This window comes from Rhizobium sp. NLR10b, assembly GCF_019685435.1.
GTDB lineage: Bacteria > Pseudomonadota > Alphaproteobacteria > Rhizobiales > Rhizobiaceae > Rhizobium.
The window spans coordinates 55,654-168,821 of record NZ_JABDWV010000007.1; the positions used below are offsets into that span (position 1 = coordinate 55,654).

Annotated in this window: 112 protein-coding genes, 7 tRNA genes and 1 pseudogene (1 of these 120 running past the window's edge); 75 read left to right on the forward strand and 45 right to left on the reverse strand. The window is 60.7% G+C overall.

What is annotated here, in order from left to right:
* Positions 1-4, forward strand: partial view of an HAD-IA family hydrolase gene (locus HJB91_RS12970; protein ID WP_409079589.1) — the final stretch only. Its footprint begins 662 nt before the window's first position; only the last 4 of its 666 coding nucleotides appear in the window; the start codon falls outside the window, past its left edge; its stop codon occupies positions 2-4.
* A gap of 30 nt (positions 5-34) precedes the next feature.
* Here the strand turns inward: HJB91_RS12970 and HJB91_RS12975 are convergent, their stop codons facing one another.
* The 7 genes from HJB91_RS12975 to HJB91_RS13005 form a co-directional block, all read right to left on the reverse strand.
* Positions 35-2,692 (reverse strand): nitrate reductase, encoded by a 2,658-nt coding sequence (locus HJB91_RS12975; protein WP_221154911.1) that lies wholly within the window; start codon positions 2,690-2,692, stop codon positions 35-37.
* Positions 2,693-3,037, reverse strand: a complete 345-nt coding sequence (nirD, locus tag HJB91_RS12980) for a nitrite reductase small subunit NirD (protein WP_210628163.1) — start codon at positions 3,035-3,037, stop codon at positions 2,693-2,695.
* 10 nt (positions 3,038-3,047) lie between these two features.
* The gene (gene nirB / locus HJB91_RS12985; protein ID WP_221154912.1) at positions 3,048-5,498 is read right to left on the reverse strand and encodes a nitrite reductase large subunit NirB; all 2,451 of its coding nucleotides are present in this window, start codon (positions 5,496-5,498) and stop codon (positions 3,048-3,050) included.
* Positions 5,499-5,514: 16 nt separating this feature from the next.
* Complete coding sequence (locus HJB91_RS12990) at positions 5,515-6,756, reverse strand: nitrate/nitrite transporter (protein ID WP_221154914.1); 1,242 nt, start codon at positions 6,754-6,756, stop codon at positions 5,515-5,517.
* 482 nt (positions 6,757-7,238) lie between these two features.
* Positions 7,239-8,519: a CmpA/NrtA family ABC transporter substrate-binding protein gene (locus tag HJB91_RS12995; RefSeq protein WP_210628160.1), complete on the reverse strand. Its 1,281-nt coding sequence runs from the start codon at positions 8,517-8,519 to the stop codon at positions 7,239-7,241.
* A gap of 34 nt (positions 8,520-8,553) precedes the next feature.
* Positions 8,554-9,141, reverse strand: coding sequence for an ANTAR domain-containing response regulator (locus HJB91_RS13000; protein ID WP_011425077.1), 588 nt, complete (start codon positions 9,139-9,141; stop codon positions 8,554-8,556).
* An 85-nt stretch (positions 9,142-9,226) separates the two neighbouring features.
* On the reverse strand, positions 9,227-10,231 hold the full coding sequence (locus HJB91_RS13005; RefSeq protein WP_210628159.1) for a LacI family DNA-binding transcriptional regulator: 1,005 nt from the start codon (positions 10,229-10,231) through the stop codon (positions 9,227-9,229).
* 224 nt (positions 10,232-10,455) lie between these two features.
* Between HJB91_RS13005 and HJB91_RS13010 the strand changes: the two genes are divergently transcribed.
* The 7 genes from HJB91_RS13010 (at position 10,456) to HJB91_RS13040 (ending at position 18,311) form a co-directional block, all read left to right on the forward strand.
* Complete coding sequence (locus HJB91_RS13010) at positions 10,456-11,595, forward strand: sugar ABC transporter substrate-binding protein (protein ID WP_210628158.1); 1,140 nt, start codon at positions 10,456-10,458, stop codon at positions 11,593-11,595.
* Positions 11,596-11,670: 75 nt separating this feature from the next.
* Complete coding sequence (locus HJB91_RS13015; RefSeq protein WP_221154915.1) at positions 11,671-13,209, forward strand: sugar ABC transporter ATP-binding protein; 1,539 nt, start codon at positions 11,671-11,673, stop codon at positions 13,207-13,209.
* Entirely contained in the window at positions 13,206-14,201 is a 996-nt protein-coding gene (locus tag HJB91_RS13020; RefSeq protein ID WP_210628156.1) for an ABC transporter permease, read from the forward strand. The genes HJB91_RS13015 and HJB91_RS13020 overlap by 4 nt, the downstream gene beginning before the upstream one ends.
* A complete protein-coding gene (locus tag HJB91_RS13025; RefSeq protein ID WP_210628155.1) occupies positions 14,198-15,178 on the forward strand; it encodes an ABC transporter permease in 981 nt (326 codons plus the stop codon). The genes HJB91_RS13020 and HJB91_RS13025 overlap by 4 nt, the downstream gene beginning before the upstream one ends.
* A 323-nt stretch (positions 15,179-15,501) precedes the next feature.
* On the forward strand, positions 15,502-16,161 hold the full coding sequence (locus tag HJB91_RS13030) for a peroxiredoxin (RefSeq protein ID WP_221122776.1): 660 nt from the start codon (positions 15,502-15,504) through the stop codon (positions 16,159-16,161).
* Positions 16,162-16,307: 146 nt separating this feature from the next.
* Positions 16,308-17,264: a lytic transglycosylase domain-containing protein gene (locus HJB91_RS13035; protein WP_221154919.1), complete on the forward strand. Its 957-nt coding sequence runs from the start codon at positions 16,308-16,310 to the stop codon at positions 17,262-17,264.
* 93 nt (positions 17,265-17,357) lie between these two features.
* Positions 17,358-18,311 carry an NAD(P)-dependent oxidoreductase gene (locus tag HJB91_RS13040; RefSeq protein ID WP_221154920.1) on the forward strand — a complete coding sequence of 318 codons (954 nt, stop codon included), beginning with the start codon at positions 17,358-17,360 and terminating at the stop codon, positions 18,309-18,311.
* Positions 18,312-18,335: 24 nt separating this feature from the next.
* Here HJB91_RS13040 and HJB91_RS13045 read toward each other — a convergent pair whose 3' ends face one another.
* Entirely contained in the window at positions 18,336-19,601 is a 1,266-nt protein-coding gene (locus HJB91_RS13045; RefSeq protein ID WP_221146531.1) for a glycerate kinase, read from the reverse strand.
* A gap of 192 nt (positions 19,602-19,793) precedes the next feature.
* Between HJB91_RS13045 and HJB91_RS13050 the strand changes: the two genes are divergently transcribed.
* Both HJB91_RS13050 and HJB91_RS13055 read left to right on the forward strand, forming a co-directional pair.
* Entirely contained in the window at positions 19,794-20,093 is a 300-nt protein-coding gene (locus HJB91_RS13050) for a DUF6074 family protein (RefSeq protein ID WP_210628150.1), read from the forward strand.
* A 217-nt stretch (positions 20,094-20,310) separates the two neighbouring features.
* Positions 20,311-20,718 carry a low affinity iron permease family protein gene (locus HJB91_RS13055; RefSeq protein ID WP_210628149.1) on the forward strand — a complete coding sequence of 136 codons (408 nt, stop codon included), beginning with the start codon at positions 20,311-20,313 and terminating at the stop codon, positions 20,716-20,718.
* Between the two features lie 12 nt (positions 20,719-20,730).
* On the opposite strand, the gene HJB91_RS13060 is transcribed toward HJB91_RS13055, so the two are convergent.
* Together HJB91_RS13060 and HJB91_RS13065 are read right to left on the reverse strand one after the other, a co-directional pair.
* Positions 20,731-21,090 carry a low affinity iron permease family protein gene (locus tag HJB91_RS13060; protein ID WP_221154922.1) on the reverse strand — a complete coding sequence of 120 codons (360 nt, stop codon included), beginning with the start codon at positions 21,088-21,090 and terminating at the stop codon, positions 20,731-20,733.
* A 204-nt stretch (positions 21,091-21,294) separates the two neighbouring features.
* Positions 21,295-22,215: a hypothetical protein gene (locus HJB91_RS13065; protein ID WP_210628147.1), complete on the reverse strand. Its 921-nt coding sequence runs from the start codon at positions 22,213-22,215 to the stop codon at positions 21,295-21,297.
* Positions 22,216-22,392: 177 nt separating this feature from the next.
* Between HJB91_RS13065 and HJB91_RS31140 the strand changes: the two genes are divergently transcribed.
* Positions 22,393-22,605, forward strand: coding sequence for a hypothetical protein (locus HJB91_RS31140; protein WP_210628146.1), 213 nt, complete (start codon positions 22,393-22,395; stop codon positions 22,603-22,605).
* 74 nt (positions 22,606-22,679) lie between these two features.
* Here the strand turns inward: HJB91_RS31140 and HJB91_RS31240 are convergent, their stop codons facing one another.
* Positions 22,680-23,477, reverse strand: a complete 798-nt coding sequence (locus HJB91_RS31240; RefSeq protein ID WP_409079588.1) for a hypothetical protein — start codon at positions 23,475-23,477, stop codon at positions 22,680-22,682.
* A 279-nt stretch (positions 23,478-23,756) separates the two neighbouring features.
* Here HJB91_RS31240 and HJB91_RS30660 point away from each other — a divergent pair, with 279 nt between their 5' ends.
* The 3 genes from HJB91_RS30660 to HJB91_RS13085 all read left to right on the forward strand — a co-directional run bounded on the left by HJB91_RS30660 (position 23,757) and on the right by HJB91_RS13085 (position 24,965).
* The gene (locus tag HJB91_RS30660) at positions 23,757-23,936 is read left to right on the forward strand and encodes a hypothetical protein (RefSeq protein WP_247241660.1); all 180 of its coding nucleotides are present in this window, start codon (positions 23,757-23,759) and stop codon (positions 23,934-23,936) included.
* A gap of 195 nt (positions 23,937-24,131) precedes the next feature.
* Entirely contained in the window at positions 24,132-24,335 is a 204-nt protein-coding gene (locus tag HJB91_RS13080; protein ID WP_210628145.1) for a CsbD family protein, read from the forward strand.
* Between the two features lie 315 nt (positions 24,336-24,650).
* Positions 24,651-24,965: a hypothetical protein gene (locus HJB91_RS13085; RefSeq protein WP_210628144.1), complete on the forward strand. Its 315-nt coding sequence runs from the start codon at positions 24,651-24,653 to the stop codon at positions 24,963-24,965.
* Positions 24,966-25,263: 298 nt separating this feature from the next.
* Here HJB91_RS13085 and HJB91_RS13090 read toward each other — a convergent pair.
* A tRNA-Asn gene (locus tag HJB91_RS13090) sits at positions 25,264-25,338 on the reverse strand.
* A 117-nt stretch (positions 25,339-25,455) separates the two neighbouring features.
* Between HJB91_RS13090 and HJB91_RS30665 the strand changes: the two genes are divergently transcribed.
* Positions 25,456-25,773 (forward strand): hypothetical protein, encoded by a 318-nt coding sequence (locus HJB91_RS30665; protein WP_210628143.1) that lies wholly within the window; start codon positions 25,456-25,458, stop codon positions 25,771-25,773.
* A 94-nt stretch (positions 25,774-25,867) separates the two neighbouring features.
* The gene (locus HJB91_RS13095) at positions 25,868-26,155 is read left to right on the forward strand and encodes a hypothetical protein (protein ID WP_210628142.1); all 288 of its coding nucleotides are present in this window, start codon (positions 25,868-25,870) and stop codon (positions 26,153-26,155) included.
* Between the two features lie 54 nt (positions 26,156-26,209).
* Here HJB91_RS13095 and HJB91_RS13100 read toward each other — a convergent pair whose 3' ends face one another.
* Both HJB91_RS13100 and HJB91_RS13105 read right to left on the reverse strand, forming a co-directional pair.
* Entirely contained in the window at positions 26,210-26,548 is a 339-nt protein-coding gene (locus HJB91_RS13100; RefSeq protein ID WP_210628141.1) for a KTSC domain-containing protein, read from the reverse strand.
* Between the two features lie 108 nt (positions 26,549-26,656).
* Positions 26,657-26,920 carry a hypothetical protein gene (locus tag HJB91_RS13105; RefSeq protein WP_210628140.1) on the reverse strand — a complete coding sequence of 88 codons (264 nt, stop codon included), beginning with the start codon at positions 26,918-26,920 and terminating at the stop codon, positions 26,657-26,659.
* Between the two features lie 268 nt (positions 26,921-27,188).
* Between HJB91_RS13105 and HJB91_RS13110 the strand changes: the two genes are divergently transcribed.
* The 7 genes from HJB91_RS13110 to exoR all read left to right on the forward strand — a co-directional run bounded on the left by HJB91_RS13110 (position 27,189) and on the right by exoR (position 35,638).
* Positions 27,189-27,262 (forward strand) — tRNA-Cys (locus HJB91_RS13110).
* A 457-nt stretch (positions 27,263-27,719) separates the two neighbouring features.
* On the forward strand, positions 27,720-28,385 hold the full coding sequence (locus tag HJB91_RS13115) for a protein-L-isoaspartate O-methyltransferase (RefSeq protein ID WP_210628139.1): 666 nt from the start codon (positions 27,720-27,722) through the stop codon (positions 28,383-28,385).
* 265 nt (positions 28,386-28,650) lie between these two features.
* Positions 28,651-29,523: a PopZ family protein gene (locus HJB91_RS13120; protein WP_221154923.1), complete on the forward strand. Its 873-nt coding sequence runs from the start codon at positions 28,651-28,653 to the stop codon at positions 29,521-29,523.
* 117 nt (positions 29,524-29,640) lie between these two features.
* Positions 29,641-32,484: a valine--tRNA ligase gene (locus HJB91_RS13125; RefSeq protein ID WP_221154926.1), complete on the forward strand. Its 2,844-nt coding sequence runs from the start codon at positions 29,641-29,643 to the stop codon at positions 32,482-32,484.
* 398 nt (positions 32,485-32,882) lie between these two features.
* On the forward strand, positions 32,883-34,130 hold the full coding sequence (locus HJB91_RS13130) for an OmpP1/FadL family transporter (RefSeq protein WP_210628136.1): 1,248 nt from the start codon (positions 32,883-32,885) through the stop codon (positions 34,128-34,130).
* 211 nt (positions 34,131-34,341) lie between these two features.
* Entirely contained in the window at positions 34,342-34,824 is a 483-nt protein-coding gene (locus tag HJB91_RS13135; RefSeq protein WP_247241659.1) for a hypothetical protein, read from the forward strand.
* Positions 34,825-34,843: 19 nt separating this feature from the next.
* Positions 34,844-35,638, forward strand: a complete 795-nt coding sequence (gene exoR, locus HJB91_RS13140) for an exopolysaccharide production regulator ExoR (protein ID WP_210628135.1) — start codon at positions 34,844-34,846, stop codon at positions 35,636-35,638.
* A gap of 85 nt (positions 35,639-35,723) precedes the next feature.
* Here the strand turns inward: exoR and xth are convergent, their stop codons facing one another.
* Both xth and erpA read right to left on the reverse strand, forming a co-directional pair.
* On the reverse strand, positions 35,724-36,515 hold the full coding sequence (gene xth / locus HJB91_RS13145; protein ID WP_210628134.1) for an exodeoxyribonuclease III: 792 nt from the start codon (positions 36,513-36,515) through the stop codon (positions 35,724-35,726).
* 228 nt (positions 36,516-36,743) lie between these two features.
* On the reverse strand, positions 36,744-37,076 hold the full coding sequence (gene erpA / locus HJB91_RS13150; protein ID WP_064709130.1) for an iron-sulfur cluster insertion protein ErpA: 333 nt from the start codon (positions 37,074-37,076) through the stop codon (positions 36,744-36,746).
* 222 nt (positions 37,077-37,298) lie between these two features.
* Between erpA and HJB91_RS13155 the strand changes: the two genes are divergently transcribed.
* From HJB91_RS13155 to HJB91_RS13215, 13 genes are all read left to right on the forward strand, one after another.
* Positions 37,299-38,516: a deoxyguanosinetriphosphate triphosphohydrolase gene (locus HJB91_RS13155; protein ID WP_221122830.1), complete on the forward strand. Its 1,218-nt coding sequence runs from the start codon at positions 37,299-37,301 to the stop codon at positions 38,514-38,516.
* A 63-nt stretch (positions 38,517-38,579) separates the two neighbouring features.
* Positions 38,580-40,337 carry an arginine--tRNA ligase gene (gene argS / locus HJB91_RS13160; protein WP_221154927.1) on the forward strand — a complete coding sequence of 586 codons (1,758 nt, stop codon included), beginning with the start codon at positions 38,580-38,582 and terminating at the stop codon, positions 40,335-40,337.
* A gap of 61 nt (positions 40,338-40,398) precedes the next feature.
* Positions 40,399-43,566 (forward strand): SPOR domain-containing protein, encoded by a 3,168-nt coding sequence (locus tag HJB91_RS13165; RefSeq protein WP_221154929.1) that lies wholly within the window; start codon positions 40,399-40,401, stop codon positions 43,564-43,566.
* Between the two features lie 109 nt (positions 43,567-43,675).
* Positions 43,676-44,689 (forward strand): beta-N-acetylhexosaminidase, encoded by a 1,014-nt coding sequence (gene nagZ / locus HJB91_RS13170; RefSeq protein WP_221154931.1) that lies wholly within the window; start codon positions 43,676-43,678, stop codon positions 44,687-44,689.
* Positions 44,690-44,752: 63 nt separating this feature from the next.
* Entirely contained in the window at positions 44,753-45,565 is an 813-nt protein-coding gene (locus HJB91_RS13175) for a ScpA family protein (RefSeq protein WP_210631639.1), read from the forward strand.
* Positions 45,562-46,257 (forward strand): SMC-Scp complex subunit ScpB, encoded by a 696-nt coding sequence (scpB, locus tag HJB91_RS13180; RefSeq protein WP_210628128.1) that lies wholly within the window; start codon positions 45,562-45,564, stop codon positions 46,255-46,257. Before HJB91_RS13175 ends, scpB begins: the two co-directional genes overlap by 4 nt.
* 182 nt (positions 46,258-46,439) lie before the next feature.
* Positions 46,440-46,631 carry a twin-arginine translocase TatA/TatE family subunit gene (locus HJB91_RS13185; RefSeq protein WP_011425113.1) on the forward strand — a complete coding sequence of 64 codons (192 nt, stop codon included), beginning with the start codon at positions 46,440-46,442 and terminating at the stop codon, positions 46,629-46,631.
* Between the two features lie 51 nt (positions 46,632-46,682).
* A complete protein-coding gene (gene tatB, locus HJB91_RS13190) occupies positions 46,683-47,297 on the forward strand; it encodes a Sec-independent protein translocase protein TatB (RefSeq protein WP_210628127.1) in 615 nt (204 codons plus the stop codon).
* Entirely contained in the window at positions 47,294-48,121 is an 828-nt protein-coding gene (gene tatC / locus HJB91_RS13195; RefSeq protein WP_210628126.1) for a twin-arginine translocase subunit TatC, read from the forward strand. Before tatB ends, tatC begins: the two co-directional genes overlap by 4 nt.
* A 95-nt stretch (positions 48,122-48,216) precedes the next feature.
* Positions 48,217-49,500 (forward strand): serine--tRNA ligase, encoded by a 1,284-nt coding sequence (serS, locus tag HJB91_RS13200; RefSeq protein ID WP_210628125.1) that lies wholly within the window; start codon positions 48,217-48,219, stop codon positions 49,498-49,500.
* A gap of 4 nt (positions 49,501-49,504) precedes the next feature.
* Positions 49,505-50,278 carry a 5'/3'-nucleotidase SurE gene (gene surE / locus HJB91_RS13205; protein WP_210628124.1) on the forward strand — a complete coding sequence of 258 codons (774 nt, stop codon included), beginning with the start codon at positions 49,505-49,507 and terminating at the stop codon, positions 50,276-50,278.
* Positions 50,275-50,928, forward strand: a complete 654-nt coding sequence (locus HJB91_RS13210; RefSeq protein ID WP_210628123.1) for a protein-L-isoaspartate(D-aspartate) O-methyltransferase — start codon at positions 50,275-50,277, stop codon at positions 50,926-50,928. The genes surE and HJB91_RS13210 overlap by 4 nt, the downstream gene beginning before the upstream one ends.
* A 184-nt stretch (positions 50,929-51,112) precedes the next feature.
* Positions 51,113-52,699: a peptidoglycan DD-metalloendopeptidase family protein gene (locus HJB91_RS13215; protein WP_210628122.1), complete on the forward strand. Its 1,587-nt coding sequence runs from the start codon at positions 51,113-51,115 to the stop codon at positions 52,697-52,699.
* 91 nt (positions 52,700-52,790) lie between these two features.
* On the opposite strand, the gene HJB91_RS13220 is transcribed toward HJB91_RS13215, so the two are convergent.
* The gene (locus tag HJB91_RS13220) at positions 52,791-53,663 is read right to left on the reverse strand and encodes an ATP-binding protein (protein WP_210628121.1); all 873 of its coding nucleotides are present in this window, start codon (positions 53,661-53,663) and stop codon (positions 52,791-52,793) included.
* 205 nt (positions 53,664-53,868) lie between these two features.
* Here HJB91_RS13220 and yajC point away from each other — a divergent pair, with 205 nt between their 5' ends.
* The 5 genes from yajC (at position 53,869) to HJB91_RS13245 (ending at position 58,592) form a co-directional block, all read left to right on the forward strand.
* Entirely contained in the window at positions 53,869-54,216 is a 348-nt protein-coding gene (gene yajC / locus HJB91_RS13225) for a preprotein translocase subunit YajC (protein WP_064696006.1), read from the forward strand.
* A gap of 45 nt (positions 54,217-54,261) precedes the next feature.
* The gene (gene secDF, locus HJB91_RS13230) at positions 54,262-56,802 is read left to right on the forward strand and encodes a protein translocase subunit SecDF (RefSeq protein WP_221154937.1); all 2,541 of its coding nucleotides are present in this window, start codon (positions 54,262-54,264) and stop codon (positions 56,800-56,802) included.
* A 4-nt stretch (positions 56,803-56,806) separates the two neighbouring features.
* The gene (locus HJB91_RS13235; RefSeq protein WP_184452546.1) at positions 56,807-57,193 is read left to right on the forward strand and encodes an Mth938-like domain-containing protein; all 387 of its coding nucleotides are present in this window, start codon (positions 56,807-56,809) and stop codon (positions 57,191-57,193) included.
* A gap of 2 nt (positions 57,194-57,195) precedes the next feature.
* The gene (locus tag HJB91_RS13240) at positions 57,196-58,053 is read left to right on the forward strand and encodes a phytoene/squalene synthase family protein (RefSeq protein WP_210628118.1); all 858 of its coding nucleotides are present in this window, start codon (positions 57,196-57,198) and stop codon (positions 58,051-58,053) included.
* 71 nt (positions 58,054-58,124) lie between these two features.
* Complete coding sequence (locus tag HJB91_RS13245) at positions 58,125-58,592, forward strand: hypothetical protein (protein ID WP_210628117.1); 468 nt, start codon at positions 58,125-58,127, stop codon at positions 58,590-58,592.
* 9 nt (positions 58,593-58,601) lie between these two features.
* Here HJB91_RS13245 and trmFO read toward each other — a convergent pair whose 3' ends face one another.
* The 3 genes from trmFO to HJB91_RS13260 form a co-directional block, all read right to left on the reverse strand.
* A complete protein-coding gene (trmFO, locus tag HJB91_RS13250) occupies positions 58,602-60,035 on the reverse strand; it encodes a methylenetetrahydrofolate--tRNA-(uracil(54)-C(5))-methyltransferase (FADH(2)-oxidizing) TrmFO (protein WP_210628116.1) in 1,434 nt (477 codons plus the stop codon).
* Between the two features lie 106 nt (positions 60,036-60,141).
* Complete coding sequence (locus HJB91_RS31245) at positions 60,142-60,285, reverse strand: DUF1127 domain-containing protein (RefSeq protein ID WP_004678841.1); 144 nt, start codon at positions 60,283-60,285, stop codon at positions 60,142-60,144.
* Between the two features lie 300 nt (positions 60,286-60,585).
* Positions 60,586-60,732 (reverse strand): DUF1127 domain-containing protein, encoded by a 147-nt coding sequence (locus tag HJB91_RS13260; protein ID WP_004678838.1) that lies wholly within the window; start codon positions 60,730-60,732, stop codon positions 60,586-60,588.
* An 884-nt stretch (positions 60,733-61,616) separates the two neighbouring features.
* On the opposite strand from HJB91_RS13260, the gene HJB91_RS13265 reads away from it, so the two are divergent.
* The 5 genes from HJB91_RS13265 (at position 61,617) to HJB91_RS13285 (ending at position 65,834) form a co-directional block, all read left to right on the forward strand.
* Entirely contained in the window at positions 61,617-62,711 is a 1,095-nt protein-coding gene (locus HJB91_RS13265) for a DUF2157 domain-containing protein (protein WP_221146544.1), read from the forward strand.
* Positions 62,708-63,298 carry a GDYXXLXY domain-containing protein gene (locus tag HJB91_RS13270; RefSeq protein WP_210628114.1) on the forward strand — a complete coding sequence of 197 codons (591 nt, stop codon included), beginning with the start codon at positions 62,708-62,710 and terminating at the stop codon, positions 63,296-63,298. Before HJB91_RS13265 ends, HJB91_RS13270 begins: the two co-directional genes overlap by 4 nt.
* Positions 63,299-63,451: 153 nt before the next feature.
* Positions 63,452-63,536: transfer RNA gene (locus HJB91_RS13275), tRNA-Leu, on the forward strand.
* Between the two features lie 183 nt (positions 63,537-63,719).
* Positions 63,720-65,204, forward strand: coding sequence for a trigger factor (gene tig / locus HJB91_RS13280; protein ID WP_221146545.1), 1,485 nt, complete (start codon positions 63,720-63,722; stop codon positions 65,202-65,204).
* A gap of 207 nt (positions 65,205-65,411) precedes the next feature.
* Positions 65,412-65,834 carry a nuclear transport factor 2 family protein gene (locus HJB91_RS13285; protein ID WP_210628112.1) on the forward strand — a complete coding sequence of 141 codons (423 nt, stop codon included), beginning with the start codon at positions 65,412-65,414 and terminating at the stop codon, positions 65,832-65,834.
* 129 nt (positions 65,835-65,963) lie between these two features.
* Here the strand turns inward: HJB91_RS13285 and HJB91_RS13290 are convergent, their stop codons facing one another.
* The 8 genes and pseudogenes from HJB91_RS13290 to map form a co-directional block, all read right to left on the reverse strand.
* A complete protein-coding gene (locus HJB91_RS13290) occupies positions 65,964-67,733 on the reverse strand; it encodes a radical SAM protein (RefSeq protein WP_210628111.1) in 1,770 nt (589 codons plus the stop codon).
* 158 nt (positions 67,734-67,891) lie between these two features.
* The gene (locus HJB91_RS13295) at positions 67,892-68,695 is read right to left on the reverse strand and encodes an endonuclease/exonuclease/phosphatase family protein (protein ID WP_210628110.1); all 804 of its coding nucleotides are present in this window, start codon (positions 68,693-68,695) and stop codon (positions 67,892-67,894) included.
* Positions 68,696-68,742: 47 nt separating this feature from the next.
* The gene (gene sthA / locus HJB91_RS13300; RefSeq protein ID WP_210628109.1) at positions 68,743-70,149 is read right to left on the reverse strand and encodes a Si-specific NAD(P)(+) transhydrogenase; all 1,407 of its coding nucleotides are present in this window, start codon (positions 70,147-70,149) and stop codon (positions 68,743-68,745) included.
* Between the two features lie 117 nt (positions 70,150-70,266).
* A pseudogene (locus HJB91_RS13305) lies at positions 70,267-70,398 on the reverse strand (JAB domain-containing protein); the annotation flags it as partial.
* A gap of 4 nt (positions 70,399-70,402) precedes the next feature.
* On the reverse strand, positions 70,403-71,590 hold the full coding sequence (locus HJB91_RS13310; protein WP_221154938.1) for an alpha-hydroxy acid oxidase: 1,188 nt from the start codon (positions 71,588-71,590) through the stop codon (positions 70,403-70,405).
* Between the two features lie 259 nt (positions 71,591-71,849).
* On the reverse strand, positions 71,850-73,211 hold the full coding sequence (locus HJB91_RS13315; protein ID WP_210628107.1) for a prenyltransferase: 1,362 nt from the start codon (positions 73,209-73,211) through the stop codon (positions 71,850-71,852).
* Between the two features lie 64 nt (positions 73,212-73,275).
* Positions 73,276-74,100, reverse strand: coding sequence for a RadC family protein (gene radC / locus HJB91_RS13320; protein ID WP_210628106.1), 825 nt, complete (start codon positions 74,098-74,100; stop codon positions 73,276-73,278).
* A 7-nt stretch (positions 74,101-74,107) separates the two neighbouring features.
* Positions 74,108-74,944 (reverse strand): type I methionyl aminopeptidase, encoded by an 837-nt coding sequence (map, locus tag HJB91_RS13325; protein ID WP_210628105.1) that lies wholly within the window; start codon positions 74,942-74,944, stop codon positions 74,108-74,110.
* A gap of 237 nt (positions 74,945-75,181) precedes the next feature.
* On the opposite strand from map, the gene HJB91_RS13330 reads away from it, so the two are divergent.
* The 3 genes from HJB91_RS13330 (at position 75,182) to HJB91_RS13340 (ending at position 76,492) form a co-directional block, all read left to right on the forward strand.
* A complete protein-coding gene (locus tag HJB91_RS13330; protein ID WP_210628104.1) occupies positions 75,182-75,841 on the forward strand; it encodes a TetR/AcrR family transcriptional regulator in 660 nt (219 codons plus the stop codon).
* Positions 75,842-75,989: 148 nt separating this feature from the next.
* A complete protein-coding gene (locus HJB91_RS13335; RefSeq protein ID WP_210628103.1) occupies positions 75,990-76,163 on the forward strand; it encodes a hypothetical protein in 174 nt (57 codons plus the stop codon).
* On the forward strand, positions 76,160-76,492 hold the full coding sequence (locus HJB91_RS13340; RefSeq protein ID WP_210628102.1) for a DUF6105 family protein: 333 nt from the start codon (positions 76,160-76,162) through the stop codon (positions 76,490-76,492). Before HJB91_RS13335 ends, HJB91_RS13340 begins: the two co-directional genes overlap by 4 nt.
* Here HJB91_RS13340 and ruvX read toward each other — a convergent pair.
* The gene (gene ruvX / locus HJB91_RS13345; protein ID WP_210628101.1) at positions 76,429-76,923 is read right to left on the reverse strand and encodes a Holliday junction resolvase RuvX; all 495 of its coding nucleotides are present in this window, start codon (positions 76,921-76,923) and stop codon (positions 76,429-76,431) included. The two genes, HJB91_RS13340 and ruvX, sit on opposite strands and share 64 nt — an antisense overlap.
* Before the next feature lie 114 nt (positions 76,924-77,037).
* On the opposite strand from ruvX, the gene HJB91_RS13350 reads away from it, so the two are divergent.
* From HJB91_RS13350 to HJB91_RS13405, 12 genes are all read left to right on the forward strand, one after another.
* Positions 77,038-77,742 carry a metal-dependent hydrolase gene (locus tag HJB91_RS13350; protein WP_210628100.1) on the forward strand — a complete coding sequence of 235 codons (705 nt, stop codon included), beginning with the start codon at positions 77,038-77,040 and terminating at the stop codon, positions 77,740-77,742.
* 69 nt (positions 77,743-77,811) lie between these two features.
* Positions 77,812-78,099, forward strand: coding sequence for an Asp-tRNA(Asn)/Glu-tRNA(Gln) amidotransferase subunit GatC (gatC, locus tag HJB91_RS13355; protein WP_009992749.1), 288 nt, complete (start codon positions 77,812-77,814; stop codon positions 78,097-78,099).
* 58 nt (positions 78,100-78,157) lie between these two features.
* The gene (gene gatA / locus HJB91_RS13360) at positions 78,158-79,639 is read left to right on the forward strand and encodes an Asp-tRNA(Asn)/Glu-tRNA(Gln) amidotransferase subunit GatA (RefSeq protein ID WP_210628099.1); all 1,482 of its coding nucleotides are present in this window, start codon (positions 78,158-78,160) and stop codon (positions 79,637-79,639) included.
* The gene (locus tag HJB91_RS13365; RefSeq protein WP_221124185.1) at positions 79,630-80,124 is read left to right on the forward strand and encodes a GNAT family N-acetyltransferase; all 495 of its coding nucleotides are present in this window, start codon (positions 79,630-79,632) and stop codon (positions 80,122-80,124) included. The genes gatA and HJB91_RS13365 overlap by 10 nt, the downstream gene beginning before the upstream one ends.
* 25 nt (positions 80,125-80,149) lie before the next feature.
* Positions 80,150-80,425: a hypothetical protein gene (locus HJB91_RS13370; protein ID WP_221124184.1), complete on the forward strand. Its 276-nt coding sequence runs from the start codon at positions 80,150-80,152 to the stop codon at positions 80,423-80,425.
* Between the two features lie 114 nt (positions 80,426-80,539).
* A complete protein-coding gene (locus tag HJB91_RS13375) occupies positions 80,540-80,629 on the forward strand; it encodes a hypothetical protein (protein ID WP_405048802.1) in 90 nt (29 codons plus the stop codon).
* Positions 80,630-80,753: 124 nt separating this feature from the next.
* Entirely contained in the window at positions 80,754-81,383 is a 630-nt protein-coding gene (locus HJB91_RS13380; protein WP_210628096.1) for a DUF433 domain-containing protein, read from the forward strand.
* Complete coding sequence (locus HJB91_RS13385) at positions 81,380-81,754, forward strand: DUF5615 family PIN-like protein (protein ID WP_210628095.1); 375 nt, start codon at positions 81,380-81,382, stop codon at positions 81,752-81,754. The genes HJB91_RS13380 and HJB91_RS13385 overlap by 4 nt, the downstream gene beginning before the upstream one ends.
* A gap of 370 nt (positions 81,755-82,124) precedes the next feature.
* Positions 82,125-83,450, forward strand: coding sequence for a hypothetical protein (locus HJB91_RS13390; RefSeq protein ID WP_221154940.1), 1,326 nt, complete (start codon positions 82,125-82,127; stop codon positions 83,448-83,450).
* A gap of 56 nt (positions 83,451-83,506) precedes the next feature.
* Complete coding sequence (locus HJB91_RS13395) at positions 83,507-85,696, forward strand: toxin TcdB middle/N-terminal domain-containing protein (RefSeq protein ID WP_221154941.1); 2,190 nt, start codon at positions 83,507-83,509, stop codon at positions 85,694-85,696.
* A gap of 26 nt (positions 85,697-85,722) precedes the next feature.
* Positions 85,723-87,738: an RHS repeat-associated core domain-containing protein gene (locus tag HJB91_RS13400; RefSeq protein WP_221154944.1), complete on the forward strand. Its 2,016-nt coding sequence runs from the start codon at positions 85,723-85,725 to the stop codon at positions 87,736-87,738.
* Positions 87,739-87,773: 35 nt separating this feature from the next.
* Positions 87,774-88,313, forward strand: a complete 540-nt coding sequence (locus HJB91_RS13405; protein WP_221154946.1) for a hypothetical protein — start codon at positions 87,774-87,776, stop codon at positions 88,311-88,313.
* Positions 88,314-88,426: 113 nt separating this feature from the next.
* Here HJB91_RS13405 and HJB91_RS13410 read toward each other — a convergent pair whose 3' ends face one another.
* Positions 88,427-88,684 (reverse strand): YjhX family toxin, encoded by a 258-nt coding sequence (locus tag HJB91_RS13410; protein WP_221154951.1) that lies wholly within the window; start codon positions 88,682-88,684, stop codon positions 88,427-88,429.
* A gap of 299 nt (positions 88,685-88,983) precedes the next feature.
* On the opposite strand from HJB91_RS13410, the gene HJB91_RS13415 reads away from it, so the two are divergent.
* On the forward strand, positions 88,984-89,493 hold the full coding sequence (locus HJB91_RS13415) for a GNAT family N-acetyltransferase (protein ID WP_221122841.1): 510 nt from the start codon (positions 88,984-88,986) through the stop codon (positions 89,491-89,493).
* A 3-nt stretch (positions 89,494-89,496) separates the two neighbouring features.
* Here the strand turns inward: HJB91_RS13415 and HJB91_RS13420 are convergent, their stop codons facing one another.
* A complete protein-coding gene (locus HJB91_RS13420) occupies positions 89,497-89,808 on the reverse strand; it encodes a DUF1294 domain-containing protein (RefSeq protein WP_221155101.1) in 312 nt (103 codons plus the stop codon).
* Positions 89,809-89,954: 146 nt separating this feature from the next.
* Between HJB91_RS13420 and gatB the strand changes: the two genes are divergently transcribed.
* The 5 genes from gatB to HJB91_RS13445 all read left to right on the forward strand — a co-directional run bounded on the left by gatB (position 89,955) and on the right by HJB91_RS13445 (position 93,492).
* Entirely contained in the window at positions 89,955-91,457 is a 1,503-nt protein-coding gene (gatB, locus tag HJB91_RS13425; protein ID WP_221154952.1) for an Asp-tRNA(Asn)/Glu-tRNA(Gln) amidotransferase subunit GatB, read from the forward strand.
* A 3-nt stretch (positions 91,458-91,460) separates the two neighbouring features.
* The gene (locus HJB91_RS13430; RefSeq protein WP_221154953.1) at positions 91,461-91,964 is read left to right on the forward strand and encodes a GNAT family N-acetyltransferase; all 504 of its coding nucleotides are present in this window, start codon (positions 91,461-91,463) and stop codon (positions 91,962-91,964) included.
* 4 nt (positions 91,965-91,968) lie between these two features.
* Entirely contained in the window at positions 91,969-92,442 is a 474-nt protein-coding gene (locus tag HJB91_RS13435; RefSeq protein WP_221154956.1) for a GNAT family N-acetyltransferase, read from the forward strand.
* A gap of 102 nt (positions 92,443-92,544) precedes the next feature.
* Complete coding sequence (locus HJB91_RS13440) at positions 92,545-92,943, forward strand: NADH:ubiquinone oxidoreductase subunit NDUFA12 (RefSeq protein WP_064712858.1); 399 nt, start codon at positions 92,545-92,547, stop codon at positions 92,941-92,943.
* A 114-nt stretch (positions 92,944-93,057) separates the two neighbouring features.
* Positions 93,058-93,492, forward strand: a complete 435-nt coding sequence (locus tag HJB91_RS13445; protein WP_210631549.1) for a DUF2155 domain-containing protein — start codon at positions 93,058-93,060, stop codon at positions 93,490-93,492.
* A 71-nt stretch (positions 93,493-93,563) separates the two neighbouring features.
* Here HJB91_RS13445 and HJB91_RS13450 read toward each other — a convergent pair whose 3' ends face one another.
* The 6 genes from HJB91_RS13450 to HJB91_RS13475 form a co-directional block, all read right to left on the reverse strand.
* The gene (locus HJB91_RS13450; RefSeq protein ID WP_221154958.1) at positions 93,564-94,490 is read right to left on the reverse strand and encodes a DUF2167 domain-containing protein; all 927 of its coding nucleotides are present in this window, start codon (positions 94,488-94,490) and stop codon (positions 93,564-93,566) included.
* Positions 94,491-94,565: 75 nt separating this feature from the next.
* Positions 94,566-95,180 (reverse strand): leucyl/phenylalanyl-tRNA--protein transferase, encoded by a 615-nt coding sequence (aat, locus tag HJB91_RS13455; protein ID WP_221154961.1) that lies wholly within the window; start codon positions 95,178-95,180, stop codon positions 94,566-94,568.
* 7 nt (positions 95,181-95,187) lie between these two features.
* Positions 95,188-96,537: an acetyl-CoA carboxylase biotin carboxylase subunit gene (gene accC / locus HJB91_RS13460; RefSeq protein WP_210631546.1), complete on the reverse strand. Its 1,350-nt coding sequence runs from the start codon at positions 96,535-96,537 to the stop codon at positions 95,188-95,190.
* 10 nt (positions 96,538-96,547) lie between these two features.
* Positions 96,548-97,024 carry an acetyl-CoA carboxylase biotin carboxyl carrier protein gene (gene accB / locus HJB91_RS13465; RefSeq protein WP_221154962.1) on the reverse strand — a complete coding sequence of 159 codons (477 nt, stop codon included), beginning with the start codon at positions 97,022-97,024 and terminating at the stop codon, positions 96,548-96,550.
* 20 nt (positions 97,025-97,044) lie between these two features.
* Positions 97,045-97,482 carry a type II 3-dehydroquinate dehydratase gene (aroQ, locus tag HJB91_RS13470; RefSeq protein ID WP_221146553.1) on the reverse strand — a complete coding sequence of 146 codons (438 nt, stop codon included), beginning with the start codon at positions 97,480-97,482 and terminating at the stop codon, positions 97,045-97,047.
* A 160-nt stretch (positions 97,483-97,642) separates the two neighbouring features.
* Positions 97,643-98,401, reverse strand: a complete 759-nt coding sequence (locus tag HJB91_RS13475; RefSeq protein ID WP_210631543.1) for a DsbA family protein — start codon at positions 98,399-98,401, stop codon at positions 97,643-97,645.
* A gap of 204 nt (positions 98,402-98,605) precedes the next feature.
* Between HJB91_RS13475 and HJB91_RS13480 the strand changes: the two genes are divergently transcribed.
* Positions 98,606-99,763, forward strand: coding sequence for a pyridoxal phosphate-dependent aminotransferase (locus tag HJB91_RS13480; protein ID WP_221154965.1), 1,158 nt, complete (start codon positions 98,606-98,608; stop codon positions 99,761-99,763).
* A 312-nt stretch (positions 99,764-100,075) separates the two neighbouring features.
* Here HJB91_RS13480 and HJB91_RS13485 read toward each other — a convergent pair whose 3' ends face one another.
* A complete protein-coding gene (locus HJB91_RS13485) occupies positions 100,076-101,413 on the reverse strand; it encodes a DUF2778 domain-containing protein (RefSeq protein WP_210631541.1) in 1,338 nt (445 codons plus the stop codon).
* Positions 101,414-101,621: 208 nt separating this feature from the next.
* Entirely contained in the window at positions 101,622-103,490 is a 1,869-nt protein-coding gene (locus HJB91_RS13490; RefSeq protein ID WP_221155103.1) for an alpha/beta hydrolase, read from the reverse strand.
* 146 nt (positions 103,491-103,636) lie between these two features.
* On the opposite strand from HJB91_RS13490, the gene HJB91_RS13495 reads away from it, so the two are divergent.
* The 5 genes from HJB91_RS13495 (at position 103,637) to recJ (ending at position 109,152) form a co-directional block, all read left to right on the forward strand.
* Positions 103,637-104,050, forward strand: coding sequence for a hypothetical protein (locus HJB91_RS13495; protein ID WP_210631540.1), 414 nt, complete (start codon positions 103,637-103,639; stop codon positions 104,048-104,050).
* Between the two features lie 222 nt (positions 104,051-104,272).
* Complete coding sequence (locus HJB91_RS13500) at positions 104,273-105,490, forward strand: LL-diaminopimelate aminotransferase (RefSeq protein WP_221154967.1); 1,218 nt, start codon at positions 104,273-104,275, stop codon at positions 105,488-105,490.
* 58 nt (positions 105,491-105,548) lie between these two features.
* Positions 105,549-106,874 carry a homoserine dehydrogenase gene (locus tag HJB91_RS13505; protein WP_221154969.1) on the forward strand — a complete coding sequence of 442 codons (1,326 nt, stop codon included), beginning with the start codon at positions 105,549-105,551 and terminating at the stop codon, positions 106,872-106,874.
* Between the two features lie 149 nt (positions 106,875-107,023).
* Positions 107,024-107,269, forward strand: coding sequence for a hypothetical protein (locus tag HJB91_RS13510; RefSeq protein ID WP_210631537.1), 246 nt, complete (start codon positions 107,024-107,026; stop codon positions 107,267-107,269).
* 80 nt (positions 107,270-107,349) lie between these two features.
* Positions 107,350-109,152: a single-stranded-DNA-specific exonuclease RecJ gene (recJ, locus tag HJB91_RS13515; RefSeq protein ID WP_221146555.1), complete on the forward strand. Its 1,803-nt coding sequence runs from the start codon at positions 107,350-107,352 to the stop codon at positions 109,150-109,152.
* Positions 109,153-109,201: 49 nt separating this feature from the next.
* Here recJ and HJB91_RS13520 read toward each other — a convergent pair.
* From HJB91_RS13520 to gloA, 5 genes are all read right to left on the reverse strand, one after another.
* Positions 109,202-109,276: transfer RNA gene (locus HJB91_RS13520), tRNA-Glu, on the reverse strand.
* 172 nt (positions 109,277-109,448) lie between these two features.
* A tRNA-Glu gene (locus HJB91_RS13525) sits at positions 109,449-109,523 on the reverse strand.
* A 75-nt stretch (positions 109,524-109,598) separates the two neighbouring features.
* A tRNA-Glu gene (locus HJB91_RS13530) sits at positions 109,599-109,673 on the reverse strand.
* Between the two features lie 195 nt (positions 109,674-109,868).
* Positions 109,869-110,924 carry a YcbK family protein gene (locus tag HJB91_RS13535; protein WP_405047656.1) on the reverse strand — a complete coding sequence of 352 codons (1,056 nt, stop codon included), beginning with the start codon at positions 110,922-110,924 and terminating at the stop codon, positions 109,869-109,871.
* Between the two features lie 187 nt (positions 110,925-111,111).
* On the reverse strand, positions 111,112-111,552 hold the full coding sequence (gene gloA / locus HJB91_RS13540) for a lactoylglutathione lyase (protein ID WP_221154970.1): 441 nt from the start codon (positions 111,550-111,552) through the stop codon (positions 111,112-111,114).
* 194 nt (positions 111,553-111,746) lie between these two features.
* Here gloA and HJB91_RS13545 point away from each other — a divergent pair, with 194 nt between their 5' ends.
* Both HJB91_RS13545 and HJB91_RS13550 read left to right on the forward strand, forming a co-directional pair.
* Positions 111,747-112,325 (forward strand): cold-shock protein, encoded by a 579-nt coding sequence (locus tag HJB91_RS13545; RefSeq protein ID WP_210631534.1) that lies wholly within the window; start codon positions 111,747-111,749, stop codon positions 112,323-112,325.
* 1 nt (position 112,326) lies between these two features.
* Positions 112,327-112,812, forward strand: coding sequence for a DUF192 domain-containing protein (locus tag HJB91_RS13550; protein ID WP_210631533.1), 486 nt, complete (start codon positions 112,327-112,329; stop codon positions 112,810-112,812).
* Between the two features lie 65 nt (positions 112,813-112,877).
* On the opposite strand, the gene HJB91_RS13555 is transcribed toward HJB91_RS13550, so the two are convergent.
* Positions 112,878-112,954 (reverse strand) — tRNA-Pro (locus tag HJB91_RS13555).
* Positions 112,955-113,168: the final 214 nt, after the last annotated feature.

Consider the following 113,168-nt stretch of genomic DNA (forward strand, 5'->3'; position numbering starts at 1 on the left):
CTGACATCCGACGTCAGCATCCGCGGTTGCGCATTCACTCCGCCGCTGCGGCAAGACAGCGATCGATGATCCTGCCGATTTCGCTGCGGCAGGAGCCGCAATTGGTTCCGGCGCTCGTTTCCTTGCCCACCGCTTCGACGCTATGGCATCCGCCGCGCACCGCGGCAGCGATCTGGTTGACCCCGATACTGAAGCAGGAGCAGACGGTGGCACCGGGATCCGGTCGACCGGCCCCGGGGCGGCCTGCGACCAGCGCAAAGCGTTTCCTGAGGTCGCCATGCACGACGGAGAGTTGCGAGATTGCCCAGTTGCGTGCGACGGCAACCGGTTCGCGAGCGAGAAACAGAGCGGCAAGCAGGATCTCGCCATCGAAGAAGGCGAGCCTCAGGTCGCCGGATTGCCGATCGGCGTAACCCAGGGGTTCGATCTCGGCCGGAATGGCGAAGACCTTCCGGCACCAAGCCGTCCAGTCTTCGACAGCCTCGGTGAAGGCAAGCTCCAGCCGCCAGCCGCCGGCAGCCTTTGCCACCGCCCAATAGGCCGCGGCGGGTGTGTCCGGTTTGATGGCCGAGACCGCGAAACCGTAATGGGTGGCGCGGAAGGGCCGAACGGCAACGGCAACATTCTTCGACGCCGGTTGGCCGGAAAGAGGGTCGGTGATCGGCGCGACCACGGCGTCGATCCGCGCTTTTGCCGCGAACTGGTCGTTCCAGTGCATCGGTGCGAAAACGCCGCCGCGCGCTTGGCGGTCGGCCACCAGCGCCCGCACGATTGCTGTGCCCTGGGGGCTCTCGATTTCGACGAGGCCGGCGCTTGATATGCCGTTCTCGATCGCATCGCGCGGATGGATCTCGGCAAAGGGTTCGGCGATATGGGCGGAAAGCCGCGCGCTCTTTCCGGTTCGTGTCATCGTGTGCCACTGGTCGCGGATGCGGCCGGTGTTCAGGGTGAAGGGAAAATCGGCATTGGTACGATCGGTTGCCGGTGGTTTGACCGCAACGAAGCGCGCCTTGCCATCGGGATGGAAGAAGCCGCCCCCGGCGAAGAAGCGGGTGACGGCGGGAGCCGTCCCTGCCGGCTGCGGCCATTGAAAGGGCGACAGTTCGTCGAAGGCGCCACCGCTGATGTCGGCGTGGACGCCGATATCGAAGTCGCGGCTGCCGTTGTTTTCGAAGGCGGAAAGCGCGGCATGTTCCCCAAAGATTGCCGCCGGCGCGTCAAAGTTGAAGGCGGCGCCGAATCCCATGCGGCGTCCGACCTCCGCAAGCTGCCACCAGTCGGCCCTGGCGTCGCCCGGGACGTCGAGAAACGGCCGCTGCCTGGAAATGCGGCGTTCGGAATTGGTGACGGTACCATTCTTCTCGCCCCAGCCGAGCGAGGGCAAAAGCACATGGGCGTGGCGGGTCGTATCCGTCTCTTTCAGGATGTCCGACACGACGACGAAGGGACAGGCGGCGATCGCGCTTTCGACGCTGTCGGCATCCGGCATCGACACAACAGGATTGGTGGCCATCACCCAGAGCGCCTTGATGCGCCCGTCCGCCACTGCGCGGAACATGTCGACCGCTTTCAAACCGGGCTTTGCGGCAATGACGGGCGAATTCCAGAAGCGTCGCACGCGGTCCCGGTCATCCGCATTCTCGATCGCCATATGGGCCGCAAGCATATTGGCAAGGCCGCCGACCTCACGCCCGCCCATGGCGTTGGGCTGGCCGGTCAGCGAGAACGGCCCCATGCCGGGACGGCCGATGCGGCCGGTCGCGAGGTGGCAGTTGAGGATGGCATTGACCTTGTCGGTGCCGGAGGAGGATTGGTTGACGCCCTGGCTGTAGCAGGTGACAACCTTCTCAGTCGTCTCGAACAGGCGGAAGAACTCCCGGATCTGCATGGCCGGCAGGCCGGTCCGTTCCAGGAGCTCGTTGATATCAAGCGCGGCCGCTGCCGCAAAGGCGTCGCCGAAGCCTTCCGTATGGGCGGCGATATAGTTCTGGTCGATCGCCGGGCTCGTGGCGAGATGCGCAAGCAGTCCCGTGAACAGCGCGACGTCGCCGTCCGGGCGGATTGCGAGATGCAGGTCGGCGATATCGCATGTCATCGTCCGGCGCGGGTCGATGACAACGATGCGCATGTTGGGTCGCACCACCTTTGCGGCAGCGAGCCGCTGGTAGATGACAGGGTGGCACCAGGCGAGGTTGGAGCCGGTCAGGACCACCAGGTCGGCAAGCTCGATATCCTCATAGGTTCCGGGCACCGTATCGGCGCCGAAAGCACGACGATGGCCCGCGACGGACGAGGACATGCAGAGCCTGGAATTGGTGTCGATATTAGCTGAGCCGATGAAGCCCTTCATCAGCTTGTTGGCGATGTAATAATCTTCGGTCAGCAGTTGCCCCGAGACGTAGAAGGCAACCGAATCCGGCCCGTGTTTGGCGACGGTTTCGGAAAAGCGCCGGGCGACGAGATCGAGCGCCTCCTCCCAGCCGCTGCGTTCGCCCGAGATTTCGGGATAGAGAAGCCGGCCGTCGAGATCGATGGTTTCGGCAAGAGCCGAACCCTTTGAGCAGAGCCGGCCGAAATTCGACGGATGCTCGGGATCGCCCTTGACGCTGACCGCGCCAGCCTCGTCGACCGTGGCGACGACGCCGCAGCCGACGCCACAATAGGGACACGTGGTCTTGACCTCTGTCGTCATCTATTCCGCCGCCATCATCAGGCTTTCGAGCGCGATGAAGAGAGCGCCGTCCTCGTTACGGATCGGGATGATCCGCACCGCGCCCTCGTCGGCGCCGAGCGCCTTGCCGGTTTCGAGAGAGATCACCCAGTTGTGCAGAGGGCAGGTGACGGCTTTGGCGTGCACGATCCCTTGCGAGAGCGGACCGCCCTTGTGCGGGCAGTGGTCCTCGATGGCGAAAACCTCATTTTCGGCCGTGCGGAAGACGGCGATCTTGCCCTGCGGCGTCTTCACGCAGCGTGCACCACGCAAGGGGATATCGGAGATGTCACCGATCGGATGCCAGTTTTCATTGGGCCAGGTCATATCAATCTCCTTATTCAGCTGCCTGCGGGTAGCCGATCGTCGCCATCGGCTTGAACTCGTGCTTGTCCTTGCCGGAGACACGCTCCGACCACGGATCGACCTGGGCGAATTTCTGGGAGAAGACGAAGCGGTCGTAATAGGCTTTGCGCTTTTCGGCATCGCCCATGATCTGCCGGCGGATTTCCTCCAGGCCGATACGCTTGGCCCACTTGTAGATGCGCTCGAGGTACCGGGCCTGTTCGCGATACATCTGCGTCAGGGCCACGATATGCTCCAGCGCCTCGTCTTCGGTCTTCACCAGCCCGAGCACCTCGGTGCCCTTGATGTCGAGACCGGCCGCACCGGCGAAGTGGATCTCGAAACCGGAATCCACACAGATCACGCCGATATCCTTGCAGGTTGCTTCCGCGCAGTTGCGCGGGCAGCCGGACACCGCCATTTTCAGCTTGGCCGGCGTCCAGGAGCCCCACATGAACTTCTCGATGCGGATGCCGAGCCCGGTCGAATCCTGGGTGCCGAAACGGCACCAGTCCGATCCCACACAGGTCTTCACGGTACGCAGACCCTTGGCATAGGCCTGGCCCGAGACGAAGCCGGCCTTGCCGAGATCGGCCCAGACGGCGGGTAGATCTTCCTTCTCGATGCCGAGCAGGTCGATGCGCTGGCCGCCCGTCACCTTCACCATCGGGATCTCGAACTTGTCGACGACATCGGCGATAGCGCGCAGCTCGTTCGAATTGGTGACGCCGCCCCACATGCGCGGAACGACGGAATAGGTGCCGTCCTTCTGGATATTGGCGTGGACGCGCTCGTTGATGAAACGCGACTGATAGTCGTCGGCATATTCATCCGGCCAGTCGCAGACGAGGTAATAGTTGAGCGCCGGCCGACATTTGGCGCAGCCGCATGAAGTTTTCCATTCCAGCTCCTGCATGACGGCAGGGATGCTCTTCAGGCCCTTGGCCTTGATCAGCCGGCGAACGTCGTCATGGCCAAGCTCGGTGCAGGTGCACATCGGCTGCACGGCAGCCGGATTGTAGTTGTCGCCGAGCGTCAGCGCCATCAGTTGCTCGACGAGGCCGGTGCAGGAGCCGCACGAGGCGGATGCCTTCGTATGGGCGCGCACATCGTCGAGCGACGTCAGCCCCTTCGACTTGATCGTCGAGGTGATCTTGCCCTTGCATACGCCGTTGCAGCCACAGATTTCCGCGTCATCCGGCAAGGCTGCAACGGCCGCCATAGGGTCCAGCGGCGACCCTCCCTGATAGGCCTGACCGAAGATCAGCGTTTCGCGCATCTCCGAAATGTCGGTCGCCTTCTTCTTCAGGTCGTTGAACCACGCGCCGTCGGCGGTTTCGCCATAGAGCACGGTGCCGATGATCTTGTTGTCCTTCAGGACCAGGCGCTTGTAGACGCCGGCGCTGGCATCGCGCAGCACGATCTCCTCGCGATCGTCGCCGTCGGCGAAATCGCCGAGCGAATAGAGTTCGATGCCGGTGACCTTCAGCTTGGTCGGCGTGTCCGCGTGAACGAAGGCGGGGGACCGATCGCCCGAGAGATGGGCGGCGGCGATACGGGCCATTTCATAGAGCGGCGCGACGAGGCCGTAGACCATGCCGCCCACCTCGGCGCATTCGCCGAGCGCCAGGATATCGCCGTCAGAGGTCTGCATGCCGGCATCGACGACGATGCCGCGGTTGACCGCAAGACCGGCGTCCTTCGCCAGACCGACATTCGGCCGGATGCCGACGGCCATGACGACGAGGGTTGCCGGGATGATGCGGCCGTCATCGAGCTCGATGCCTTCGACCCTGCCGTTGCCGATGATTGCCTTGGTGTTAGCCTTGCAGATCACCTTGATGCCGCGTTCCTCGACCGCCTTCTGCAGGAGATAGCCGGCGGCAGGATCGAGCTGGCGCTCCATCAGCGTCGGCATGACGTGCAGGACGGTGACGTCCATGCCGCGCTGGGCAAGGCCGGCCGCCGCTTCCAGACCGAGCAGGCCGCCGCCGATGACGACGGCCTTTTCGCGCGACTGGGCGGCAAGCAGCATGGCCTGCACGTCGTCGAGATCGCGATAGGTGATGACGCCCGGCAGATCCTTGCCTGGAACCGGGATGATGAAGGGCACCGAACCGGTTGCGATCACCAGCTTGTCGTAGCTTTCGGTGACGCCGTGGTCTGACGTTACGGTCTTGGCTTCGCGATCGATGTTGACGATCTTGTGGCCCTTGTAGAGCATGATGCCGTGCTTGATATACCAGCCGTCACCGTGAATGATGATCTGCTCGTAGTCCTTTTCCCCGGAGAGAACCGGCGACAGCATGATGCGGTCGTAATTGACGCGCGGCTCGGCATTGAAGATCGTCACTTCATAGCGTCCGGGCGCCTGTTCGAAGAGGTGCTCCAGCATGCGCCCGGGCGCCATGCCATTGCCGATGATAACGAGTTTTTCAGTCATATCTACAGTCCTTAGATCAGGTTGCAGCCACGGGCGCGGAGTGCCCCTCGCGCGACAATTGCTTGACGGACAGGTGCATCCAGATGAGCGAGATCGCGACGATCGCGAAAAGCAGCAGGAAACAGCTGGACCAAAGGCCGGTCATATCCTTGAGGAGGCCAAAGGCGATCGGCAGGATGAAGCCGCCGAGCCCGCCCATCATGCCGACGATGCCGCCGACGGCGCCGACGCTGTCGGGGTAGTAGGCCGGAATGTGCTTGTAGACGGCGGCCTTGCCGAGGCTCATGAAGAAGCCGAGCGCGAAGATGACGACGATGAAGATGACCGGAGTGATCGCTGTGGCCGGCAGCGAAAGGATGAGGGTGGCCACAGCCGACACGGCAAACATCGCGTACATGACGCTGCGCGCGCCCTTCTTGTCCGACAGCACGCCGCCGAAGGCGCGGAAGATGCTGCCCGGGATGGAGTAGGCGGCCGCGATCATGCCGGCCGTTTCCAGGTTGAAGCCGTAGACGCCGACGAGATAGCGCGGCAGCCACAAGGAAAGGGCGACGAAGCCGCCGAAGGCGAAGAAATAATAGAGCGAGAAGCGCCAGACCTGAACGTTCTGCAGCGGCGCGAATTCCTCGGCCAGGCTCTTGGAGGCGACGCCGCGGTTGCGGCGCAGCCGGAAGGCCGGGTCATCTGATGTGGTGAACCAGAAGACGATTGCCATCAGCGCCAGGCCGACGGCCCAGATCTCGGCAACCGCCTGCCAGCCCCATGCGAGCAGAACGAAGGGGGCCACGAATTTGGTGACGGCCGCGCCGACATTGCCGGCGCCGAAGATGCCGAGCGCCGTCCCCTGCTTCTCCGCCGGGAAGAAAGGCGAGACATAGGCGACGCCGACTGCGAAGGAGCCGCCGGCGAGACCGACACCGAGGCCGGCGATCAGCATCTGCGTGTAGGTGTGGGCGTAGGAAAGCAGGAACGTCGCCAATGCGGCGGCAAGCATCGTCAGCGTGTAAACGAGACGGCCGCCGTAACGCCCTGTCCAGATGCCGAGAACGATGCGGACGATCGAACCTGTGAGCACGGGCGTGCCGATCAGCAGGCCGAACTCGGCCTCGTTCAGCCCGAGTTCCTGTTTGATGCGGATGCCGATGATCGCGAAGATCGTCCACACGGCAAAACAGAGGGTGAAGGCCACAGTGGAGATCCACAGTGCTTTGGCTGGTTCGCCGGCTGACATGGGCTGCACTTTCTCAATGGCAGACATAGCTTCTCCGTGGCCCGACAAGGTCGTGCCGATCCATTGCTGGGGGTTAAAACAAAAAAGCCGCTGGTCAGGACGCGCTTGCACGAGGCGCGCGAATATCCTGATCAGCGGCTTTGCTGGCGGCGTCCGCCGTTGGACGCCCAATCATTGGCCTTCCGGCCTATCTACCTCAAAGCAACCCGAATACCGGGTTGCCGAAAATTTGATCGACTACCGTTTGCTTTGCATGTCGCAACGTAGCCCGTGTCTTGATGAGCGCCTGCGTGTGCCCTTGCCCCGATCGTCGTTGATCTGTGCAATACAAGCAATGCAAACCGCGTGCCAATTTTCTACGTGTTGCTCAAGTCTTTGAAATAAAAGCTCTTCGAGGGAGATTTTGGCCTTGCCTGTTTTTCGAGCAGCGGCAGAAGTGCAAATCTTTTGTGCGTTGCGATAGGGCGAGCGCCGATCCGTGCTGGCGTTTTGTGCAGGCAGGTCTGGCATCAGCTTTCGTCGTTGCCGGTGAAGAAGGGCAGGGTACTCCTGACGGCAAAGCCCGCGACATAATCCGGCAGCTCTGCGGGATCGAAGATCCGACCATCCATGAAGCGATCGTTCTCTTCGCCGCCTTCGATGCGAATATCGGCGTCAACAGGCGCGTTGTTGTCGCCTAGAGCTGCGCGATAGAGGTCCGGGCGGTAGGCGGAGGTGGCGGCCCGTGCCTTGTTGAGGCTGGTCTCGGCCTGCCCCCAGCGAATCATCTGGCTGTAAATCCAGAGGGCATGGCTCGGCCTCGGATAGTTGGCGAAACCGGAATGGAACTGGAAATAATCGGGGATGACGCGGCGGTTGCTCCTGGCATCGAGGTTGAATTCGCCGGCGAGAACGCTGCGGATGATGTTTACCGGGGCGGCGATGTAACGGGGATCGGCAAGGGCGGCCGCCAACGCGTCGTGATTGTCCGAGCGGTCGCACCAACGCGCTGCAGCGTCGAGCGCCACGATCAATCGGGAAACGGTTTCGGGATGGCTTTCGGCCCAATCCGGCCGCATGCCGATCACCTTTTCAGGAGCCGAGGGCCAAATATCCTGCTTGGCGGCGACGATACGGCCGAGCCCGCGCTCAGAGGCAACCATATTCCACGGGGCGCCTACACAGAACCCGTCGATCGCACCGGCCGCCAACGCGTCGGACGTCATCGGCGGCGGCACGACGACGAGCTTGACGTCCTTGTCGGGATCGATGCCGCCCGCCGCCAGCCAGTAACGGAATTCGTAATTATGGGAAGAGAAGGGATAGGTAACGCCGAAGGTCGGCAGCGGCTCTTCGCGTGCCTTCATTGTCGCCAATGTCTTTGCCAGGGCGCAGGCATTGGCGAGCGCGCCTGCCGTTTCCGGCAAGCGGGCGTCCTCGCGCATCCTCTCGAAGAGCCGGGCCGACAGGGTGATGGCATTGCCGCCGCGCCCCAACGAAAAAGGCGTGATCGTCGGCGACGGGTTGGAACCGAGGCCGAGCATCGAAGCGACCGGCATCGGCGAAAGCATATGGGCGATGTCGAACTGGCGAAACGCCAGGCGGTCGCGAACATTCGCCCAGGAAACGTCCTTGACGAGATCGAGGGTCAGGCCTTCTTTCCGTGCAAAACCGAATTCTGTCGCCGCAATCAGCACTGATGCGTCGACAAGCGGAATGAACCCCGCCCGCAGCACCTTCGCGCCTTCGTTGTTCACACGTGCGGGCAAGGGCAGCCCGCCGGAATTGGCGGTCTTCGTCATCATATCCACTCCGGTGTCCTCCGGAAACTCGCAATATCGGCCATTACATCAAAAGCCCCGCGGCGGTGACGACGCTCTGAGCGATCTCCGACATCTTCTTCTTTTCGTTCATTGCCGTCTGGCGCAGCAGGGCGAAGGCCTCTTCCTCGGAGAGGCCGCGCATTTTCATGAGTATGCCCTTGGCGCGCTCGATGAGCTTGCGTTCTTCAAGCGCCGAGCGGGCATCGGCGAGTTCGCGCCGCAGCCGGCTGAAGGCATTGAAGCGGCTGACGGCCATGTCGAGGATCGGCTTGACTCGCTCCTTCTTCAATCCGTCGACGATATAGGCCGAGACGCCGGCGTCGACGGCGGCCTCGATCGACGCCGTATCGGAGCGATCGACAAACATGGCGATCGGGCGGCTGACCGTGCGCGTCAGCTGGAACAGATGTTCCATCATATCGCGGTTGGGATTTTCGATATCGATGATGATCACGTCAGGCATCAGCGTTTCGATCGTTCGCGCGATGCCGTTGACCTCATGTACCACGGTGACGCGCGCATGCCCTGCCTCGCGCAGTCCTTCCTCGATGATGGAGGCGCGTATGGCATTTTCGTCGATCACCAGAATTGTCAGATCGCGATGCGTCATTGGTACAATGTATGACGCGCTGCAGCAATTTTTGCAAGATGTACGCCCGAAAAATGTGCGCAAGAAAACGCTGCACAAATTATAATCATGTTGCGGTGCTTTCGCGCGGAATTAAGGCGTAGCCAAGATCAATCTGCTGCCCTTTGGATGTGACGGAGGAGGTGAGCGCGGTCAGCACCTTTTCAGCGGCCAGTTTTCCGGTTTCGAAGCGGCGGGTCAGGACCGAGGAGAGGGACGGTGCGGCACAGGCGGCAAATTCGAGATCATGAAATCCCATGATCGCTATGTCGTCCGGCACCCGAATGCCGCGTTTGCGGCACTCCTGCATGGCGCCGAGCGCCAGATTGTCATCGGTGCAGAAGATCGCCTCCGGAACCTCGCCGCCGGCACACGTGATGGCGAAGAGATTGGAGCCGAGCGCGACGGAGCTGTAGCGCGGCTTCTCGGCGATGATCTGCATATTCGGCAAATCGGCCTGCTGCATCGCCGCTCGGTAGCCGTCGAAGCGCGACTGAGCACGGTGATCGAGATTGCCGGTGAGGAACGCGATCCGGCGTAGGCCGCGTTCGATCAGATGTTGCGTGGCGGTCTGCCCGGCTTGTTCCTGCGACATGCCGATATTGAGATCGATCGGATCCGCCGAAAGCTCGAAGGTCTCGACCACGGGAAGATGCGCTTGTGCCAGAAGCTGCCGCGATAGTGGCGTGTGATGAGTACCAGTGATGATGATCGCCTCTACCCCCTGGCCGAGAAGCGCCTTGATGGCGTTTTCCTCCTCGATCTCGGAATAGCGGCTATTGACGACGATTACCTGGAAGCCCGCGGCGACCAGGACGTCGTGAAGCGCAAACAGATATTCCGCGAAGATGACGTTGTAGAGGGTCGGAACAATGACGCCGATCGCATGCGTGCGCGCGGAGGCGAGGCGGCTTGCGGCTATATTGGGGACATAGCCGAGTTCCTTGATGGCGGCGTCGACGCGCAGCCGCAGGGCTGGCGAGACCGCATGAGGCTTGCGTAATACTCTCGAAACAGTAATCGGGCTGACACCCGCGAGATTGGCAACGTCATCAAGGGTTATCCGCCGCATGGAGTTCCGCCGCTCGTTTGAAAAATCAGATTTCATATTCTCTCATGGCAAACAACATTGCCACAACTATAGTTGATAGCGCTAACAAATGCGATTTGACAGCGCTGTCAGCTATGTTAATTTGAAATGTACCGGAAAAATAGGGATGGAATATTTCCGGGCCAAATATGCACATTTAGAAGCATAGAAGAGGCGGCTCTGTTCGCCGGAGGAGGAGAACATTCATGCGTAAGGTGAAGAAAGCAAAACTCGCCCGTATTGCCGCGTTTTCTGCGTCCGCATTTGCCTTGCTCTGTGGCGCGGCCAGCGCGGAGCCAAAGGTCGTATCCGGTCCCGCCGCCGACCCCGGATGCATGGTGCCCTGGGCAGCGGACACACAGTTCCTGCAGTATCCGAAGAAGGACGGCCCCTATCGTATCGCGCTGGCGAACGGCTATATCGCCAATACTTGGCGTATCCAGATGGTGCAGACGGCCAAGGCCTATGCCGCTCAACCGGATGTCGCGGCCAAGCTCAAGGAATTCAAGGTTGTTTCGACCGGCGAGGACGTGCCGGCACAGATCTCCGCGATCAACAACTTCATCGATGCCGGTTATGACGCCATCGTGGTGAACGCTCAAAATCCCACCGCCTTCGGCCCGGTGATCAAGCGCGCCAAACAGGCCGGTGTGATCCTCGTTGCCTTCGACAACATTCTTGACACCAAGGACGCGATCAACGTCAACGTCGATCAGAAGGGGCTCGGCGTCATCTGGGCAGACTGGCTGATCAAGCATCTGCCGAATGGCGGCAAGGTGCTGGAAGTGCGCGGCGTCGCCGGCACTTCGGTGGACACGGATCGTCACAATGGCATCCATGAGACCCTGGACGCCTCCGGCAAGAAATTCACCGTGACCGAAGTGGTCGGAAAATGGGATGACGGCGTTGCTCAGAAGGCGGCGGCCGATGCCATCGCCACCAACGGCCCGTTCGACGGTATCACTGCCCAGGGCGGTGATACCGGCGTCGTGCAGGCGATGATCGATGCCAAACATCCCTTTGTTCCTTTCGGCGGTGAGACGGAAAACGGTTTCCGCAAATTCTGCGCCGCCCATGCCGCCGACGGCTTGAAATGTTCGTCCGCCGGCACGGGACCGGCCCAGGTCGCCGTCGCCATCAAGACCGCGATCGCGGCACTTGAGGGCCAGGTCGTGCCACAGGCGATCAAGCTGCCGACAGCGCTGGTTTCTGACCCGGATTTCAAGGATGGTCAGGATTATTATCCAACTCAATCCGACAACTTCTTCGTCGGCAATTCCTTCCCGACCTGCGGCATCAATTTTACCGCCCAGGAAATCATGGGGCAGACCAAAGAGAACCAATAGCAGCCTTCCTCGGATATGATTGCGGGTGTTCGCACCCGCAATCTGGCCACGACAGAGCGAACGGAGGCTGGACGCATGACTTTGTCCGAACCGATTTTCCGCATGGAAGGCATATCGAAGCGTTATGGCGGAGCCGTCGCGCTTAAGGATGCCCATATCGCCATTCGGCCAGGGGCGATTCATGCCGTCCTTGGCGAGAACGGCGCCGGCAAGTCCACACTGATCAAGATCATGGCGGGCGTCGTGGCGCCGGACGAAGGACACATGCTGCTTGATGGCAAGGAGGTCACCTTTGCCTCGCCGGCGGCCGCCAACGCCGCGGGCATCGTGTGCGTTTTCCAAGAGCTTTCGCTCATTCCCGATCTCTCTGTCGCCGATAACATCGTCATCAGCCATCCGCCACAGAGGTTCGGCATGATAGACCGGCACAAACAGCGCAAGATAGCCGAGGAAGCGCTGGCTCGCGCCGGCGCGTCCGATATCCATCCTTCAGTATTGGTCAAAGAGCTACCCTTGTCTCGACGGCAAATGGTGGAGATTGCCAAGGCACTTGCCCGCAAGCCGCGACTGATGATCCTCGATGAGGCTACGTCGGCGCTGACGCAGGCGGATGTCGAAAAGGTCTTCGCCGTACTGAAGCGCCTGCGCGCCGAAGGGATGGCGCTTATCTACATCTCTCACCGCATGCACGAAATCGCCCAGCTGGCCGATGACTGCACGGTGTTCCGCAACGGCCGCAGCATCGAATCCTACCCGGCGGGCACCAAGAGCGATCAGCAGGTAGTCGAACTGATGATCGGCCGTGAATACACCAATGTCTTCCCGCCGAAGCCCGCGCATCGACCGGAGAAAAAACCGATCCTTTCCTGCCGCGATCTTTCCTGGGGCGATCGGCTCTCCGGCATCACTTTCGACATCAGGCCCGGCGAGATCATCGGCCTCGGCGGGCTGGACGGCCAGGGGCAGCGCGATTTGCTGCTGGCCTTCTTCGGCGTGCTGCGTGACCTGAAAGGGGAGATCGCGATCGACGGCATGCCGGTCAGACTGAAGAGTCCCCGTCATGCCAAGTCTGGCGGCATATCCATGGCGTTGATCCCCGAGGACAGGAAGACCGAAGGGTTGATGCTGCCAATGACCGTGCGCGAGAACCTCTCGATTGCAGCCCTCGAACGCGTTTCGCGTAATGGCGTCATTGATCGGACGGCAGAGCGTCGCGAAATCGACGAACTGTTCAAGCTTCTGGCAATCAAGGCTGCGACGATCGACATGCCCGTTGCAGGCCTCTCCGGCGGCAACCAGCAGAAGGTGGTCATCGCCAAATGGCTGATGAACCGGCCGCGCATCATCCTGCTCAACGATCCGACGCGCGGCATAGACGTCGGCACCAAGCAGGAAATCTATCTGCTGCTGCGCAAGCTTGCGGATGCCGGAGCGGCCATCGTCTTCTACTCCACCGACTATGACGAACTGATCGGATGCTGCGACCGGGTACTCGTCATGTATGATGGAAGCATTGTCCGCGAGCTTGAAGGCGCCGATATCAACGAACATGAGTTGATCGGCGCCGCGCTCAATATCGGCGGCGACCACGCACAACAAAGGACAGCGCCATGACAAGACTGGCTTTCGGCGAACGACGGTTTTGGTATGCGCAACAGAAGGGGACGTTGTTTGCCGCACTGCTCTTCATCGCCATGTTCGCCCTCTACGTTTCGAACCACCCGGCGGGTTTCACCCCCAATGTCGTGCAGACGGCATCGAACAAAGCGACGCTGCTTGCCTTTGTAGCGATGGCCCAGTGCCTGGTCGTCATCACCGCCGGCATTGACCTTTCGGCCGGCATGGTTTTGGTCCTCTGCAATTGCATTGCCTCCTGGCTGGTCGTCGGAACGCCGCTGGAGACGGCGGCGGGCGTCGTCGTGGTGCTGTTTGCCGGACTCGGCTGCGGCATGCTGAACGGGCTCATCATTATCTTCGGCCGGCTGCAGCCGATTGTCACGACGATTGCGACCAGCGCGATTTTCTACGGCTTGGCGCTGTTGCTGCGGCCGACTCCCGGAGGCTCGGTCAACGAGGATCTGGCCGATGCGTTCACCTCGAAGCTTTTCGGGATCGTTCCCGCAAGCCTCACCGTCCTTCTCGCAGTCATCATCGTCATCTGGATACCGTTCAGCCGCTCGACGATAGGCAGGGCAGCCTATGCCGTCGGGTCGGCCGAGAATGCCGCCTTCATGTCGGCGATGCCGGTCAAGCGGGCAAAACTTGCCGCCTATGCCTTGGCCGGGCTCCTTTCGGCGATCGGCGGGCTCTATCTCACCTTCTTCTCCTATACCGGCGAAGCGGCCCTGGCGAGCGGCAACGCCTACACACTCTATTCGATCGCGGCGGTGGTGCTCGGCGGCGTTTCCCTCGCTGGCGGCAAGGGAAGTGCCGTCGGCGCCGTCTTCGGAGCCTTGGCATTCCGCACGATCGGCGACCTGCTGTTCGTCTTCGATTTCGATCCGCTTTGGCAGCCCCTTTTCCAGGGCGTCGTGTTGATGCTGGCGATCAGTATCGGCTGCGTCGGCCTTTCGAGGGTCCGCAATCGGCTGGAGTGGTTTCAATGAGCGAGGAAACTACTTTGCGGCAGCTTCGAATGCCTGCACGGCTGCGCGGCGTCGATCCGGCGGTCGCCACCGCTTTCGGATGCATCATCCTGCTGCTGCTCGCTGGCTCAATTTATTCGCGGAATTTCCTGTCGCCCGATTATCTTCTGCAGCAGTTGAAGGTAGCCTCCTTCCTCGGTGTCATCGCCACCGGCATGATGGCGGTTATCCTGCTCGGCCAAATCGACCTTTCTGTCCCGTGGGTCGTGACCACAGGCGCGATGATGGCCTGCGCCGCGACGGCTTACGGAACGACGGGTTCGATCCTGGCAATCCCCTTCGGCATTTTCTGCGGATGCGCGATCGGCCTCGTCAATGGCGTGGCGGTCGCTTACCTCCGAATTCCCTCGATGATCATCACTTTGGCCACCAACGCTGTCGCGCAAGGGCTGATGGTCGTTTACACCGGCGGCTTCTCTCCCCAGGATTCGGCCTCGCCGGCCATGCGATTTCTCGCGGCCGGATATACCGTTCCCGGGCTACCGAATGGCGTTCTCGTCTGGTTCCTGATCGGCCTGCTTGCGGTCTTCCTGCTGACGCGCACGACCTTCGGCCGATCGCTTTATGCCATCGGAAACCGTGAGCGCGCCGCCTATCTGTCCGGCATCGACACACGCCGCATTACGCTTCTTGCCTTCGTCATGTCAGGGGGGCTCAGCGCGCTCGGGGGCGTGTTGCTGGCGGGTTACGCGTCGAAGGCGTCGCAATCCATGGGCGACGCCTATCTGCTGCCCTCGATTGCCGCCGTCGTCCTCGGCGGCACTCACGTGCTCGGCGGCAAAGGGTCCTATCTCGGGACAGTTGCCGGCGTCATCCTGATTACGCTGCTGCAGTCGATCCTTTCTGTAATGCAGATCGAGGAAGCAGGCCGCCAACTCATTTATGGCGCTGTCATCATCAGCATGCTCCTGCTTTACGGCCGCCAGCGGCCGATCTGACGGGCAGGTCCGGACTGCAGACCTCGCCGATCCGGCGCTGCTACGGCTTCGGTTCTCCAGCGACCGATAGAAAGACGATCGGTCTTGTTCTCGCGACAGGGCCGGAAAAATAATACCGGGCGCCGGCCGCAAATCGGAAGAGAATGCCTTCGGTTCTCGTGGTATATGGCTTAAGGAAATGCGACGAAGATCTTGGGATGGGACGGTTTTCTGTCCGCAGCTGCTGCGATCCGTAAATTGCGGTCGACGAAACCTCCGGCAGCCAGCGTCAGTGACCGCCATTTGAGATAACGAAACCCGACAACGGCTTTGGAGGGCCGACCATGAGCTTACGTATCAACGACATCGCCCCCGATTTCACCGCCGACACGACACAGGGACCGATCAGCTTCCATGATTGGATCGGCAACGGCTGGGCCGTGCTGTTCTCGCACCCGAAGAATTTCACGCCTGTCTGCACGACGGAGCTCGGCGCCATGGCCGGCCTCGCTGACGAGTTTTCCAAGCGCGGCGTCAAGATCATCGGCATCTCCGTCGATCCGGTAGAAAGCCATGCCAAGTGGAAAGGTGATATCAAGACCGCAACCGGCTTCGACGTCGATTATCCCCTGATCGGCGATAAGGACCTGAAGGTCGCCAAACTCTATGACATGCTGCCGGCTGGCGCCGGCGACAGCTCCGAAGGCCGCACGCCTGCCGACAACGCGACGGTGCGTTCGGTCTTCGTCATCGGCCCGGATAAGAAGATCAAGCTGATCCTGACCTATCCGATGACGACGGGCCGCAATTTCAACGAGATCCTGCGCGCCATCGACTCCATCCAGCTGACGGCCAAGCACCAGGTGGCGACGCCGGCGAACTGGAATCAGGGCGAAGATGTCATCATCACCGCCGCCGTTTCCAACGACGACGCGATCGCGCGTTTCGGCTCCTTCGATACGGTTCTGCCCTATCTCAGGAAGACGAAGCAGCCATCGGCCTGAAACGGCTTTCAAATCCGTTCCCGGAGCCGCCGCGGCCATTGCCCGGCGGCTTTTTCATGCCCGCATTGCGAAATGGGGAAGCTTCGCGCCTTGATCGATGTTATCTAACATGAGCGTCGCGATGGAAGTTAACCTGCTGAGATCCGATGATAGGGCGAAAGCGTCAGTCCGGCATTTTGAGGAGATCGGCGAAGGCCTTGCTTTCGCTCTCCTTTCTGTTTTCCGCCGTCGACACGCCGAAAGCTCAGCCGGAAGAGAGTGCTGCCGAGCCGGCCTGTCTCTATTCGGGACCCTCGGCCTCGGGATCGGGCGAGAGGCTCTGCATCCGCAAAGACAGTTTCAATCGTGACCTCTGCAATGCGATCGAGCATTTCGCCGAGGCCAGTCGGTTGCCGCCAGCTTATTTCGCTCGGCTCATCTGGCGCGAAAGCACGTTTCGCCCCGACGCGGTCAGCTTCAAGGGCGCGCAGGGCATTGCGCAGTTCATGCCTGGAACGGCGAAACTTCGCGGCCTCGAGGACAGCTATCAAGCGCTGGAAGCCTTGAGGAAATCGGCGCAATATCTCGACGAGTTGCGTAACCGTTTCGGCAATCTCGGCCTTGCCGCCGCCGCCTATAACGCCGGCGAAAATGGTCTTGCGACTTACCTTACATCAGGCAGGTTACCCTACGAGACGCGTAACTACGTGATGGCGATCACCGCGCATACGGTCGAGGAGTGGAAGGACAATCCGCCTGAAGACGCGGCCGTCCCGCTGGACAGGAACAAGCCCTTCCTCGAAGGCTGCGTAGCGCTCGCCGAAAGCCGGATATTGAAGGACACGCCTTGGCGTCAGGAGGGCATTTGGGCACCCTGGGGCATCCAGCTGGCGGCGAATGCAGATATGGCGGTGGCGCGGCGCATGTTTCGCGATGCCGTGCAGGATCTGCCGGCGCCATTGAATGCGGAGCAGCCGTTGATCTTGCGCCAGCGCGATCGCAGCTTCGGGTTCCGCCCGCGTTACGCCGCCCGTATCGCCCGGCAGACACGTATGGAGGCCAACGACGTCTGCAGCCAGATCCGCAAGCATGGCGGCACCTGCCTCGTTTTCAGGAACCAATAGCAGGCCTGCCCCATTCGCGGCGAAAAGTCTGCTTGCGGGATCGCCGGACGGAGCAGCATAGTCGCAGCGGATCATGCCATCGGGAGGAAGACAATGCGTGTTTTGGTCATTGGGGCAACGGGCCACGTCGGAACCTATCTCATTCCCCGTCTAGTGGAGGCGGGTCACGACGTCGTCACCATCAGCCGCGGCGCGGCAAAGCCTTATACGGCAAACCGCGCCTGGGCCTCTGTCGATCAGCGACAGATGGACCGGGTAGAGATGGAGCGGAAGGGTGATTTCGGTCCGGCCGTGCGGGAAGCGAAAGCCGATATCGTCATCGATATGATCTGCTTCACGCTGGAAAGCGCCGAGCAGCTGGTGACGGCGCTGTCAGGGCATGTCGGCCACTTCCTGCATACCGGCACGATCTGGACACATGGATATCCGGTGGCCGTGCCGACACGGGAGGAAGCGCCGAAGTCTCCGTTCGGTAACTATGGCATCCAGAAGGCGGCGATCGAGACCTATCTGCTGCAGCAGGCAAGACTTCGGGGTTTTCCGGCGACCGTCATTCATCCCGGCCACATTGTCGGCCCCGGATGGGCGCCGCTCAATCCGGCCGGCAATTTTAATCTGCAGGTCTTTTCGACCCTGGCCCGCGGAGAGGATCTGGCGCTGCCCAATTTCGGCCTGGAGACCGTTCATCACGTCCATGCCGATGACGTGGCGGCGATGTTCATGGATGCGATCGCCAATCGGAACGCATCGATCGGCGAAAGTTTCCATGCGGTATCGGAGCAGGCCGTGACGCTTCGCGGTTACGCCGAATCCATCTCGCGATGGTTCGGGCGCGACCCGAAGCTCACCTTCGCGCCCTTCGACGTTTGGGCGAAAGGCCAGACGGCCGAGGACGCGGAGGCGACATGGGAGCACATCGCCCGCAGTCCGAACTGTTCGATTGCCAAAGCCCGGCGCCTGTTGGGCTATACCCCGAGATATACATCTCTGCAGGCGGTGCGGGAATCAGTCGGCTGGCTGGTCGGGCAGGGGCGGATCAAGACCTGATCGCCGGTTAATCGTTCATGGGCTCTAATGGATGAGGATCGCTCGGAAATCGTTGACGTTGGTTCCGGTCGGACCGGTCTCGAAGAGATCGTCGATCGCCTGGAACGCCGTGTAGCTGTCATTGCCGTCGAGCAGCCGGCGCGGATCGAGCCCGGCGGCTCGCAGACGCTTCACCGTGCCGCCATCGGCAAAGGCGCCGGCATTGTCTTCCGAGCCGTCAATCCCGTCCGTGTCGGCAGCGAGCACATCAATACCGTCTTGCCCATCGATCGCAAGCGCCATGGCAAGGGTGAATTCGCCATTGCGCCCGCCCTTGCCGCCCTTGGCTCTCAGCGTCACCGTCGTCTCGCCGCCGGACAGGAGGACGACCGGCTTCGAGAATGGCCTGTTCCGCCCGAGAACCTCGCGGGCGATGGCCGCATGCACCAGCGCCACGTCACGCGATTCGCCTTCGATGGCATCCGAGAGGATTGCCGGCGTGATCCCTTGCGATTCCGCCTTGGCGGCCGCCGCCGCCAGCGAAACGCCGGCAGAGGCGATGATGTGATGCTGGTGCCGCAGGAATACCGGATCGTCCGGCCGCGGTGCATCTGCCTTCGGCGAGTTCAGATGGTCGAGCGCGGCCTGCGGCAACTGCAATCCATATTGCCTGATAATCTCCAGCGCTTCGTGCCGTGTTGAACCGTCGGGCACCGTCGGCCCGGAGGCGACATGGGCCGGGTTGTCGCCAGGAATGTCGGAAACAATCAGGCTGACGAGTCTCGCTTTCGTCGCCGCCGCCAGTCTGCCGCCCTTGATGGTGGAGAGATGTTTGCGCACCACATTCATCGCCGAAATCGGCGCGCCCGAAGCAAGCAGCATTTCGTTGAGCGCAATCTCGTCTTCGAGCGTCAACCCCTCCGGCGGGGCGGGCAGCAGCGCCGAGCCGCCGCCGCAGATCAGCGCGATCACCAGATCGTCTTCCGTCAACCGGTTCACCGTTTCCATCAACCGCCTCGCGGCAGCGAATCCCGCAGCGTCGGGCACCGGGTGGGCTGCCTCGATGATCTCGATGAAGCGTGTTTCGCAGCCATAGCCGTATCGCGTGACCACCAACCCCTCGATCGGTCCGTCCCATGCGCTTTCGAGCGCCCGCGCCATCTGCGCCGCGCCCTTGCCGGCGCCAATCACGACGGTTCTTCCTTTCGGTTTCTCCGGCAGGTGCGATTTGATGCCGGTCAGCGGATCGGCGGCGAGAACCGCCGCGTCGAACAGGCTTTTCAGGAAATCACGGGGGGTGGTTATCGTCATCGGTGGTCTCTGCTGCCTCAAGGTTCGATCATGATGGGGACTGTCGGCGCATCGGCGTGGCGGCGTCAAGGCCGAAGATGCGATGATCTGACGGCAGGACGCAGAGTCTGGCCATTGAAAGAGGCGAACGAATAGAAAGCATTAACCATCGTCCCGTAGACAACATATAGGATCAAAGGAAACCTGTATTCGATGGCCACTGAAACGACCCGCCGCCCCGCCGCCTCTCACGAAGGCAAGGTTATTGCCTTTCCCTCCGCAACCGGAACCGCCAACGTCGAGCGTTGCGCTCGGGAACTCGGCCGCCGGCATGGTGCGGACGCGATCGAATTTTGGAAGGCCGAGTGCCGCAGGCTTGCCGATCAGCTTCTGGCCGCGGGAATGCCGGAGAGCGAAGTCCGCCAGCGGGTGATGGAGTTTCAGCAAGATGTCCAGATCGAACTGGTCCTCACCCACCAGAAGCAGGCTGTTGCCAAATCGCGGAAACGCTGATGCGTGGCAGCTGGAAGTGGGCAGCAGTTCCAGCTGTAGTTATAACGCTATTGCGCGTCGCACCCATCAGGTTTAACCCTACGCATCTGACCTGCAATCTCTTGCATTGGTGCGCTGTCTGCCGTCTGGACCTCGCTCGACGGCATGAGGAACTTCCGCCCGGATCTGGAGTTGATGTTGTCGATTGACAGCATTGACGCTGCGGGAGCCTTCTTGAATGTCGAACAAATCCAACTTCTTCTCTTCCTTCGCAACCGCCGTCGCCGAGCTGTCGGGAAGGCCGTTCACCTTTGTCGCGGCACTGACGCTCGTCCTCGTCTGGGCAGTGTCCGGGCCGTATTTCGATTATTCCGAAACGTGGCAGCTTGTGATCAACACGACGACCACCATCATCACCTTTCTGATGGTGTTTGTGTTGCAGAACAGCCAGAACCGTGACGGAAAGGCTCTGCAGGCCAAGCTCGACGAGCTCATTTTGACCAGCCAGGCCGCCAACAAGTTCGTCGGCATCGAAAAGCTGGACGAGGGCGAGCTCAGGGAAATGAGCAAGACGCTTTCAGAAAAAGCTGAAAGCATGGAGGAGAAGGCGGAGGAGAAATCTGGCGCAGAGGCAACGTCTGACTAACTGCTTCGCACTTCAGGTTCGCCTCGCCGAAATCTGGTCTCGATGCTGCTGCCGCATGCCTTCAATGGCGTCGACATCTTTCTTCTCCGCCGCAATCCAATGGTTTCCTGCCTCACTCGATCGAATCAGTTCGTCAAGCTTGGTATGCAGCGCCTTCATGTCCCGATTTTGGGAGTGCTGCATCAGCAGCAAAATGAAGAATGTAATGAGTGTCCCCACCATGTTGGTCAGCAAGAACCACTGTCGGGGGAAGGAAAAGCTCAAACCCACCGCGGTCCATGTGGCTGTGAACGCGACCAGCGCGGCAGGAAGCACATGATGCCCTGCCCATGATACGGCGAGGTCGGAAATCTCTCGAAAGCGCCAGCGCATACGGCTCTCCACAGCCCGTATAAAGGAAGATGGAGCAGATCGGAGCCGTGTCCATCAACCAAAGCGCGTTGCATGTCGTTACCGCAAAACCCGGCCTGGTTTTTGCGCGACAATTGCCTGGATGGTCGCGGATAATCCAACCTCCGGAAAGCCGGGCCATCTGAGGGGGCGCAGCATTCAGCTTGCGCCCCATGGGTGCATCCATCAGAGCCGGGAAGTGACGACGAGATCTTCCTCTGCGTCGCGTTGCGATCCTCCCAGAGCCGCAGCCGCAGCGGCTATGAAAGCGCCGACCAGAAGCGACAAGGATCCAAGCAATGCCGTGGTCGAGGCGGCTTTTCGTGCCTCGTCGGCAGCCTTCTGGGTGGCGGCCTTGGCGTCGTCGATACGCTTCAGCACCGCATCCACGCGGGTGCGCGCATCGGCTTCGGAAAGACCGGTTCGCGCAGAGACGATAGTGGCGAGATAGGCCTTGTCCTCATCTGGAACTTGCCCTTCGGCAGCGCCATTGAGGAGGATGCGGGAGACTTCCGATGTTGCCGCAGCATCGTTGGATGTCGCTGCCGCGCGCGCCTGATCAGGGCGTAGCAACGCGTCGGTAAAATAGGCGGTGGAAAGATCCAGCGGCGAGGTTGACGAGGTTGCTGCAGCCGTACCGGCGACCGCAGCAGTCGAGCCAACGGCTTGCGCGGCCGATCCCACCGCCTGTGCTCCGGCACCGGCGAGCGATGTCAGCGACGATGCGAGGAATCCGGCGACAAAGATGGTCGCCAAAGCCCAGCTTAGGAAACCATGCGCGGTGTCGCGGAAGAAAACCTCATCGGTGTGGACGGCCGCCCATTTTGTGCGCAGGCGGCCGGTTACATAGCCTCCGAGTGCGGAGGAGAGCCATTGCACGACGACGAGCCAGATCGCAGCTGTGATGCCGAGCGTGCCGAGCGAACTGCTTTGCCCCGACCAGGGCGACACCATCGTCAGCCCAAGCCCGGATCCCAGAAGCAGGAGGATGAGGGTCACTCCGATGGCGGCGGCTGCGCCACCGAAAATGGGTCCCCATGTCATGGCGGATTTGGAGGATTCGACCGGAGTGGCAACCTCTCCGGAACCTGTCACTGAAACCGACATGATCCGTTCCTATCGCATAAACAGAGCCAGAAGAATGATGATAGGCAGTGGAACGCCAAGCAGCCAAAGTAGAATACCGCGACCCATGAGAGACCTCCTGTCCAAGGCGACGTTACGTGGTTGATGCCACACAACTTTTAACCACGGCGTTTGTTCCCGCCGGTGGAAGCGGTCGGTTTGAAGCGCGCTGGTTTCCTTTCAATCGCGCGGCAGCATTTGAAGGAGCAGCAGATTGCCGGAGCGGTTGCCGCATCCTTGGCATTGAAGGCGTTTGGCCAGACCGGCGAGAGTCAGGTTCTGGCCGCAGCGCCGGGCAACATCCCGCCGGTCGATAAACATCTGGCGGCGACATATGCGGCAATGGCCGTAAATGACAAACCACTCCGGTAACGTCGCCAATGTTGCCTCTTCGATTTCGACGGCGTGGCGATCAGGGGGCGCGAGGCCGATACCGCGACGATGTCTCATCGCCTTTCAAAACTCGTAGTCCGTTCACATGCCATGCCGCGGCTCAGGTCCTTATCTCTCAGGGCAAGCTGAAGTCTGAGATGATGGCAATCCAGCAGCAGCGTCGTAATGGCGGCACGGACGTCCCCTTGGTGAAAAGCGACAACTGCGTCGACTTCTCCTCTCAACGTTTCTTCTGCCAATTTCTCGGCTGCCTGCGGACGCACGACCTCGATCTCCTTCAGAGCTTCCAATCCGATTTTCATCTGCCGCCTCACCGATGTTCCTATTATGTTCCCATCGAGCTCCGAGTCAAGAATGAAGGCGTTTCCGCGGATCGTTCGGTCATCGACCGAGGCGGTGCGCGACGCAGCGACGTTCCTGTACGTTTTCGAACTGAAACAATCTCCAGAGGCTTTTGTTTGCTGCCTATCGGCAATGAAGCAGCGAGGAGGATATCCAATGCTTCTGAGAATGATGGCAGTAGCAGCAATTACGATCGGTCTGGCATCGTCGGCGATGGCGCAATCAGGTGGAGGCTCGGGATCGGGCAGCGGCAGCGGAGCTTCAGGTTCCGGCAGCGGCACCATGTCTGTTCGGACGCCAGTGGTTCCGGCAACACCAACTCCAGCGATGCCGGGGCAAATACGACGATGGGCGCCGGTGCGACTGGTGCGAACGGATCCGGCGGCGATCCAAACGACTGTCAGCGCCAGCAGGCCGGCGGCACCGGCAACCCGGCTCCCACCTCCGGCAATAGCTCGACACAACCCGATGCGGCAAATGCATGCCAGTGAAGGCTCGAGCGGCTTCATCAATTTGCCCCGGAAATCAGTGTCGCTTCCGGGGCGCATGCGGCGGGTGCTTGCTGGTAATGCCGCAGGCATAGCCGGCGATATCCGCTCATCCCGCGCGCAGAATTTATAAAGGTCGGCAAGATTTTCGCGGCTGGAACTTATGTCCGTCGAAGGGAGCGCCTATATCTTTAGACACAGAGTGACGTCGGGGGAGATGAACTCGGGAAATGCTCCCGTTATTCCCGAGGGAGGGGCTCTCGCTCATCGAGCGCAGCGGAAATGGGAGAAGAAGTATCCATGAACAGATTTCGCGCAACTTTAACAGCTGCGGCAATTATTCTGGCGGCCATTGCCTCGGCGTGCTCGACACCGCCAAATTCATATGGCTCAGCATCGGGGTATCAGCCGGGCGATTCGATGAACCCGGCCTGCGCCGACGGCTTCCGACCTGGCGACGGGCGTTCGTGCAGCTATTAGGGCCTGCGCCGCTTCAAATCTGATGCGGGCATACTGAATCCCCTATCGAGCCCTCCGCCGGCATGAGCGAGGGCCAATTCTGTCACTCGCTGCCCACATGAAGAATTTTGGTTCTGCAATGGTTGGCGGCATGCCGAAGCGGAACCCTTATCGCTCGTCTCCGTTCCTCTTTCCTAACGATAGGAGGAATAAGCCATGGATTGGAACCGCGTCGAAGGTAACTGGAAGCAGATGAAGGGCAAGGTCAAGGAGCAGTGGGGCAAGCTGACGGACGACGATCTTGACGTCATCAACGGCAAGCGCGATCAGCTCGAAGGCAAGATTCAGGAGCGCTACGGCTACGAGAAAGACCGAACCCGGCGAGACATTGACGATTGGTATAATCGCCAGGCCTGGTAAGTGGCTTTATCGGAGCACGGATCGTTAACTCGGCACGCCCAACTTGATGGGCGTGCCATTTTCACATTTTTATCCGACGTGCCGGCAGCAAGGCAGCGGCGGCGTGCGCGCCGCGTCGCTAGCCGGTTGCCGCCGGCTGACTGCCCATGGGCGCCTGTTCTGTCCCCGGCGCACAGCATGAACGCCAATGGCCGGCTCGAGCGCCAACCGCGACCACACCAGAGGCGCGTCGGCTGGTGTTTTCTGTGGGCGGGCAGTCGTTCATCGAAGGTTAATGCTTGTTAATCCAGAATCGCAGCTTGAAAGGATGCGCCGATGAAGATGCTTTTTTCCACACTTGCAGCCATTGTCTTGTCTGCATCTTTCGCCCTGCCGCTAAACGCCACGCCTATCGTCGTGCCGAATGCCGTACATGTGCATTCTCCCGACGTCGAGCAGGTCAAACACCGTCACCATGGTAATGGACATGCGTATGGCCACTGGAAGAAACATCGGTACGTGTACCGCGACTGCCGGTATTATGGCTCGTGCTATCGTCCGCGGTATTACGGCTCCCGCGACTATTACGGCTATCGCGACGATTACCCCTATCGTCGTCGGTCGGGTATGACCGTGTATTTTGATTTTTAGTCGGTAGCACCAGGGACACCAGCCTTGGACCCCACAAGCGCGCCGTCGGTCTCACCAGCCGGCGGCTCTTTTGTTTGAGTGGGGTGACCTGCGCCGTTACCTGTCTGGATCTGATCAACTGCGATACGAGGAGATCAAGGCGTCGGACAGGAGAGGAAGCTACATCAGTAGCCACAGAACTGTCGCAAAAAAGAAGGGTCGGGGCGGTATGGACCGATCGCCAAAGTGGAGAGGGGAGTGGAGAAACAAGTGCCTGTTTTTGGATTTCTCAACAAAAACAGACACTTATTCTCTAAAATGGCTCCCCGGGCCGGATTCGAACCGGCGACCTGTCGATTAACAGTCGAATGCTCTACCGCTGAGCTACCAGGGATCACTGCTTGGCGCGGTGTGAGTGGGCTAATACAAATGCTTGCCCGATTTGCCAAGCGGTTTTTTCAAAAAAATGAAATGAACTTGTATTTGGACAGTCTGCGCCCATCTCTGGGAAATGACAAATAGGAATGATCGCCAAGAGACAACGGGCAACGAGAAGCGCAGAGGGCGGGCAGGGCGCTTCGGTATCGACCACGTAAACCACAGGCTTGTGCTCGGCTCTTTCAGCATCGGCATGCCACGCTCACGCATCGGGCGGATGGCAATCGGCACGGCCCTCGTTTTCTGTGGATTGCTGGGCTTCCTGCCGGTCCTCGGTTTCTGGATGCTGCCGCTCGGCCTCCTGGTGCTCTCGCATGATCTTTCCATCGCCCGTCGGCTTCGGCGCCGGCTGGCAGTTTGGTGGCACAGGCGGCGAAAGCCGGCCGGGTAGCGGCGGTCGCCGGAGACGTCCTGCGGAACTTCGATCGTTTTCTGCATTGGTGCTTTATGGCGCTGAAACGTGCCATGATGGTCCGGGTGAGGATATGAAGCCATTTTTTGTTGTAGTCTTCTGGGTGGCGGCGATCGTCTCAGCCACATCAGCCGAGGCGCAGGCCGTGGACAGCCGCGGTTTTGACGCGAGCGGTATCTGCCGCCGCCCCGAAGGCTGCGTCATCGATCAAGGCCAAGGCGGCTATAATGGGCCGCGCAACTATCGCAATTTTAACGGCCGTAACGAGCGCGACGGCAACAACGATCGCGGTCGGGACGATCGCCGCTTTCGTTCCCAGAACAGGACCTCGCTTGAGAGCGTCGGTATCATCGCTGGCTGATGACGCAAGCCCGGTTGTCGAGTTCGATCTGGATGCATCCGGGTGAATGCGATTCTAATTCGATCTCAATTCGCTTTCCTCGAAAATCCCGCCATGGCCCGGATCAAGCTCGGTTGCCATCAAGAGACTGCAGGCGGCAAGAAGCAGAACGAGCTTCAGCCCGTGGACTGCCATTGAGCCCGATTGTCGACGGGCCGGTGGGACGCGCGATGGCGCGATATAGTATCGGTAATAGAAGTGTGGATCGTTCGTCTCCAGAAGGTTCTGATAGACATGTGGCGGAATGTTCGCATGTCTCACCGGCGCGGAACCAGCGAACTTTACGTGGAGATCCCGGGTCTCGGCATCATATGCCGCACGTCCCTGCCTTTCTTTTAGGGCAGCCCATTCCATCGCAGCTCCTATCCCTCCCACGGCGATAAGATGGCGGGCAGGCGCTCTAAGTCAAGTTGGGAGTTGTTCAAATACCGCCGGTTCTTCGTGTCCCGAGTGGCAGGCAATTCACCAGGATCGGCCGGCGTCGAAATCTTCGCACTCGTCCTCAGTCATCTGGCGGTGAACAAACTGGCCGTCGACGACCTTGCGCATCACGTGGCCGGTGATCGGCATCTTCGTGTTGATGTCGGTGACGGGTTCGGTAACGAGGGCATAGCCCCACTCGTCTTCCTTGCCTCCGTTCACATAGGCCATCGAGCTTCGCCTGAGCGTCGCAAGCAGTGAAAAGAACATGTCTTTTGCGGTCTCGCCGAATGTCGCGTCGTTCATGATTTCTCCCCAGAAAATGGGGATCAACCAAATCGGTTCGCATTACAATCCTAACTATTTGGGGGGATGCCGGAGGGCCGGACTTTTATTGGTATTTAGTTAACCGGCTATCATCATCAGAGGGTGTAGCCGGTCCCGGAGGATTTCCGCAAACGCCTATTCCGAATGAAAAAAGGATCACATTCAGAATGAAAGGTCTTGCGCTCATTCTAGAGCTGGTCTAAATCGCGGCCACCACACGATATTTTTCGATGTCGGTCACAGGTGAGGCCTCGTGGCGGAGTGGTGACGCAGAGGACTGCAAATCCTTGTACCCCGGTTCAATTCCGGGCGAGGCCTCCAATTTCTCCTCATGTCTGCTAAAGAGTTGCGAAACCTCGCTGATTTTCGAGGTGGCGGCTCGGCCGCACGCTATTTTACAGGCAAGCGTACACGTCTTGCGTCGCCCGCCTTAGATTGTCGCAGGCTCAATGCCAGCTACGCGGCAGCGCGCTTCGGCGCTCGGCCTCCTCAGGTCGTTTCACCGTCCAGCAGCCCGCAGCAGAAGATACCGATGAGCGCTGCGAGGATGAAGAAATCGAACAGGGTCAAATATTCGAAAATCGCAGACATGGCCTGCTCCTCCTACTTCTATAAATCATAACATGACGCGGTTGGGCATTCCACGCAGGCGTTGCGCCTGTGGCGTGAAAGAGGCGCCTGGCGGATTCTTTTCGCCGACCGCTGCCAAGCCTTGAAAGCATCCGTGGCGGGGATTAAGAGACGAGGGACAGGAACCGCTTTTCAAGAGCGAGAGGACATGATGGATTTCGAAGCAGCGCGCGCAAAGATGGTCGACACCCAAATCCGCACCACGGATGTTACCTCGCATTCCGTGCTGACGGCATTTCTGACGGTGCCGCGCGAGGCTTTCGTGCCGGAGAAGTCAAAGCTGCTCGCCTATATCGACACTGACGTCGAAATATCAGCCGCCGCACCGGGCAAGCCGGCCCGTTTCCTGATGGAGGCCTCGCCGCTCGCCAAGCTGCTGCAGCTGGCCGCCATCGGCAAAGACGATTTCGTGCTCGAGGTCGGGTGCGGCACGGGATATACATCGGCGCTGTTGTCGATCATCGCCGGCTCGGTCATTGCCCTCGAATGCGACGAGGCACTGGCTACCGAAGCGAAGGCAAAGCTTGCCGGCTACGGCAAGGTCGAGGTTGTGACCGGCCCCCTCGAAAAGGGCTACGCCGCCGGCGCGCCCTATGATCTGATCTTCGTCAACGGCGCGGTCGAGGAGGTTCCGGCCGCTCTTCTCGGTCAGCTTCGCGATGGCGGGCGTCTGGTCACCGTCGAAGGCTATGGCAATGCCGCTCGTGCCAAGGTCTTCGTCGCCGAGCGCGGCGCCATTTCGGAGAACGTCTTCTTCAACGCTTCGGTCAAGCCGCTGCCGGGTTTCGCCAAGGCGCGCGAATTCGTTTTCTGACGCCGTTCTCCCTGTTGAATTCGAGCGACGGGCGCCATTGGCGCCCGTTTTTGTCAGTGCTGCGGAAAAGCCTTCACAAACATCGTTTATTCTGACGCTGCCATCTCCGAATATCGGCGGCAAGCATTCGGTAACAAAACTGTGCATGGCTGCATTCATTTGATTCTCGATGATTTTTTTCGCGTCTGGGGTATTCTAAGGTCGTGGTGATTCGGATGAACGCTCCACACCGTCCGATCGTTGTGTTGGGATAACGGGGATAGATATGGCTCAGCCAAGTGTAGCGCGTGAACCGTCCATGGAAGAAATTCTGGCCTCCATCCGCCAGATCATCGAAAGCAATGAACCCGGCGCCGGCAAGGCGATTTCAGCTTCCGTGCCGCCGGTTTACGGCGCCGACGACGACGAAAACGGCTCCGAAATCCATCTGACGGTGGATGACACCTATGCCGGCGTGGAGTTTCCCGAACCGGCCATGCGCTCGTCCGATCCACGTTTCGTCGCCGCCAATTCGGCCGGCACCGCCCCTGAGACCGAAGCCCCGGCCCGCGCGCTGTCGCTTGCCGATGTCGCAGCCCGCGTGCGCGCCGCCTCCGAGCGCAGCGCCGTGCAGGCCGGTCAAGCCTTGCGCGAAATTCCGAGCGGCTTCCGCCAGCCGGAGCCGCAGCCGGCCGTGATGCCGGAGCCCCCGCGCGCTGCAAGTCCGCAGCCGCAGCCGACACGGCCCGCTTTTGCCGCTGCCGCAGCACTCGTTTCCTCTGTTCCCGTCCAACAGCCGCCAGAACCGACGCTTGCCGAAACACCGCGTGTCGCCGTCGCCGAGCAAGCCGCTGCTGCCGCCGAAACTGCGCCACCGGCTTTGGAGTCCGCTACTTCGTCGACCGAGCGTTTCCTCCCGAGCGTTGTCGACGAGACCCAGCCGTCACTGCTTTCGGAAGACGCCGGTCTGCAGATCAGCCGCTCCTTCGAGGAGCTTGCCGCGGCGATCGACGGCGCCGAGCGCCGCTCGCTGGACGAGATTGCCGAGGACATGCTGCGCCCGATGCTGCGTGAATGGCTTGATGACAATCTGCCAACTTTGGTCGAACGGCTGGTGCGCGAGGAAATCGAGCGCGTGGCGCGCGGCCCGCGCCGCTGATCGGATTGATTTTTCCTGGAAAAGCCGCTCCGGTCTCCGGGGCGGCTTTTTTATTGACTTGGTCGTGGCCATCCTATTTACAAACGCCCATCCTCGAACCTCGAAATTGGTCAGAAAATGCTCGACAAGACCTATGATTCCGCTGCCGTCGAACCGAAAATCGCCGCGAAATGGGATGAGGCGGATGCCTTCCGCGCCGGCGCGAACGCCAAACCGGGGGCCGAGACCTTCACCATCGTGATCCCGCCGCCGAATGTCACCGGCTCGCTCCATATGGGGCATGCGCTCAACAATACGCTGCAGGACATCATGGTGCGCTTCGAGCGCATGCGCGGCAAGGACGTGCTCTGGCAGCCGGGCATGGATCACGCCGGCATCGCCACCCAGATGGTCGTCGAACGCAAGCTGATGGAGCAGCAGCTGCCGGGCCGCCGCGAGATGGGCCGCGAGGCCTTCATCGACAAGATTTGGGAATGGAAGGCAGAATCGGGCGGCCTGATCTTCAACCAGCTGAAGCGCCTCGGCGCCTCCTGCGACTGGTCACGCGAGCGCTTCACCATGGACGAAGGCCTGTCGCAGGCCGTTCTCGAGGTTTTCGTTACGCTCTATAAGGAAGGCCTGATTTACAAGGACAAGCGCCTTGTCAATTGGGACCCAAAACTCCTGACGGCGATTTCCGACATGGAGGTCGAGCAACACGAGGTGAAGGGCCATCTCTGGCATCTGCGCTATCCGCTCGAGCCGGGTGTCACCTATCAATATCCGATCGCCTTCGACGAGGAAGGCAAGCCGACTGCGTTCGAGACGCGGGACTATATCGTCGTCGCCACGACGCGGCCGGAGACGATGCTCGGCGATACCGGCGTTGCCGTGAACCCCGAAGACGAGCGTTACAAGCCGATCATCGGCAAGCATGTCATCCTGCCGATCGTCGGCCGCAGGATACCGATCGTCGCCGATTCCTATGCTGATCCGACAGCCGGCACAGGCGCGGTGAAGATTACGCCGGCCCATGATTTCAACGACTTCGAAGTCGGCAAGCGCGCGAAGCTGCGTGCGATCAACGTCATGAATATCGATGGCACCATTGCCATCAAGGATAATGAGGATTTCCTTGAAGGTCTCGACAATCCCGCGGCACTGCATGGCGCCTGGGACCGTCTGGAAGGGCAGGACCGGTTCCATGCGCGCAAGGTGATCGTCGAGATCTTCGAAGAGGCCGGCCTTGTCGACAAGATCGAACCGCACAAGCATATGGTCCCGCATGGCGACCGCGGCGGCGTGCCGATCGAGCCGCGGCTGACGGAACAATGGTTTGTCGACAACAAGACATTGGGGCAGCCTGCCCTGGAGTCCGTTCGCGAGGGAAGAACCAGGTTTATTCCCAGGAACTGGGAAAACACTTATTTCAATTGGCTGGAGAACATCGAACCGTGGTGTATCTCTCGCCAGCTCTGGTGGGGCCATCAGATTCCCGCTTGGTACGGTCCTGACGGCCAAGTCTTCGTCGAAAAGACCGAGGAGGAGGCGCTGCAGGCGGCGATCCAGCATTACCTCTCGCATGAAGGGCCGATGAAGGCCTATGTCGAGGACCTGCTCGAAAACTTCAAGCCTGGCGAAATCCTGACGCGGGACGAGGACGTGCTCGACACCTGGTTCTCTTCTGCGCTCTGGCCTTTCTCGACACTCGGCTGGCCCGACGAGACGCCGGAACTTGCGCGTTACTACCCGACGAATGTCCTCGTCACCGGTTTCGATATCATCCCGTTCTGGGTCGTTCGCATGATGCAGATGGGCCTGCATTTCATGAAGGACGAGAATGGCGATCCCGTCGAACCTTTTCATACGATCTATATTCACGCACTGGTGCGCGATAAGAACGGGCAGAAGATGTCGAAGTCGAAGGGCAACGTCATCGACCCCCTGGAACTGATCGACGAATACGGTGCCGACGCACTGCGCTTCACCCTGGCGATCATGGCCGCACAGGGCCGCGATGTGAAGCTTGATCCGGCCCGCATCGCCGGCTACCGTAATTTCGGCACCAAGCTCTGGAACGCCACGCGTTTTGCCGAGATGAACGGCGCCAAGAGCGATCCGCATTTCGTGCCGGAGGCGGCCGAGCTTACCATCAACCGCTGGATCCTTACGGAGCTTGCCCGTACGGAACGTGACGTTACGGAAGCGCTTGAAGCCTTCCGCTTCAACGATGCGGCCGGCGCGCTCTACCGTTTCGTCTGGAACGAAGTCTGCGACTGGTATCTCGAGCTTCTGAAGCCGGTCTTCAATGGCGATGACGAGGGCGCCAAGGCCGAAGCCCAGGCCTGCAGCGCCTATATTCTCGAAGAGATCTACAAGCTTTTGCACCCCTTCATGCCCTTCATGACCGAAGAGCTTTGGGCGCATACCGCAGGCGAAGGCAAGGAACGCGACACGCTGGTCTGCCATGCCGAATGGCCGGCGCCGTCCTATGCGGATGACGCGGCTGCCGACGAGATCAATTGGCTGATCGACCTCGTCTCCGGCATCCGCTCCCTGCGCGCCGAAATGAACGTGCCGCCGTCGGCGACCGCCCCGCTGGTCGTCGTCAAGGCCAACAATCTCACGCGCGAAAGGCTGTTCCGCCACGACGCCGCCATCAAGCGGCTTGCCCGCGTGGAAGCGATATCACTATCCGACGATGCGCCGAAGGGCGCGGCCCAGATTGTCGTCGCCGAAGCCACCGTCTGCCTGCCGCTCGGCAATCTGATCGACCTTGCTGCCGAAAGGGCCCGCCTGGAAAAGGCGATTGCCAAGATGGATGGAGAAATCGCCCGCATCAATGGCAAGCTTTCCAACGAGAAGTTCGTCGCCAACGCCAATCCCGAGGTGGTCGAGGCCGAGCGCGAGCGTCTCGATGAGTTGAAGGGGCAGATCGCCAGCTTGAATAACGCGCTTTCCAGGGTCAGCGAAGCCGGATAAGTTTCATTGTCGATTTTGGTAAGTTATTTCAAAGACGCGCCTGCTTCGGGGCGCGTCTTTCGTCGTTTGGGGAACGCCTGATTCGGTCTTGAGCGGGGCTGATTTGAGGCGCTGAGCCTGTGGATTTTGGCTTTAGGGGTATCCCTTTGGTGAAAACTGTCACTGTTGTCGGATTGATACAGCTTCTGCACTGTTTGGAATGAAAACCCAAAAGGCCGTCTCAAAATCGATGGCTCTAGAATAGAATTTTATTAACCAGATTTTTTGACGTGTCCGTCAATTTCTTTACGTAAGTTAGCCACTGCAATGCCTGGGAGCGCCGCCGTGGGGCGCGTTGCCATGTCGAGCGAACGCTTACTAAAGTGGCGTACATCAATTGCTGGAGTGGGGGAGACACAATGGCATCGCGTATGTTTTCCAAGGGCGTAACGTCGCTCGTTCTTCTTTCGTCGCTTGCCTCGCCGTCCTTTGCCGGCGGCCTGGAGCGCGGCGGCTATAACATCGATCAGCTGTTCGATACGTCGCCTTTCTCATTTCAGTCGGGCGTGACTTACGTCACGCCGCAGCGCAAGCTGAAGGATGTCCGAGACACGAATACGTCGATACTGACAGGGGGCGGCAATCTGAACAGCCGTCCAGACACGGCTGACGATACCTCAAATTACACCATCCCCTATATTGGTTTTAAGGCTGGTTTTGGCGATGCGGTCGACTGCCTCGTTGACTATTCGGAGCCCTTCGGCGCACACACCGACCCCGGCATGAATTGGGCCGGCGCCAACGATAACATTGAGACAGAGATCAAAACACGGAACTATGGCGGCACCTGCTCCTATCGTTTTGATGTCGGTCCTGGGCAGCTTCGCTTCATTGGCGGCGCTTTTTATCAGGAAGTCGAAGGCTTCAAGGAACGTCTGGTTTCAACGCTTCCGCTTCTGCTTGGGACTGGAACTGGCGTCGGTCGTCTGGATATCGACGATAGCGGTTGGGGCTGGCGCGCCGGTCTTGCTTACGAGATTCCGGAATATGCGATGCGCGCGAGCCTCGTCTATAACAGTCGCGTCAAGTACGATGACCTGTCCGGGACTGTTGATCTCCGTCAAGTTCCGGTTGTGCCGCTATATGGGGGCCTGGTCACACCAGTTTCCGGTTCCGCCGAAGCTCCGGATTCGCTGGAGCTGAAGCTGCAAAGCGGTATCGCTCCGGATTGGCTTGCATTCGGATCGGTTAAATGGACGAATTGGAGCGTCCTGCAGTCGGTAGCATTCTGCCCGACCAACGGCTTGCCTTGCCCCGCGGGTGGTCTAACCTCGCTCGACCTCCTTTATCGTGATGGTTGGACGATCTCCGGCGGTGTCGGCCACAAATTCAATGAACAATGGGCCGGTGCAGTCAGCCTGACATGGGACCGCGGCACCAGCCAGGGGTATGGCGCGCAGACAGACAGCTGGACGCTGGGGCTCGGTGCAGCCTACACACCGACCGAACATATCGAATGGCGCTTTGCCGGTGCCGTGGGCGTGTTGACGAGCGGTTCGTCTGGTGCTGTGACCCGGAATGGCGTCACATACGGAGATGATGTTTCCTACTCCTTCGATGACGATCTGGTCGCTGCACTGTCGACAAGCATAAAGATCAAGTTCTAAATTCCTGATTTGAAGAATTGAGAGCCCGGCACTGCCGGGCTTTTCTTTGTGCGCGGCCCGTTAATCATGTCATTTGCTGGTCTCGTTTTGTGACGATTCAGCAACAGTTTTTTACGATGAATGGCGTATGGTGGCGATGGGGCGAATTTGTCCATTTCCCGCCACAAAGAGAGCGCAGCGGTATTGCGGGCGAGGTGATGGCAGACTTACGGTGCGTGTAATCAGTAGCATGGGTCGATTTTTTTCCGGTAACACCAGATCGTACGGCGCAAGTGGCGACAGCCGCGTGATTGCGGCCGTTTCTCTTTCCGGGCAAGGCTATTGCGACCGTAAATTCGACCTCACGATCATGCCGTCGATCCATTCATTGCCGTCGTTATCTGTCCGTTCGCATAGTCAGGCGGGCTTAGCGGCAGATGTCGATACCGGTTTGGTCACATTTGCTATTTACGAATGCGATAAAGGCGGGAAGGCGGATGCCGCGCCCGCCGACGGGGTGCCAGGAAGATTACAGTCGGGCCATGCCGCGAGCCGGGTGGTCCTGAATGAGATGCTGAAAATTCGGCCTCTCGAAAGAGGCCAATGGGCTGGAAGCGACGCGGGCAAAGGGGCCATGGAGCTCGCCGCGGGATCGCTCGCCTCGAAGGAATACATCGGTGGTATGCCCGGCGTCAGCGCCGGCTGCGGGCGATGAGCGAAAGAAATCGGTTGAAATGGTAACGTCCGAGTTCAAATTGTTCAAAATCATGCTGATGGGCATGTGGGTGGCCATGGCGCTGTCCGGTCCGGTTCTCGCTTTCGACATCAAGAGCGACGTCAGCAAGGAATCCGGCCCTTTCGACCTCTTCAAGTTCGGCTTCAAGGCCTACAAAAACGGTCAGAAGGAGGAGGCGGTCGAGGCCTACAAATACGCCGCCGAAAAGGGCCATACCGGTTCGCGCTGGGCGCTCGCCAACATGTATGCCGACGGCGACGGCGTCACCCAGGACGATTTCGAAGCCTTCAAGATCTATAGTGAGATTGCCCAGCAGGGTGTCGAACCCGGCTCGGAAGACACGGGTTTCTTCGTCAACGCGCTTCTCTCGCTCGCCAACTACTACAAGCACGGTATTGCCGGCAGCCCGGTGAAGATCGATCTCACTCAGGCGCGCCAGCTCTATTTCCAGGTGGCCTCCACCTTCGGCGTTCCCGAGGCACAGTTCCAGCTGGCGCAGATGATGCTGGCCGGCGAGGGCGGTAGTGCCAGCCCGCAGCAGGCGAAAAAGTGGTTGAACCAGGCCCGTAAGAGTGGCCATCCCGGCGCCATGGCGGTTTTCGGAAACATCCTTTTCGACGAAGGCCAGACGGCCCGCGGTCTCGCGCTGATGACCGCCGCCCTCGACCGCTGCAAGCCGAAGGATTGCGGCTGGATGGAAGCGCTGCAGGAGCAGGCCTTCTCGGTTGCCAACGAGGCCGACCGTCGCACGGCTGTTTCGCTGTCGCACGCCATTTCGAGCGGTTCTGACTGAAACCTACCACTCAGCGCCACGCGGCATTCAGCCCGCGCATCCTCCACCGCGTCTCTGAAATGACGCTCTGCCAAGTGCTCGGATCTCAGGCCGCGAAATCGAAATAGGCGATCACCGGTACGTGGTCGGACGGCTTTTCCCACGCCCGCACATGTTTTTCGATAGTTGCCGACGTCATCCGGTCGGCTGCTTCGGGTGACAGCAGCAGATGGTCGATGCGGATGCCGTTGTTCTTCGGCCATGCACCCGCCTGATAGTCCCAGAAGGAATAGAGCCGCGTCGCATCCGTCGTCGCGCGCACCGCATCGGTCAAGCCGAGATTTTCAAGTCTGCGGAATGCCTGCCGCGTCTGCGGCAGGAACAGCGCATCGCTTTCCCAGACCCTGGGATCGAAGCAGTCGTGCGGTTCAGGAATGACGTTGTAATCGCCGGCAAGCACCAGCATCTCTTCATAGGCCAGCCGTTCGGCCGCAAAGCTCCTCAGGCGCTCCATCCAGGCGAGCTTGTAGGGGTATTTCTCGGTGTCGACGGGATTGCCGTTCGGGAGATAAATGCAGCAGACGCGCAGGATGCGCGTGTCGGGCAGCGTGAACACCGCTTCTAGGAAACGCGCCTGTTCGTCCAGCGGGTCGCCGGGCAGGCCGCGGTTGACCTCAAAAGGTGAAGTCTTGGAGAGGATCGCAACGCCGTTGAATCCCTTCTGGCCGTGCGTCTCGACATGATAGCCGAGCGCTTCGATCTCCAGCCGGGGAAAGCCTTCGTCGATCGTCTTGATCTCCTGCAGGCAGACGACATCGGGATCGGAATCCTTGAGCCATTGTGTGAGATTGTCGATGCGCGCCTTGACGCCGTTGATGTTCCAGGTCGCGATCTTCATGCTCTGTCCCGTTCGCTAGGGCATGTCGCGCAAAAGTGTGCGGCCGTTTTTGCGATTCACGACATGCGGAAAATCAAAGACCTAAAGCGTGGCAAGCGAGTCTGAAAGATCGCGACGCGCTTTAGTGCGCTCCTTTTATCGCGGTCTTTCGCCGCTGGACAAGCCAATAAACCGGCCGGAAGCAATTCTTCCGACCGTCGTTGGGGACAACGTTCTGCGCTCGGATATTCAGATCGAGAAGCTGGTGCCGCAGCCGCAACTTGCCACCGCGTTCGGGTTCTTGATCTGGAAGGATTGGCCAAGCAGATTGTCGACAAAGTCGATCTCGGAACCTGCCATATAGACGAGCGACAGGCTGTCGATCAGCACCTTCGCGTCGTTTTTTTCGACGACGATGTCGTCATCCCCAGCGCTGTCGGCAAGGTCAAACTTGTAGGAAAAGCCCGAACAGCCGCCGCCTTCAACGGAAACGCGCAGCGCGCTCTTGCCGGCCTCCGCACTGATGATGGCGGCGATACGCTTTGCCGCGGCATCCGAAAGAGTTACACTCGTATCCGTCATATTTCCTCCTGCCGGGGTCAAGATCCGGAGAGAATGGGTTTCGGCACTCAAATGTTCAAATGCCTGATATCAAAGGAACTTAGCATGATCTTCGCAAAAAGACCATGACGCGCCGAAGCGGTCGGGAGAGCGCCTCTTTGCCGTTTCCTCGGGCTATAGGTATGAAGAGGGCAAAGCGGCGTCAATGGGCAGATGCGGCAACAGGCAGAATGACGGTGAAGAATGACGATTGACAGGCGAGCTTTGGGTTTCGGCGGCAGCGAAAGGGCGGTCTATGCGGCAGACCCGTGGACGACGCGTGGGCGTCTCTATCCGGAAGACAGCAGCCCTACTCGCTCCGATTTCCAACGCGACCGCGACCGCATAGTCCATACCACCGCCTTCCGCCGGCTGAAGCACAAGACCCAGGTCTTCATCGCCCAGGACGGCGATCACTACCGCACCCGGCTGACGCATACGATCGAGGTGGCGCAGATTGCCCGTGCGCTTGCCCGCGCCCTGAAACTCGACGAGGATCTGTCCGAGGGCGTGGCGCTGGTGCACGATTTCGGCCACACGCCGTTCGGCCATACCGGCGAGGACGCGCTGCACGAGGTGCTGCTGCCCTATGGTGGCTTTGACCACAATGCCCAATCGCTGCGCATCGTGACCAAGCTCGAGCGGCGGTATGCCGAATTCGACGGCATCAATCTGACATGGGAAAGTCTCGAAGGTCTCGTCAAGCATAATGGTCCAATGCTGACGCCAGATGGTGTGGGCACGCACGGCCCGGTTCCGCAGCCGATCCTCGATTATTGCGAACTGCACGATCTCGAACTGGGCACCTATGCCAGCCTCGAGGCCCAGGTTGCGGCGATCGCCGACGACATCGCCTATAACACCCATGATATCGACGACGGCCTGCGCTCCGGCTATCTGAGTTTCGACATGCTGGAGGAAATTCCCTTTCTCGCCGAGTTGATGGCCGAGGTGAGGGGGCGCTATCCGCATCTGGAACCGAGCCGTTTCACCCACGAGATCATGCGCCGCCAGATCACCCGCATGGTCGAGGACGTTATCGGCGTCGCGCAGGAGCGCCTTTCACTTCTTCGTCCTGAGAGTGCAGCCGACATCCGCGGCGCCGACCGGGTTATCGCCACCTTTTCCGAAGAGATGGCCGAAACCGACAGGCAGATCAAGGCGATGCTCTTCAAGCGCATCTACCGCAATCCCGATATCATGCGGATCCGTGCCGGTGCTGCCCAGATCGTCACGGATCTCTTTGCCGCCTACATGGCCAGTCCCAAGGAGATGCAGAGCCATTACTGGGTCGATCATATCGCCGGGCTCGCCGATGCGCCGAAGGCTCGCCATGTCGGCGACTACCTCGCCGGCATGACCGACACCTATGCGATCAGTGCCCACAGGCGATTGTTTGACCACACTCCGGATTTGCGATAGGCAGCGGTCGCCCGCCGAAGGCCGATTTGCGCCTTTGGCACAGCCTATGCATGGAAGAGTGCGATGAACCTTTTTACCGACTTCGAAGCCAGGATCAAAACCGCCCTTGAACAGATTGATCTGGTCAGGGAAAAGCGATCTGAGCTCGATTTCGGCCGCATCACAGTCGAACCGCCGCGCGATGCGAGTCATGGCGATGTTGCGACCAATGCCGCGATGGTGCTGGCAAAGCCGCTCGGCACCAATCCTCGCGCCCTTGCGGACGTCATAATCGCCAAGCTCAAGGAGGATGCCGACGTCGCCGATGTCTCGGTCGCAGGTCCGGGTTTCATCAACATCCGTCTCGCCGTCCGCTATTGGCAACGGCTGCTCGCCTCGATGATCGGCGCCGGCACCGACTATGGCCGCTCGACCCTAGGCCAAGGTCGCAAGGTCAACGTCGAATATGTCTCGGCCAATCCGACCGGCCCGATGCATGTCGGGCATTGCCGCGGCGCCGTGGTCGGCGATGCGCTCGCCAACCTGCTCGCCTTTGCCGGTTACGGCGTCGAGAAGGAATATTATATCAACGACGCCGGCTCGCAGATCGACGTGCTCGCCCGGTCGGTCTTTCTGCGTTATCGCGAAGCGCTGGGTGAACGGATCGGCGAAATCCCGTCGGGTCTCTATCCGGGTGACTATCTCGTGCCCGTCGGCCAGTCGCTTGCCGCCGATTACGGCGTCCGGTTGCACAATATGCCGGAGGAGCAGTGGATGCCGATCGTCAAGGATCGCACCATAGACGCGATGATGGTCATGATCCGCGAAGATCTGGCGGCGCTGAACGTCCATCACGACATCTTCTTTTCCGAGCGGACCCTGCATGCCAATGGAGCGGCGGCGATCCGCACGGCGATCAACGACCTGACCTTCAAGGGTTACGTCTACAAGGGCACGCTGCCGCCGCCGAAGGGCCAGCTTCCGGAAGACTGGGAAGATCGCGAGCAGACACTGTTCCGCTCGACCGAGGTGGGCGACGACATGGACCGGCCGCTGATCAAGTCGGACGGCTCCTACACCTATTTCGCCGCCGACGTCGCCTACTTCAAGAACAAGTTCGATCGTGGTTTCGACGAGATGATCTATGTGCTTGGCGCCGACCATGGCGGCTACGTCAAGCGCCTGGAAGCGGTTGCACGCGCCGTTTCGGAGGGCAAGGCGAAGCTGACGGTGCTGCTCTGCCAGCTCGTCAAGCTCTATCGCAATGGCGAGCCGGTGAAGATGTCGAAACGTTCGGGCGATTTCGTCACGCTTCGGGACGTCGTCGAGGAAGTCGGCCGTGATTCGGTCCGGTTCATGATGCTTTATCGCAAGAATTCCGAGCCGCTCGACTTCGATTTCGCCAAGGTGACGGAGCAGTCGAAGGATAATCCTGTTTTTTACGTGCAGTATGCGCATGCCCGCTGCATGTCGGTCTTCCGGCAGGCAAGAGAGGCTTTTCCCGGCCTCGATGCTTCGCCCGAGGATCTTGCGAAAGCCGTTGGTGGCGTTGGCGATCCGGCCGAATTGCAGCTCGTCGCCAAGCTTGCCGAATTCCCGCGTATCGTCGAGGCGGCCGCCCAGTCGCAGGAGCCGCATCGCATCGCATTTTACCTCTACGATCTCGCCAGTGCGTTCCACGCGCACTGGAACAAAGGTAAAGATCAGCCTGAATTACGATTTGTTAATGATAAAAACCGAGAATCAAGTATTGCCAGACTTGGGCTGGTGTACGCCGTCGCGTCGGTTTTAAAGTCGGGACTTGCTATTACAGGCACTGCCGCACCTGACGAAATGCGATAACGTCACCATTTACCCACAATGCGCTGGCATTTGAGCGTTGGCGTTTGCGAGTGGGATAGGCATGGCTGAGAAACAATTTGCGTATGATACGCGCGGAAAAGACGATCTGTTTGCGGACGACGATCCGTTGGCTGAACTTGCCCGGATTGTCGGTTTCGAGCCGCGTGTTGCAGCGAATACCGTAAGCGACGCCGCCCGGCGCGAACCTGCCTTCGATCTGGAGGATGAGCTCGGGCGAGAATTCGATCGATACGATTCACCACGTCCGCTGGCCGAACTCGATCGGCCGGCCGAGCCGATCTCCGATGGCATCACTTCCGAAGACTATGTCGAGCCCGTTCTCGATGCTTCTCCCGCTGCCGTAAGCGTGGATGTTCCGGAGCCCGTCTCCGTTGGTCCCGTCGCCGCAGAAGAAGCTGCCCGACCTCCGGCAAGAAACTGGGACGTAGCCGCTGCCGACCCGGCGGCCGGTCAGCCGCAGCTGTCCGCAGATCCTGTTTCCGAGGTGTCGGTCCATACCGCTTTCGGCGGCGCCCGCGACCTGATCGAGGAACTCGAACTGTCGATCGGTGCGGCGCCGATCTCTTCGCTGGCGCAGCCCGCCAAAACCCCGCAATGGTCGGCCGCCAGCATCAGGTTGCCGCTCGCCAATTTCCACGCCCCCAAACGTGAGGAGCCGGTGGCAGCGGTTGAGCCGGCCGCCGAAGCAGTTGCTGCGCCTGCGGCTGAACCAGTCGCTGAACCGGTGGCTGAAGCAGTCGTTGCCGATCTTGCCTCGGCGGAGCCGGAGCCCGTGATCGAGCAGCCGGCGCCCGCCGCCGCTGTCGAACCTCTGGAGGAGTTCGAATCCGCGGCGCCGTCGTTCGGCTTTCCCGCTGAGCTCGATCGCCACGATGAGGCAATTGCGTCGCAAGAAACTGCTGGAGCCGAGGAATTCGTTGAAGTCGAGGATGATCTGGAAGAGTTCGGCTCCGATGCTGGTTTCGATCTCGCGGCCGCCATCGAGGGCGAGATCCAGGCCGATGCCGCGCTGACTGAGGTCGGACAGGAAGTTCCGCATATCGCCGGCACCTTCGATGTCGACGACCTGCTGGCCGACGTCTCGCGCTATCCCGTGCCCCGCCCGGTATTGCAGCGCGCTAATCTGGCGCCGGCTTCGCCGGAGCCCGCTCCCGTCGAAGTCGACCCGGTCGCTGCCGCACCGGTTCAGCCCGAGGCGATCGCGCCCCTACCGGTCCTCTCAGCTCCGATCGAAATGGCGCCTGCCTTTGCTGGCGAAGCCGCAAGACCTGTCGCGTCCCAACCTGTCTCAACGGCCTATTCACCGGCGCCGCAGCCCGCGCCGGAAGCCGATGATCCCTTCGCGGGCCACGATTTCGAACTGGACCTCGCCGGTATCGAGCTGGAACTTGCCGATCTCGATTTTTCCGAAGCAGCCGAGCCTGCGCCGCAGCCAAAGGCACAGCCGGCGCCCGCCGCGCCGGAGCAGGCAACGCCTGAGTACCCGCAGGCCGCTGTCCCGGCGCAGCCCGCGTCGGCCCTGGTTTCCGAGCAGCCGGTCCCAGCTCCGGCTCCGGTTTTCAACTGGGCACCTGCCGGAGAGGCGTCCGCCGCTGAATCGACCGAAGATCTGCCCTTCGATCCGGCGATGATCTCCGATCCGGAGGATCGTCCCGAGACGGTGGACGATATGCATGTGCCGACGCTGCCGCCGGTCGAGCAGCCCGCTCCGGTCGCGAAAACCGCGGATTTCGATTTCGATCTCGATGCAGAGATCGCGAGCTTTTTCGAGCCGGCCAAACCGCGCGAAACGGCGGCGTCCGCCCGTAATATGGCTGCCGCTGCGGCAACGCCGGTCAAGCCGACCATTGCCGACGGTCTCGACGATTTCGAACGGGCGCTGGAGGAAGATTTCCGCCGCAGCGTGCGCGAGCCGGTCGAGCGCCGGGAAACCTCCGAGGTCCACATCGAGTCGGCAAGCCAGGCCGCTGATTTCAGCCGCGCTCGGTCGATGCGCCGGCTGCTGGCCGGCGCCGTCATGCTGGTGGTCTTCGCTGGCGTCGGTTATGGCGTCTATTCCTCCGTCTGGAACGGCGAAGGGCTCGGCATTGTCGCGTCCGGCGAGCCGCGTGTGATCACGGCCGACAAGGAGCCCATCAAGGTCGTTCCGGAAAATCCCGGTGGCAAGACGGTTCCGAACCAGGATAAGGCCGTCTACGACCGCGTTGCGGGTTCTGCCGAGGAGCCGAAGCAGAAGGCGCTCGTCTCCTCGGACGAGGCCCCGGTCGATGTTGTCCAGCGCACCTTGACGCCGGAGGCATTGCCGGAGGATGACGAGAACGCCGGCGCTGACGATCGGGTCACGCCGACCGCGGTTGGTGAGACGGAGGATCCGCGTCTGTTGCCGAACCACGCCAACGCCGACGACGCTTCCGCCAGCGACGCCGACAAGACGCCATCCGTTTCGCCGCGCAAGGTCCGCACGATGATCGTCAAGCCTGACGGCACGCTGGTCGCCCGCGAGGAGTCCGCGCCGGTCGACCAGCCGGCCGCGCCTGCTCAGCCGATGCCGTCTGGCCAGCCGCCAGTAACGGCGCAGTCCGCCCCGTCTGCGCCATCGGCCCCGATCGCGCCGCCGGTGGCCGGAACGGCTGCGAGCTTCCCGGCAAGCGCCGAGATTGCTTCCGTCGATGCGCGTTCTGCAGCACCAGTTCAAACCGCGCCGACGCAGCCGTCGCCTGCCGCAACTGCCGATGAGCAGGCGGCAAATCCCGCACCGGTCGATGCGCCGGTACGGCCGGTCAAGACGGCAACGATCGCCGATACGGCCCCGGTTCCGATCGCCCGTCCGGCCGATCAGCCTGTCAACGTCGTTGGCACGGTTACCGATAAGGGCAATGTCCGCACCCCCGCGCAGCAGCCGAAGCCGACGCAGGTCGCCTCGGCAACGCCGGCCGCCGCCCAGCCGCAGCAAGCCGGTTCCGCCGGCGGCTACGGCCTCCAGATCGCTTCGCTGCCGTCGGAAGACGAGGCCAATAAATCTTACGCAAACCTGTCGAAGAAATTCGCCGGCGTGCTTGCTGGCCGCGCCCATGAGATCCGCAGGGCCGATATCGCCGGCAAGGGCACTTTCTACCGTGTCCGCATCCCGGTCGGCTCGAAGGATGAGGCAGCAGCCCTTTGCGAACAGTATCGCGCAGCCGGCGGAAGCTGCCTGATTTCCAAGTAACATCGGGTTATCAAATAGGGAGCGGCGAGCCGGATCGGCCCGCCGCTCTTTTTTGTGCATCGCGCCCGCAGTTACTCGCATTTGGCCCGCCGCCGTCTATGATTCGTCCATGACCGAATCAAAAGCGATGATCCTTGGCTGCAGCGGCCTTGCCCTCACATCCGAAGAAAAAGCCTTTTACCGGGACGAACGGCCCTGGGGCTTCATCCTCTTCGGGCGCAATATCTCCGAAGCAGCGCAGATCACTGATCTTGTCGCCGAACTGCGCGACAGCGTCGGCTGGCATGCGCCGGTGCTGATCGATCAGGAGGGCGGTCGCGTCCAGCGCATCCGTCCGCCGGTTCTGCCACGTTATCCTGCAGGCCAGGCGCTCGGCGATGTCTATCGCCGCGATCCGGCGCTCGGGCTGCGCGCCGCTTGGCTGATGTCGCGCCTGCATGCCTTCGACCTTTCGAAGCTCGGCATCAATGTCGATTGCCTGCCGGTTCTCGACGTGCCGGTCGAAGGCAGCAGCAACGTCATCGGCGACCGCGCCTATGGCGGCGATCCCGAAACCGTCATCGCCATGGGACGGGTGGCTGGCGAGGGGCTGAAGGCCGGCGGCCTGCTGCCTGTCATGAAACATATGCCCGGCCACGGTCGCGGCTTTGCCGATTCACATCTGGAGCTGCCTGTCGTCACGGTCTCGCGCGATGAGCTGGAGGCCCGTGATTTCCCACCCTTCATCGCGATGAAGGACGAGCTGATGGCAATGACCTGCCATCTCGTCTTCACATCGATCGATCCGGACAATCCGGCGACGACCTCGCGCAAGGTGATCGACGGCGTCATCCGTCAGCATATCGGCTTTGACGGTCTGCTGCTTTCCGACGATAGCTCGATGAATGCGCTTTCCGGCACGATCGGCGAACGGGCGGCGAATATCATTGCAGGCGGATGCGATATCGTGCTGCATTGCAATGGCCATATGGACGAGATGCGGGAGGTCGTGGCAAATGTTCCGCCGCTCGCCGGTCTTTCGCTTGCCCGCGCAAAAGCGGTAGAAGCAGGCTTTGCCGCGCCGGATGGTGCCGATGAGGCGGAATTGAGGGCGGAATTCGAGGCGATGTTTGTGTCGGTGTGATCGTAGGAGAGCAGGGTGGTCAGCACGGTCAAGGGCTCGGAACGTCCGCAGGCGGCAACGCCGATGGACAAGCTGTGGCAGGAGAACGGCGCCGAGCGCGCCAGCCACGAGCCGGCGCTGGTGATCGACGTCGCCGGATTCGAAGGCCCGCTCGACCTGCTGCTCTACCTCGCCCGCAACCAGAAGGTCGACCTGTCGCGAATTTCCGTGTTGGCGCTCGCCGAGCAATATCTGCAGTTCGTCGAAAGCGCCCGGCGCATCCGCATCGAGCTTGCCGCCGACTATCTCGTCATGGCGGCCTGGCTTGCCTATCTCAAATCGCGGCTGCTCATTCCCCAGCAGGTCAAGGATGACGGTCCCTCGGGCGAAGAAATGGCGGCAAGCCTTGCTTTCCGCCTGAAGCGTCTCGAGGCCATGCGTCAGGCGGCGGATGGCCTCGTCAACCGCAACCGCCTCGGCCGCGATATCTTCGCCCGCGGTGCACCCGAGCATATTCCCGACCGGCAGCAATCCGCTTATGCGGCAAGCCTCTACGATCTCCTGACCGCCTATGCGGCGCTGCGTCAGCGCCATGCCGTCACCCAGGTGACGATCGAGAGGCGTAATGTCTGGTCGCTGACCGATGCCCGCGAGCTGCTGACCCAGATAATCGGCGAGGTCGGCGACTGGACGGCGATGGAACATTATCTGCTGCGTTATCTCGCAGGGCCTGAGGAACGCGTCACGGCGATCGCCAGCGCCTTTGCCGCCTCGCTAGAGCTGGTGCGCGAGGGCAAGCTCGAAATCCGCCAGGACGGCGCCTTTCAGCCGATTTTCATGCGTCGCGGTCCCAAGCACGCTACGCTGCAGGTGGTGGAACAGGAGCGGCCGGCTTGATCGATCCCAGGAGCGACGAGGGGGAAGGCCGCGACTTGCGGGCCGAGATCGAGGCCGAGCGCACCGCCGAGGCGCTGGTCTTCGCCTCCTCGCAGCCCGTTTCCGAAGTTTTCCTGGCCGAGCGCCTGCCGAGGGGCGCCGACGTGCGCGCGATCATGCTGCGCCTGAAGGAGCAATATGCGCCACGGGGCGTCAATCTGGTCCAGGTCGAAGGCGCCTGGGCCTTCCGCACCGCCGCCGATCTCTCCTTCGTCATCCGCCGTGACGACAACGAGGTGAAGAAGCTTTCGCGCGCCGCGCTGGAAGTGCTGGCGATCATCGCCTATCACCAGCCGGTGACGCGCGCCGAGATCGAGGATATCCGCGGCGTTCAAACCTCGCGCGGCACGCTCGACGTGCTGATGGAAGCCGGCTGGGTGCGGTTTCGCGGCCGCCGGCGCACACCGGGCCGGCCGGTGACATTGGGTACGACGCGCGATTTCCTCGACCATTTCGGCCTCGAGGAACTGCGCGATCTGCCCGGTCTCGAAGAATTGAAGGGGGCGGGCCTGTTGTCGGGCCGTATCCCGGCGAATTTCAATATTCCGTCGCCGTCGATGAACGACGAATTGACCGAGGACGAAGATCCGATCACCCAGATGGATCTCGAAGAACTCGGGTTGCTCGCCCCCCGTTCTACCTCCGAAGATTGAAGGACTTCCTCTTGCTTTTGCCATGCAAGACGAAAACAATGGTGCTCACGATTTTTCGATGGGTCAGTGGCTTGTCATAAAGGGCGATACCGTGACATTAAGCGCAGTTCAAAGGGCTTAATGTTGGAAACGGTGTCAGAAATCCTTACATCGTGGGAACATCGAAACAGGGAGTTAGAGTGATGGGTTCTCTTAGCATGTGGCACTGGCTGATCGTTCTGGTCATCGTGCTGTTGTTGTTCGGTCGCGGCAAGATTCCGGAACTGATGGGCGATGTTGCCAAGGGGATCAAAAGCTTCAAGAAGGGCATGACGGACGAAGACGCGCCGGAAACGGCAAAGACCGTCGATCACAAGGCCGACGAAACGAAGTAATCAAGTCCGGGAAAAAGCGCAGCCCCCGCGCTTCCCGTCCAGGAGCCTTGCATGTTCGATATTGGCTGGACCGAGCTTTTGGTCATCGCGGTCGTGCTGATCGTCGTTGTCGGTCCGAAGGATTTGCCGCCGATGCTGCGCGCTTTCGGCAAGATGACGCAGCGCGCCCGCAAGGTTGCGGGTGAGTTTCGGGCGCAATTCGACGAAGCGTTGCGCGAAGCCGAGCTTGACGATGTCCGCCAGACGATCAGCGACGCCCAGAAGCTCAACCCGGTTAATAGCCTGCGCGAGGCGATGAACCCGCTTCGCCAGATGGGCAACGAGATCAAGGCCGACTTGCAGAAGACGACTGTGGCTCCGGAAAATAAGACCGAAGTGCCGCCGGCTGCCGTCTCGGCCCCGACGCCGACGATGAGCCTGCCGGAAACGCCGCCCCTGGTGCCGGCGCCTGCGCAGCCCGAGCCCGTCGCAGCAGCGACTGCCCAGGCCGATACGGTTGCCGGCAAGCCGAAGGCCGTGCGCAAGCCACGCGTCAAGGCCGCCGACAAGGTCGATGCCGCCGAAGTCGTTGCCGTACCTGTGGAAAAGCCGAAGCGGGCCGCGGCGGTCAGGAAGCCTGCAACGTCGAAGAAGCCGACGCAGACGAAGAAGAAGGACGAGGCATGAGCGGTGATATCGAAGACAAGCCGCAGCCGCTGATCGAGCACCTGATGGAGCTGCGCACACGGCTGATCTGGTCGATCGGCGCGTTTTTCGTGGCTTTCATCGCATGCTTCTTCTTTGCCAAGCATCTCTTCAACTACCTGGTCATTCCCTACAAGACGGCTGTGGAGTGGGCGCATCTCGACGTCGAGAAGGCCCAGCTGATTTATACGGCGCCCCAGGAGTTCTTCTTTACCCAGGTCAAGGTGGCGATGTTCGGCGGCCTGGTGGTCGCTTTCCCCATCATTGCCGCCCAAGTCTATAAGTTCGTGGCACCCGGCCTCTACAAGAACGAGCGCCAGGCCTTCCTGCCGTTCCTTATCGCGTCGCCGGTCCTGTTCCTGATGGGGGCTGCGCTCGTCTATTTCTTCTTTACGCCGATGGTCATGTGGTTCTTCCTGTCGATGCAGCAGGCGCCGGGTCATGACGAGGTGGCGATCTCGCTGATGCCGAAGGTCTCGGAATATCTGAGCCTCATCATGACGCTGGTCTTCTCCTTCGGCCTCGTCTTCCAACTACCCGTCATCACGACTCTGCTTGCCCGCGTCGGTCTGCTGACGTCGCAATGGCTCGCCGAAAAGCGCAAGTTCGCCATCGTGCTCGCCTTCGTCGTCGCCGCCGTGCTGACGCCGCCGGATCCGATGTCCCAGATCGGTCTTGCGCTACCAACGATCCTTCTCTACGAGATTTCCATCTATGCGGCGCGACTCGTGGAGCGCCAGCGTGCCCGGCAGGCGCTCGAAAAGGAAAGCGGATCCGCGGACGTTGCCAAGACCGACAGCGTCTGAGGCGATCCGGAAATCCTTTTATGACGCCGTCTCATCCGGTCGAGGCCCGGTCAGGCTTTGGCCGGTCATTTCTGTTGCAACGACCTGGAACGACGATGCTCGATATCAAATGGATCCGTGAGAATCCCGAAGCGCTCGATGCCGCTCTTGCCAAGCGCGGCGCGGAGCCTCTGGCCCAAAGTCTCGTGGCCCTCGATGAAAAGCGCCGCTCCGCCGTGCAAAAGACGCAGGATCTGCTGTCCCGCCGCAACGCCGCATCCAAGGAGATCGGCGCAGCGATGGCCCAGAAGAACGGCGAGCTTGCCGAGAAGCTGAAGGCCGAGGTCGCCGAACTGAAGAACTTGCTGCCGGCGATCGAGGAAGAGGACCGTCAGCTGACGGCCGAACTCAACGACGCTCTCTCGCGCATCCCGAACGTGCCCTTCGACGACGTTCCTGTCGGCAAGGACGAGCACGACAATGTCGTCAGCCGCATCGTTGGCGAAAAGCCGCGTTGGAACCACACGCCGAAGGAGCATTTCGAAATCGGCGAGGCGCTCGGCTATATGGATTTCGACCGTGCTGCCAAGCTCTCCGGTTCGCGCTTCACGGTTCTGACCGGGCCGCTCGCGAGACTTGAACGGGCGCTCGGCCAGTTCATGATCGACCTTCACACCAGCGAGCACGGCTATACCGAAGTCAGCTCGCCGCTGATGGTGCGCGCCGAAGCGGTGTTCGGCACCGGCAGCCTGCCGAAGTTCGAAGAGGATCTGTTCAAGACGACGGACGGTCGCTACCTCATTCCGACGGCTGAGGTGACGCTGACCAATCTGGTGCGCGAGGAAATCCTCGACCAGGAAAAGCTGCCGCTGCGCTTCACCGCCTTGACCCCGTCCTTCCGCTCGGAAGCGGGCTCGGCCGGCCGCGACACGCGCGGCATGCTGCGCCAGCACCAGTTCTGGAAATGCGAGCTCGTTTCGATCACCGATGCCGAGAGCTCCATTGCCGAGCATGAAAGGATGACCGCCTGTGCGGAGGAGGTGCTGAAGCGCCTCGGTCTGCATTTCCGCACGGTGACGCTTTGCACCGGCGACATGGGCTTCGGCTCGCGCAAGACCTACGATCTCGAAGTCTGGCTGCCGGGGCAGAACACTTTCCGCGAGATCTCCTCCTGCTCGGTCTGCGGCGATTTCCAGGCCCGGCGCATGAACGCGCGCTACCGCGGCAAGGACGAGAAGAGCAACAAGTTCGTTCACACGCTGAACGGATCCGGCACTGCCGTCGGCCGCTGCCTGATCGCCGTCCTTGAAAATTATCTGAACGAAGACGGCTCCGTCACGATTCCGGGCGTTTTGCTGCCCTATATGGGCGGAATGACCAAGATCGAACGGGCGGCCTGAGGCGATGCGCATCCTGCTCACGAATGACGATGGCATCCATGCCGAAGGCCTTGCTGCGCTGGAGCGGATCGCCCGCACACTGTCCGACGACGTCTGGATCGTGGCGCCCGAGACCGACCAGAGCGGCCTGGCCCATTCGCTGAGCCTTTCCGAGCCGTTGCGGCTGCGCAAGATTTCCGACAAGCATTTCGCCTTGCGCGGCACGCCGACGGATTGCGTCATCATGGGCATCCGGCAGGTGATGGACATCAAGCCTGATCTCGTTCTCTCCGGCGTCAATTCGGGTTCGAACGTAGCAGACGACGTGACCTATTCCGGCACGATCGCGGGCGCCATCGAAGGCACGATGCAGGGCGTGCGCTCCTTTGCGCTGAGCCAAGCTTACCTTTACGAGAACGGCGCGCGCATCGTGCCTTGGGAGGTCTGCGAAGCGCATGCGCCGGCTCTTCTGGAAAAGCTGATGGTGCTCGACCTGCCGGAGGGCACGTTCCTCAATCTCAACTTCCCGAACTGCCGTCCCGACGAGGTCGATGGCGCCGAGGTCACCATGCAGGGCAAGCTTGCCTTCAACCTGCAGGTCGAGGCTCGCTCCGATGGCCGGGGTTTTCCCTATTACTGGCTGAAGTTCGGCGAACGTGCCGGTGCCTTCATCGAAGGTACCGATATTCACGCCTTGAAGCATAATAAGATTTCGGTAACGCCTTTGAAACTGGATCTGACCGATTATTCCGTGACGGACCGCGTGGCGCGGGCCCTGGGATACGGAGCACAAGTTTGACGGCAAGACTGGCGGAGAAGGAGGGCTTCGCGGCGCTTGTCCTCAGACTGCGCGCCGAAGGCATATCCGATCTCGATCTGCTGACGGCGGTCGAGCAGACGCAGCGCTCGCTATTCGTGCCGCCGCAATTTTCCGACGACGCCTATTCGAGCCGGACGATACCGATCGAATGTGGCTCCTTCCTTGAAGGCATCGATTTTGTCGTCCGCATCCTGCATCACCTGAAGCTCAAACCGGGGCAGCGCGTCCTGGAAGTCGGCACCGGCAGCGGCTTCACCGCCGCTGTCATGGGCCGTCTGGCCGAGCGTGTTCTGTCGATCGACCGCTACAAGACGCTGACGACGGCCGCACAGCGGCGCATGGAATCGCTTGGTTTGCGCAACGTCGTCATCCGCCACGCCGACGGCAGCGCCGGCATGCAGGGAGAGGGCACTTTCGACCGTATCCTGGTCACCGCCGCATTCAATGCCATGCCGCGCTTTTATACCGACCAACTCGTTTCCGGTGGTTCGATGATTGCGCCGCTGATGATTTCGGAGAATGAGTGTCGCATGGTGCGGCTGACGAAAACCGGCAGCCGTTTCGAACGCGAGGAACTGTTCGAAGCGCCCTATCTGCCGATCGTTCCGCGTCTTGCCTCGCTGCTGTAGAGGCGGCGTCCGAAAGCCCGCGCAGTTTTCGGCATCACCTTCCAGACACTGCGATTTTTCACCCGTAAGCTATGGTTATCAACTTCTCAAAAATATCGCACTGATTCCAGCGTCTTAACCACGTGGTAATACTAACGCGTTTTAATAGACTCACAAATGGTTGCGTTCTCAGTGGGTCGAGTCAATGCGTTTCAGTCTTTCGCCGAAGTTCGGTAAGTCGGCCGGTAATCTCCTGGTTGTGGGCCTGCTGGCGAGTACCGCAACGGGCTGCAGTTCCGATGTGACACGGTTCGGCGGCCTGTTTTCCTCCTCAGGGCAGGATCAGATCACCACCAGTTCCATTCCGCGCGGCGGTCAGCAAGGTGATCCGGTGCCGCGCGCCGATCTCGGCGGTTCCGCCGTCGCCACCCAGTCGGGTTACGGTGGCAACAATACGCTGAATCAGCCCTATCCGGCGCGCCAGGGTTACGAGCCGGTGCGCACGTCGAGCGCACGCATGGCTTCCTCGCCGGTGTCGATACAGCGTTCCGAACTCGCTGCTCCGACGGCTGTCGCGCCCTCTCGCCAGCGGGAAAGGGAAGTTGCGCTTGCCCAGCCTTTCCCGGCTTCAACGCAGCCTGAAAAACCGCGGCTCGTAGCGCCGGCTGCCCCGAAGCCGACGCCCGATTCTTTGACGACGGGCACGACGCCGAAGGTTTCCGGCTGGTCCGCGACCAACGCGCCTTCTGTCACGCTGCGTCCGGGTGAGAGCATTGCGACGTTATCGCGGCGCTTTGGCGTTCCGGAAAAGGAAATCCTGCGCGTCAACAATCTGAAAATGGCCTCGGCCGCCAAGCCTGGCCAGGCAATTCTGATCCCGACTTTCAACGGCGGCAATGCCGCCAAGGCGGCCTCGCAAGCGACCGATCTTTCCAAGCCCGGCAATATGCCCGACCCGGCCAAGGCGCCGGAACAGAAGGTCGCTGTCGTCCCCGGCGCCAATTCCGCGCGGGACAAGGCCGTGGCGAGCGCCGATCCCACCGGCAAGGTTCCGGTTGGCGCCGGCAAGGACCCGAAGACGCCGGCCGGCAGCTATGTCGTGAAGCAGGGCGATTCTCTGGCGAAGATCGCGAAGGCCACCGGCACCAACATCGACGATCTCAAGGCCGCCAACAATCTTTCGGCGAATTCGCTGCGCGTCGGACAGGCCCTGAAGCTCCCGAACGGCGGTGCCGACACTGTCAAGACCGCCTCGATCCCGGCTGAGAAGGTCGATTCGAAGCCGGCTGATCCGGCGCCCGCTCAACAGACCGCGTCCGTTCAGCCTGCGCCCTACAAGGCGCCGGTCGCCACGCAGACCGTTGACGATGTCGAGAAGAAGTCCGACGTCAGCTCCGACGCGCCGGAATCGACCGGCATCGGCAAGTATCGCTGGCCGGTCCGCGGCCAGGTGATTGCCGCCTATGGCGCCAACGTCAACGGCAACCGCAATGACGGCATCGATATCTCGGTGCCGCAGGGCACGCCGATCAAGGCCGCGGAAAACGGCGTCGTCATTTACGCAGGCAACGGCCTGAAGGAGCTCGGCAACACGGTTCTCGTCCGTCACGACGACGGCACCGTCACCGTCTACGGCAACGCCGACACGCTGAGTGTCACTCGCGGTCAGAAGATTCAGCGCGGTCAGACCGTCGCCGTCTCCGGCATGAGCGGCGATGTCAAGCAGCCGCAGGTCCATTTCGAGGTGCGCAAGGACGCCTCACCGGTCAACCCGATGACTTTCCTGGAATAGGTATAGCGTACCAGGAGCGCAAAAGCCCGGCCACCAGCCGGGCTTTTGTCATTTTAAGATCTCGTCGCGTCGATTCCGTTTCGAGAGGCGCCTACGTCCGGTCGATATGAACGCGTGTGCGTCCGGCCAGATCCTGGATATATTGCCAAGCGACGCGGCCGGAGCGCGCGCCGCGCGTCGTTGCCCATTCCAGCGCCTCGGCATGCATTTTGTCACGGTCGAGTCCGAGCTTGAAGTGATCGGCATAGCCGTCGATCATGCCGAGATAGTCTTCCTGGCTGCATTTGTGAAAGCCGAGCCAAAGACCGAAGCGGTCGGACAGCGAGACCTTTTCCTCGACAGCCTCCGATGGATTGATCGCCGTCGACTGCTCGTTTTCCATCATGTGACGCGGCAGAAGATGGCGCCGATTTGACGTGGCGTAGAAGAGCACATTGTCGGGTCGCCCTTCGACGCCGCCATCGAGTGCCGCCTTCAGCGACTTGTAGGCGGTGTCGTCGTGATCGAAGGAAAGGTCGTCGCAGAAGACGATCACACGGTACGGCGTGTCTTTCAGGAGGTCGAGCAGGTTGGGCAGGCTGGCAATATCCTCCCGATGCACTTCAACCAGCTTCAGCGGCGCGCCGCTTTCCCGCCGGACATCCTCATGCACGGCCTTAACAAGCGAGGATTTGCCCATGCCGCGCGCGCCCCAGAGGAGCACGTTGTTGGCGGCATAACCCTCGGCAAACCGCACCGTATTCTCATGCAGGATATCGCGCACATGGTCGACGCCGCGGATGAGCTTCAGCGCCACCCGGTTCGGCTTCTTCACCGGCTGCAGATACTGACGCAACGGTGCCCAGACGAAACAGTCGGCCGCATTCCAATCGTTGGCGGCAGGTGCCGGCCCGGCCAGACGCTGCACGGCGTCAGCGAGCCTTTTTAGTTCGGCAAGCAGGGCGGTGTTGATTTCCTCGGTCATCATGGGCCTCCTGATTTCTCGCTGCGCCAAGCCGCTTTGATCTTTCGATGCCGCCTACCATGGCGTTTTGCCGGCGGAAAGGTTATGAGGCAGCGAAATCGGTACTGTTCCCGGCTGTTTCTGTTGCATTCATCCAAGCGGCAACTATAGTCCGGCAACCTGAAAAGCAGGCGGAGTTCCGCCACAGAAGCCTGAGGAGTTTAGCATGTTCATCACCCCGGCATTCGCCCAGACTGCGACCGATACCGCAACAGGATTCGGCGGTTCCGGTTTCGAAATGATCATCCTGTTCGTGCCGCTGATGGTCGTCTGGTATTTCCTGCTGATCCGGCCGCAGCGCGCGCAGGCCAAGAAGCGTGAGGAAACTCTCAAGGCGATCCGCCGTGGCGATCAGATCGTGACCGGCGGCGGTCTTGTCGGCAAGGTGACGAAGGTCGTCGATGATAAGGAAGTCGAGGTCGAGATTGCCGAAGGTGTTCGCGTGCGCATCGTCCGCAGCGGCATTTCGGACGTTCGCGTCAAGGGTGAGCCCGTCAAGGCCGACGCGGCGTAACAAGCGATAACGGCGGAACCGCCGGATCGGAAGATCGTCGAGAGAATGTTGCATTTTTCCCGCTTGAAAACACTTCTGATTTGGCTGGTTGCGTTTGCGGCCGTCGTCGTTGCTGCGCCCAATCTCCTGAGCGAGGCGCAGCGCTCGTCTCTGCCGACATGGTGGCAAAACGACCGCGTGACACTCGGTCTCGACCTGCAGGGCGGTTCCCATATCGTTCTGAAGGTCGAGCGTTCCGATATCGTCAAAGACCGCTTGGAAGAGACCGTCGCGAATGTGCGCAAGGCGCTGCGAGGTGCCGGCATCCGCTATACCGGCCTGACCGGCAACGGCCAGACAGTCACTGTCCGGATTACCGATCCGGCTGAGGCGAAAAAGGCAGTCGATCTCCTGAAGCCTCTGACGAACGGTGACGAACATTCAGGGCCTGGCCTTGCGCTTCGACAGGGCGAGGAAGGGCAGCTCTCACTGCAGATATCCGATGCCGGCATCACCGCCGACATCGCCTCGGCCCGCAGCCGGTCGCTCGACATCGTTGGCCGCCGCATCGCCGGCTTCGGCTATGAAGACTTTCAGGTTCGCCCCGATGGCGACGACCGGATCGTCGTGCAGGTGCTGGGATCCGTCGATGCGGAGCGGCTGAAGAATATTCTGAACCAGCCGGCAAAGCTTTCCTTTCATCTGCTCGACGAAAGCATGTCGGGACAGGAGGCGCTGAACGGCCGCTGGCCGGCCAGCTCGGAGGTGCTCTATTCGCTCGACGATCCGCCTGTTCCGTATCTCGTCGACCGCACGGCATTCGTCACCGGCAGCAACATGATCGATATCGAGCCTGTCGTCGATCCGCAGACGCAGGATACCTCGATTGACTATCGCCTCGATGCGGAGGGTACTCAGCGGCTGGCGCAGGCGACAGCGCAAAATATCGGCAGGCACCTTGCCATCGTCTTTGACGATCAGGTGATGTCTGCGCCGGTCATCGATGCGGCGATCATCGGCGGCGAGGGCCGGATTTCGGCGAATTTCTCCGAGGATGGCGTTCGCGACCTTGCGGTGATGCTGCGCGCCGGCGCCATGCCGGCGACGCTGACGAGCGTCGAGGAGCGCAGCGTCAGCCCGAGCTTCGGCGCCGACTCCATCTTCTCCGGCCTGGTTGCCGGTCTCGTCGCCGTCGTGCTGGTCGCAGCGCTGATGATCGCGCTCTACCGTATTCTCGGCGCCATCGCCGTCGTCTCGCTCTTCGTCAATCTGATCTTCATCGTCGCTGCGCTCAGCCTTGCCGGCGCCACGCTGACTTTGCCCGGTATTGCCGGCATCGTGCTTATCGTCGGCATGGCGGTCGATTCCAACGTGCTGATCTATGAGCGCATCCGCGAAGAGGAAAGAGCCAGTTCCTCCTTTGCGCAGGCCGTCGGCCGCGGCTTCTCGCGCGCCTTCGCAACGATCGTCGACGCGAATGTCACGATCTTCATCGCCGCCATCATTCTCCTGTTTCTCGGCAGCGAGTCCATTCGCGGGTTCGCGGTGACGCTGGCGGTCGGCATTCTGACGACTGTCATCACGGCTTTCACGCTGACGCACTCGATCGTCGACGCCTGGCTGAAAGCGCGCCATCCCAGGCATCTGCCGAAGAGCGTTCTCGCGCATCTTTTCGAGCACGCCAATGTGCGTTTCATGGGAATCCGCCGTTATGTCTTCACGGCGTCGGCAGTGATCTCGCTGACCGCGATGGCGGCCTTTGCCACCGTTGGCCTGCAGCTCGGCATCGATTTCACCGGCGGCTCGCTCATCGAGGTGACGGCGAAACAGGGCAATGCCGACATCGCTGATCTCAAATCACGCCTCGACGATTTCAATCTTGGCGAGGTCAGCGTCGAGCGTACGGGCGGCCTTTCGAATGCGCGGATCCGCATCGCGTCCCAGGGCGGCGGCGAGAATGCCGAGCAATCGGCGGCGACGCTGGTGCGCGGCGAACTCGAGGCCGATTACGATTTCCGCCGCGTCGAGGTCGTCGGGCCCGCCATCTCGGGCGAATTGACGATGATGGCTACGCTCGGTGTCGCAGCCGCACTCGCGGCGATCCTGATCTATATCTGGATCCGTTTCGAATGGCAGTCCGCCGTCGGCGCCATCATTGCCACACTGCACGACGTCATCATCATGCTCGGTCTCTTCGTGCTGACCGGCATCGAGTTCAACCTGACGAGCATCGCCGCCGTGCTGACCATCGTCGGTTATTCCCTGAACGACACGGTCGTCGTCTATGACCGCATGCGCGAGAATCTTGAACGATACAGGAAGATGCCGCTGCCGATCCTGATCGATGCCTCGATCAACCAGACATTGTCGCGCACCGTCCTGACGGCGGCGACGACATTGCTCGCCTTGCTGGCGCTCTATCTGTTCGGCGGCGACGTCATCCGCTCCTTCTCCTTTACGATGCTCTTCGGAGTAGCTCTCGGCACTTTCTCTTCGATCTATATCGCTGCTCCCGTGTTGATCGTCTTCCGGCTGCGGCCGGAGGCTTCCGACGGAGAAGAGAGCAACAAGACAGATGCTGGTCGAAAATCCGGCACGGTGGTTTGAAAACATGGCAAAAGGCATAGAAATCCGCGCGGCGCATTTTCCCGGCCGGGCTCCGATCGACACCTACGGCAATGGCGGTTTCCGTTTTGCCGACATGTCGCATCGCGGCTCGATCCTTTGCCTGCCCTCCGGCATTTACGGCTGGGACATGGACATGTCGAAGCCGCTGTCGCCTGAAAATTTCCGCCGTGTGCTTGATGAGGCTGATGATATCGAGGTTCTGCTCGTCGGCACCGGAACCGAGCTTCGCCGTCTGCCCGACGAATTGAAACAGGCGCTGAAGGCGCGGGGCATTTCTTCCGATCCGATGAGCACGGGTGCCGCGGTACGCACCTTCAACATCATGCTGTCGGAGCAGCGCGCCGTCGCGGCGGCGTTGATTGCGGTCTGACGATGGCTGATGCGAAGATAGCGACCAACCAGGACGTCTGCCTGGCGATGCTGCGCGACAATGATCGCGACCGATATCTCGCCTGTCTTCTGTCGCCGGAGGAGAAACGCGGCGCGCTAGCGGCCCTTTACGCGTTCAATGCGGAGCTTGCCCGCATCCGCGACCTTGTGCACGAGCCGCTGCCTGGCGAAGTGCGCATGCAATACTGGCGTGACCTGCTAGAAGGCAGCGCGCATGGCTCGACGGCCGCCAATCCCGTCGCCGCCGCACTTCTGACCGCGATCGAAACCCATCGCCTGCCGCGCAGGACGCTGCTCAATATGATCGACGCCCGCACCTTCGACCTCTACGACGATCCAATGGAGACGCGGGTCTCGCTCGAAGGTTATGCCGGAGAAACGGCCTCCGCGCTGATCCAGCTGGCAAGCCTCGTGCTTTCGCCGGAGGCCGCCCCGCGCTCGGCGGATGCCGCCGGCTATGCCGGCGTCGCACAGGCGATTGCCGGGCTGTTGCTGCTGATGCCGCTGCATCGCCGCCGCGGCCAGATCTATATTCCGCTGCAGATCCTTGCGGCCACCGGCCTCGATCGCGACGCCTTCCTCGCCGGCGAAGACCGGCCGCGCATCTCGGCCGCCATCGAGGCCTTCGCCGGCCTCGGCCTTGAGCATCTGGCAAAGGCGAGAGGGGCAGGGGCGATTGCACCAGCCGTGTTCCCGGCCTTCCTGCCCGCAACGCTGGCCGAACCGGTGCTGCTCAAGGCGCAGAGGCGGGGTGTTCTCCTGTTCGACCGGCCGCTGCAATCGCCGCAATGGCGCCGCCAGCTCAGAATGGCGCTGGCAGCGGGCCGCCGAAAAATCTGATATCGGTCAAATTCGCGCAAGTCTCGCGCACTACAAGGTCCTTACCACTATGCTTTGAACGGAGATTCGGCGTGGGCATTATCGTCTGGTGCGTCCTTTTCGCCATCGTCATCTTCTTTGCTTTCGTGGCCACACGCATGGCCGCGCAAAACAAGGAGGACAGTCTGCACGACACCGGTCTGGCCATCATCGAGTTCGGCCGCGCCTTTCCCAACGAGGCGATCCGCCAGCTGCAGGCGACGGAAAACGGTCAGGCGATCTTCGTGCGCCTGCACGACAACAAGGCCGGCCTCATGCGCAACATGGCACGCCATTTCTCTTGCCATCTGATCGAGCCCGGCCGCGTGCGTGCCGTAAGCACCGAGACGGGCAGGGGGTTGGCGATCGAATTTCTCGATGCGCCCAGCCACAATGGCAGATTCGAGTTTGCTTCGCCGAAGGAGGCTTCCGAAGTTGCGCTCTGGCTGCTCGGCAATTACATCGCCGAGCCGGATAAGGATCTGCCATCCGACAGTATTTCCGCGGCCAACAAGCAGTAGAACAGCTGCTTAGGCACTTTCGGCAAAGGTCGGTGTCTGACCGAGCCAGGCGGCGCAGTCTGCAAGCGCGCGACGTGCAATCAACTGCCGTTTCATGATCGTTTTGTCCTTGCCGCGAAAGCGCTTGAGGCCCTCGGGCTTGACGATCGAGCCGGGCTCGAGCTCCGGAAACAGCCCGAAATTGATGTTCATCGGCTGGAACGATCGCTTGCCCGGCTCCTCGTCGGTCACAATGTGCCCGCCGGTGATATGACCGAGCAGCGAACCGAGCGCCGTCGTCGCCGGCGGCAGCGAGATCGCCTCGCCCTTGCGTTCGGCAGCGGCGAAACGCCCGGCCATCAGACCCACGCTGGCGCTTTCCACATATCCCTCGCAGCCGGTGATCTGGCCCGCAAAACGCAGGCCCGGCCGTGATTTCAGCGTCAGCGACGGGTCGAGCAGAGTGGGGGAATTGATGTAGGTGTTGCGGTGCAGGCCGCCGAGTCGGGCAAAATCCGCGTTTTGAAGACCGGGAATCATCCGGAAGATTTCCGCCTGCGCGCCATATTTCAATTTCGTCTGGAAACCGACCATGTTGTAGAGGGTGCCGAGCGCGTTGTCCTGACGTAGCTGCACGACCGCATAGGCCTTGACGCTGGGGTTATGCGCATTTGTCAGCCCCATCGGCTTCATCGGCCCGTGGCGCAGCGTCTCGCGGCCGCGTTCGGCCATGACCTCGATCGGCAGGCAGCCGTCGAAATAGGGGGTGCCTTCCCATTCCTTGAAGCCGACCGTGTCGCCTGCGATCAACGCGTCGACGAAGGCGTTGTATTGCGCTTCGTCCATCGGGCAGTTGATGTAATCCTTGCCGGTGCCGCCGGGGCCGACCTTGTCGTAGCGCGACTGATACCAGCAGATATCCATGTCGATGCTCTCTCGGTAGACGATCGGAGCGATGGCGTCGAAAAAGGCGAGCGAATCCTCACCGGTCTCCGCCTGGATGGCGCTGGCGAGCGACGGCGCTGTCAGCGGTCCGGTGGCGACGATGGCAAGATCCCAGTCGCTTGGCGGCAGGCCGGTGACCTCTTCGCGCACGATGGTGATGAGCGGGTGGTCGTGGATGGCGCGGGTCACGGCATCCGAAAAGCCGTCGCGATCGACGGCGAGCGCGCCGCCGGCCGGTACCTGATGGCGGTCGGCAGCGGCCATGATCAGCGAGCCCGCCATGCGCATTTCCGCATGGATGACGCCGACGGCATTGCTTGTCGCATCGTCGGAACGGAAGGAATTGGAGCAGACGAGTTCGGCGAGATCGTCGGTCTTGTGCGCATCCGTGCCGCGCACGCCGCGCATCTCATGCAGGATGACGGGAACGCCCACACTGGCGATCTGCCACGCGGCTTCCGAACCGGCAAGCCCGCCGCCGACGACGTGGATAGGGGAGTAGGAAGAGATCGTGTTCATTCCGGGCTGATATCATGTCGGCAGGTGCGATCCAACACCCCGGAATCAAAAACGGCGCCGATGATGGCGCCGTCTTGAAACATCGTGCCCGTTGCCAGAACCGCGATTAGCGGAAAGACCGGGATGCGATGTTGCGGATGTCGTAGCGGCTGACGCCGATATCGGACAGGGTCTGGTTCGACAGGCTGCCGAGTTCATTGAGTGTACGACGATAGCTGAGCCAGCTTTTTGCGATGCGGATCGGGTTCATTGTCTTCTTCCTCGAACAAACGTCCGCGGGACGGCGGGATCGCCTGTCTCTCTGCGGTTGATGTTTATATAGGCGATATCGGTCGCATTGTGCAGTGCAAATAAAAGGCGTCTGCCATGCAATTGTGCACGATGATGCTCTCAATTTGAGCGGTGAATAATTTTTAAGCGGGCGAAAGAGCTGGGAAGGTCGCAACCGGAGCGGCGGCGGATTGCGTGCAAATGAAAACGCCCGCTGCGGTGCAGCGGGCGTTTCAATCATTGGCGGATCTGCTCGGGAGGAAGCAGCGATCGACTTGAATTAGCGAGAAGAAGCCTCGCGGGCAACGCGGTGAATGTCCGAACGGTCGATGCCGAGGTCATGCAATTCGCGGTTGGTCATGCGGCCGAGTTCCGTGACCGTCTGACGATACTTGCGCCAGTTGTTGAAAGAGCGAGTGATGTTCATGTTGGGCCCCTTTCCGAGGGTTTGATCTGCCAGCAGCCACCGATCGGCGCTGAGCTCTATTTGATGGCTGGAATATATGTTGCGACGCGAAGAACGAAAACAGCCAAGTTTTCAAGTCACCCATGCGATCTGTGCAATGCTTTACACAATCTTACCGCAGTCTGGTCAACGAATAGGCAAAATAATCCCTGGAGAATTCTGCCTGTTCTCCCGCTCGCTCGGTCTTGCGATGAAGCAAAGCTGCCCCTCTCGCGATCGGCCCGACCGCGTTTTGCGCTGAGGCGCCAAGCTGTTCATTCATCCCAATGCCGGTGGCAAAGCAATGGGCTCGCGATGCGGTCCCATCAGTTCATGAGGCGGAGCTTCTAGTGCCAAGCTTTGCCGCCAGCTGTAATGCGAATGCCGATAAGTGGTTGAATTACAGGCTGTGTTGTCGTCAAAATAAAACGCCCGCCGGGGGAGGATCCGGCGGGCGCATTATATTGACTGGCAACTGGGAGGAGGAGTGTTGCCAGTCTATCGCAACGCGCTTGGGAGGAGGAGTGCGCGGCTGCAAATCTCGTCACGAACAAAACATCCGCGGGCTTCCGGGGAAACCGGGCCGGGGCGCCATCCCCGTGCTTGGTTGAATCGACAAATAGTATGACTAATTGATATTTTGCAGTGCAATAAATACATGAGGGGTATGCGAAAACCGCATACCTTTCCTTCATGCACTCATATTAGCAGTTCCGACGTTACCGGCCGGTTAATATCTGACCCAAATTAGACCAGTGAGGAATTTGCATGTTTGTCGCCGGGCGGGCGTTTGCGAAGCCGCCCGCTGCGGCTATAACGATGGAAGCCGTAGCGCCGGCGTGCGTCACGGAAATGAGGGATGAGGCATGTATCGCGGCAGATTGGAGCGGGATCTCTCGCTCTGGGTGGGCAAGGGTCTGATTGGAGAGGAAGCGGCGGCCAAGCTTCTCGCCGAATATGACAGCCGCCCGGCAAGCTTTAGCCTAGGCCGGGTGTTGATGGCGCTGGCGGCGGTGTTGCTTGCCGCCGCCGTCCTGCTGGTCGTCGCGTCCAACTGGGAGGCCATTCCGCGGCTCGTCCGCGTCGGCGCCATTCTCGCCCTGATTTGGGCTGTGCACATTGCAGCCGCCTCCATGTTTGCCCGGGGTGCGACAGCAGCAGCAAGCGGGCTGCTGGTCATCGGCGCGATGAGCTTCGGTGGCGCGATTTCGCTGGTCGGGCAGATGTATCATCTCTCCGGCGACGAGCAGACGGTGATGTATCTCTGGTTCGCGATTGCGACGATCTCGGCGATCCTGTTCCGTTCGGGCGCGGTCGTCGTCGTCGCAGGCTTTCTCTCCTGGGCGTCCTTTGCCGTCTATCTCGAGAGCAACGACACGCATTGGATCGGATTTGATCCCTGGATGGCGCCGGTCATGGCGGTGATCACAGTCGCTCTGGTGCGTTACACCGGTGCCGAGCGCGCCCGTCATCTCGCTTATCTGCTGCTGATCGGCTGGCTCGCCTGGCTCTACGCTCTTTATGAGGAGATTGCGGTGGCGCTCGCCTTCGCGATCGGCGGAATGGCGGTGTTCGCGCTGACGGCGTTGCCGCACCCCCGCATCGCTTCGCTCGTCAGGAGTGCCGGCGCAGCGCCGGCCTTCTACAGCTTTCTCGTCGCCGTAGTCGGCTTGCTGCTGCTGCATATCGAGATTGAACAAGGCTGGCGGCTGGTGGTGCTCGGGGTGGCGACGCTCGCTGCCGCCGTGCTGGCTATTGCCCTGCACGGCAGGGATAATGGCGCGGTGCGTTATCTCGCCTACACGACCTTTGCCGCGGAGATGCTCTATCTCGCCTCCGTTACCGTCGGCTCGATCCTCGGCACGTCGAGCCTCTTCCTGTTCTCCGGTCTCGTAGTGGCGCTCGTCGCCTGGATCGTCATCCGTCTCGAACGGCGCTTTTCGCGGGAGGCGCGCGCATGAGCTCGTTGATGGCTAGGCTGCAGTCCGGCAAAGGATATCTTATTTCGGCGATCATCGTCGCCGGCTTGCAGACTTTAATCCTCGGCACGATCATTCAGAGCCGTGCGTCGATCCTCAGCAGCGGCGCTGAGGTCCTGCTGAAGACCGCCCCGGTCGATCCTCGCGATTTCCTGCGCGGTGATTATGTCGTCTTGAATTACGACATTTCCACCGTGCCGGTACAGACGATCTCCGGTGGCGTTCCCGCAGAACCCGGCGAACGCACGCTGTGGGTCCGGTTGAGGAAGCAGGCGGACGGTTTCTGGACGGTGAGCGAATCGTCTTTCCAGGCGCTGCCGCCGCAGCCGGAGACGGTGATCCTGCGCAGCAAGCCTTTCTACAGCGGCGGGCTGGCCGCGGGCGACAGCATGCGGGTCGAATACGGCATCGAGCGCTATTATGTTCCGGAAGGTCAGGGCAAACCGATCGAGGAGGCCCGCAACGATGGCAACGTCGCCATAGCGGTGAGGGTCTCGCCGGATGGAAGCGCGCAGATTCGCAGCCTGATCGTCGACGGCAAGGCGGTTTACGACGAACCGCTTTTCTGATCTCCGGCGCCTTCGGGGCAGCGCGGTTTTCGGGCCTTGAACAGCCCGTCATTGGACGTTCATTTTTCCTTTGCCTCGACCAAATCGGGTGATATAGAGACGCCGCGCTCCGGAAGGCCTCATGCGCAGGCATAGGCATGCGGTTCTGTGAACGCGGGTATGGTGAAATTGGTAGACACGCCAGATTTAGGTTCTGGTGCCGCAAGGCGTGGGAGTTCAAGTCTCTCTACCCGCACCAGGCTGTTTGCAGGGGGAGACTAAGAAGTTAGTTATCCCCGATACCCGGGAAGCGAGTGCCGTTCCCCCTTGGGTGGAATGATGCAGGAATTGGGAAAAGCCACGCGCGGCACGCTGCCGGCGTCGTGCTCATAGAAACGAACGGCGTCTGGGCACGGCCGCCACGACATGAAGGTAGGAAGACATGCAGGTTATCGAAACGCTCGCTGAAGGGCTGAAGCGCGAAATCAAGGTCGTTATCCCGGCCAAGGACATGGAAGACAAGATGAATGAGCGTCTTGCCGACGTAAAGGACAAGGTCCGCATCAACGGCTTCCGTCCGGGCAAGGTTCCCGCTGCTCACCTGAAGAAGGTTTACGGCAAGTCGATCATGGCCGACCTCGTCAACGAGATCGTCCGCGAACAGCCGGCCGCCATTCTGTCCAGCCGCGGCGAAAAGTCGGCCACCCAGCCGGAAATCGCCATGACTGAGGACAAGGACGAGGCCGACAAAATCCTTTCCGCCCAGCAGGATTTCGAATTCACGCTCTCCTATGAAGTGCTGCCGCCTATCGAGCTGAAGTCCGTCAAGGGCATCAAGGTTACGCGCGAAGTCATCGACATCTCGGATGAGGAAGTCAACGAACAGGTTCTGAAGGTCGCCGAAAGCGCCCGTTCCTACGAGAGCAAGACCGGCAAGGCTGCCAACGGCGACCGCATCACCATGGATTATGTCGGCAAGGTCGACGGTGAGGCCTTCGAAGGCGGCACCGATCAGGGCGCCGAACTGGTGATCGGCTCCGGCCGCTTCATCCCGGGCTTCGAAGACCAGCTCGTCGGCGTCAAGGCTGGCGAAGACAAGACCATCACCGTGACCTTCCCGGCCGACTATCCGGCCAAGAACCTTGCCGGCAAGGAAGCGACCTTCGACATCACGGTCAAGGACGTCGCAGCCCCCGGCGCCGTCGAAATCAACGACGAACTCGCCTCCAAGCTTGGCATCGAATCCGCCGATCGCCTGAAGGAAATCGTCCGTGGCCAGATCGAATCGCAGTACGGCTCGCTGACCCGCCAGAAGCTGAAGCGTCAGATCCTCGACCAGCTCGACGAGATGTACAAGTTCGAGACCCCGGCTTCGCTCGTCGATGCCGAGTACAACGGCATCTGGAGCCAGGTGAACAACGATCTCGCTCAGTCAGGCAAGACCTTCGAGGACGAAGACACGACCGAAGAGAAGGCGCGTGAGGAATACAAGACGCTCGCCGAGCGTCGCGTCCGCCTCGGCCTCGTTCTCTCCGAAATCGGCGAAAAGGCCGGCGTCGAAGTCACCGAAGACGAGATGCAGCGCGCGATCTACGATCAGCTGCGCCAGTATCCCGGCCAGGAAAAGCAGATCCTCGAATTCTTCCGCAGCCAGCCGGGTGCCGCCGCTTCGATCCGCGCGCCGATCTTCGAAGAGAAGGTCATCGATCACCTGCTGACCGAAATCGACGTCACCGACAAGAAGGTGACGAAGGAAGAACTGCTCGCCGAGGAGGAAGGCGAGACGAAGGCCGAGACCAAGAAGGCCGCGCCGAAGAAGAAGGCTGCCGCCAAGGCCGAAGCTGCCGACGGCGGTGAAGGCGAAGAAGCCGCACCGAAGAAGAAGGCTGCACCGAAGAAGAAGGCGGCTGACGAAAGCGCCGAATAATCGCTTTTCAGTTCTGAAACTTGTGAAGGCCCCGCCGTCGTGCGGGGCTTTTTCTTTTCGGGTCATCCGGACGGGGTACTCGACGCCCTCTCCGTCCTGGTGTTATCTTCGCTGGCAACAACAAATAGTTGAGCAAACTGCAAGCATGTCGCCCGGGATGACGACATGCATAAAAAACAAGAGCGTTGGGTAATGGAGGACCTGAAAATGACCGCAAAGAATGACATGAAGACGCTGGTAGAGGAAATCTATTCTGTGCGTGGTCGTGGCGACATCGAGGGTACGCTTGCGCTGTTCGGCGAGGGTTGTACCTTTCGCATGGTCGGCAATGCACGGCTGGCGCCTTTGACGACCGAATCGAGCGGGCATGACTTTCGCCAAACGATAACGCAGCTTATCGCGGCATGGGATCTATCCAAGGTCAGGACGACCGGCATCTATGTGGATGAGGATGAGCAGATGGTCTTTGCCCATCGTGAAGGCGAGGTCAGACACATCCCATCGGGCGTAACCTTCTCTACGGAATTCGTCGACAAGATCCATTTCCAGGATGGCAAACCGGTCAAGATCGTCGAATTCGTCGACACGCTACAAGTGGCCGAGACGAGCCGGATGATCCAAATCGCATAGAGCGTGGCGCGTCTCTGGAAGATCGCGACGCGCTTAGCCGAATCAAAGTCGGAGGCTCCAAGCTTCGCCTTGATGTCGCCTGTGCTCTCCGGCCGGCGGGGAGTCGGCCGCTATTGCAAGAATTTCCGCTTAATGCCCCGTCAGTTGCGCGACTTTCCTGACATGGCTGACGGCTGCGGCGCCGCCGGCGGTCTGGGTGAAGAGGTGGAGCGTTTCTTCTTCGTCGTCGGCGACGGGCGTCAGAGCCTGATCCATATAGGTCTTCGACTTGGCATCCCGTGAAATCAGGAAGGCCGAAATCGTCAGTCCGATAATCGTGCCCGCGAGCGAGGCATGTTTGCGGACGGTGTCCCAGGCAAAACGGGGCCAGAAGACCAGCGGATGTTCGCGCGGCAGTTCCGGGCGCCGCTCCGACGGCGTCTTCAAGCGCAAGAGGCCGCTCTGCAACGGATGCACGTTTTCCAGTGGCACCGTGGTTGCGAAGGAGACGAGTACCTTGACGAGCCTTGCGAGCGGAACCCCGGTCGCCACGGCGCGGCGCAGCAGCGTCTTCATGTGATCAGGTGAATAATAGAGCGACCAGGCCTCATGGTAGATCTCTTCCCATTCCTGCTTGCTCATCTTGGGATGGGCGGTGCAGACATGCTCGACATCGTAGATATTGAGGTCGCCATTCATTTCCACGCCCTTCTTCCAGAGAACCTGATGGTCCTCGGAGCCGGGCAGCGGCGTCAGGATGAAGAATTCGATGACGTCGAGCGGCAGCTCTTCCTGGATGATGGCGATGTCACGGCGGATCGAGTCCGGCGTGTCGGCGGGGAAGCCCAGGATGTAGCCGGCAAGCGTCATGATGCCCTGTGCTTTCCAGGCGAGCAGCATCTTGCGGTACTCGGTGATCTTGTTCTGGTTCTTCTTGGCGGCCGTCAGATTATCCGGATTGACGTTTTCGAGGCCGATGAAGACACGGGTGACGCCGGCGCGCTTGGATTTCTCGATGAAATTGGGGATCTTATGGCAGAGCGTATCCACCTGGATCATCAGGCCGAGCGGAATGCCGTCCCGCTCCTTGAGTTCGATCAGCCGGTCGAAAATCGCCTCCCAATCCCTGTTGCGGGCGAAATTGTCGTCGGTGATGAAGAACTTGTGAATGCCCTGCGCCCAGTTCATCCGCACCAGCTTCTCGACATCGTCGGCCGAGCGGAAACGCGATTTTCGCCCCTGCACGTTGATGATGGTGCAGAAGGAGCACTGGTAGGGACAGCCGCGTCCGGCATCGAAGCTGGTGCTGAGGCCGAGCGTGCGCTGGATATTGTCCTTCGGCAGGAAAGGAACGGGGGTGCCGCCGATGCCGGGAAGGTCGTTCATGAAATTATAAAGCGGCTTCAGCTCGCCGGCGGCAGCATCGCGCAGCACCATGTCCAGCCGCCCCTCGGCCTCGCCGGCGAACATCGAGATGCCCATATCGCGGCAGGCATCGAGCCCGACCGCTTTGCCGTCGAGCATCGACAGGCAACCGGACACATGGAAGCCGCCCATCGAGACCGGCAGGCCGGCATTGCGGAAGGGGCGGGCGATGTCGAGTGCGCGCGGATATTGGTTGGACTGGACGCCGACCAGCGCGACCATGCCGAAATTGCCGTGGCGCCTGAACTGGGCGAGCAGCCCGGGAAAATCGATCCGCGTATTGGTTTCATCGATTACGGTAATGTCGATCGCGGTATCGGGTCCGAGCACCTTGCGCTCGGCGCATTCGGCGGCGATGCCGTAGAGGGCCGCAAGCGAATTGGACGGGATCATCGCCCGCCACCAGCGGATGACGTAGCCATCGTCGTCATAATGCGACGGCTTAATCAGGATCAGCTGAAAACGTCGGCGCGCGGCTTCCGGGACATGGGACAAGAGTATCTATCTTTCTTAGAAGCTTTTGCGAGGAGACAAAATGGCATTGAAGGCAAATATCAGGCACGGCGTAAGGATACGAACCATCGGGCTTCAAACTCGGCCATACAAATCAGCACCGGCGCGATACTCCACGCGGGTTCTCAACCATCAATATACTACATGATGTCAAGCAGCAATGCGCGGTGGTCGGATACCTCCGGCGCCTCGACCACCTCGAATTTGGCGATATTCACCCCCGGTGTCACAAGCATGTAGTCGGCATATCGACCCTCTTTGAGATAGTAGGAGGTTCGCGTGTCTACAAGGCCGTTTCCGGTGACGAGATCGGAAAGCCCAAGTCCGGCGAGAATCGCAAAGGTTGTGCTGTCAGGCAAAACGTTAAAGTCGCCGCAGACGACGAGCCCCTCGTCGCCGGGCCAGACGCGCTCGATGAGCCGGACCAGCGCTGTAGCCTGCTCCTGACGCGCGGCCGTATCGCCCTTGCCGGCGGGATCGCGCAGGCCGTGCATGTGGACGATGGTGACGGTCGAAGCGTGCTCGTGGCTGAACAGACGGATGCAATGGGCGTTGCGCGGTCTGGGATGTTCACCCCAGCCATCGGCGGAAAAACCGCCATGCACGAAGTCCAGCGCCTGGGCGATGACGGAATGTGATTTGCGGACGAAGGTCGCCAGCCCGAATTCAGCGACAATGACGGCGTCGCCGTCGAAGAGCTCGCCTCTCGATGTCGGGCAGAAGAAGCCGTCGTGGCCGGGCAGGGCGGCGCCGATCTCATCGAAGAGGTTGGCGCGCTGCGGCAGTTCCAACCCCGCATCCCGGTATATCGACCATCCGTGGTCGGCATTCGGCGTCCGCAGCACCTCCTGCAGGCACAGCACATCAGGGTTGGCATGCCTGATATAGGCGATCAGGGCCCCGTGCAGTCGGCCGCCCCATGCATTCAGCGAAATGATGCGCAAGCTCTCGGCTCCATCTTAGCTGGCGGAATCAGATGGTGGCGCCGCCTTCAGAGTTCCGACTTGATGTCGCCCATCCGGTTCCAGGCGTCGAGGCCGGCGATCTTGTAGGCTTCGGCGAGCGTCGGATAGTTGAAGGTGTTTTCGACGAAATATTCGACCGTGCCTTTCAGATTGAGCACCGCCTGGCCGATATGCACCAGCTCGGTGGCGCCCTCGCCGACGATATGCACGCCGAGCAGTCGGCGGGTCTTCAGCGAGAAGATCAGCTTCAGAAGCCCGGTATCGAGGCCCATGATGTGGCCGCGCGAGGTTTCGCGGAAGCGGGCAATGCCGCATTCATAGGCGATGCCGCGCTCCTTCATCTCCTCTTCGGTCAAACCGCAGGTCGAGATTTCCGGCACCGCATAGATGCCGTAGGGGAAATATTTCTGCGGCTCCTTGGCGACCGCGCCGATCGCCACGCGCGCGGCGATGCGGCCCTGTTCCATCGAGGTCGAGGCAAGGCTTGGAAAGCCGACCACGTCGCCGGCGGCATAGATGTTTGCAACCGATGTCTGGAAGGTCTCCGGATTGACCTTGAGACGGCCGCGGCTGTCGGCCCCCAGTCCAATGGCCGGAAGGTTCAGCGCGTCGGTGGCTCCCATACGTCCGGCGGCAAAGAGCACCATGTCGGTCACAAGATGGCGGCCGTTGTCGAGCGTCAGCTGGACCTTGCCGCTATCGAGCCGCTCGACCTTCTCGGCCTTCGTGCCGAGCAGCAGCTTCATATTGCGGTCGCGCAGCTGATAGGTGAAATCCTCGACGATTTCCTTATCGATAAAGTCGAGCATGGTCGACTTTGGATCGATCACGGTCACGGCAGTATCAAGCGCCGAGAAGATCGTCGCATATTCGATGCCGATAACGCCGGCGCCGATGACGACCATGGTGCGCGGCAATTCTTCGATATCAAGCAACTCGTCGCTGTCGAGCACGGTCTTGCCATCGAACGGCATATAGTCCGGCCGGAAAGGCTTCGTGCCCACGGCAAGCAGGATACTGGCGCCGCTGACCGTCAGCGCTTCGCCATCATCCTTGATGACCTGCAAGGTGGTGGAATCGATGAAACTCGCTTTGCCGCGCATGTGGTGGACACGGTTTCGGGCGAACTGATGCTCGAGCACCTCCACTTCATGGTTGAGCGTAATCAAGAGGCGACGACGCAGGTCTTCCGCACTGATCTCCTGCTTGACGCGGTAGGATCGCCCATAGAAGCCGCGCTCGCGCCAGCCGGAGAGATTAAGCGCGGTCTCGCGCAGCGTCTTCGAAGGGATGGTGCCGGTATGGACGGACACGCCGCCGACGCGCTTGCCCTGTTCGATGACAAGCACTTTCTTGCCGAGTTTCGCAGCCTGGATCGCGCCGCGGCGCCCTGCGGGACCGCTACCCACCACAACGAGATCGTACTGAAACATCCTCTAGCCTCGGATTGGAAATGGAATCATTTGCGACAAAAATGTCGCTCCTCTATCGGTAGCCGGTCAATGTTACAGATTGTTTTACGGCTGCCGATTCAGCCGGACCTGTGCTTTTCAGATCAGGTCCAGCCCTTTCAAGCTCACATGGCCGTCCTTGCCGATGATGATGTGGTCGTCGACAGTGATATCAAGTGCCTTCGCCGCGTCGGTGATCACCTTCGTCATATCGATGTCAGCGCGCGACGGTTGTTTATGCGCGAGTGATGTAATCCGTGGAAATATCGCTCACTCCAGTGACCCCGAGCAGCGCCATATTGCTATGCAGTTCCGTTTTCAGGATATCCGCCGCTCTGAGCACGCCCGGTAGCCCCGCGACGGCTGCAGCATAAAGGAACGGCCTGCCCACAAACACGAAACAGGCGCCAAGCGCGAGGGCCTTCATGATATCCGTTCCACGCCGGATGCCGCCGTCGATCATGACGGCAATGCTGTCTCCAACGCGTGCTGCAATCTCCGGAAGGACCTGAAGGGGGGATGCGGTGCTGTCGAGCTGGCGGCCGCCATGATTGGAGACGATCACTCCATCCGCGCCGGCATCTGCAGCCCGTGCCGCGTCTTCAGGATGCATGATCCCCTTGACCACGAGTTTGCCGGACCACCGCTTGCGTATCCGCTCCAGGTGGCTCCAATTGAGATGGTCACGCTTGCCGAAATCGCGCGTGACGTTCGAGGAGATGATCGGCGCGCCTCTTGTGGCGTAGGAATTTTCAAAATGCGGAATGCCGTGCCGGACGATCGTGCGCAGGAATGTACCGGTTGTCCAGCGTGGATGCGAGATGCCCTGCCATGCCAAGCGGAGCCCGGGACGCAAAGGCGTCGAAAACCCCGCCCTTACATTATTTTCGCGATTGGGCAGCGTGGCGGTATCCACGGTCAGCAGAAGGGTGGCGAGGCCGGCCGCGGCGACCCGATCGATGAGAGCGTCGATGCGGTCGGGTTCGCCGGGGAGATAGGCCTGAAACCATGCTTGTGGCGAAACCGCCGCGATCTCTTCCAGCGGGATGAGTGACGAACCGCTTATAATCATCGGGATTCCCGATTGGTCCGCTCCTTGCGCGAGCACAATGTCCCCCCGGTAGGCCATCAGCGCGCTGATCCCCATCGGCGCAATGCCGAACGGTGCGGCATAGTTTTTGCCGAAGAGGCTCGTCTCAGTGCTGCGCCTCGAGACGTCCCGAAGTACACGAGGCCGAAAGGCATAGGCCTTGAAGGCCTCTGCGTTATGCCGCAGCGACGCGTTGGTCTCGGTCGCGCCGGCGATATAACCGAACAGAGGCTTCGGCAGATGCCGCCGTGCCCTCATTTCAAAGTCATCGAGGCAGAGCGCATCGCGGCAGAGCCGGGTCGATCGATCAGTGTTACCGCTGGAGATCGTCATGAAGCTTTATCTTCTTGGTATTTCGGGCGGGTATTGTTCAGCGAGTGGCGGCGCAGGATTGCATAGAATCCCGCGCCGGCGACCTCTGTCAACTGAAGCTTTCCGCAGTGTTCGCTTGCCTCGGATGCTTGCCTGCGACCTCCGGTCGAACGGCAGAATGAGCGTCGGCAGCTGCCGCCGGGAAGAACAGCAGAGCGCCGCTGATCGGACCGCCGGTCCAGCGCGCGCTCGGCCGCGACCTTTCCGTGCAGGAATGTCGCTAATTATCCGTCAATAGAGTAAACCGACGTCTGTCGCTCCGCTCGCGCGCCAACTGCCCCGCCGCTGCGCAGAGATCGGGCGCATAGAGCTGGCAAGTTTTTCGCTTTTCGATTCCCCTATCAATCAGATCCAGAAGTCGTGCAGGTGCGATGTCGGGCGGCGCGGCAATGCGACCGGTGACGACGTGTTTCTCCATTTTCTCATGATCGGCGTGATCGATGTCGGGGTTGCGCCAGCAATTTGCGCACATGATCCTAAAGTTTTCGGTGTGTGAATAGATAATGGCGTCCTCGTCCAATTCCCCGCTTAGATCGATCAGTTGCCCTGCTGTCTCTTGCGTGCCCGCGAAAGCAAAAAACTGGTAGTTCCGGCGCACAAGCGTTGCCAGATGCGGGAAGACCGGGACCTCTTGTTCACCGTAGGTATGATACGTAATCGGAGCGCCGTCCATGAGGACGACATCGCCATAGTCGACGCCGAGACTGCCGAACAGTACGCTGCGAATAATGCCATGACATGGACTTAAACGCTCGATCCATACGGTCTCCTCCTCCCCTGGATCATCCGAGTCCGCCGTCCGCTCAGCAAGAGGCCGCTGGGCAAGTCTCACCTTGCAGGCCGCATACCCGCCTTCCGGTAACCCGAACCGCCCAAGCTCGATCTTCTGACCCATCCGCTTCCACACGTCCAAAGCGGTCTCGGCGTCCCCTGCGCCCGTGGCGCAGATTCCAAGGTTCCACTCGGTGCTGTCGATAACCTCCCGCTGCAAGCTTGCAGCAGCCAGGCCCGCCGCTACGCCTTCTGCGAATCTGCCCCGCGTCTTGTAGAAAAGGCCCAAATTGTATTGATGCGCGCTGTTCCGTGGATCGATTTCCGTCAGTTTCCGGAGACTGTTCTCGGCGATTGCATCCATTTGGCGTGCCATCATTCGCGCCGACGTGGCGAGCCCGCGCAGTATCTGCTCCTGTTCAGGCCGCCCGTCATGAAGCTTGGCTAAGCGGTCCAGCGTCGCGACCATCGACTGAAATATCGGGTGTTCCGGCGGTGGCGCGTTCAGATCATCGATGTCGCGGACGGATTCCAGGCATAGTCCGATCGCCGAAAGGAGATCGATATTGTCTTCGTGGGCATCTGCGATCTCGGAAAGAACGTCTGTTGCGTCTTCTCTTGCGAGGCTTTGTTGGTCAACTATCCATAACAATGCCATCGCGGCCTCAGTCTGGCGACGCTGGGCTTTTCGAAATGGTTGGATCTTCTGCCATGCCGCCGACGTGCGGCCCGCCTGTCCTTCTGCAACGACGTCACGCGCTATCGCGTCGATCTCATCGGAAGTGAGAACAGCATTGGGACCATTCGACATGTCGTCTCCGTGGAGGGCTTCGGGGCGGACGATAGTTATGTAGTCGCGTCTCAGCGTAGGGGGATTACATCAACTTCAGCCCCTTCAGGCTGACATGGCCGTCCTTGCCGATGATGATGTGGTCGTGGACGGCGATATCGAGCGCCTTGGCCGCCTCGACGATCACCTTCGTCATGTCGATGTCGGCGCGCGAGGGCGTCGGATCGCCGGAGGGATGATTGTGGACGAGGATGATCGCCGTTGCCGACAGTTCGAGCGCGCGTTTGACCACCTCGCGGGGATAGACCGGCGTATGGTCGACCGTGCCGCGGCCCTGCACCTCGTCGGCGATCAGCACGTTGCGCTTGTCGAGGAACAGGATGCGGAATTGTTCTCGTGTCTCGTGCGCCATGGCGGCGTGGCAATACTGGATGACCGAGGTCCAGGAGGAGAGAACCTGCTTGCTTCTGATCTCGCTCTTCAGGGTCCGGTGAGTGACGGTGGCGATCAGTTTCAAATCGAGGGCGACATTCTCGCCGACGCCCTTCACCTCCGTCAGGAGACCAGCCGGCGCGCCAAAGACGCCGGAAAGCGAGCCGAATCGTTCGATGAGCGCCTTGGCGATCGGCTTGGTGTCACGTCGCGGGATCAGCCGAAAAAGCAGGAGTTCGAGGATTTCGTAATCGGCGAGCGCCGTATCGCCCAGCTCCCGGAAGCGGTCACGCAGCCGCTCGCGATGGCCGTGATAATGTTCCGGCCCGGAAAGCGAGGCGGGTAGGGAGGTCAGTGCGTTCGGCGCGGCTGGTTTTTGCGGCCGGCCGCCGAAGAACGAGCGTTCGTCGGCAACAGGCTCTTCAGTCTCGAAAGGCAGCGTGTCGTCGGAAGATGTCGCAACAGGCCGCTTCGCCATCAGATCGTCACCTGGCAAGCGGCGGCAATCCGGGCCGGTCGAGGCCACCCGGTGACAGCGTGAAGATTTCGCAGCCCTCGGCGGTGACGCCGACCGTGTGTTCATACTGGGCTGAAAGCGAACGGTCGCGGGTCACGGCCGTCCAGCCGTCGGCGAGCACCTTTACATGCGGCCGGCCGAGATTGATCATCGGCTCGATGGTGAAGATCATGCCTTCGCGCAGCTCCGGCCCTTCATTGGCGCGGCCATAATGCAGGATGTTCGGCGAATCGTGGAACAGCCGGCCGACGCCGTGGCCGCAGAAATCGCGCACCACCGAACAGCGCTCGGCTTCCGCATAGGTCTGGATCGCCTCGCCGATCGCGCCGGTGCGGGCGCCTGGCCTGACGGCTGATATGCCGCGCATCAGGGATTCATAGGTGACTTCCAGCAACCGTTCGGCGGCGCGCTTGATCGTGCCGACCGGATACATGCGGCTCGAATCGCCATGCCAGCCGTCGAGCACGAAGGTAACGTCGATATTGACGATGTCGCCCTCGCGCAGCGGCTTGTCGTTCGGAATGCCGTGGCAGACGACGTGATTGATCGAGGTGCAGGTGGATTTGGTGTAGCCGCGATAATTCAGCGTCGCCGGATACGCGCCGTGATCCATGCCGAAATCGAATACGAATCGGTCGATCTCGTCGGTGAGCAGGCCGGGCCTGACGATATCGGCGAGTGCATCGAGGCAGCGCGCGGTCAGCTGGCACGCCTTGCGCATGCCTTCGAACGCCTGCGCATCGTAAAGCCGGATGGCGCCCGTATTCTTCGGCGGCGCGGAGGAGGCTTCGATATAATTCACCATTGCAGGGCCTTAGCGGGGATTGTTAGATTTGTTCATAATGCAGCTATGCCGGGTTCGTCCATCGCGATCAACCGTCGGGACGAGATTTCTGAAGGGTTTCGTGCCGCCTTTCGCGCCCATGCGACGCCGGATTCTGAGTGCTGGAGGAAATATCCACAGTCTTCCCAAGGGGATAGGATTGATCGGATAAGGTCTCCCCGCTACTCACCGATTGGTGACAGTGGGGAACGGTCGGTGATGCTGAATGAAGCTGAAAATCTTGATAATTCGATGGAGGTCGGCGCGGAGCCGGAACGGCGCGTGCGCGATCGCGGCGCCACCGAGCGCGCCATCCTTGCCGCCGCCAAGGGCCTGCTGGCGCAGGAGGGCTTCCAGAATTTCGGCATCAATGCGGTCGCCCGCCGCGCCGGCTGCGACAAGCAGCTGATCTACCGCTACTATGGCGGCCTTGACGGTTTGGTCGAGGCGATCGGCGCGGATCTCGGCACATGGGTGAGGGATCGCATTCCGGAAGATGCCGGCGGCATGTTCATGCTCACCTATGGCGATCTGATGGAGCGACTGGCGCTTCTGCTGCTCGACGCCTTGAGAAATGATCCGCTGATGCGCCGCATCCTCGCCTGGGAAGTATCGGAAAACACCGAGCAGGTGAGGCGGTTGTCCGAGGCCCGTTCGAAGGCTCTCGCCCTTTGGCTGGATCGCATGCGCGGTTCGCTGGCGCCGCCAAAGGGCATGGATGCGGCAGCCGTCAATGCCGTCGTCATCGCGGCAATCCAGCACCTCGTGCTTTCCGGCGCAGCCGGCGGCCAGTGCGCGGGCCTGTCGCTGAAGACGTCGAAGGACTGGGAGAAGGCCGCGACGGCACTGAAGCGTCTCGTGCGCGGCGTCTACGGCTGACCCCCTTTCATCCACGGGCCCCATTCATCCACAGGGAGGAGGCGCGGCGTTAACCTTAACGAATGGTTTACGTTGCGTGGGGCTGGTTAACCCGACAGTGTGGCGGGGAGCAGAGATGATACGAGTGAGAACCTGCGAGTTGACGCCCATGGGAAGCAAGATCGCCAAAGCCGCAATTCTGGTGACGGCAATGATGTTCTTCGCAGTCCTGGCGCTGGATATCGCAATTCCGACGCTGGTGCTTTGCATCATGGCATTGTCGACCTGGCTGGTTTCCCTCGGTCTGCCCGTCGCCCGCAAGCAGGGAGGAGAAGCCGCATGAGGTGGTTTCTGATCTTCTGGGCCGGTCCCATCGTCTTTCTGGGCGCATGGTACTGGCTCTCCTATTACGACATGAATTTCGGCATCTTCATGCTGACGCGGCAGGTCCATGACCTGACCTTCGCGATCTATGGCGAAGCCCTCGGTGTGCCGCCGGAGACCATCCCGCCGCTCGTTGCCCGCGCCATTGCGGTGGATAGCCTCGTCGTCTTCGCCATCATGGGCTTCAGAAAGCGCAAGTTGATCGCCGCCTGGTGGAAGGCGCGTCAGGCGCTGAATTCGTCTCCCGCAGACCTTGCGAGCGAGGACAGCCTGTCGAGGGCGCCCTGAAGGATGAAGCTTGCCGCGGCCGAATCGATCCGTTCGGCCCGCTTGGCGCGCGAAACGTCCATTTCTATGAGCGTCCGTTCGGCCGCGACCGTCGAAAGCCGTTCGTCCCAATAGACGAAGGGCAGCACCGTTTTCTGCTCCATGTTGCGCACGAAGGCGCGCGTCGCCTGCACGCGCGGCCCCGCCGATCCGTCCATATTCATCGGCAGGCCGATGATGAAGCCGGCAACCTTTTCCGCCATCGCGAAGTCCAGCAGCGCCTGCGCGTCGATCGTGAACTTGACGCGGCGGATCACCGGACGTGGCGTGGCGAAACGCCGGCCGAGATCCGACATCGAAATCCCGATCGTCTTGGTGCCGAGATCGAGCCCGGCGATCGCCTGCCCGGGAGCAAGGATTTCGGCCATTTCCTCGATCGTCAGCACCGTCATTGCCGTTTCATCCCGTCAAAAAGAAATTGAAGCCGCCGCCGCTTTCCTTTGCCGGCGCATGAGATATGTCCTTACCATCGAAATCCAGTTTTGCATCACGTGAGGATAGATTTCATGAAGATCACCTGGCTTGGCCATTCCGCCTTCCGCATCGAGACATCAAAGGCGAAGATCCTGCTCGATCCCTTCCTCAGCCATAACGCCTCCTTTTCCGGCCAGGACATCAAGGATGTGTCGGCAGGCATCACCCATATCCTGCTGACCCACGGCCATGGCGACCATGTCGGCGACACCGTGGCGCTTGCCAGGGAGACGGGTGCGGTCGTTCTTGCCAATGCCGATCTCGCCGCTTGGCTCGGCTCCAAGGGCGTCGACAGGATCGAGATGGGCAACACCGGCGGTACGGTCACGTTCGGCGGCTTCTCCGCGACGTTCACCAATGCGCTGCATTCCTCGGCCCAGATCACCGAGGACGGCGTCTCGCATGCGCTCGGCAACGCCAATGGTCTGATGCTGCATTTCGACGACGAAGCCTCGATCTTCGCCATGGGCGACACCGACATCTTCTCCGACATGGCGCTGATCAACGAGTTGCACCAGCCCGATATCGGCTTCGTGCCGATCGGCGACCGCTTCACCATGGGCGGCGCGGTGGCGGCACTCGCCTGCCAGCGCTATTTCAGCTTCAAGACCGCGATCCCCTGCCATTACGGCACCTTCCCGATCATCGACCAGACGGCCGACAAATTCGTTGCCGGCATGGAGGGGTCGAAGACTGAGGCGAGGGCGCTGAAGCCTGCCGAGAGCCTGTCGATCTGACGAAACCCCGTTGCACCGGGCGAACATGGCCTTTATAGCGGGTAGGAAAAATCCTATCCGGAGAATGCCATGTCCGTCGATCTTGCCACCGTGAAGCGCGTTGCCAAACTTGCTCGTATTGCCGTCTCCGAGGATGAGGCAAATCGCATGGTCGGCGAGCTGAACGGCATCCTCGGCTTCGTCGAGCAGCTCTCCGAAGTCAACGTCGATGGCGTCGAGGCGATGACGTCGGTGACCCCGATGGCGATGAAGAAGCGGACCGACGAGGTGACCGATGGCAACAAGGCCGCCGATATCGTCGCCAATGCGCCCGTCACCGACCATAATTTCTTCCTGGTGCCGAAAGTCGTCGAATAAGGCTTCGAAGGCCTCTTTCCGCCCCTGTTGCCATTTTCAAGACCGAAGCGAAAACACGATGAGCGAACTCACCAGCCTGACCATTGCCGAAGCCCGCGAGAAGCTGCGCGCCAAGGAAATCACCGCAATCGAACTGACTGAAGCCTATATTTCGGCGATCGATGCGGCCAATGACCGGCTGAATGCCTACGTAAAAACAACGCCGGATCTCGCCCGCGTCATGGCCAGGAAGTCCGACGAGCGGATTGCAGCTGGCTCGGCGGGCGAGCTCGAAGGCATCCCGCTCGGCATCAAGGATCTCTTCGCCACCGTCGGCGTCCACACCCAGGCCTGCAGCCATATTCTCGATGGTTTCGAGCCGCGTTACGAGTCGACCGTGACGCAGAACCTCTGGGATGATGGCGCCGTCATGCTCGGCAAGCTGAACATGGACGAATTCGCCATGGGCTCGTCCAACGAGACGTCCTATTACGGCCCGGTGATCAATCCCTGGCGGGCAGAGGGCTCCAACCAGCAACTCGTCCCGGGCGGCTCCTCCGGCGGCTCGGCCGCTGCTGTTGCCGCCCATCTTTGCGCCGGCGCCACCGCGACCGATACCGGCGGCTCGATCCGCCAGCCGGCCGCCTTCACCGGCACCGTCGGCATCAAGCCGACCTATGGCCGCTGCTCGCGCTGGGGCACCGTCGCCTTTGCTTCCTCGCTCGACCAGGCAGGCCCGATCGCCCGTGATGTGCGCGACGCCGCGATCCTGCTGAAGTCGATGGCAAGCGTCGACGCGAAGGACACCACATCCGTCGATCTGCCGGTGCCCGATTATGAGGCCGTCCTCGGTCAGTCGCTGAAGGGCATGAAGATCGGCATTCCGAACGAATACCGCGTTGACGGCATGCCTGAGGAGATCGAGACCCTGTGGCGCCAGGGCATTGCCTGGCTGAAAGATGCCGGCGCCGAGATCGTCGATATCTCCCTGCCGCACACCAAATACGCGCTTCCGGCCTATTACATCGTCGCGCCCGCCGAGGCGTCCTCGAACCTCGCGCGGTACGACGGCGTGCGCTACGGCCTGCGCGTCGACGGCAAGGATATCGTCGACATGTACGAAAAGACGCGCGCCGCCGGTTTCGGCAAGGAAGTCAAGCGCCGCATCATGATCGGCACCTACGTGCTGTCGGCCGGCTACTACGACGCCTATTACATCCGCGCCCAGAAGGTCCGCACGCTGATCAAGCGCGATTTCGAATTGGCCTTCGATGCCGGCGTCGACGCCATCCTGACGCCGGCGACGCCGTCCTCCGCCTTCGGCGTTGCTGACGAAAACCTCGCCGCCGATCCGGTGAAGATGTATCTGAACGACATCTTCACGGTGACGGTCAACATGGCGGGCCTGCCCGGCATCGCCGTTCCCGCCGGCCTCGACCAGAAGGGCCTGCCGCTCGGCCTGCAACTGATCGGCAAGGCCTTCGACGAGGAAACCCTCTTCAAGACCGCCTACGTCATCGAGCAGGCTGCCGGCAAGTTTACGCCGGCCAAGTGGTGGTAACGGGTCTCACGATCCGAAAGATAGCCTTTGCCGACCACGAAACGGTCGGCGCCGTCGGCTTTGCCTCATGGGCCGCAGCCGATGCCTTCGACCACAGTTATCGCGACCCCGATGTGATTGCCAGAGTCAGGCAAGAGTTCACAGTGTTTCCGCGAGAGACAAAAGGTGAGATCTTCGTTGCCGAACTCGACGCGGAGATCGTCGGCTGGGGCGCACGTGAAGGCCAACCCAACTATGTGTCCGATCTCTGGGTGCATCCCAATCATCAGGGCAAGGGGTTGGGCGGGGCTCTGCTGTTGCATCTGTGCGAGCTGATGACGGCCGAAGGACTGACGACCGCCCGGATCGACACGCATGCCAGGAACATAGGCGCGATCCGGCTTTACAAACGCTGCGGTTTCACCATCATCTGGCACGGTATCGAATTCTCCAGGAGCATGGGCGTCCCGCTCGAAAAGGTGCACCTGGAGAAGCAGCTAGGCTGAGCAATAACCAAACTGGGAGGGCTTCATGGCAGGCAATGATCTTATCCGCCTGATCGAGGCAATCGACCGCCTTGCCGCCGGCGGCTTCACCATGGGCGCGGATTGGCAGGCGGTTCACGATATCTGTCAGCGCCACGAAGGCGAACAGCCGTTCGACTGGGGCCACGCCCTATGCCATCGCATCGAGGGCGACGACTGGAATGCCGACTACTGGTATCGCCGCGCCGGCAAGATGCGAGGTTCGGGCGCACTGCCCGACGAGTGGGCGGTGATGCGGGCGGAATTGTCTCCAAAGGCTTGAGCTTTGCCCTGACCGCGTCGGTTTAAGGCGCGACCAGGGTTGCCGGACCTATCTGCTGCGACCTGACTGTCCCCAAAAGGCCTGTCGCAAGAGGAGCTCGCACATCAAGCAGGCATCGATCGTACCTATATCAGTTCGCTGGAACGCAGCGTTTATAACGCGAGCATCGACGTCGTGGATCACCTGCAACCGTTTTGGAAATAGAGGCCTCTGTTTGTTGAAACGGCGGCCGAAAAAGTGAAGCTGCCATCGCTCGTGATAGCCGAAATTGCAATCGGTCTTTACGCCAACCTTCGCTCAATATATATTCTCCTGAAGGAGAATGATTATGGTTGCCACATCACGCGCCTACACGCCCGCCGAAGCAGCAGCTGTCAGTGAGATTGCTGTAAAGTCGGTCCACAATGCAATCGACAAGCGGATCGTCAAGGCACATTTTGGCCGCGCTGGCCGAGAACTTTCGGATGACGACCTGCTCCGCCTGAAGCTCTGGTATGGTGTGGGATCGATCCTCTCTGCGGAGCGCCGCAAACGCTTGTTCGAAACGATCGACGAGAATCCTGATGCGGATACGGTGAGGGCAGACGATTATCTAATCGTCGACGTGGCGCGGGCAAGGGAGCAACTGGCTGCGCGGGCAGAGACCCTTCGAGAAGCCGAACGCGCGATCCGAAGCACCAAAGGGGTCGTCGGTGGCGAGCCGGCATTCAAAGGAACCCGAGTTCCGGTGCGCATGATCGCGGCGATGAAGCAGCAGGGCGCCACTACCGAAGAAATCGTCGAGGGTTACCCTTCCGTCACGGCCCGGATGGTGGAACTCGCCGAAATCTGGACGGCAGCTCACCCGGCCCGAGGGCGGCCGAAGAAGCTGTCGGAACAGGGACTGAAGGTGAAGGCTGTGAAGAGTTTGCGTCTCGCCACGACTGGGTCCCGGAAATCCTCGGGCACGACTTCGTGAAGTTCCTGATCGATGAATGCCTGCACACATCGCTCGTGGCCGTGGCTCAAGATCACGGGCACGACTGCTTTCACGTCAACTGGCTTGGCCTAAGCGGCGAGACCGACTGGGATCTGATGCCTCGCATTGTCGCGGGTGATTTCACCTTCGTGACGAACAACGCGCGCGACTTCCGGAAACTCTACGCAAAAGAGGAATTGCATGCCGGCCTGGTCATCATCGTTCCTCAGGTGCTGCCGGCACTGCAGCGGGAATTGTTCCTGGCTGTTGTGCAAGAGCTCGCCGACGCCCAGGAGATCGTGAACGAAGCCATAGAGATTGCGATCGAAGATGGCCAGGCCGTGCTGACACGCTACGCACTGCCGGGATGAAGTTCAATTTCAACCGATAAGCGACAGATCGATCCGAATCCCATCTCGGTCAACGTCCTCGTTTCCGCCGACTCCCCGTCGTTTGGCTCCGCTGCAGAGTCGGTCCCAAGATTGCCGAAACAGCAAAGCTTTCAGCCCCGACTCCTGCATCGAATCTTATGGGGATTCTCTCTTCTCTGTGCTTGGCGTCCGATGAACTTGCATCGTTCACCCGCATCTCCTTGAACTTATCTTCAGATGCGATCAATACCTCAGCTGTTGATGATTGAGAATTATTTCTTGAACCTCACACTTGTCTACTTGCGTTCTTAAATATTTTCGACTTTAGAGAGTGGAAATTTCAGTACGTCTTGATTCATCCGGGGGATTCATGCGTCAGTTTCGTTTGCGTGTTGCGGCTTCGGCTGCAGCGGTTCTCTTTGCGTTGTCTGTCGCGCCGGGCATAAACTCCGCGGTTGTCGGAACCGCGGTTGCGGCCGATACCGCCAAAACCAGTGGCAGTGGCCTTGGCAATGGAAGCACGGCCGGCCTCGGCGCGAAAGCCACCGAGGCTCCAGCAACGTCCAATCTCACCTCCACCGCTGACGCTTCCTCGCAACCAGATAAGACGGTCGACCGAACCACGCTCGGCAAGGGAGGTCTGGCGCCGGCCGAAGGCGCCGCCGACGGTGAGACGCTGACGGTTGACGGGCAGGCCAAGGACGCGGCTTCGTCGGCTGAGTCGAATACGACGCAAGCGGCAGGCGCCACCACGCTAGCGGCGACGGCCACGACAGTCCAGCCGGATTCGGCTGCGGTCAATGCGCCTGAGAAAGCATCGGTTCCGCAAATCTCCAGCAATGGATCATTCACACAGCTCATCAGCCTCGACCTGCCGGATTATTACGATATTGCTCCCAGGCTGACGCTTCGTTACGATTCGGCGCGCAAGTCTCGGCTCGGCGGCCTGTATCAAGGCTGGGTTGGATACGGCTGGGGTCTCGACGGCCTCGATGTCATTGAGCGGGAAAGTCCCGGTGGCGGCGTCCCGACATGGAGTGACGCCAGTGACGTTTATGTGCTGAACGGCGAACCTCTCGTTGCCTGTTCGGCTGCGTCCAGCTGCCAGCCCGGATCGACGCATACAACCGAACATGAGTCGTCTCAGCGGATTATTCTCAGTTCCAACAGATGGACAGTTACAGACAATAAAGGGGTGTTGACGACCTTCCAGTCTGTGGCGGAAATTGCCAACGCACCACATAGTGATCCTAATTGGCGCGGGCGTTATTTGCCCACCTCGGTGGTGGATCCGAACGGCAATCGGGTGACTTATTTCTATACCTGCCCTGATATTCCCACCTGTTATCCGACGCGGATCGAATACGACAGCCGCTCCTATATTACGTTCGGCTACGAGCCGCGGCCTGACTATCAGCCGGTGGCCAATGGTTCGGGCATTACATGGAACCGTTACCGGTTGAAATCCGTCGCTTATAGCGTGGCTGCCGAATCCGGCCTCAGTGGCGGCTACGCCCTCTTTTACAATCAGGCGCCCTTTTCGAACGCATCCCGCCTTGTGCGTGTCGATCGTTACGGCCGCGATTTGGTCGTCGATTCCAATAACAACAACATCACCGGCGGAACCCACAAGACCATACGGTCGATGGTCTATGACAACATCACGCGTCCTATTACTGCGCCCTTGCGGATATGAATGGCGATGGCACAACCGACGTTGTCAAGGCGACGCCGTCCGGATCGGGGACCTATGTGGCGACGGTCTGGCTGGGAACCGGCAGCAGTTTCGTTCAGGTCGCCAGCGGCCTTGCCCTAGAGGGCACGCCGATCCTGCGCGACATGGACAATGACGGCAAGGTCGACGTTGTCGCCGCGAAGGATCGCAGGGATACCGATCCCTTCAAGGACCTGAGGGCTTATGGCCTCTGGTTCGGAAGCTCCGGCAACAGTCTCGTCATCTCGCCTTTCCTGCAGCGCGGTTCCGGTCTGTCGGGTGACTTCAATGGCGACGGCCTTCCCGACTTCGTCGCTTCCCAGACGGACACTGTCATTTCCAATGCCGGTTCGGGCAATCCGAATCTCTTGCGGACCGTCACCTTGGAAACGGGTGGGACGATTTCGGTCAACTACGCCCCTTCGACGAGCTTTACCAACAGCTTCATGCCGTTCGTCATGCATCCGGTGACGAAGGTGACCGTCGCCGATGGACGCGGAAACTCTGCCGCCACCAGCTATTCTTATTCCGGGGGTCTCTACAATCCCGCAGCCCGAAAGTTCCTTGGTTATCGCACCGTCACCGAGACCAAGCCGATTCTATCCGGAGACACCGCGTCCCCCCTCGTTGTGAAGACCTACCGTCAGGATCTCGCCAGTTACGGACTGCCGGAAACAACAATTTTGCGCAACTCGGCGAACACGGCATCCAAGACGATCACCGAAACCTATGACGCCAGTATCGCCTCCAAGCCCTATAAGGCCAGAAACATTGCGACGACGACGAAGCTGACGGAGGGGGGCACGACGGCCTATCTTCGGACGGAGCGCAGTTTCGACGCCTATGGCAACGTAACCGAGATCAAGGATCGCGGCCGCACGGTGGATGCCGCAGGCACGGAGAATGTGAATACCACCGGCGACGAGAAGACGACGACCTTTACCTTCGCCCCGAACACCTCCGCTTACATTGTTGGGCTGCCGACTTCGAAGACCGTTCGTCTCGGTGTCGATGCCGCGTCGCCGATCGGCAGCAAAGAGGAATATCTTTACGACGACGCGACGGCGGTTGCGACGCCGCCGGTCAAGGGCAACCTGACGCAGAAGCTCGCCTATATGAGCATCGGCAGCACACCGCGGGTGTCGCCGACCAGCTACGCTTATGATGCCTACGGCAACCGGATTGCCGAGACCGATGCGCTTGGCAACCGCAGCGAATGGGACTACGACGCCACCTATCATCTTTACCCGGTGGCGGAACGGGCGCCGCGCTACTTCGCCAATGGCGCCCTGACGGGTGACAGCCGCTTCACCAGCACGACCACCTACGATCTGGTCTGCGGTCTGCCGGCCACAAAGACCGACTGGAACGGCATCGTCGAGACCTTCACCTATGACGCCTATTGCCGGCCCTATGGCTATGTGAATGCCGGATCGGGCAATTACCTCAACACCCGCTATGAGAACGAGGGCAGCCCGACGACGCAGGCGGTGGTGACCTCTTCGCCGCGGACCAACGGGACAGGCGAGGTCTTCAGCCGCACCTATTATGACGGCCTCGGCCGGCCCTGGCAGGTGGAGACGCCCGGGGCGTCTGCCACCGGACCGGTTCGCATCACCGAGACCGCCTATGATGCGCGTGGGAACGTGCAGAAGACATCACTTGTCCGATTCAAGGCCGCCGCGACCGAGCCTGAGACGATACAATGGACGACCAACAGCTATGACTGGCAGGACCGGGTGATCAAGCAGGTCAATCCCGACACCAGCCAGAAGCTCTATCAATATGCGGCGCAGTCGGCACTTGTGACCGACGTCACCAGGCTGCCGGTGTCGCTAACGGTCATGACCGACGAGGAAAACCATCCGCATCGCAGCTATGCCGATGCGGACGGCAATGTCATTGCCCTGCAGTCGCAGCTCGGCGCGAACTGGGTCACGGAAAACCGCAGCTACGACCCGCTCGGCCGTCTGCTGGGGGTGCGCGACCCGAAGGGCGCGCAATGGACCTACACCTATGATCTGCTCGGCAACCGGCTGACGGCAAGCGATCCGGATCTCGGCAACTGGTCCTATGCCTATGACGATGCCGGCCGGCTGATCCGCCAGACGGATGCGCGCGGCGCGGTGACGACGATCGCCTACGACCAGATGGGCCGGGTCACCCGCAAGGAGGTGACGGAACCGGGTGCGACGGTGNCTATGCCTATGACGATGCCGGCCGGCTGATCCGCCAGACGGATGCGCGCGGCGCGGTGACGACGATCGCCTACGACCAGATGGGCCGGGTCACCCGCAAGGAGGTGACGGAACCGGGTGCGACGGTGCCGACCCTGCTGGCTGAGAACAGCTATGACGAGCCGGCCGCCACCGGCCAGTCGCACAATGCCGGCATGCTGACCAAGGCCGAGAATGCCAATGCGACGATGACCTATACCCGTTTCTATAACGGCGTCGGCGACAAGGTCATCACCCGGGCGGTCATCGACGGCGTGGCGAGCACGACCACCGTCGAGCATGGGCCGACCGGCAAGACCACGGCGATCGGTTATCAGCCTGCCAATATCGTCGTCGGCAAAAGGACCTTGCCCTGGCTCTACAACGACGCCGACCTGCTTTCCAGGATCCCGGGACTGATCGACTCGACAAGCTACGAGGCCGACGGCCAGACGCAGACGATCAATTACATCAATGGCGTGACGACCAGCTTCAGCTATTCGCCGACCCGGCGGTGGCTGGACCGGGTGACGACGGCGATGGGCACGACGGTGCTGATGGACAATCAGTACAGCCGTGACAAACTCGGCCGGATCAAGACCATCACCGGCCTGGCCGCCAACGACAACTGGACCTATGGCTATGACGATCTCTCTCGCCTGACCGGCGCCGACAATGCCGGCGACAACACGCTCGACGAGACCTACAGCTACGACAGCAATCACAATCTTCTCTCCCGCACGCGGATCGGCAGCTATGTCTATCCGACGACGGCATCGGCGATCCGCCCGCATGCGGCAACGCAGATCGGTGCCAAGACCATCGACTATGATGCCAACGGCAACATGGTCTCCGATGGTAGCCGCACGCTGAACTGGGACGGCGCCAACCGGCTGGCGAGCGTCACCCAGGACGGCGCCACGGTGACCTTTGCCTATGGACCGGACGGCGCCCGGGTGAAGAAGAGCTGGGGCTTCGGCACGACCCTCTATCCCGACGCCAATGTCGAGATCGACCGCTCGACGCCCGGCAGCGACATCTACACGCTCTATCCGCATCCCGACGCCAAGATCGTCGTCACATCAGGCAGCACCGAGCAGGACAAGTTCTTCCTGCACCGCGATCATCTCGCCTCGGTGCGGCAGGTGACCAACGAAAGCGGCTACAGGGTCGAGCAGACCGGCTATGCCGCCTATGGCGAAGCCACCAACACCAGCTTCCAGACCAAGAAGAGCTATATCGGCGAACGCTTCGATCCCGAAACCGGGCTGATGTATCTCAATGCCAGATATTACGATCCGGCGTTCGGACGGTTCATCTCGCCGGATGACTGGGACCCGACCAAGGAGGGCGTCGGCACAAACCGATACAGCTACTCCGAAAACGATCCGGTCAATAAGTCCGATCCGAACGGGCATTCGATCAACTACTCCGACAGCTGGGGGCAGCGCTCCAATGCGACTAACGAACATCCACTAAGCTCCGACAGCGGCCTGAAATCCGCAACCAATGTCAGCTTCGGCACCGGCAGTACGGCTGAAACCAGAGCTTTTGCCGGCGGCCCTTTCGATGATGCGCCGGACGTAGAAACAGAAGGTGAGATCGGAAATTTCGAGTTCCAGCAGCGTCAATTGGATGAGCAACTGGAAAGAGGAATCATACCTCTTTCACCAGGTTTCTTTCACAAAGAAATGCATGGCTTTGATGTTAAAGGGATCGGTACCGGCGGGCCAATGGCGGGCGGAAGAACGTCCGGGTCGATCGGGCGAGACGGTGAAGCTGCTGTCCGTGCTAAGGTAGACATTGGCGAAAAGCAGAAAATCACTGTGAATGGAAGGGTTCGAATTCCTGACGGAATCACTCGATCAACTCTTTCAGAGGTTAAGAACGTGGGAAGACTGAGTCTTACCCAGCAGCTGAGAGATTATATCGACATCGCGATATCTCGAGGGTTGCGCTTCGATCTGTTCGACCGACCAACGACACAAAGATCAGGGCCTCTCCAAAGGACAATTGACGAGGGCTTGATAAATCGTAGGGACATAGAGCAGTGACGATTGTGGGAGTGCATTAGATTTGGGAGGATAGAATGAGCGATATTTGGGCCATTCGCGACGCTCGCCTGCTTGAAGAGGAACAACCTATTGTGAAAGACCTGCGCGAGGCAGGCGCGAACATCAACTCGGTTTGGGACCTGGTTAACAGCAGAAGTGGATATCCGAATTTGGTACCGATCTTGATGAAGCATTTGCAATTGCCTTACTCTGATCGAACACGAAGCGGGATTGCTAGAGCTCTAGCGGTTCCCGCGGCCGGCGAATATTGGGACTTCCTTGTTCAGCAATACATCAACGCGAAAGAAGGCAAAGGCCCTGTTTTCCCCGATGAGGAAACGGAATTTGTCCTGGGCTTCAAGGACGGTTTGGCTTGCGCGCTTTCCGGATCAGTAACTGAAGAGAGGCTCCCTGACCTTATTCGATTGGCAAAAGATCCCTCCAATGGAGAAAGTCGCCTCTTGCTGATTGGACCCTTGAGGCGCTCGAAAGGCGCTATCAGCAAAGATGCGGTCGAGGAACTACGACACGATCCGCAGCTTGCTAAAGAAATCAACTCTTGGCGCAAGAAGTAGCGGACGTCGCATCAGGCCAGGAATCACTCGCGTGTGACACACGTCAGCTTGCTCTGAGGCGGAAGTGAACCGCTCCCAGTTTAGGCGCGATCAGAGTGAGTTAGTTACTTGACCTATCTATTGTCCAGCTGCGACCTGACCAGTCTCAGCCCCCTTTCGGTGATCCGGTAGGGTTGGCCGCCTGAAGACTTGATCGCCTTCAGCCGCTTCAGCCTGCGGAAGAGATCGAGGTCGACGCCGGGATAGCGCCAGCCGTCACGGGTGAAGCAACTGACGTTCTCGATCTTTCTGTTGTCGTCTCGGATAATTTCGATGCGGCCGCCTTGGGCCATGAGATGCAGGATGCGCTGCTCCGTGCGGGAAATGTCCATGTTGTGAGATCCGGTATCGCGCCGTAGGCGCGCACAAAAACGATCTGGCGCTCATTCGAACGTCAGGGCTTCGTTTTTTCGGGCCCATGCGCGCAAGAAAACTTGCGGGCAGGGCCTTTACCGGGTCTCAGACTGGCTCAACATAAAATATCTATTATTCAGCCCCGAAAAAGCGGTCAAGCGCATCGCTGTCGGTGAAAACCGGTCGAAAACCTTGGTTTCGGTTGATCATCCCTTTGCAGCTACTGGTAAATCCCGCGACTCAGTGCTCTAGTTGGAGGGGTAACGCGGAGGTGTCGTTGATTCACATTCGCAATGCCCGCGACGGGGAAGCGGAACTGTTGAGCGAGATCGGGCTCAGGGCCTGGCAAAAGGCGATGGCGTCGATCGGCGAATCGGATGCGATGATCGACGCGGCGCGCAACGCCTTTCGCAATTTTGTGGAGAATGACTGGCTGACCATCACCGTCATCGAGCAGAACGGCCAGGTCGCAGGCTGGGCTGCACGCGAGGGATTGGACGAAACCATCTCGGATTTCTGGATCGATCCCGTCTTCACCCGGCAGGGACTCGGCTCAGCCCTTCTCGAACGCATCGAGAAGGATATCGCCGGCCGAGGCTTCGAGACGGCGGCGGTGCAGACCCATTCCAGCAATAGCGAGGCAATCGGCTTTTTTCGGAAGCACGGTTACGGTATCCACTGGCTGTCGGTCGCCTATAATCCGAAGCTTGACCGAGACGTGCCCTCTGTCGGGCTGACGAAGCCGCTGGTTTCGGAAAGCCAAGGCGGATATGGGCAGGAATTCTGAAGTTTAAAAGTCCAGATGAAGGCGAGGGGCCCATAGTGTCGCGAGGGCCAGCATCGTGGCCAAGGCGCCGTGAAGGATCAGGATCGCCGCCAGGATCGACCGGAACGGTTCCTTTTTCGTCTTGTGGCGCAGGATCTGTTGTGCCGCCAGCGCACCGAGGCTGCCGCCGATCAGCGCAAGAGTCAGAAGCGAGCGCTCGCTGATGCGCCACCCACCATTGCGCGCCGCCTGCTTGTCGAGGAAATAGATCGAAAATGCGATGAGGTTCAGCGCCAGAAACAGTGCGGCCGTTTTGGTGATGTCGGTCATCGTCATGCGGCTACATTGCCATCCCTCGGTTAACCCGCGGCAAATGTCGCCGCCCTGCGTCAAACCGCGGTCCGCGATGGGGAAAGCCTTGCACCGGAATGCCATTTCCTTTACCTCACCAGCGGAAAAGAACAGCCTGCAAAGAGCATCAGATGACCATTGTCGACGTCCGCACGCCCGATCCAAAACGCTTCATTCCCGGCGCCACCGGCGACTGGGAAGTCATCGTCGGCATGGAAGTCCATGCCCAGGTGCTGTCCAATTCGAAGCTCTTCTCCGGCGCTTCGACGGAATTCGGCAAGCCGCAGAATTCGAATGTTTCGCTGGTCGATGCCGCCATGCCCGGCATGCTGCCCGTCATCAACGAGGAATGCGTCAAGCAGGCCGTGCGCACCGGTCTCGGCCTCAAAGCTGAGATCAACAAGCGTTCGGTCTTCGACCGCAAGAACTACTTCTACCCCGACCTGCCGCAGGGCTATCAGATCTCGCAGTACAAGGATCCGATCGTCGGCGAGGGCAAGATCGTCATTTCGCTCGGGCCGGACCGCCAAGGCCAGTTCGAGGATATCGAGATCGGCATCGAACGCCTGCACCTGGAACAGGATGCCGGCAAGTCGATGCACGACCAGCACGCGACCATGTCCTATGTCGACCTCAACCGGTCCGGCGTGGCGCTGATGGAGATCGTCTCCAAGCCCGACATGCGCTCGTCCGACGAGGCCAAGGCCTATATGACCAAGCTGCGTTCGATCGTCCGCTACCTCGGCACTTGCGACGGCAACATGGATGAAGGCTCGATGCGCGCCGACGTCAATGTCTCCGTCCGCCGTCCTGGCGAGGCTTTCGGCACGCGCTGCGAAATCAAGAACGTCAACTCGATCCGCTTCATCGGCCAGGCGATCGAATATGAAGCGCGCCGCCAGATCGGCATTCTGGAAGACGGTGGCACGATCGATCAGGAGACGCGCCTCTTCGATCCGAACAAGGGCGAGACGCGCTCCATGCGCTCGAAGGAAGACGCGCATGATTATCGCTACTTCCCCGATCCGGATCTGCTGCCGCTCGAATTCGACGACGCCTTCATCAAGGCGCTCGAAGCCGATCTGCCGGAACTGCCCGACGACAAGAAGGAGCGCTTCGTGCGTGAACTCGGCCTGTCGGTTTACGACGCTTCGGTGCTGGTTTCCGAAAAGGCGATCGCCGATTATTTCGAGGCCGTGGCCGCCGGCCGCGACGGCAAGACGGCGGCAAACTGGGTGATCAACGACCTGCTCGGCGCGCTCAACCGTACCGGCAAGGACATCGAACAGACGCCGGTGTCGCCGGCTCAGCTCGGCGCGATCATCGACCTCATCAAAGCGGGGACCATCTCCGGCAAGATCGCCAAGGATCTCTTCGAGATCGTGCTGACCGAGGGCGGCGATCCCGCCGAGATCGTCGAATCGCGCGGGATGAAGCAGGTGACGGATACCGGCGCCATCGAGAAGGCCGTGGACGAGATCATCGCCGCCAGTCCCGAACAGGTCGAAAAGGTCAAGGCGAAGCCGACCATGGCGGCATGGTTCGTCGGTCAGGTGATGAAGGCGACCGGCGGCAAGGCCAATCCGCAGGCGGTCCAGGCGCTCGTCAAGGCGAAGCTCGGCATCGAGGAATAGCCCGTGTATTTCGTCCGCACCGCCGGAGAGCGCGACCTCGAGAAGGTGCGCGCTCTCCTGGTGGAGAGCTTTCACGCCACCTATGACGAGCTCCACGGCACAACAAAGGTGGACGATCTGATCGCCCATCTCTTTACGCCGGCAGCGTTGAAGGCGCGGCTGGTGCGCAGGGACGCCGAGTTCCTCGTCGCCGATAACGGCCGCAACATCGGCGGCGTGGGTTATGCGGCGATGTCGCACGCGCTGACGAAGACGGTCATGCTGCATCTCCTCTATGTCAGTCCGTCGCTGCAGCGCCATGGCATCGGCCGCGATGTCTTCGCCGAGCTCGAAACCTGCTTTCCGGATGCTGAGATCATGCGCCTGGAAGTCGAGCCGCAGAATGCGGCGGCGATCGCCTTCTACCGGGCGCATGGCTTCACCGAAGTCGGCCGCAATGAGAACAGCGGGCCCGGACAATCCGGCATTCCCTCGCTGATTTTCGAAAAACCGCTGGAAGGGCATTGACGCCGTGGCGGTCAAGTTGTCCGATATTCTCATTCCCGAAGCGCACAGGGATGATCTGCCGGCGCTTGTGGCGCTGTTTGCCGCCGATGCTCTCGGCGGTCACGGCGATACGACGGTTGCCGGGGCTTTTGCCGATTATGCCAGGGCCTTCGCCGTCATTGAGGCTTCGCCCGACCAGACGCTTTATGGCGCAGAGCGCGGCCGCGAAGTCGTCGGCACGTTCCAGATGATGCTCACGACCTCGCTGACAGGCCGTGGTTCTTCGACGATGACCATCGAGGCGGTGCAGACGCGGGCTGACATGCGCGGGCAGGGCATCGGCACCGGAATGATCGAATTCGCCATATCAGAGGCAAAAGGCCGCGGCGTGCGGCTGGTACAGCCGACGTCGAATGCCATACGCAGGGATGCCCATCGTTTCTACGAAAGGCTTGGCTTCAAGCCTTCGCATCTCGGCTTCAAGATGGCCTTGAAATGACCCCTGCCTCTCGTGGAATCGCTGGACAATTCGGCTTGGCGACGGCATAAGCGAGGAGCTAAATTCTGGTTTGGCCCGCACTGGCGGGCACAAGGAAAAGACATGCGGAATCTTCTGGTTCAAATCTTCACCTGGTGGAACAGTCAGACGATAGGCACGCGTTTTGCGACCTGGCGTTTTGGCAAGCGCGTCGGCGAGGATGAATTCGGCAACGTCTATTATGAAGGCGGCATGTCTTCCTATGGTCTGCCGAAGCGCTGGGTGATCTACAAGGGCTATGCCGAAGCCTCCGCCATTCCGCCGGGCTGGCATGGTTGGATGCATCATCGCACCGATGTTCCGCCGTCCAAGGAAAACTACGTCGCCAGGGAATGGCAGAAGGCGCATCGTCCGAACCTCACCGGTTCGCCGCAGGCTTACCGTCCGCCGGGCTCGCTCGCGGTTCCCGGCGAGCGGCCGCGCGTCACCGGCGATTACGACGCCTGGACGCCCGGCAACTGAGACGGCCCGACCGGGCGATCGCAAGCCCGGCTTTTGGCCACAATTGACCTTTACCCGCAGGTTGGCCGCGCTAGACCGCGGCCGTGAACCGAAAATATCTGGAGACGGGTGCATATGAAGCTCTTCACGCGGAACATGGTCCTGCGTGGCGCCGGATCGCTGCTGGCGCTCTCGGCTCTGCTTCCACCGGTTGCGGCGCATGCCGCACGCATCGACAATCCGGTTGCCGTCTTCTCCGGCCTCGACAAGATCACCGGCCGCATCACGACGTTCGATGTCTATGTCAATGAGACGGTACAGTTCGGCGCGCTGCAGGTGACGCCGAAGGCCTGCTATTCGCGCGACCAGGCGGAAGCACAGAAGATCGACGGCTTTGTCGAAGTCGACGAAATCACCCTTGACCGCAAGATCCGCCGCATCTTTACCGGCTGGATGTTTGCCGACAGCCCCGGCCTCAATGCGGTCGAGCATCCGATCTACGACGTCTGGCTGAAGGACTGCAAGACAAGCTCGGACGTCCCGGCTCCGGACAAGGCGACAGCCCGCTGATTGATGTCAGCTGGGACAGGCTCCGAAAAAGCTTCACAATTTCCGCGCCGTCTCCTGGTTAAGCCGCGAGCCTATGCCGTGGGTGTCTTGTTTCGGGTGAAAAGACCTTTGGCAAACCGAAGCGCACCGCCAAGCACGACGACAATAAGGATGCCGGCCTTTTTCAGGAAGGCGGCGGCAAGCGCCAGGAGACCCACCTTTGCGGCGATCTTGGCGCCCGCACCCGCGGCGATCATCCCGGCCATTCCGTAGGCTGCGATCTTGTCGCCTTCGACGAAGTCGGTATAGGCCATTCCCTTGTCGAACTGCACGAGCGTCGTGACGGCCGGAATGACCTGCTCGATCTCCTTCAACTGGTTCAGGCCGGCAACGAAATCGAACTCGAATACGCCTTGGCGGCCAAGAACGCGTACGGAATAGTTAAGCGTATGCGGGGCTTGCGCATCACCGCCGAACAGCAGATCGCGCGCCCAATGCATCGCATGCGCAGACTTGTCGTAATGCGGCGTCGAGGCCCAGCCGACAAGCGTGATCTTTTGAAAACCCTGCTTTTCGCGCTCGACGTTGTTTTCGCGGATGGAATCCTTGATGTTCTGCAGCAGTTCATCGTAATCGGTCGTGGCGGCGTCGGCGTCTGAGACATAACCGTCGGCGCTGTATTCGACGATGGAACCCCACGCCTCGATATCGGTCGGCGCGTATTTCGCCGGGAAGATCATCCCCATCGTTCCCTCCGCCGCTTGCGGCGGATTTCCCCAGATATCGACCAGCACCTTCTTCGTATCCGCGGAATTGAGATAGTAGAAGCCTTCGGGGATGTTCAGCGTTGCCTGTGCAGCAGGCAGCTTGATCGCGCCCTGCTGAAAGTCGAGCTTTTGCAGCAATGGTTTTTCTGCGTCCGAAAAAGCCCTGGCAGGGAACATCTCCTGGTAAGGGCGTGCCTCGGCTTGACCCGTGAATAAGGCGAAAAGGATTGCGGCCGCAAAATATCGTTTCAAAATTCTATCCCCCGTTGCAAGGCCAAACCTACTCAATTCGGCTCGAAAAGCAACGCAGGGATGAAACGATCACGCTCAAAACTCCAGGTGTGGCGATTCCATCGCGCTGGCAAGCAGCAACGCATATTCAGCCTTCGGCACGTCGATCGCTCCGAACGTCTTCAGGTGCTCGGTGGTGAACTGCGTGTCGAGCAGCGTGAAGCCCTTTTCCCTCAGCCGGTCGACCAGGTGTACAAGGCAGATTTTCGAGGCGTCCGTCCGGCGTGAAAACATGCTTTCGCCGAAGAAGGCCGAGCCAAGCGAGACGCCGTAGAGACCGCCGACCAGTTGATCGCCGTCCCAGGCTTCAACGGTATGGGCATGACCGATTTCGAACAGCGTGGAATATAGCGACCGGATCGTCTGGTTGATCCAGGTGCTCGGGCGCCCCGATGTTTCCTCGGCGCAAGCCGCGATCACCTGGTCGAACGCGTGATCGAATCGGATGTCGAAGGGTTTCCTGCGCACCGTCTTGGCGAGACTTTTCGAGATATGGAAATCACCAAGCGGCAGAACGCCGCGCAATTCCGGTTCGACCCAGAAGATCTCCGGGTCGTCGGCAGACTCGGCCATCGGAAACAGGCCGATGGAATAGGCGCGCAGGAGGATGTCAGGGGTTATGCCTGGTGACTTCCTGCGCGATCCTGCCATTCCTGTCCTATGCCGCCGGCGTGTTGGCGAGGTAATGTTCCAGCCAGTGGATGTCATAGTCGCCGTTGGCGATATCCTGGTTGGAGACGAGATCCTGGAACAACGGCAGCGTCGTCTTGATCCCGTCGACGACGAATTCATCGAGGGCGCGGCGCAGGCGCATCATGCATTCGACACGGGTGCGGCCGTGCACGATCAGCTTGCCGATGAGGCTGTCGTAATAAGGCGGGATCTTGTAACCCTGATAGGCGCCGGAATCGATGCGCACGCCAAGGCCGCCCGGCGCATGGAAATGGGTGATCGTTCCGGGCGAGGGCACGAAAGTGCGCGCGTCCTCGGCATTGATCCGGCATTCGATGGCATGGCCGGAGAAGTGCACCTCGTCCTGCGTCACCGAGAGACCGCCGCCGGAGGCGACGCGGATCTGCTCGTGCACCAGGTCGATGCCGGTGATCGCTTCGGTGATCGGATGCTCCACCTGCAGGCGGGTGTTCATTTCGATGAAATAGAACTCGCCGTTCTCGTAGAGGAATTCGATCGTGCCGGCGCCGCGATATTTCAGCTTCTTCATGGCATCGGCGCAGATCTGGCCGATCTTCATGCGCTGCTCGACATTGAGCGCAGGCGAATTCGCTTCTTCCCAGACCTTCTGGTGGCGGCGCTGCAGCGAGCAGTCGCGTTCGCCGAGATGAATGGCGTTGCCTTCACCGTCACCGAACACCTGGATTTCGATGTGGCGCGGCTTGCCGAGATATTTTTCCATGTAGACGGCATCGTTGCCGAAGGCGGCTGCCGCCTCAGTGCGCGCCGTCGACCAGGCTTCGATCAGATCGGCCTCGCTCTTGGCGACCTTCATGCCGCGCCCGCCGCCGCCGGCCGTTGCCTTGATCAGCACGGGATAGCCGATTTCGGCGGCCGTCCGCAGCGCGTCCTCCTCGGTCTTCACCTCGCCGTCCGAGCCGGGAACGACGGGAATGCCAAGCTCCAGCGCCGTCGTCTTGGCGGTGATCTTGTCGCCCATGATACGAATATGATCCGCCGTCGGCCCGATGAAGGTGATGCCGTGCGCTTCGAGGATATCGGCGAACTTGGCATTCTCGGACAGGAAGCCGTAGCCCGGATGCACGGCGTCGGCGCCGGTGATCTCGCAGGCCGCGACGATCTGGTGGATGTTGAGATAGCTCTCGCGCGAGGAGGGCGGACCGATGCACACGCTTTCGTCGGCAAGACGCACATGCATGGCATCGGCGTCGGCGGTGGAATGCACCGCGACGCATGCGATGCCGAGCTCCTTGCAGGCCCGAAGCACGCGAAGGGCGATTTCCCCGCGATTGGCGATGAGGATTTTCGAAATCATGGGCTTGGGCCTATTCGATGACGACGAGGGCCTGGCCGTATTCGACGGGATGTCCGTCGTCGACGAGGATCTCGGTCACCTTGCCTGACTTGGGCGAAGGAATCTGGTTCATCGTCTTCATCGCTTCGATGATGATGAGCGTCTGGCCTTCCTTGACGGTGGCGCCGATTTCGATGAAGGGACGTGCGCCCGGAGCCGGTGCCATATAGACGGTGCCGACCATCGGCGCATTGACGACATTCGCCGGGTTGCGGCCGGGTGCTGCGGCGGGTGCGGCAGCGGCCGCTGCCGGAGCGGTGGCTGCTGCCGGAGCGGCAAAGGCCGGTGCAGCGATCGGCGCCTGGACGTATTGCGGCGTGCCGCCGCGCGAAACGCGGATGCGCAAATCGTCCTGCTCGATCTCGATCTCCGTCAGATCCGTCTCGTTGATAATATTGGCGAGATCGCGGATCAGTGCCTGATCGATACCCGATTTCTTTTCAGCCATGGTGTTGCCCTGTCTTCTTCTTATGCCGTGATGTTCTTCAGCGCATGGAGCGCCAGGATGTAGCTGTGAGGCCCGAAGCCGCAAATCACGCCCTTGCATGCCGGCGCGATCATCGACTCGTGGCGAAATTCTTCCCGTGCATGGACGTTGGATATGTGAAGTTCGATGACGGGAATTGAAATAGCGCGGATCGCGTCGTGCAGCGCGACTGAAGTATGCGTGTAGGCGCCTGCATTGATGGCGACGCCAGCGGCCGTTTCGTCGGCCTCGTGGAACCAGTCCACGAGCGTGCCTTCATGGTTGCTCTGACGGAAGTCGATATCAAAGCCGAGCTCGCGCCCTGCTGCCTTGCAGTCTGCCTCGATGTCCTTGAGCGTCTTGCCGCCATAAATCGCGGGCTCTCGTTTGCCCAGCATGTTCAGGTTTGGCCCGTTCAGGACAAAAATCGTTTGCGTCATCGAATGTTCCGTAAATGCACGACGGCAACCTATAGACTCCGCGAGGGCTGAATGAAAGCCCTTACGGGTTGGCCGGCAGGAATCGCGCCACATTTGTCCACATGGCTGCAACGCTTCGATTCTGGCGGTTTGATGAGCGGCCGGTCGGCTGTCTGATTCCTCAGCAGGCGGTCTTGCCGCAGCTGCGCATGTTCTTGACCTTGGCTTCGAGATCGTCGAGCCCGACGGCGCCCGGGACCAGCTCGTTGCCGATGACATAAGAGGGCGTGCCGCTGATGCCGAGACTGGAGGCAAGCTGATAGGTCGCCTGAACGATCCCATCGTTCGGGCTCTTCGCCATCTCGGCACGAATCTTGTCTTCGCTGATGCCGAGAGAGCCTGCGACGGCGATCGCGCTTTCTTCCGAGGCGCGGCCTTCGCTGCTGAGAAGGGCGATATGGAAATCGGCATATTTCGCAGGCGCCAGCCTGCGGAAAGCGTCGGCCACTTTGTGGGCGGCAACCGAATCCGGCCCGAGGATCGGGAATTCCTTGAGCACGAAGCGGACGTTCGTGTCCTTCTTCAGCATCGCCTGCATATCGGGAAGCGCGTGACGGCAGTAGGTGCAATTATAATCGAAGAATTCGACGACGGTCACATCGCCCTTGGGATTGCCGAGCGTGACGTCATCCTTTGAATTGAAGATGTTCGCGGTGTTCTCCTCGATCGCCATATTGGCCTTCACCAGCCGCGCGGCTTCCTGCTTCTTCTGCAGCGCCTCCTGGACGTCGAGCATGATCTCCGGATTTTCGATCAGATATTGCTTGATGAATTCGCCGAACTCCTTCTTCTGCTGATCGTCGAGCGCTGCGGCCGGAAACGGGATCGCGATCGATGCGGCAAGCGCCAGTGCGGTGAAGTTTTTCGGGAAGAAGGCCATGATATCCTCGTCATCGGCGATGTGGTCTTGGTCGAGAAAACCGTCGCCGGGTTATGGACTTGAACGCGTCGCGTCAAGGTACGGTGCGTCGAGTTCTGTTCAAACAGGAATTTTCATCCCTGCACCGCCCTCGCGGGATTGTGATGAGCCGATTAATGCGGCAATTGTCTGGCCAACAGCGAAGAAGCCAAGCGAGAAGCGATCTTGTTTTCCATATCGAAACGCAGCGAAGTCGAGCCTTTTCATGCGATGGATGTGTTGGCGGAGGCGACGAAGCGGCGGGCAGCGGGTCACGCCGTTATCTCGATGGCGGTCGGCCAGCCCTCGCATCCCGCGCCTCGAGCTGCGCTCGAAGCGGCACGCACCGCCCTTGTCGAAGGCCGGATCGGTTATACGGATGCGCTGGGGACGGCGCGGCTGAAATCCGCACTTGCCTGGCACTACAGGGACCGTCACGGCCTGGAGATCGATCCCAAGCGCATCGCGATAACCACAGGTTCCTCGGCAGGGTTCAATCTTGCCTTTCTGTCGCTTTTCGATGCCGGCGATGCCGTGGCGATCGCGAGACCGGGCTATCCCGCTTATCGCAATATTCTCGGCGCGCTTGGGCTGAAGGTTCTCGAAGTGCCGGTGACGGCCGAGACCCACTTCACCCTGACACCTGAGAGCCTCGAGGCGGCGCAGCAGCAAAGCGGCGTCAGGCTCAAAGGCGTGCTGCTCGCAAGCCCCGCCAACCCGACCGGCACGGTGACCGGCCGTGACGGGTTGAAGGCGCTTGCGGATTACTGCGCGGCCCAATCCATCGCCTTCATCTCGGATGAGATCTATCATGGGCTGACTTTCGCTGGGGAGGAGGCGAGCGCGCTTGAGCTGACCGACGAGGCGGTCGTCATCAACTCCTTCTCCAAATATTACTGCATGACTGGCTGGCGAATCGGCTGGATGGTGCTGCCGGAGCGCCTGGTGCGGCCGATCGAGCGGGTGGCGCAGAGCCTCTATATCTCGCCGCCCGAGCTCTCCCAGATTGCAGCGGTGGCCGCGCTTGGCGCAAGCGAAGAGCTTGATCATGTCAAGGCGAGCTACGCCGCAAACCGCGCGCTGCTGCTCGACCGCCTGCCCAGGATCGGCCTTGCGCCCGCTTCGCCGATGGACGGCGCCTTCTACGCCTATATCGATGTTTCGCGCTTCACCAATGACAGCATGGGTTTTGCCAAACGCATGCTCGCAGAAATCAACGTCGCGGCGACGCCGGGCCTGGATTTCGATCCGCTGGAGGGACATCGAACATTGCGTCTCTCCTATGCGGGTTCGCAAGGCGAGATCGCCGAGGCGGTGGAGCGGATAGCAGTCTGGCTGAAGTAGGGCTGCGGGGGCAAGCGGCTGCTTGCCCACCTGCTCCCAGAGCTTTTCCGGGTTAGATTGAAGCATTCTGCCGGAGCAGGTTTTCGTCAGGGCAAAGGCGATTGGCGACGGGCATACCCCAAGGTACGTCCGAGCCGATCGCCTTTGATCCTGGCGGAAGCGTGCCCGGCCCTTCGGGTTGGCTGAAACGGGCCGGCTGATCGACCGGCCGGCTTGGCCGTAGAGCTGGGCTACGACGCGCGCCGGCCGGTCGACCATCCGACTCCGTTTGAGCCAACAGAATGATTCAATCTAACCCGGAAAAGCTCTAAACTAGCTGCGCGACGAAAACAGCGAGGCGAGCGTCGAGGCGGGCTTGTTGTTCAGCCGCGGCACCACCACGAGCTGCTTGATCTCGCCGCGTTTGTAAGCGGCCAGAAAGCGCTTGTAATCCTTGAAGGAAACGCAGCCGTTGGAATCGCCGTTCTTGCCGAGCATATAGGTGTGGGCGAGCAGGCCGACGCGGTCGAAGATGGCGTCCGAGCCTTCCACCGGTGTCAAACGCAGCGCTTCGACACCGTGAAAGAGGGCCTCGCGCATCGTGAGGACATAGGTGTGCGGCGGCGTCGGTCCGCGCATCTTCTTATCCACGTAGCGCGGGTTGTCGCGCATCTTTCCGAGACCGGAATGAGCCTCCAGCCGTTCGCCGTTCGGCAGGTAGACGGTGCTGTTTTCGATGTCGTAGATCGCGACGCCTGCCCGCAGTTTCGGCGAGAAGACCGGCTTGTCGTAACGCGGCACGGCATCGTCCTCATCGTCCACGATCGGCGAGTTCGGCTGGGCATAGGCCAGGGCCGGCCCAGCTGAGCGCTGCGCACCCTTGGCGGCCGGCGCCGGTTTGCCGATGAGTCCGTCCGGACGCGCCATCGGCAACGGCACGGAACCTGCGTCGGGCGACAGGACGAGATCGAAGGGTTGATCCTCTGCCGTTGCGACCACCACCGGTGCTGATTCCGTTGCAGGAACTGAGGCGGTCCTGACAGGAGACGCGATCGGCTCGATCGGGGCCGGCGCGATCTGCCGGGGGTCTGCATCGGCAAGCACCAGCATCGCCTGGAGTTGGGCTGCGGCGACGGCCTCCTTCGACGGGACGATGATCCGGTTGCTGTCGTCTTCTTCAATCTCTGCCGAGGCGAGTTCGACCGGCGGCAGCGCGATCGCATCATCCTTGCGGAACTTGGCACTGTCGGAAATCGCGGCGACGACCGGTTGCTCGGCGGCCGTGACGAGCCGATTGCTTTTCGCAAGAGCTGCCAATGCCGTTGCGGCGGCGGCAGTCTTTTCGGCGTGAGACTGGATGAGGCTTGCCGTCAGCGGCATCTTCGGCTTTGCGTCGAAGGCTGTCAGCCGGTCACCCTTGCCGACATGGATCAACCGCTCAAGGCGAGCTGACGGCGCCACCTTTGGGGCGGCCCCGATCTGTGCCAGCCGATCGGGTGGAGAAAAGGGCGTGGCCACCGAATGCATCGTTGCCAAGGTCGCGATCAGCCATGTTGAGGTTAAAAGCCCGGCGCCGACGACACCGTAAAGAAAACCGCGAGATCTGCGCGAACGCAAAGCAGATCCGCCAAGAGGGGCGACGTTATCCAACGTCCCTACCGCAAACGCCATACTACACTCGTCTTTCAAACTCGCTACGCAGGCCGGCGGCACTGACTGACTAAAACTTCGCCGGGGCCGGTAAGGGCGCAAAGGGGCCGAATTTAGGCCGCCCGCGACTTCCGACTGTTTCGCGAGGATGACGAATTATGGTTTCTAATTTGTTTACGCGATATCGCTGTTTCTTGGGATGTCCCAAAAAGAGATGCCTGCCGGCGTCTCAGGTGCGTTCCATCACATAACTTCCCGGTGCTTCTTCGATCGCGTTCAGCGCATCGCCGCCGGGTTTGCGCGCCGCAACGCGTCTGCCGTCCTGCGTCTCGATCCACGCCTGCCAATGCGGCCACCACGATCCCGGCGTCTCGGTGGCCCGCTCGAGCCAGGTCTCATAGTCGCCCTTGGCCGGGCCGCCCGTCCAGAACTGGTATTTCTTCTTGTCGGGCGGGTTCACGACGCCGGCAATATGTCCCGAGCCGGTGACGACGAATTCCACCTTGCCGCCGAAGAACTGGCTGCCGAGGAAGACCGATTTTGCGGGCGCGATGTGGTCCTCGCGTGTGGCAAGATTATAGATTGGGATCTTCACATCCTTCAGCGATACGCGCTTGCCGTCGAGGATCATCTCGTTCTGCGTCAACGCATTGCGCAGATAGCAGTTTCGCAGGTAGAAGGCGTGGTTTGCCGCCGCCATGCGCGTCGAATCGGCGTTCCAGAACAAGAGGTCGAAGGGCAGGGGCTCCTGGCCCTTGAGATAGCTGTTGACGAAATAAGGCCAGATCAGCTCGGAAGCGCGCAGCATGTTGAAGGCCATCGACATCTTCGTGCCGTCGAGATAGCCGGTCGCCTTCATATGCTCTTCGAGCGCGGCAAGCTGCTCCTCGTCGACGAAGACCTTGAGATCGCCGGCATGGGTGAAATCAACCTGAGTGGTGAAGAGCGTCGCGGTCTTGATGCGCCGGTTTTTCTCCTTGGCGTGCAGCGCCAGTGTCGCGGCCAGAAGCGTGCCGCCGACGCAGTAGCCGACGGCATTGACGTCCTTCTCGCCGGTCGCCTTCTCGATCGTCTCGAGCGCGAAATCGACGCCCTCGCGGGCATAGGCCCCCCAGTCCTTCTCGGCGTGACGCGCATCCGGATTGACCCAGGATATGACGAAAACGGTCTGGCCCTGGTCTACGCACCATTTGATGAAGGATTTCTGCGGGTTGAGGTCGAGAATATAGAACTTGTTGATCCAGGGCGGGCAGATCAGGAGTGGCCGCTTCAGCACGGTTTCGGTCGAGGCTTCGTACTGGATGATCTGGCAGATATCGTTCTGGGCGATGACTTTTCCCGGGGTCAGCGCCATGTCGCGGCCAACGGCGAATTTCGTCATGTCGGTCTGTCGAAGGCGAAGCTCGCCGTTCCCGGCAGCGATGTCCTCGGCGAGCATCTTCATGCCGCGCACCAGGTTTTCGCCGTTGCTTGCGATCGTCTCGCGGTAAAGCTGCGGGTTGGTAGCGATGAAGTTGCTCGGCGAAAGCGCTGCCGTGATCTGCTTCACGTAGAATCCGGCCTTGTGCTTGGTGTGCTCGTCGAGGCCGTCGGTCTCCGACACCAGCTTGTCAACCCAATCGCTCGTGACGAAATAGACCTGGCGGAGGAAATCGAAGAACGGATTTTTCTGCCAATCCTCGCCGGAAAAGCGTTTGTCCTTGCGGGTGTCGGGCTCGGGCGGCAGGGGCTCGCCCTGCATCCCGCGCGTGCCCTGCACGCGCTGCATCGAGCGCATCCAGATGCCGAAGAAGGACGACATCAGCTGAGTCTGCGCCTCGAAGGTGCGGCGGGGATCGGAAATCCAGTATTCGGTGACCTTGGAAAGCGTCTTGACCATGTCGGTCATGGGATCGATGGCGGTTTCGGTGATCTCGCCGCGTTCGCGCGGCGCAAGCCAGGCCGAGGCGGCCTGACCGAGATTTTCGAGCGCCCGGGCGAAATTCATCGCCATGGTCTCGGGATCCTTCAGCAGATAGGGTTCGAGATCGGTCGCGTCGAAACCGGTCTTGTCGCCATTCTTCTGGCCGCCACGCTCCTGCTTGCTGTCGGTCACCATTTCCTCCGGCGGCAGCACTCTTTTTATCCGTTTGTTGTACATCGTGACCGAACGAGAAAACAAGTTCCACCCGCATCGGCTCGTGCTATTGCTTTGTGGCTGCGACAAATTTAACAGTCGAGGCAATCAGAACTGGATTTTGAGGCATGATCAAGAACGGCATTCGGCGCATCGCAACCTTCAACCGCATCGCATTGATCTGCGCCGCGGCGGCGATGACCCTTGCCGGATGCAATCTGACGGCGGAGGAAAAAGCCGCAGCCGCCGCCAAGCGAGCGGCGCCGACCGCCGTCGTCATGCCGGCAACCAAGGGCGAGGCGGTCGAGGGCGGTCTGACGAAATCACCGGACGGCTATCCGAATTTCGGCGCGCCGCTGACGGCGGCCAATGTCCAGATGAGCGACGAGCAGGCGGCCGAACTGCAGCATCAGTTGACCGCGCTTACCGCCCGGCGCAAGGCCGGCACGATCTCGGAAGCCGAATATCAGGCCAAGGTCGCTGAAATGCGCCGCCTGGCTGCCGAGCACGGCGCGCAGACGCTCTCCGAAATCTCCAAATAAATCTTGCCTTTCAGGCAATTTGGACGCAAAGCCTTCCGGATGGATCGGAAGATGCGATTTTCCCGATAATGCGTGGTTGTGCGGCCTTTCCGTCAAAGATTTGCCGCTTGGCTTGGGTCTGATGAATACGGCGCTGCGATTGTGAAGTTCGTGTCGCAGCCGCCGGAAGACGGAACGAACTTCGACCGCGGCTTAAAATGCCGCCTTTCCATGGGGAATGAAATGGAAGAGTTTCACAAAGTCCGGCGTTTGCCGCCTTATGTTTTCGAACAGGTCAACCGTTTGAAAGCAAGCGCGCGAGCGGGCGGCGCCGATATCATCGATCTCGGCATGGGAAACCCTGACCTTCCGACTCCCCAGGCGATCGTCGACAAGCTGTGCGAGGTCGTACAGGATCCGCGCACGCACCGTTACTCCTCGTCCAAGGGCATACCGGGCCTGCGCCGTGCCCAGGCCGCCTATTATGCCCGCCGTTTCGGGGTCAAGCTCAACCCGGATACCCAGGTGGTCGCCACCCTCGGCTCCAAGGAAGGCTTCGCCAATATGGCGCAGGCGATCACCGCGCCCGGCGATGTCATCCTTTGCCCGAATCCCACCTATCCGATCCACGCCTTCGGCTTCCTGATGGCCGGTGGCGTGATCCGCTCGATGTCGGTTGAGCCGGACGAGACCTTCTTTCCGCCGCTTGAGCGCGCTGTCCGGCATTCGATCCCGAAGCCCCTGGCGCTGATCCTCAACTATCCCTCGAACCCGACGGCCTTTGTCGCGACGCTCGATTTCTACAAGGACGTCGTCGCCTTCGCCAAGAAGCACGACATCATCGTGCTGTCCGACCTTGCCTATTCGGAGATTTATTTCGACGACACGCCGCCGCCGTCGGTTCTCGAAGTGCCGGGCGCAATGGATGTGACGGTCGAATTCACCTCGATGTCGAAGACGTTTTCCATGCCCGGCTGGCGCATGGGCTTTGCCGTCGGCAACGAGCGGCTGATCGCTGCGCTCACCCGCGTCAAATCCTACCTCGATTACGGCGCCTTCACGCCGATTCAGGTGGCGGCGACGCATGCCCTGAACGGCGACGGCTCCGACATTGCCGAAGTTCGCAACGTCTATAAGCGCCGCCGCGACGTCATGGTCGAAAGCTTCGGCAAGGCCGGCTTCGACGTGCCGCCCCCGGCAGCCACCATGTTCGCCTGGGCGAAGATCCCGGAAAAGTTCCGTCATCTCGGTTCGCTTGAGTTCTCCAAGCTGCTGGTCGAGAAGGCCGACGTCGCCGTTGCTCCGGGCATCGGCTTTGGCGAGATGGGCGACGACTATGTCCGTCTGGCGCTTGTCGAGAATGAACACCGCATCCGTCAGGCTGCGCGCAACATCAAGAAGTTCATGTCGACGGCAGACGAGACGATGCATAACGTCATCTCGCTCAACGCCCACCGTTAATTCCAACTCTTGGGCAGCCGCGTTCGGCCGCCGCCACAAGACATTTCAGGATCGATCCATGGCAGATGCCCTCAAAATCGGCATTGCGGGCTTAGGCACCGTTGGCGCCTCGCTTGTCCGCATCATTCAGCAGAAGAGCAATGAGCTTGCCGTCACCTGCGGGCGTCCGATTACGATCACCGCAGTTTCCGCGCGCGACAAGACGCGGGATCGAGGCGTCGATCTTTCCGGCGTCACCTGGTTCGATCGGCCCGAGGATCTGGCCGAAAAGGGTGATATCGACGTCTTCGTCGAGCTGATGGGCGGCGCCGAAGGGGCTGCCAACGTCTCGGTGCGCGCCGCACTTCAGCGTGGTCTCCATGTGGTGACAGCCAACAAGGCGCTGCTCGCCTATCACGGCGTCGAGCTTGCGACGATCGCGGAAGAGAAGGGCTCGCTGTTGAATTTCGAGGCGGCGGTCGCCGGTGGCATCCCCGTCATCAAGGCGCTGCGCGAATCGCTGACGGGCAACGCCGTCTCGCGCATCTACGGCATCATGAACGGCACCTGCAATTACATCCTGACCAAGATGGAGAAGGAGGGGCTTTCCTTCGCCGAATGCCTCAAGGAGGCGCAGCGGCTGGGTTATGCCGAAGCCGACCCCGCCTTCGACATCGAGGGCAACGATACCGCCCACAAGCTCGCTATTCTGACGACGCTTGCCTTCGGCAATCGCATCGCGGCCGACGACATCTATCTCGAAGGCATCACCAATATCTCGATCGAGGACATCCACGCCGCCGCCGAGCTCGGTTATCGCATCAAGCTGCTCGGCGTCGCCCAGCGCACGGAGACCGGCATCGAGCAGCGTGTGCATCCAACCATGGTGCCGGTCGATTCGGTCATCGCCCAGGTCGACGGCGTCACCAATGCGGTGGCAATTGAATCCGACGTACTCGGCGAACTGCTGATGGTCGGCCCTGGCGCTGGCGGCAAAGCGACGGCTTCGTCCGTGCTCGGCGATATCGCCGATATCGCCAAGAGCCAGCCGGGCGCTCAGCGCGTGCCGGTGCTTGGCCATCCCGCAAAGGCGCTGGAGCCTTACCGCAAGGCGCAGATGCAGAGCCACGAGGGCGGATATTTCATCCGCCTGACTGTGCTCGACCGCACCGGCGTCTTTGCAAGCGTCGCCACCCGCATGGCGGAAAACCACATCTCGCTCGAATCGATCGTCCAGCGCTCCACGCAGCACCTGGCCCCATCGCATCACCAGACGATCATCCTCGTCACCCATGCGACGATGGAGGAATCCGTGCGCAAGGCGGTCGCCTCGATAAAGTCGGAAGGTTATCTCTTCGGCGAGCCGCAGGTGATTCGCATCGAACGGCCGAAAGAAGAAGCTTAAGCATTTCTGCTGGGCACATGAGCCGCTCCGTCTCTGGCAGGGCGGCTTTTCGATTCGTTCAGTCTCCCTGGCGGAAGTTATATTACCAAATGCCGAAATATTGATATAAATAAAACCATAGATGGTGAGTCGTCGGCGTGGAGTATTTCATGAGCAAGGACAGCCACGCCGGAAAAGAGCATGGCAGCCCGAGCAAGGTGCCGCCAGCCCGCCCTGATATGTTTGCGGACATCCTCAAGCCGGTGATCCCTGACATTCGTGACGAGAGCCATGACGAGGCCCTTGACGATGAACACACGGAAGGCCGCAACTGGGCTATCCTGCTGACGCTGTTTTCGGTTCTGCTGGTGCAGATCGGCGGCATCGCCGTGATCGTCTGGCTGATCTTCTGGTAAAAATCCGTGTCTGCAAATCCATCGCTATGTTATCTCCGCTGCTCCTGTAGAAAGAACAGATGAAGTCAGCGGAGTTGGGCATGGCAGATCTCGTCGATCCGGTACAGCGCGCGTTTCTCGGCGTGGAGAAATCCGCGCTCGACAATCGCTGGGTTGCAAGACTCGATCAGGCAGGCCAGAACCGGGCGCTGGCCATGGCGCAGGTTCATGGGCTGCCGGATCTGATCGCCCGTGTTCTCGCAGGACGCGGCGTTCCGGTGGACGAAGCGATCGAATTCCTCGATCCGACGATCCGCAGCCTGATGCCTGATCCTCACACGCTGACCGATTGCGAGAAGGCGGCAACCCGCCTCGTGCGTGCGATCGAGCGCGGCGAGAGCGTGGCGATTTTCGGCGACTACGACGTCGACGGCGCCGCGTCCTCGGCGCTGATGTTCCGCTTTCTCAATCATTTCGGCGTCAAGGCAAACATTTACATTCCCGACCGCATCTTTGAAGGTTACGGCCCCAATCCGGCGGCGATCAACCAGCTGATCGACAACGGCGCCCGACTGATCGTCACCGTCGATTGCGGCTCCACCAGTCACGAGGCGCTTGCGGCCGCCGCCGCGCGCAACATCGATGTCGTCGTCATCGATCACCACCAGGTGACACATGAACTGCCGCCCTGCCATGCACTCGTCAATCCGAACCGTGAAGACGATCTGTCGGGGCAGGGGCATCTTTGCGCAGCCGGCGTCGTCTTCATGGTGCTGGTCGCGACATTGCGGCTGCTGCGCGCGGCCGGCAACAAACGCATCCTGGCGCTCGACCTGCTGCAATGGCTTGATATCGTGGCGTTGGCGACGGTCTGCGATGTCGTGCCGCTGAAGGGCCTCAACCGCGCCTATGTGGTGAAGGGGCTGGTCGCTGCCCGGCACCAGAGCAATGCCGGGCTTGCCGCGCTCTTCCGCAAGGCGGGGCTCGCGGGCCCCGTGACGCCTTATCATTTCGGCTTTCTGATCGGCCCGCGTATCAACGCCGGCGGACGGATTGGTGACGCCGCACTCGGAAGCCGCCTGCTGACGCTCGATGATGCCGGTGAGGCGGAAATGATCGCGCAGCGCCTCGATGAGCTCAATCGCGAACGCCAGGCGATGGAGGCGATGATGCTGCAGGAGGCGGAAGCCGAGGCGCTTGCCGAATATGGCGACGGCGAGGGCGCCTCCGTCATCGTCACCGCCCATGAGAAGTGGCATCCGGGCATCGTCGGGCTTATCGCCGCGCGGCTGAAGGAGAAATTCAAGCGGCCCGCCTTCGCGATCGCTTTCGATCCTTCCGGCCGCGGCACCGGCTCGGGCCGCTCCATCAATGGTTTCGACATGGGCAGGATGGTGCGGGCTGCGGTCGAGGAGGGCATCCTCGTCAAGGGCGGCGGCCATGCCATGGCGGCTGGCCTGACGGTCGAGCGCGCCGATCTCGGCAGGTTGAGGACCTTCTTCACCGAGAAGGCCGCAAGGACGGTGGCGAGTCTCGTCGCCAACGAGACGCTGAAGATAGACGGTGCGATCGGCGCGAGCGGCGCCACGCTTGAACTCATCGACCGTCTGGAAGCCGCTGGCCCCTATGGCTCCGGCCACGCCCAGCCGCTCTTTGCCGTACCGGCGCATCGGGTGCGAGACGCGCGCCTTGTCGGCGAGAAACATGTGAAGGTGACGCTGGAGGCGATGGACGGTTCGCGGCTCGATGGAATCGCCTTTCGCGCCGCCGACACCGGCCTCGGCGATCTTCTCATCAATTCACGCGGCGCGAACCTCCATGTCGCAGGCTCGCTCGGCGCCGAACATTACCAAGGCGCACGCCGCATTCAGCTGCGCATCTGCGACGCGGCGCCGGCAAGATAGAATGGTTGAGAAAAAACGCTGTCGGATGAGCGAATATAAGGAAGTAGAGTGGCACGCCCTAGGGGAGTCGAACCCCTCTTCCCAGAATGAAAATCTGGTGTCCTAACCGATAGACGAAGGGCGCTTCCTTCGTGGTGGCGCCCTTATAGTCAGCAGCTTCGAAAGCCGCAAGCGCCAAGGCGCGAAAAAATCACAGTTTTCGCCGATTTTTTTGGGCTGTGGAAAACCGTGGCGCTGCGAGGCCTGATAGCTGGAAATATCGATCCGACGGGTGGTGGCGACAATCACAAGCTCAATGGTACGCCCTAGGGGAGTCGAACCCCTCTTTACAGAATGAGAATCTGTCGTCCTAACCGATAGACGAAGGGCGCAGGCCAGCCTCGTTAAAATAGGCGTGTGCGCCGGCTTCTGCAAGCAGATGCGATGGCTTCTATATGGAGAGAAAGTGGCACGCCCTAGGGGAGTCGAACCCCTCTTCCCAGAATGAAAATCTGGTGTCCTAACCGATAGACGAAGGGCGCTTCCTTCGTGGTGGCGCCCTTATAATCAGCACCTTCGTATGCCGCAAGCGGCAAATTCGATTTTCTTCAAAAAAATGACAGATATTTTCGCGGCGGAGTCATTTGAGATTACCTGTGTCGAATCAACGGCTTGCGCAGCTTGCCAGAAGCGCATGAAACTCAGTTGACGTAAGGTCAGGGGGCAGACTTGCGATATCAGATCGCCCTTGCTGTGGTCACCGGTGCCCGTTTGCCACCGCAGCCCCAGTTCCAGTCGCGGGTCTTGCCGGTGTCGAGGTGGACCGAGTCGGTGTGGCAATAGGTGCCAACGCCGCCGCGATCGGGCAAGGAGCGGATATAAGTGGCGATATCCCATTTGGATACGCCGTCGATCTGAATGTCCGCCGCCTCACAGCTCTTGTGCATCGATTCGTCGGCGCCGCCAACGAGGCGGTTATGTTCTTCGTCGCGATAGCCGGATGTGACGATGACAGGCCGGCCGAAATGGTTCTCGACCGTCTTGATCACTTTCAGCAGGTTCGGCTTGAAGCAGCCGACCGCGACATGATCGTTCTGGACGTGCAGCCCGTTCGGCGCAACGCGCGTCATGCCGGGCAGGGCGGCTTTGTGCAGGAGGCCGGAAAGACTGCCGAGCAGGTTCTGCTTCGGTGCGCTGTAAAGCGCGTTTGTCGTCGAGGCCGGGATAGCGCCTGTCGCCAGCGAGGATGTTTGTACGGGTGCAGGCTTCGTGTCGGAATTTTCCGACGATTGCTGCGGCAGCACCGGTGCTGCCGGCTGTGAGGGGATGATCGGCTGGCTGTAGACGCTGCTTTTTGCGGGCGCCACTCCGTCCGTCGGCGCATAGGCTTGCGGCTGAATGACGGTGGACGTGCTGTTGTTTTGCGGCGGCGGCTGGTGATCCGAAAAGATACTCATCGCCTGCGCGTTGATCCGTGTCGACTGCATGACGAGCCCGCCTATATTGGCAGGCGCCGCCATTGCCGGATCGGCCGGCGGGACGGCGGCACTCGCATCCCCTGCCACGACCTGTGGCGCGGCCTGGGCGCCGGAGACATTGACGAGCCGGGGGTCGGAATTGACTGAGCGCGGGGCAGATTTCACGGGCGCCGTTGCGCCAAGCTGTGGCGCTGCGGCCGCCGTCGCCGGAACCGCCGGAACGGCCGCGGCGGAATCGAGCGCCTTCTTGCTCGATACGCAGCCCGAGAGCGCCAGCATCGAGGTGGCGATCAGCAATGCGCCGGTAATGGGCATCCGCGTCTCAATATTACGCAAGCAATCAGTCTCCGGTTGATGCGGAAAACGGCGAAATATCGCCATCCTCCGCTTCGAGTCATCGGGAGATTGCCTAAGGGGCCGGGTCGCGGCAAGCGCCAAGGCGCCGGTCGGACCCGAAATCGCAAAAGCCGCAAGCTTCGCAAAAGCCTTGGGGCCAAAACCCTTACCAGGCGCCGGTATTGCCCATCGAAGCCCAGGGTTCGGCGGCCGGAAGCGGGCTTCCCTTCTGCAGAATTTCGATCGAAATGCCGTCGGGCGAGCGCACGAAGGCCATGTTGCCGTCGCGCGGCGGCCGGTTGATGGTAATGCCGTTATCCATCAGCTTTTGGCAGATCGCGTAAATATCATCCACCTCATAGGCGAGGTGGCCGAAATTGCGTCCTCCGCTATAATCCTCCGTATCCCAGTTGTAGGTAAGCTCGAGGCAGGGGGCTTTTTCGCTGCGCGCACGGTCGAGATCGTCGCGAGCGGCCAGGAAAACCAGGGTAAAGCGGCCCTTCTCGTTTTCGTGACGGCGAATCTCCTCCAGTCCGAACAGCTTGGTATAGAAGGCGAGCGAAGCGTCCAGATCTTTGACGCGAACCATCGTATGAAGATAACGCATTCTATCTACTCCTTTATAGGGGCTGGCCTTTTTGGCGAGCCGAGGTCAGCTTCGGGCAAGTCATCTTTATAAAATGTGCAGCTGGGAATAACCGAAAACTAGGACTTGCGCTTATCCGTTACCAAGATGTTAATCTTGATTTCAAGAATCAGTTAACCGTAACAGTGTGACGCGTATTCGAGGGGCTGGCGATAATGGCTGATAGGATTTCATCGAACGCATACACCGATGTCGACGAGCTGTCGTCAGAAGCGGTCGATCTTGTCGAAATCACCGGTGTCGTCAAGTGGTTCGACGTCGCCAAGGGCTTCGGCTTCATCGTGCCTGATAACGGCATGCAGGATGTTCTCCTGCACGTGACCTGCCTGCGCCGCGACGGCTACCAGACGATCCTCGAGGGAACGCGCATCGTCGCCCTTATCCAGCGTCGCGAGCGCGGCTACCAGGCCTTCAAGATCCTTTCGATGGATCAGTCGACCGCCATTCATCCCTCGCAGCTGCCGCCGGTGCGCACCCACGTACAGGTCACCGCGACGAGCGGGCTCGAGCGCGCGCTCGTCAAGTGGTTCAATCGCACCAAGGGCTTCGGCTTCCTCACGCGCGGTGAGGGCACCGAAGACATTTTTGTGCACATGGAAACGCTGCGCCGCTTTGGACTGACGGAGTTGCGCCCTGGCCAGGTCGTCCTCGTCCGCTTCGGCGACGGCGAAAAGGGCCTGATGGCCGCAGAGATCCATCCCGACGTTCCGAGCCCGGCAAGCCGGTCGCACTGAAATGCGCGGCATCGTCCTGTTTCATGCGATCAGAAGCGCCGTCATGGCGCTTTTTTTCTTGGTCGCCCTGCCGGCTTTGGCCGACGAGGAGATGCGGTTCGACAAGGAGCCGCTGCTCATCCAGACAGCCGCGGGCAAGATGCTGCATTTCACCGTCGAGGTCGCCGCCACTGGCGATCAGCGCGCCCGCGGGCTGATGTTTCGCAAGTCAATGGCCGATGACGCCGGCATGATTTTCGACTTCGGTCAAACCCGGCGCGTCGCCATGTGGATGGAGAACACCATCCTGCCGCTCGACATGCTCTTTGCCGACGACACCGGCACGATCCGTCACATCAAGGAAAACGCAAAACCCTATTCACGCGACATCATCGATTCGATGGGCCCGGTGAAATACGTCGTCGAACTCAATGCCGGCATCGTCGGCAAATTCGGAATCAAGCCAGGCGACAGAATCGTGAGCGCCACGACGACGAAGGCGAAGTGACGGGCGCGTAGTCGCGAGCGCACCAGCTACGATGCGCCTATCAAGGAATTCGCTGGGATATTGAATGGTCGGAGTGGAGAGATTCGAACTCCCGACCCTCTGGTCCCAAACCAGATGCGCTACCAGACTGCGCTACACTCCGTGCCGTGATTGGCAGCGGGAATACACGGTTCACTTCACCGTCGCAACCCATAAATCCAGTCGTGGCCTGAGATTTCTCACCAGGCCTGTGGACGCAAGAGAAAATCTCGTTCGGGCGTCAATTTATCTGTTGAGCGAATTGGACTCAGAGCGACCGGCCTCAACCGCGGGCGATCAGGCCGATATATTGGGCATAGCTGATCACGACATAGAAG

Coding starts and splice junctions, on each gene's coding strand:
- HJB91_RS12975 (WP_221154911.1), bottom strand. CDS start 2,692: ATGACGACAGAGGTCAAGACCACGTGTCCCTATTGTGGCGTCGGCTGC.
- nirD (WP_210628163.1), bottom strand. CDS start 3,037: ATGACCTGGCCCAATGAAAACTGGCATCCGATCGGTGACATCTCCGAT.
- nirB (WP_221154912.1), bottom strand. CDS start 5,498: ATGACTGAAAAACTCGTTATCATCGGCAATGGCATGGCGCCCGGGCGC.
- HJB91_RS12990 (WP_221154914.1), bottom strand. CDS start 6,756: ATGTCTGCCATTGAGAAAGTGCAGCCCATGTCAGCCGGCGAACCAGCC.
- HJB91_RS13000 (WP_011425077.1), bottom strand. CDS start 9,141: ATGACGCATCGCGATCTGACAATTCTGGTGATCGACGAAAATGCCATA.
- HJB91_RS13005 (WP_210628159.1), bottom strand. CDS start 10,231: ATGCGGCGGATAACCCTTGATGACGTTGCCAATCTCGCGGGTGTCAGC.
- HJB91_RS13010 (WP_210628158.1), top strand. CDS start 10,456: ATGCGTAAGGTGAAGAAAGCAAAACTCGCCCGTATTGCCGCGTTTTCT.
- HJB91_RS13015 (WP_221154915.1), top strand. CDS start 11,671: ATGACTTTGTCCGAACCGATTTTCCGCATGGAAGGCATATCGAAGCGT.
- HJB91_RS13020 (WP_210628156.1), top strand. CDS start 13,206: ATGACAAGACTGGCTTTCGGCGAACGACGGTTTTGGTATGCGCAACAG.
- HJB91_RS13025 (WP_210628155.1), top strand. CDS start 14,198: ATGAGCGAGGAAACTACTTTGCGGCAGCTTCGAATGCCTGCACGGCTG.
- HJB91_RS13030 (WP_221122776.1), top strand. CDS start 15,502: ATGAGCTTACGTATCAACGACATCGCCCCCGATTTCACCGCCGACACG.
- HJB91_RS13035 (WP_221154919.1), top strand. CDS start 16,308: ATGATAGGGCGAAAGCGTCAGTCCGGCATTTTGAGGAGATCGGCGAAG.
- HJB91_RS13040 (WP_221154920.1), top strand. CDS start 17,358: ATGCGTGTTTTGGTCATTGGGGCAACGGGCCACGTCGGAACCTATCTC.
- HJB91_RS13045 (WP_221146531.1), bottom strand. CDS start 19,601: ATGACGATAACCACCCCCCGTGATTTCCTGAAAAGCCTGTTCGACGCG.
- HJB91_RS13050 (WP_210628150.1), top strand. CDS start 19,794: ATGGCCACTGAAACGACCCGCCGCCCCGCCGCCTCTCACGAAGGCAAG.
- HJB91_RS13055 (WP_210628149.1), top strand. CDS start 20,311: ATGTCGAACAAATCCAACTTCTTCTCTTCCTTCGCAACCGCCGTCGCC.
- HJB91_RS13060 (WP_221154922.1), bottom strand. CDS start 21,090: ATGCGCTGGCGCTTTCGAGAGATTTCCGACCTCGCCGTATCATGGGCA.
- HJB91_RS13065 (WP_210628147.1), bottom strand. CDS start 22,215: ATGTCGGTTTCAGTGACAGGTTCCGGAGAGGTTGCCACTCCGGTCGAA.
- HJB91_RS31240 (WP_409079588.1), bottom strand. CDS start 23,477: ATGAAGCCGCTCGAGCCTTCACTGGCATGCATTTGCCGCATCGGGTTG.
- HJB91_RS30660 (WP_247241660.1), top strand. CDS start 23,757: ATGAACAGATTTCGCGCAACTTTAACAGCTGCGGCAATTATTCTGGCG.
- HJB91_RS13080 (WP_210628145.1), top strand. CDS start 24,132: ATGGATTGGAACCGCGTCGAAGGTAACTGGAAGCAGATGAAGGGCAAG.
- HJB91_RS13085 (WP_210628144.1), top strand. CDS start 24,651: ATGAAGATGCTTTTTTCCACACTTGCAGCCATTGTCTTGTCTGCATCT.
- HJB91_RS30665 (WP_210628143.1), top strand. CDS start 25,456: ATGACAAATAGGAATGATCGCCAAGAGACAACGGGCAACGAGAAGCGC.
- HJB91_RS13095 (WP_210628142.1), top strand. CDS start 25,868: ATGAAGCCATTTTTTGTTGTAGTCTTCTGGGTGGCGGCGATCGTCTCA.
- HJB91_RS13100 (WP_210628141.1), bottom strand. CDS start 26,548: ATGGAATGGGCTGCCCTAAAAGAAAGGCAGGGACGTGCGGCATATGAT.
- HJB91_RS13105 (WP_210628140.1), bottom strand. CDS start 26,920: ATGAACGACGCGACATTCGGCGAGACCGCAAAAGACATGTTCTTTTCA.
- HJB91_RS13115 (WP_210628139.1), top strand. CDS start 27,720: ATGATGGATTTCGAAGCAGCGCGCGCAAAGATGGTCGACACCCAAATC.
- HJB91_RS13120 (WP_221154923.1), top strand. CDS start 28,651: ATGGCTCAGCCAAGTGTAGCGCGTGAACCGTCCATGGAAGAAATTCTG.
- HJB91_RS13125 (WP_221154926.1), top strand. CDS start 29,641: ATGCTCGACAAGACCTATGATTCCGCTGCCGTCGAACCGAAAATCGCC.
- HJB91_RS13130 (WP_210628136.1), top strand. CDS start 32,883: ATGGCATCGCGTATGTTTTCCAAGGGCGTAACGTCGCTCGTTCTTCTT.
- exoR (WP_210628135.1), top strand. CDS start 34,844: ATGGTAACGTCCGAGTTCAAATTGTTCAAAATCATGCTGATGGGCATG.
- xth (WP_210628134.1), bottom strand. CDS start 36,515: ATGAAGATCGCGACCTGGAACATCAACGGCGTCAAGGCGCGCATCGAC.
- erpA (WP_064709130.1), bottom strand. CDS start 37,076: ATGACGGATACGAGTGTAACTCTTTCGGATGCCGCGGCAAAGCGTATC.
- HJB91_RS13155 (WP_221122830.1), top strand. CDS start 37,299: ATGACGATTGACAGGCGAGCTTTGGGTTTCGGCGGCAGCGAAAGGGCG.
- argS (WP_221154927.1), top strand. CDS start 38,580: ATGAACCTTTTTACCGACTTCGAAGCCAGGATCAAAACCGCCCTTGAA.
- HJB91_RS13165 (WP_221154929.1), top strand. CDS start 40,399: ATGGCTGAGAAACAATTTGCGTATGATACGCGCGGAAAAGACGATCTG.
- nagZ (WP_221154931.1), top strand. CDS start 43,676: ATGACCGAATCAAAAGCGATGATCCTTGGCTGCAGCGGCCTTGCCCTC.
- HJB91_RS13175 (WP_210631639.1), top strand. CDS start 44,753: ATGGACAAGCTGTGGCAGGAGAACGGCGCCGAGCGCGCCAGCCACGAG.
- HJB91_RS13185 (WP_011425113.1), top strand. CDS start 46,440: ATGGGTTCTCTTAGCATGTGGCACTGGCTGATCGTTCTGGTCATCGTG.
- tatB (WP_210628127.1), top strand. CDS start 46,683: ATGTTCGATATTGGCTGGACCGAGCTTTTGGTCATCGCGGTCGTGCTG.
- tatC (WP_210628126.1), top strand. CDS start 47,294: ATGAGCGGTGATATCGAAGACAAGCCGCAGCCGCTGATCGAGCACCTG.
- serS (WP_210628125.1), top strand. CDS start 48,217: ATGCTCGATATCAAATGGATCCGTGAGAATCCCGAAGCGCTCGATGCC.
- surE (WP_210628124.1), top strand. CDS start 49,505: ATGCGCATCCTGCTCACGAATGACGATGGCATCCATGCCGAAGGCCTT.
- HJB91_RS13215 (WP_210628122.1), top strand. CDS start 51,113: ATGCGTTTCAGTCTTTCGCCGAAGTTCGGTAAGTCGGCCGGTAATCTC.
- HJB91_RS13220 (WP_210628121.1), bottom strand. CDS start 53,663: ATGACCGAGGAAATCAACACCGCCCTGCTTGCCGAACTAAAAAGGCTC.
- yajC (WP_064696006.1), top strand. CDS start 53,869: ATGTTCATCACCCCGGCATTCGCCCAGACTGCGACCGATACCGCAACA.
- secDF (WP_221154937.1), top strand. CDS start 54,262: ATGTTGCATTTTTCCCGCTTGAAAACACTTCTGATTTGGCTGGTTGCG.
- HJB91_RS13235 (WP_184452546.1), top strand. CDS start 56,807: ATGGCAAAAGGCATAGAAATCCGCGCGGCGCATTTTCCCGGCCGGGCT.
- HJB91_RS13240 (WP_210628118.1), top strand. CDS start 57,196: ATGGCTGATGCGAAGATAGCGACCAACCAGGACGTCTGCCTGGCGATG.
- trmFO (WP_210628116.1), bottom strand. CDS start 60,035: ATGAACACGATCTCTTCCTACTCCCCTATCCACGTCGTCGGCGGCGGG.
- HJB91_RS31245 (WP_004678841.1), bottom strand. CDS start 60,285: ATGAACCCGATCCGCATCGCAAAAAGCTGGCTCAGCTATCGTCGTACA.
- HJB91_RS13260 (WP_004678838.1), bottom strand. CDS start 60,732: ATGAACATCACTCGCTCTTTCAACAACTGGCGCAAGTATCGTCAGACG.
- HJB91_RS13265 (WP_221146544.1), top strand. CDS start 61,617: ATGTATCGCGGCAGATTGGAGCGGGATCTCTCGCTCTGGGTGGGCAAG.
- HJB91_RS13270 (WP_210628114.1), top strand. CDS start 62,708: ATGAGCTCGTTGATGGCTAGGCTGCAGTCCGGCAAAGGATATCTTATT.
- tig (WP_221146545.1), top strand. CDS start 63,720: ATGCAGGTTATCGAAACGCTCGCTGAAGGGCTGAAGCGCGAAATCAAG.
- HJB91_RS13285 (WP_210628112.1), top strand. CDS start 65,412: ATGACCGCAAAGAATGACATGAAGACGCTGGTAGAGGAAATCTATTCT.
- sthA (WP_210628109.1), bottom strand. CDS start 70,149: ATGTTTCAGTACGATCTCGTTGTGGTGGGTAGCGGTCCCGCAGGGCGC.
- HJB91_RS13310 (WP_221154938.1), bottom strand. CDS start 71,590: ATGACGATCTCCAGCGGTAACACTGATCGATCGACCCGGCTCTGCCGC.
- HJB91_RS13315 (WP_210628107.1), bottom strand. CDS start 73,211: ATGTCGAATGGTCCCAATGCTGTTCTCACTTCCGATGAGATCGACGCG.
- radC (WP_210628106.1), bottom strand. CDS start 74,100: ATGGCGAAGCGGCCTGTTGCGACATCTTCCGACGACACGCTGCCTTTC.
- map (WP_210628105.1), bottom strand. CDS start 74,944: ATGGTGAATTATATCGAAGCCTCCTCCGCGCCGCCGAAGAATACGGGC.
- HJB91_RS13330 (WP_210628104.1), top strand. CDS start 75,182: ATGCTGAATGAAGCTGAAAATCTTGATAATTCGATGGAGGTCGGCGCG.
- HJB91_RS13335 (WP_210628103.1), top strand. CDS start 75,990: ATGGGAAGCAAGATCGCCAAAGCCGCAATTCTGGTGACGGCAATGATG.
- HJB91_RS13340 (WP_210628102.1), top strand. CDS start 76,160: ATGAGGTGGTTTCTGATCTTCTGGGCCGGTCCCATCGTCTTTCTGGGC.
- ruvX (WP_210628101.1), bottom strand. CDS start 76,923: ATGACGGTGCTGACGATCGAGGAAATGGCCGAAATCCTTGCTCCCGGG.
- HJB91_RS13350 (WP_210628100.1), top strand. CDS start 77,038: ATGAAGATCACCTGGCTTGGCCATTCCGCCTTCCGCATCGAGACATCA.
- gatC (WP_009992749.1), top strand. CDS start 77,812: ATGTCCGTCGATCTTGCCACCGTGAAGCGCGTTGCCAAACTTGCTCGT.
- gatA (WP_210628099.1), top strand. CDS start 78,158: ATGAGCGAACTCACCAGCCTGACCATTGCCGAAGCCCGCGAGAAGCTG.
- HJB91_RS13370 (WP_221124184.1), top strand. CDS start 80,150: ATGGCAGGCAATGATCTTATCCGCCTGATCGAGGCAATCGACCGCCTT.
- HJB91_RS13380 (WP_210628096.1), top strand. CDS start 80,754: ATGGTTGCCACATCACGCGCCTACACGCCCGCCGAAGCAGCAGCTGTC.
- HJB91_RS13390 (WP_221154940.1), top strand. CDS start 82,125: ATGCGTCAGTTTCGTTTGCGTGTTGCGGCTTCGGCTGCAGCGGTTCTC.
- HJB91_RS13405 (WP_221154946.1), top strand. CDS start 87,774: ATGAGCGATATTTGGGCCATTCGCGACGCTCGCCTGCTTGAAGAGGAA.
- HJB91_RS13410 (WP_221154951.1), bottom strand. CDS start 88,684: ATGGACATTTCCCGCACGGAGCAGCGCATCCTGCATCTCATGGCCCAA.
- HJB91_RS13420 (WP_221155101.1), bottom strand. CDS start 89,808: ATGACGATGACCGACATCACCAAAACGGCCGCACTGTTTCTGGCGCTG.
- gatB (WP_221154952.1), top strand. CDS start 89,955: ATGACCATTGTCGACGTCCGCACGCCCGATCCAAAACGCTTCATTCCC.
- HJB91_RS13440 (WP_064712858.1), top strand. CDS start 92,545: ATGCGGAATCTTCTGGTTCAAATCTTCACCTGGTGGAACAGTCAGACG.
- HJB91_RS13445 (WP_210631549.1), top strand. CDS start 93,058: ATGAAGCTCTTCACGCGGAACATGGTCCTGCGTGGCGCCGGATCGCTG.
- aat (WP_221154961.1), bottom strand. CDS start 95,180: ATGGCAGGATCGCGCAGGAAGTCACCAGGCATAACCCCTGACATCCTC.
- accC (WP_210631546.1), bottom strand. CDS start 96,537: ATGATTTCGAAAATCCTCATCGCCAATCGCGGGGAAATCGCCCTTCGC.
- accB (WP_221154962.1), bottom strand. CDS start 97,024: ATGGCTGAAAAGAAATCGGGTATCGATCAGGCACTGATCCGCGATCTC.
- aroQ (WP_221146553.1), bottom strand. CDS start 97,482: ATGACGCAAACGATTTTTGTCCTGAACGGGCCAAACCTGAACATGCTG.
- HJB91_RS13475 (WP_210631543.1), bottom strand. CDS start 98,401: ATGGCCTTCTTCCCGAAAAACTTCACCGCACTGGCGCTTGCCGCATCG.
- HJB91_RS13485 (WP_210631541.1), bottom strand. CDS start 101,413: ATGGCGTTTGCGGTAGGGACGTTGGATAACGTCGCCCCTCTTGGCGGA.
- HJB91_RS13490 (WP_221155103.1), bottom strand. CDS start 103,490: ATGGTGACCGACAGCAAGCAGGAGCGTGGCGGCCAGAAGAATGGCGAC.
- HJB91_RS13495 (WP_210631540.1), top strand. CDS start 103,637: ATGATCAAGAACGGCATTCGGCGCATCGCAACCTTCAACCGCATCGCA.
- HJB91_RS13500 (WP_221154967.1), top strand. CDS start 104,273: ATGGAAGAGTTTCACAAAGTCCGGCGTTTGCCGCCTTATGTTTTCGAA.
- HJB91_RS13505 (WP_221154969.1), top strand. CDS start 105,549: ATGGCAGATGCCCTCAAAATCGGCATTGCGGGCTTAGGCACCGTTGGC.
- HJB91_RS13510 (WP_210631537.1), top strand. CDS start 107,024: ATGAGCAAGGACAGCCACGCCGGAAAAGAGCATGGCAGCCCGAGCAAG.
- recJ (WP_221146555.1), top strand. CDS start 107,350: ATGGCAGATCTCGTCGATCCGGTACAGCGCGCGTTTCTCGGCGTGGAG.
- HJB91_RS13535 (WP_405047656.1), bottom strand. CDS start 110,924: ATGCCCATTACCGGCGCATTGCTGATCGCCACCTCGATGCTGGCGCTC.
- gloA (WP_221154970.1), bottom strand. CDS start 111,552: ATGCGTTATCTTCATACGATGGTTCGCGTCAAAGATCTGGACGCTTCG.
- HJB91_RS13545 (WP_210631534.1), top strand. CDS start 111,747: ATGGCTGATAGGATTTCATCGAACGCATACACCGATGTCGACGAGCTG.
- HJB91_RS13550 (WP_210631533.1), top strand. CDS start 112,327: ATGCGCGGCATCGTCCTGTTTCATGCGATCAGAAGCGCCGTCATGGCG.